We start from the raw sequence: 93,192 nt of genomic DNA, 5'->3' as shown, positions 1-93,192 counted from the left end.
GGGGCGACGCCCGTCAGCCGAAGAAGACCTCGGCCTCGGCGTAGCGCTCGAGCGGGACCAGCTTGAGCTCTTGGGTCGCCTCCTCGAGCGGCACGCGCACGATGTCGGTGCCGTGCAGCGCGACCATGACGCCGCTGTCGCCCTCGTGGACGGCGTCGATGGCGTGCAGCCCGAAGCGGGTCGCGAGGATCCGGTCGTACGCCGTCGGGGTGCCGCCGCGCTGGACGTGACCGAGCACGGTCTGCCTCGACTCGTAGCCGGTGCGGGCCTCGATCTCGCGCTCGAGCACCTGGCCGATGCCACCGAGCCGGACGTGGCCGAAGGCGTCGAGCTCACCGGTCTGCAGCTCCATCGTGCCCTCGGCCGGCTGCGCCCCCTCGGCGACGACGATGATCGGCGCGAAGTGCCGCTCGAAGCGGGCCTGGACGTACGCGCAGACCTTGTCGATGTCGAACGGCCGCTCCGGGATGAGGATGACGTTGGCCCCGCCGGCGAGGCCGGAGTGCAGCGCGATCCAGCCGGCGTGACGGCCCATGACCTCGACGATGAGCGCGCGGTGGTGGGACTCGGCGGTGGTGTGCAGCCGGTCGATGGCGTCGACGGCGATCTGCACGGCGGTGTCGAAGCCGAACGTGTAGTCGGTCGCGCCCAGGTCGTTGTCGATGGTCTTCGGGACCCCGACAACAGTCAGGCCGGCAGCGGCGAGCCGGGTCGCGACGCCCAGGGTGTCCTCGCCGCCGATGGCGATCAGCGCGTCGACCCCGAGCTCGCGCAGGTTCTTCTCGATCCGCTCGACGCCGCCGTCGACCTTGATCGGGTTGGTCCGCGAGCTGCCGAGGATCGTGCCGCCGCGGGGCAGGATGCCGCGCACCTGCGGGACCCCGAGCTCCATCGTCACGCCCTCGAGCGGGCCCCGCCAGCCGTCGCGGAAGCCGACGAAGGTGTGCCCGTAGACCTCGACGCCCTTGCGGACGACGGCGCGGATGACGGCGTTGAGGCCGGGGCAGTCGCCGCCGCCGGTGAGCACTCCGATGCGCATGGGCGGACCGTACTCGGTCAAGACCGCGGTCGGACGCGTCGAGAGGCAGGTGTGGCCCTTCGGCGTACGACGATGGCTGCTGCCCTGATCGCGCTGGCAGCGGCCGTCGCCCTCGTGCCCGCGCTCGGTGCGTCGGCCGAGACCCGGCCGGTGTCCGCGCGGGACCTCCCCCGGCTGCAGGCCGAGCTGACGGCCGTCACTGCCGAGGCGCAGCGGCTCGCCGACGAGCTGTCGGATGCCGCCGCGCGCGACGGGGGGCTGCGCATCGCCCTGCAGGACCTCGAGGAGCACAAGGACGCGGCGCGCGCCGACCTCGAGGCGCGGGTCCGTGAGGTCTACGTCCTGTCCCGGCCCGACCCGCTCGGGTCGCTGCGGCGCTCGCTGGCCGCGCCCGGGCTCGAGCGGATCGCGGCGGCCGGTGCCGAGGCGGCCGTGCAGGTGGAGCAGGACCTCGTCGACGCGGTCACCCAGGAGTCGGAGCAGGTGCGCGCGCTGCGGGCCCGTGCGGCTGCCTTCCGCGCCTCCCTGCGGGCCCGGTCCGTGGCGGTGCTCACCGCCCAGGAGCGTGCCCGGGTGCTGCTGGCGCAGGCCGAGCGGCTGGCCCGGGACGAGCAGGTCAAGGCGCAGCTGGCCGCGGCGCGGGCTGCCCTCGACGCCGTCAGCGCCACCGTCACCGTGGCGCTGACCCCCGCGCAGACCCGTCGCAGTCAGCGGGCCGCTGAGCGCGAGGCACCGGTCATCGCGCTCGTCGAGGCGGCCGGCTCCGGCTACCCGCAGGGCTACGCCCCGACCGGCGCGGTCCTCGAGGGCCTCGCGTCGTGGTACGGCCCCGGCTTCGTCGGCAGCCCGACGGCGAGTGGCAACCCCTACGACCCCGAGCGGCTCACCTGCGCCCACAAGCAGCTGCCGCTCGGCACCGTGATCAGGGTGTCGCGGGCCGGCCTGGCCGTGAGCTGCCTGGTCAACGACAGAGGGCCCTACGTCGGTCCGCGCATCCTCGACATGTCCCGCGCGGGCTCGCGCGCCCTGGGCTACGACGGCGTCGCGAGCGTCGTCATCGAGGTCCTCGCGCCCGTCTGAGGGCCGTCACCCGGGCGGGTGACAGGCAGCGGACGCGGGCGGTGGGACGGTCGCGGGTGGAGGCCGCGACGGCCCGCGCCGCGACCCGGAACCTCCCTGGAGGCAACGATGCCGACCACCCGCACCGCGAAGGACCTCAGCGTCACCACGACCGAGCACCCGAACGCGAAGGTGCTCCGAGACGGCTTCGCGGCCTTCGGGCGCGGCGACCTCGACACGATCCGCGCGACCATGACCGACGACGCCGTGTGGACCAACGCCGGCACCTCCGCGCTCGCCGGGACCTACCGCGGCTGGGACGCGATCTCGGGCATGTTCGGCGCGCTGTTCGAGCGGACCGGCGGGACGATCTCGATGCAGGTCGTGTCGGTGCTCGCCGACGACGCCCACGCGTGCGCGATCTACGACTCGACCTCGACGATCGCCGGTCAGACGCAGACCAACCGCTTCGTGCTGGTGCAGGAGATGACCCCGGACGGCAAGGCCCGCGCGACGCAGACCCTTGCCTACGACCAGGCCGCCGCGGACGCGCACCTCACGCGGTAGCTACAGCTCCAGGCCGAGCAGGTATGCCCGCTCGGCGAGCGCGTCGAACTTCACCTTCACGTGGCGGGCGTCGGCCAGCGCGTCGTGCAGCCCGCCCTCCTGCTTGGGCAGCAGCGGCCGTCCGAGGTGCTGCCACAGCTGGCGCACGTCGAGGGTGAGGCGCGGCACCGCCCGGGGCAGCGAGGGCATGTCGCCCCACAGCTGGCACAGCGCGACGTGGTCGTAGGCGCCGAACCACGCCCACAGCTCCACGTCGCGACCGAGGAAGGCCTCCAGCTCGTCGCGGATGAGCGAGCGGCTCTTCCAGGTCGAGGCGGGCGGCAGCTGGGGTACGACGTTGTCCGCCACCCAGGGGTGGACCTCGAGCGGGTCCCACTCGCTCGACACGGCGTAGTACTCGCGCCCGTCCTCGGCGACGACCGCGATCGACACCAGGGTGACGTCCGGCGCGGTGCGGCCGAACTCGGCGTCGTAGAAGAACCTCACCCGCCCACCGTAGGGGCGCCGATAGGTTGCCGCGCATGACCTTCTCGATCGTGGCCCGGTCCGCAGACGGCGCGCAGTGGGGTGTGGCGGTGGCCAGCAAGTTCCTCGCGGTGGGTGCGGCGGTGCCGGCGGCGGCCTTCGGCGCCGGCGCGGTGGCGACCCAGGCGGCCGCCAACCTGCGCTACCGCCCCGACGGCCTGGCGCTGCTCGCCGAGGGCCGCGGCGCCCAGGAGGTGCTCGAGGCGCTGACCGGCGCCGACGACGGCCGCGACGAGCGGCAGGCCGGCGTCGTCGACCGCGACGGCGGCGCCGCGACCTTCACCGGGCCGGGCTGCCACCCCTGGGCGGGCGGGCGCACCGGTGACGGGTGGGCCGTGCAGGGCAACATCCTCACCGGCCCTGAGGTCGTCGACGCCATGGCCGAGGCGTTCGAGGCGAGCAACGGCCCCCTGGCCCACCGGCTCGTCGCGGCCCTCACCGCGGGCGACGCCGCCGGCGGGGACCGGCGCGGCAAGCAGAGCGCCGCGCTCTACGTCGTCTCCGAGGGCGGCGGCTACGGCGGCGGCAGCGACGTCCTCGTCGATGTCCGTGTCGACGACCACCCCGAGCCGGTGGGCGAGCTCGCCCGCCTGCTCGACCTCTACGACCTCTACTTCGGCAAGCCCGGCTCGACGCTGCCGCTCGAGGGCGACCTCGCCGCGGAGGTGGCTGAGCGGCTCGCCCGGCTCGGCCACCCGAGCTTGGACTCCTGGGCGGGCGTCGAGAACTACGAGGAGCGGATGGTCGACGGCGCCATCGACCCGGTGGTCCTGGGCAAGCTGCGGGAGGCCACCCCGTGAGCGTGCTCGCGATCGACGTCGGCACCACCGGCGTCACCGCGCTGGTCGTGGCCGAGGACGGCGCTGTCGTCAGCCGCGGCTACCAGGAGTTCCCGCAGCACTTCCCGCAGCCCGGCTGGGTCGAGCACGAGCCCGAGGAGATCTGGGTCTCGACGCTGCGCGCCTGCCGGGAGGCCCTGCTCGGGCAGGAGGTCCGCGCCGTCGGCATCACCAACCAGCGCGAGACCGCGGTCGTCTGGGACCGGCAGCGGCTGTCGGCCCCGCGCCGCGCGATCGTCTGGCAGGACCGCCGCACCACCCACCTGTGCGAGCACCTGCGCGAGGCCGGACACGAGCCACGGGTCGCCGAGCTGACCGGGTTGCGCCTGGACCCCTACTTCACCGCGACCAAGCTGGCCTGGCTCTCGCGCCACGACCGCGCCACCTGGGAGGGCGTCACCTCCGGCGCCCTGGCCGTCGGCACCGTCGACTCCTACGTCGTCGCCCGCCTCACCGGCGGCAGCCGCCACGTCACCGACGCGAGCAACGCCAGCCGCACCCTGCTCTACGACCTGCGCGCCGGCCAGTGGTCCGAGGAGCTGTGCGGGCTGTTCGGCGTACCCCTGTCCGCCCTTCCCGAGGTCGTGCCCTCGTGGGGCGAGCTCGCGCGCACCGACCCCGAGAGCTTCCTCGGCCTCGACGTGCCGATCTCCGGCATCGCCGGCGACCAGCAGGCCGCGCTGTTCGGCCAGGGCTGCTACGACGCGGGCAGCAGCAAGTGCACCTACGGCACCGGGTCTTTCGTGCTGGTCAACACGGGCACGTCACCGGTGCTCTCGGAGCGGCTGCTGACGACGGTGGCGTGGCGCGACCCGGACGGCACGACCACCTTCGCTCTCGAGGGCGCGGTCTTCGTCACCGGCGCGGCCGTGCAGTGGCTGCGTGACGGCCTGCAGCTCATCGGCTCGGCGAGCGAGGTCGAGGCGCTGGCCCGCTCGGTCGACGACAGCGGCGGGGTCGTCTTCGTGCCCGCGCTGACCGGCCTCGGCGCCCCCCACTGGGACCCGGACGCGAGGGGCACGGTGCTGGGCATCACCAGGGGTACGACGAGAGCGCACCTCGCGCGGGCCACCCTGGATGCGATCGCCTTCGAGGTCCGCGACGTCGTGGACGCGATGACCGACGAGGCCGGGCTCTCGCTGCCCGACCTGCGCGTCGACGGCGGCGCGTCCGCGAACGACCTGCTCTGCCAGCTGCAGGCCGACCAGCTCGGTGTGGCGGTGCAGCGGCCCGAGGTGCTCGAGACGACGGCCCTCGGGGCGGCGTTCCTGGCCGGGCTCGGGGCGGGCGTGTGGTCGAGCCGCGACGAGCTCGCGGCGACCTGGCGCCTCGACCGGCGCTTCGAGCCCGTCCCGGGCGCGCGCGACGACGGCGGCCACGCGCGCTGGCTGCGGGCCGTCGAGCGCTCCCGGGGCTGGTCAGAACACCCTTCGGGCTGACACGATCTGCCCCATCGGTGCCTTGTGCCCGTCGTGCTCCTCGCCGACCCCGTCGGGGACGCGATTCTGCGGGCAGTGCGGGGCGTCCCTGCCTGCCCGCTGTCCCGGCTGCGACGAGGCCGTCGACCCGACCGCCGCCTTCTGCAGCGCGTGCGGTGAGGGATTGCGACCCCCTGCTACGGGCGATCAGGGACCGGGGCCGTTCGGGGAGGAGCGACGTACCGTCACGGTCCTCGTCGCCGACCTCGTCGGCTTCACCGCCGCCGCGCACGCGCTCGACCCCGAGGACCTGCAGCGCACGCAGCGGGCCTTCTTCGAGACCGTGCGTGACACCGTCGTGGCCTTCGGGGGCACGGTCGAGAAGTACGTCGGGGACGCGGTCGTGTCGGTGTTCGGCGCGCCGGTCGCGCACGAGAACGACCCCTACCGTGCCGTCCGCGCCGGCCTCGAGGTCCAGCGCTCGCTGACCGGGCTTTCCCTGTCCGACGGCCGCGCGGTGACGGCGCGGGTGGGCGTGGCGACCGGTGAGGCGCTGGTGCGCCTCGACGACACCCACGGCGAGGCGCTCGTCACCGGTGAGGTCGCCGGCCTCGCCGACGCGCTGCAGTCCGCCTCCCCCGAGGGTGGCGTGCTCGTGGGTCCCCTGGCGCACCGCGCGACGGCCTCGTCCGTCGACTACGGCGAGCAGCGCGCCGTGGCGGTGCCCGGCCGCTCCGCGCCCCTGGAGGCCTGGGTCGCGACGCGCATCCGGGCCCGCACCGACGACGTCGTCGACACGCTGCCCCTCGTCGGTCGCGAGCCCGAGGTCGCCCTGCTCACCGGCGCACTGCAACGGGCTGTGCAGGAGAACCGCTGCCAACTCGTCACGCTGGTGGCCGACCCCGGCATCGGCAAGAGCCGGCTGGTCCGGGCCCTCAAGGAGTTCCTCGACTCCCCCGCTCTGCCGGCGCTGGTCCGCTGGAGGTCCGGGCACTGCCTCCCCTACGGCGAGGGCGTGGCGTTCTGGGCACTCGGCCAGGTGGTGAAGGCGCAGGCCGGCATCCTCGAGACCGACTCCGCGACGGTGGCCGGGCTGCGGCTCGAGACCTCGGTGCACTCCTTGCTCGGGCGCAGCCTCGACCCCGTTGGTGTCGCCGGCGTCACCGCCAGCCTCGCGACGCTCCTGGGGCTGCCGACCGGGTCGCCCGACTCCGCCGAGGCCCACAGCGCCTGGCGGCGCTACCTCGTTGCGCTCGCCGAGGACGCGCCGACGGTGCTCGTGCTGGAGGACCTGCACTGGGCCGACGAGGCGCTGCTCGACTTCGTGCAGCAGCTCGCCGAGGCGGCCTCGTCGGTACCCCTGCTCATCGTCACGACCGCGCGACCGGAGCTGCTGCGACGCCGTTCCGACTGGTCAGGTGGTCTGCGCGACGCCCTCACCCTCACCCTCGCCCCCCTCAACGAGCGCGACACCGCCCTCGTCCTCACCCGGCTGCTGGGCCAGACCGTCCTGCCGGCCGCGCTGCAGGAGCGCCTCATCGACCTGTCGGGTGGCAATCCGTTGTACGCCGAGGAGTACGTCCGGATGCTGGTCGACTCCGGGGTCGTCGTGCGCGACCAGCTGCAGCCGGCCGCGACAACCGGCATGGACGCCTCGACCCTCGACGCGCTCCCGCTGCCCGACTCGGTGCAGGGCGTCGTCGACAGCCGGCTGGACCTGCTCACCCCGGCCGAGCGGCTCGTCGTCTCGGCCGCCGCGGTCGTCGGCGAGGTGTTCTGGGAGGGCGCCGTCGCGGCCGTCGCCGACACCGACCTCGACCTGGTGCGCACCTGCCTGCACTCGCTCGAGCAGCGCGAGGTGGTGCGGCGGGCTCCGACCACCGCCGTCGAGGGCGAGGCGGAGTACGCCTTCCGGCACGTGCTGGTCCGAGACGCCGCCTACCACCGCATCTCGCGCGTCGTGCGGCTGTCGCACCACGAGCGCTGCGCTGGGTGGCTGGACCGCCTCGCCGCCCACCGGGGCGACGACGTCGCCGAGCTGCAGGCCCACCACCGGACCTCGGTCTTCGAGCTCGCCGCGACGCTGGGGCTCGACACCGAGCCGCACGCGCAGCAGGCCCGGAGCGCCCTGACGACGGCCGCCGAGCGCGCTCTGCGGCTGCAGTCCATCGGCACCGCCCACGCCCTCGCGCAGCGCGCCGTCATGCTCTGGCACGGCGAGCGGGAGTCCCTCGGGCACTGGCAGGCGGTGCTGTTCGCGGAGGAGGTCTTCTTCCTGCACGCCCAGCACGAGTTCCACGACAGCGGCGGCCCGGCCCGCATCGCTGCCGCCGGAGAGGCCCTGCTCGAGCTGGGCCACCTCGCCGAGGCCGCCCGGGCCGAGACGCTGCTCGGCCGCATCGAGTGGTTCCGCGCCGAGGAGGCGCAGGCGCGCCTGCACGTCTCCCGCGCCCTCGACCTGCTGACCGACCAGCCCGACAGCGAGCAGAAGGCCAGCGCGCTCGTCGAGCTGGCCCGCATCGACATGCTCGCGCACCGCCTCGACAGCGCCGCCGAGCTCGCCGAGCGGGCGCGCACGATGGGCCGGGAGCTGGGGCTGCAGGAGATCGAGGCCAACGCCCTGATCACCCTCGGCTGCGCGCGTTACCTCACCGGCGACGAGCAGGGCATGACAGACCAGGCAGAGGCCCTGCAGTTCTGCCGCGACCACCGCCTGCGCGCCACGGCACGGGCCATGAACAACCTGGCCGCGACCCTCCAGGAGGAGGGGCAGCTGCGCCGCAGCTACGGGCTGCTCGCCGAGCTGCGCACCCACGGCAAGGGATTCGGGCTGTCGCTGACCTCGACCACCAGCCTCGCCGACCAGGCGCTGCAGGCCTACTACGACGGGGACTGGGACGCCGCCCTCGACCTCGCCCACGAGCTGCTCGACGACAGCGGTGACGCGGCGCACTGGGAGGTCCACCTCGTCGTGCTGCGAGCCTGGCTGCTCATGCTCCGCGGTGACGACGCGCCCGACGACCTCGACCGTGCGCTGCGGGCCGTCCGCCACGGCGGCTTCCCCCAGCTGGTCCGCCCGGTGCTGGCCCTCGTGGCCGCCTGCCGACTGCTCGACCACCGCCACGAGGAGGCCGTGGAGCTCCTCGACGAGCTCGTCGACGACTGGGACCGCCACGGCATCGGCGGCGGTGCCCGCGAGTGGCTGCCCGCGACGACCTTCTCCGTCATCGCGCTCGCCCGCGAGGACGGCGGCCGTCGGCTGCAGCGGGTCGCGGAGCGGCTCGAAGCCGTTCGGCGACCGACCCTGTGGGTGAAGGCCTCGCTCGCGTCGTGCCGGTCGGCGCGGCTCGCGCTCGAGGGACGGCCGGCCGAGGCACTGGAGCAGGCGTTGCTCACGGTGGCGCTGCACGAGCGGATCGCTGACGCGAGCGGCCGGGCGCTGGCCGCCGCCGCGACGGTCAAGACCGCGTGGGCCGCCGGCGACGAGCCAGCCGCCCGGCGACTGGAGCAGGAGACCCTTGCCTTCGTCAGCCGCTCCGGGGCCAAGCGGCTGCTGCACTGGATCGAGCGCCCCCTTCCGGTCTGACCGGCGCCCGGTCCGTGCGTCCTCTCAGTCGGTGAGGCCCTGCTCCACGGCGTAGCGCACCAGCTGCGCGCGGTTGTGCAGCTGCAGCTTGGTCAGCGTGGACTGCACGTGGTTCTCGACCGTGCGGTGCGAGAGCCCCAGCCGCTCGCCTGCCTGCTTCGCGGTGAGGCCCTTCGCGACCAGCCGCAGCACCTCGGTCTCGCGCGGCGTCAACCGGGGCGCACCGTCGTCCTCGGCGGTCCGGCGGTACTCACCGAGGACCAGCCCGGCGAGGCCCGCCGTGAAAACCGCCTCGCCCGCAGCGGTCCGGCGTACGGCGTCGAGGAGCTCGTCGGTGGAGGCGGACTTCACGAGGTAGCCGATCGCACCCGCCTTCACCGCCTCGAGCACGTCGGCCTGCTCACCGCTCGCGGACAGCACGAGCACGCGCACGCCTGTCGGGACCACCGCCGCGCTGACCTGGACCCCTGACATCCCGGGCATCTGCAGGTCGCAGACGAGCACGTCGGGCCGGGTGGCGGCGCAGACCCGCACGGCCTTCTCGCCGTCACCGGCCACACCGACGACCTCGAGACCCGCGGCCGCGAGGTCGCGCTCGACCGCGTCGCGCCAGATCGGGTGGTCGTCGGCCACGACCACGCGCAGCGGGGCCCCCGCCACGGGGTCAGCGTCGGACACGCAGCTCCACCTCCGTCCCCTGACCGGGCTCGCTCACGACCGTGACGCTGCCGCCGAGGTCCTCCACCCGTCCGCGCACCGAGCGTGACACCCCGAGCCGGCCTGCGGCGGCAGCCTCGGCGAGCCGACCCGTGGCGATCCCGGGGCCGTCGTCCCGAACGGTCACGGTGACCTCGCCGGCCTCGTCCTCGACGAGCAGCCACGCCCGCCCGCCGCCGTGGCGGTGGGCGTTGTCGACCGCGGCGGCGACGGCCGCGGCCAGCTCGGTCGCGACCCGGGCCGGCAGTGCCACCCCGCCCGCGGGGGCGGCCAGCTCCACGTCGGCGCCGTGCGGGAGCAGCGGCAGCAGGTCGAGGTCACCGGCGGGGAGCGCCTCGGCGGGGCCGGCGACCAGGCGCCGCAGGGAGGCCTCCTGGTCAGCGGCCAGTCGCGCGAGGGTCGGGTCGTCGCAGGTGCGCGACACCAGCGCCAGGGCCTGCAGGACGCCGTCGTGGACCTGTCGCGACAGCCGCTCGCGCTCGGTGGCCGCCGCCGACAGCCGCACCGCCTCGGCGAGGGCGTGCTCGGCGCGCCGGCCGAGCTGCACGACGTAGCCGACGACCGAGCCCGCCAGCAGCAGCAGCACCACGCTGTTGGCGGTGGCCTGGGGCAGGGCGCCCCGCTCCACGACGGCGCCGGCGCCGACGACGGCCGCGGCCACGAGCCCGCCGAGCGGCCCGGCCCACACCGCCCACGCGAGCACCGGCGCTGCCGCCCACGAAACCGTGATCGTGGGATCGCCGGCATCGATGCGCGCCGCCGACAGCACCAGGAGCGACGACAGCTGGGCGGCGACGGTCAGCGCCAGGTCGAGCACCAGCAGCGGCCAGCGCCGACGGCGCGCGTCGGAGCACAACCAGGTCACGAGGACGGTCCAGGCAGCCATCCCGGCGAGCACCGCGACCCCGAGCCGCGGCCGGGCCAGCACGTCGTAGGACGCGGCCAGCGAGCCCACGGCGTAGAGCCAGGCAGCGGCGCGGTAGACCGCGACGGCGCGCCACAGCGCGGTGTCGAGCCGCGCGGCGGTCACCGCGGTGTCAGGAGGCCCGGCGCTGGCGGGGGGCGTCGGAGACGAGGGACTCGTGGGCGGCCTTGCGGGCGTCCTCGATCTCGGCCTTCGCCTTCGTGGCGTAGGTGTCGACGTACTCCTGGCCCGACAGCATCATGAGCTCGTACATGATCTCGTCGGTGATGGAGCGCAGCACGAAGCGGTCGCCCTCCATGCCGGCGTAGCGGCTGAAGTCGAGCGGCTTGCCGACCCGGACCCCGACCTTCTTGATCTTGGGCATCATCCGGCCGGCGGGCTGCACGTCGAACATCCCGATGAGCGCCACGGGCACGACCGGGACCCCAGCCTCCAGCGCCATCCGGGCCACGCCGGTCTTGCCGCGGTAAAGCCGACCGTCGGGGCTGCGGGTGCCCTCGGGGTAGAGGCCGAGCAGGTTGCCGTCCGCGAGGACCTTCAGGCCGGTGTTGAGGGCGGCCTCGCTGGCCGCACCCCCGGAGCGGTCGATGGGGATCATGCCCACGCCCGCGAAGAACGACTTCTGCAGCCTGCCCTTGATGCCGGTGCCGGTGAAGTAGTCGCTCTTGGCGAGGAAGGTGACCTTGCGCGGCACGACCAGCGGGATGAGGAAGTTGTCCAGGAACGACGTGTGGTTGCCCGCGAGGATCGCGGCGCCCTCGGTCGGGAAGTGCTCGGGGTTCTCCACCCAGGGCCGGAACATCAGCCGCAGGATGGGCGCCAAGATCGCCTTGACGATCCAGTAGCCCACGCTCGACACCTCCCTGACGCCCCCCGGAGACTCCGACCCTAGTCGTCCGCGGCCCCGCCGGGCAACGGACCACCCGCGCGGCCGCCGCGCCACCCCCCGGTCGCGTGCGACCATGAGGGACCCGTCCACGAAGGAGCAGTAGTGCCCGTCCTGCCAGGCGCCGAGCCGATCGACCTGCGTGCAGAAGGCCCCGTGGGGGTCCTCATCAGCCACGGCTTCACCGGCTGCCCGCAGTCCGTCCGCGGCTGGGCCGAGCACCTGCACACCGAGGGCGGCCTGTCCGTGCGGGTCCCGCTCCTGCCGGGCCACGGCACCCGCTGGCAGGACATGAACGCCACCGGCTGGTCCGACTGGTACGCGACGATCGAGGCCGCCTACGACGAGCTCCGTGAGCGCTGCGCGACCGTCTTCGTCATGGGCCTGTCGATGGGCGGCACGCTCGCCCTGCGCGTCGCCGAGCAGCGGTCCGACGTCGCCGGCGTGGTGACCGTCAACGCCTCCCTCGCCACCGACCGCAAGGACGCCAAGCTGCTCCCCGTCGCCAAGCTCCTCGTCGGCGCCTTCCCCGGCATCGGCAGCGACATCAAGAAGCCCGGCCCGGTGGAGCTTGCCTACCCCAAGCTGCCCCTCAAGGCCGCCCACTCCTTCCAGCAGGCCTGGCCCGTCGTGCGCGGCGACCTGCAGCGCATCAGCTGCCCGGTGCTCGCCTTCCGCAGCGCCGTCGACCACGTCGTTCCTGCCGTCAGCGGCCGGCTGCTGCTCGAGGGCCTCGCCGGCAAGGACGTCGAGGAGCGCGTGCTCGAGGACAGCTACCACGTCGCGACGCTCGACAACGACGCGCCGCGGATCTTCGCGGAGAGCCTGGAGTTCGTCACCGCGCACGCCCCCGCCGGTCGGCCGTGACCGGCCCGGACTCCCCTGTCGGTCGGCGCGCCAACGGCCTCGCCGCCGCGGAGTTCGGCGCGCTCGTCGACCTCGACCCGCGGCTGTCCGAGGCGCTTCTCGACCGCCTGCGCTCCGCGGGGGTCGCGGCCTACGTCGAGCCCGCCGGCAACGCCCAGCCGCTCGTGCGCTCGGTCGTCCTGCCGTCCCGGCCGCTGGACCGGCTGTGGGTCGACCCCGGCCGTGCCGACCTGGCTCGGGACGTCGTCGCCTCGGAGGTGCGCGACCTCACCGCGCTGCTGGCCGAGGACGAGCCTGGTGCCACCGCGCACGGCCTGGTGCAGGCGGTGCCCCGGCACGCCGCTCACCGGGTGCTGCAGCCCCCGGAGCTCCCCGACGCACCCGCGGCCGCGGCGTCACCTGCACCGTCACCCGCACCCCCGCCCACCCAGTCGCCCGCTGTCGCGACCACCGACGCGGCCCCGGGCGACTCCGGCGCGGTCTCACCCGAGGGCACCCGCAGCACCGACCCCGACGAGCTCTTCACGCAGATCGTCGCGGGCTTCGAGCGCACCGACGACTCCCCCGTGCCGCCGTGGCCGGTCTCGGAGGACCTCACCGCCGGACCGAGCCGCTCCCCCGAGCGGTCCAGCCGCAGCGACGACGGTGACCGCGTCCCGCGGCTGCGCCGCCGCTCCGACCACGGCGACCGCACCGATCGCACCGATCGCACGGACGGGTCCGACAGCGACCTCCCGGCGTGGCTCGAGCCCGACGCGATCGAGGAGGACGAGGCTGACCAGGCCCGCGCCGAGAGCCACTTCGTCCCACCGCCACCGCCCGCCCTGCCGCGGGTGCGGCCGCGCACGGCACTGTCGGCGGCAGCCGTCGTACTCGGTCTGCTCCTGGCCTTCGCCCCTGCACTGCTGCGGCAGGCCGAGACCTTCGGCACGCTGATGGCCGGGCTCGGCCTCATGCTGGGGGGCGGTTTCGGGCTCGTCAGCGCGGTGCGCGATGCTCCACCGACGGACAGCGGGCCCGACGACGGAGCGGTCGTCTAGCCCCCAGACGGACCCCCATACGGATGGAGCACCGGTGACGGTCAGCGAGACCCTGGAGGCCCGCGGGCACCTTATGGACACGGGGGTGCTCGCCTCGGTCCTCGACGACGTGCTCGCCTACGGCGGTGACTACCGCATCGAGCGCCTCGACGTCGGCAAGAAGCACGAGGACGAGTCCTACGCGCGCATCGTCGTCTCGACCGACGACGACGACGCGCTCCAGCGGCTGCTCATGCGCCTGCAGACGCACGGCGTCAACATGGTCGACCCGGGCGAGGCGGTCCTCAAGGCCTGCGACCGCGACGGGGTCTTCCCCGAGGACTTCTACTCCACGACCAACCTCGAGACCGTGGTGCGGCTCGGCGGCCAGTGGGTGCCGGTGGAGCAGCCGGAGATGGACTGCGGGCTCGTGGTCGAGGGCGAGCGCGTGCGCACCGTCCCGGTCTCCGACGTCGTCGCCGGGCAGCAGGTCGTCTGCGGGGCCTCCGGTGTCAAGGTCGTCCTGCCGGTGCGCGAGCACTCGACGCAGGAGGACTCCTTCGAGTTCATGAGCTCGGCGGTGTCGTCGGAGAAGCCGCAGGCCCTGCTGGTGCGCCAGATCGCGCAGCGCATGCGCGAGGTCAAGGCCGACGGCCAGAAGGTCCTGTGGGTCGGCGGCCCCGGCATCGTCCACACCGGCGCGGCACCGGCCTTCACGGCCCTGGTCGACGCCGGCTTCGTGGACGTGCTCTTCGCCGGCAACGCCCTTGCCACCCACGACATCGAGTCGGCCCTCTACGGCACCTCGCTCGGCGTCGACCTCGCGATGGGCAGGGGCGTCGAGCACGGCCACGAGCACCACATCCGCGCGATCAACACGATCCGTCGCGCCGGCTCCATCCCCGAGGCCGTCGCCCAGGGCATCCTGACGCGCGGCATCATGCACGCGATGGTCAAGGGCGGGAAGACCTTCGTCCTCGTCGGCTCGGTGCGTGACGACGGCCCGCTGCCGGACGTGCACACCGACGTCATCGTCGGTCAGCGCGCGATGCGCGCCGAGCTCCACGGCGTCGGCTTCGCGATCATGGTCGCGACGATGCTGCACTCCATCGCGACCGGCAACATCCTGCCCGCGTCGATCCCGCTGGTGTGCGTCGACATCAACCCCGCCACGGTGACCAAGCTGGCCGACCGCGGCTCGTCGCAGGCCGTCGGCATCGTCACCGACATCGGGCTGTTCCTCGAGCAGCTCGCCCGCGAGCTCGTCCCCGGCTTCACCTCCGTCTGAGGCCGGCGCGGCGTCTCGGTCGATCGGTGTCGCCAGGGCGACCACCCTGACCCGAGACAGCGGACGTCAGCGCAGGTCGGCCACCAGCGCGCGGTGGTCGGAGGCGCCCGCCACATCGACGACGTCGTGACCCACGACCTCGAGGTCGCGCACCAGCAGCGCGTCGATGCGCCGACGGGGCGAGCCCGCCGGGAAGGTCAGGGCCGATCCGGCGTCGACCAGCCCGGCGGTCAGCGCCGCCCACGCCGCCGACCCTGGCTCGTCGTTGACGTCCGCGGACAGCACGAGCGGGAGGCCCTCGGGCAGCGCGGCCCGCACCCGCGCTGCGGTGTCGAGCCGGGCTCGCGGCTCGAGGTCGAGGTGGGTGCCGGCGACCGCCAGCAGCGTCCCGCCGACCTCGACGACGGCCACCGCGGCAGAGCGCCGGTGCAGCCCGGGACGCTTGGGGACCCGCACGGACAGCCGACGTCGTACGACGACCCCGGGGCGCACCAGCACGACGTTGCCGGCCGCCCACCCCGTCGTCGCGAGCCGCAGCCCGCACGCGCGCGCGAGCCACCACCGCGACAGCCGCCACAATAGGAGCCGCGGCGCCTCCTGCAGCACCAGCACGTCGGGGTCGAGCGACCGCACGACGCGCACCACCGACGACCGGCCGTCGCGCAGCGACCGGACGTTCCAGCCGACGACCCTCACCCGGGTACGACGCGGGTGCCGGCGTCGCCGCGCAGCACCGCCGCCACCTCGGCGAGCGCCCCGATCGCCGCGCCCCCACCGGCCTCGACGACCTCGATGCACGCCTCCACCTTCGGCCCCATCGAGCCCTCCGGCAGCTCCCCCGCGGCCAGCAGCGCGCGGGCCTCGGTGACGGTGACCTGCGACAGCGGCCGCGCCGACGGCGTGCCGAACCCGACCTGCACACGGTCGACCTCGGTGAGGACGAGCAGCTGGTCGGCACCGACCGAGCGGGCCAGCAGCGCCGCGGTGCGGTCCTTGTCGACGACCGCCTCGACACCGTGCAGCTGCCCGGCGTGCTCCACGACCGGGACCCCACCGCCGCCCGCTGCGACGACCACGTGACCGGCCGCGACGAGGCCCACGAGCGCCTCGGACTCGACCAGCGCGACGGGCAGCGGCGAGGCGACGACGCGGCGCCACCGCCCCGACGGCTGGATCGCGAAGACGTGGCCGCTCTCGCGCGCGATGCGCTGCGCGACCGGGCGGTCGTAGGACGGACCCACCGGCTTCGCGGGCCGACGGAAGGCCGGGTCGCGCCCGTCGACGAGCACCTGGGTGACGAGCGTCAGCACACCGGCGGTGACCCCCCTCGCCCGCAGCGCGTTGTCCATCGCCTGCGCGAGCAGGTAGCCGAGCTGGCCCTGCGACTCGGCCCCGCAGACGTCCATCGGCATCGGTGGCACCTCGCCGGCGGACAGCTCCTGCTGCAGCAGGATCCGGCCGACCTGGGGCCCGTTGCCGTGGGTGAGCACCAGCGAGACCCCGTCGACGACGAGCTCGGCGAGCGGCTCGGCCGTCGCGCGGAGCGCGGCGCGCAGCTCCTCCACCGAGCCGTCGCCGCCCGCGGGCGACAGGGCGTTGCCGCCGAGGGCGACGACGACGCGCACGCGGCTAGCGGACCCGTGCGAGGTCCGCTGCGCCGACCATGCCGGCGTCGTTGCCGAAGGACGCGAGCCGCAGCTCCGCGACCGGCCGGTGGCCGCCTCCGGTGACGGTGGCGTGGTAGGCCCGGCGGGCCGGCCCGAGCAGCAGCTCGCCTGCCTCGGACACCCCACCGCCGACGACGAAGGCCGACGGGTCGAGGACCGCGGCGAGGGCCGCCAGCCCCTGGCCCAGCCAGCTGCCGACCTCCTCGAAGCAGGCCAGCGCGGCGGGGTCACCCTCCTCGGCGGCCTGCGTCACCTCCTGGGCCTCGATGCCCTCCGGCTCGCCGTCGCCGAGCTCGAGCAGCCGGGCCCCGAAGCCGGGTTGCACGTCGGCGATCTCGCGGGCCTCGTGGAGCAGTGCCCGACCGGAGACGTACTGCTCCAGGCAGCCGTGCTGCCCGCAGCCGCAGCGCCGACCGCCTCTGACCACGATCATGTGGCCGACCTCCGCGCCGATGCCGTGCCGGCCGCGGTAGAGCTCGCCGTCCAGCACGATGCCGCCACCGATGCCGGTGCCGACCGTCACCACGACGAGGTGCGACTCGCCCTGCCCGGCGCCGAAGCGGTACTCCGCCCAGGCCGCGCAGTTGGCGTCGTTCTCGACGACGACCGGCAGCCCGACCCGCCGCGCGACCTCGTCGCGCAGCGGCTCGTCGCGCCAGGCCAGGTTGGGCGCGAAGTGCACGCGGGCCCGGTCGGCGGAGATGAAGCCGGCCGCGCCGATGCCCACGGCGACGACCTCGTGCTCGACCCGCAGGTCGGCCACGACGGCCGCGATCGTCTCCTCGACGTCACCCGGCGAGGCCGTCGGCGTGGGGCGTCGGGTGCGCGCCAGCACCTGTCCCTTCTCGTCGACGACCCCGGCGTTGACCTTCGTCCCGCCGACGTCCACGCCGATGGTGAGCGTCACGCGTCCCCCTCCCGCACGTCGATGTGCTGCACCCCGGGCCGCGCCGGCGCGTGATCCTCCTCGGCCGCGCCCGTGACGGTGGACCGCAGCGCAGCGACGAACGACGCCGCGGCGTCGAGCAGGTGCTCCACGGTCTCCGGTCGCACCGAGCGCAGTGCCGACACCGCCTGGCACACCGGGCAGACGAGGCAGGTCGCCGAACCTGTCGCCAGATGGGCGTCGTCGACGAGACCACCGGCCCGGTGGCGCGCCCAGTCCTCGAGCGCGGAGAAGAGGCGCGCGGCCTCCTCGGCGGCGCTGCCCACGCTCTCGCTCACCGGCGCATCCACAGCTCGGGGTCGGGTTCGAAGCGGACGTCGAGGCGACCGCCCACCAGAGCGGCACCGGCGACGACGCAGCGCCGCAAGGCCGACGGCAGGACCAGCACGCGGCGGTGCCCCCCGACCGTGACGACGAGCTCGTCACCGGAGCGGGCGAGGTCGAGGTCGGCCAGCCGGGCCAGCGGCAGGGCGAGCGACAGCACGAAGCCGTCGGTGCTGCGCTCGACCCGGACGAGGTCCTCGCCGACGGCGACCTCGCCGGCCGGGTCGTCCTCGGCGTAGAGCTGCTCCCCCAGCGCCAGCAGGGCGTCCAGCCCGACGGGCTCGGAGGAGGAGTACGCCGAGAGCGCGACCGGCAGGGGCGCGCAGTCGGCGCGGACGGCCTCGAGCTGCCGCTGCTGCGCCTCGACCCAGCCGGCGACGAACGGGTCCTCGGACGCGGGGAAGACGCGGTTGGCGACGATGCCGTCGACGCGGTAGCCGTAGAGCGCGAGCGAGGTGAGGGTGCGCCGGGCCTCGGCGACGACGACCGCCTCAGGGGTGAGCACGAGCCGCACGGTGGTCTGCGGCGCGGTGAGGACCTCGCGGACCTCGGTGAGGTCGCGGTGCAGCCGCTCGACGGCCTCGAAGACGCCGTCGGCCGGCACGACCGGCCCACCCACCCGCGACAGCAGCGGCCGCACGGCGCGCAGGGCACGGCGCTGCGCGGGGAAGACCTTCTCGACGTACCAGCGAAGCGCCTCGGGCAGCGCGAGCAGCCGCAGGGTCTCGCCGGTGGGGGCGCAGTCGACGACGACGACGTCGTAGCGCCCCGACTGCACCTGGTCCTTGACCGCGAGCAGCGCGAGGACCTCCTCGGCGCCGGGCAGGACGGTCAGCTCCTCGGCCTGCAGCTCGTCGACACCGGCGCGCTGCAGGACGGCGCGCAGGTAGTCCTGCACGTCGCGCCAGGTGCGCTCGAAGGCCGCCTGCGCGTCGACCTGCATGGCGTAGAGGCCGGTGTCGACCTCGGTCGGCTCGCCGGTGAGCGGCACCCCGAGCGCGTCGGCGAGGGAGTGCGCCGGGTCGGTCGACAGCACCAGCGCCTTGCGACCCCGGGCAGCGGCGAGGACAGCGGTCGCGGCGGCCGTCGTGGTCTTGCCGACCCCGCCCTTGCCGGTCAGCAGGACGACGCGCACACGTGCCTCCTGCGGTCGTGCGGACGGGTGGGCGTGCCGGGCTCGGGGGCAGGCCCGAACCTATCCGAGCGGGTCAGCGGCTCTCGACGCGCTTCTTGAGCTCCTTCAGCGCGGAGTCCATGATCATCTTCTCGGCCTTGCGCTTGAACATGCCGAGCATCGGCATCGCGATGTCGACCGCGAGCCGGTAGGTCACCTCGGTGCCGCCGCCCTTGGCCGCGAGGGTGTAGCTGCCCTGCTGCGACTTCTGCACCGTGGACTTGCCGACCAGCTCCCAGCTGACGCCGTCGGCGCGCCAGTCGTAGGCCAGGACGTACTCGTCCTTGAGGACCCCGGCGTCCATGACGAACCGGGCCTGCGACGGCTTGCCGTCGGCACCGGTCTCGACGACCTCGGCGCTCTTGATCTGCCCGGTCCACTCGGGGTAGCTCGCGATGTCGGCGATGACTGCGAGGACCTCGTCGGTCGGGGCGTCGATGGTGATGGTCGAGCTCGCCTGGTCGGCCACGTGGCACTCCTCCTGAGGGGTGCTCCGACCCTAGTACCCGGGCGTACCCGGACGTGCCGGGACGTCAGTACTCGAGGTGGAAGGGCCGCCCGGTGCCCTGGAAGTGGCCGACGTTGACGCACTCCGTGCGTCCGATCCGCAGCCGCGCCTGCAGCGGCTGGTGCACGTGCCCGAACAGCACCAGCTCGGGCTGGACCTCGCGGACGTAGTCGAGCACCGCCACCGAGCCGCGCTCGAAGCGGCGCGCCACCACGTCGTAGAGCAGCTCGGGCACGTCCGGCGGGATGTGGCAGGCCAGCACGTCGACCGGGCCGAGCGCCGCGACCTTCGCCGCGTAGTCGGCGTCGCTCACCTCGAACGGCGTGCGCATCGGCGTGGTCAGCCCGCCACCGACGAAGCCCCAGGTCTTGCCGCCGATGACGGCGGTCTGGCCGTCGAGCACGGTGTGGCCGGGCCGCAGGTAGTCCGGCCACAGGTAGGGCATGTCGACGTTGCCATAGGTCAGCCAGGTCGGGTCGGGCATGACCGCGAACAGCGCGGCGTACTGCGCGCGCACCGCGTCCTCGATCGCCCGCCTGGGGTCCTCGACACCGGCCCACAGCGAGCGCGACCAGTCGCGGGCCTCGTCGAAGCGCCGCTCGGTGCGCAGCCGCACCAGGCGCCGCGCGGCCTCGGCGCCGAAGAGCTCGGCGAAGATCCCGCCGCTCTCGTCGTGGTAGTCGAGGAAGAGGATCAGATCGCCGAGGCAGACCAGCGCGTCGACGCCGTCGGAGGCGCGCGCGAGCGCGTCGGCACTGCCGTGCACGTCCGAGACGACCGCGAGCCTCACGGACCGACCCTACGAGAGCAGCAGGCCGATCACGAGGGTGACCAGGACGAAGACGAGCACGACCCCGCCGGCGAGCGCGAGCCGCTGGCCCCGACCCATCCGGGTGAGGTCACCGACACCCGGCAGCATCAGCAGCGGGGCCTCGCCGTCGCGGACGGCCGACAGGAAGCCTGCGCCGCAGGCCAGGCAGGCCGTGGCCTCGAAGGGGTTGGTCTCACCGCAGGTCGCGCACGGCCAGCCCCGGGGCGGCTCGGCCGCCGGGGTGGGGCCGTCGAGGGGGTCCACGATGGGGGCCGACAGCGGATCGGGGTACGACGGGGCGACCGGCACGCGGGCGGCCACGGCAGGGGCGGGGTCCGGCAGAGGCTCGGGCGCGGGCCGCAGGTCGAAGAAGCACTGCGTGCACCACGGGGCGTCGGCCCGCACCAGCGCACCGCAGGACGGGCAGCGCGGTGCGGACGCCGGGTCGGGCGTCCGCGGTTCGGGCGTGCCGTCGGTCACGGGACCAGTCTGGGCCAGGTCGGAGCTCACTCCCGGGAGATCGGCACGGCACGCGCCGTGCTGAACCGTCCGGCGCCGGGTTGTGCAGACAGGTCACGCGGGCGCCACGCGCGTTGTACGGTCGGCACGGGACGTGTGACGCGCCCCACTGGCGGACCCATGGTCCGTCGCGCCCTTCGAGCTCCAGGAGCACCAGTGGTCAAGGAGTACACAACTCCGCAGGTCGTCGAGCTGCCGCAGGAGGCCTCGCTGATCGACACCCTGTTCGCACGGGCCCAGGAGTCGCCAGACACGGTGGTCTTCACCCGCAAGGTCGACGGCCGTTGGGCCCCGGTGACCGCGAAGGAGTTCGCCACCGAGGTGTCGAGCATCGCCGCCGGGCTCGTGGCGCAGGGCGTCAAGGCGGGTGACCGCGTCGGCCTGATGAGCAAGACCCGCTACGAGTGGACCCTCGTCGACTACGCGATCTGGACCGCCGGTGCGGTCACCGTGCCGATCTACGAGACGTCCTCGGCCGAGCAGGTCCAGTGGAACCTCGGTGACTCCGGCTCGGTCGCCGTCGTCGTCGAGAGCCCGGCGCACCAGAGCGTCCTCGACTCCGTCCGCGACCAGCTCCCCGACCTCAAGGGCTCGTGGGTCATCGACTCCGGTGGCCTCGAGGAGCTCGCCGCCGGAGGCCGCGAGGTCAAGGACTCCGAGCTCGACGAGCGCCGCGCGACGCTGAGCGCTGGCTCGCTCGCCACGATCATCTACACCTCCGGCACCACTGGCCGCCCGAAGGGCTGCGAGCTCACCCATGGCAACTTCATCGGGACGGGCCGCTCGGCGAGCATCGTGCTCCCCGAGCTGTTCAACGCGCAGGGCTCGACGCTGCTGTTCCTGCCGCTGGCCCACGTCTTCGCGCGCCTCATCCAGATCGGTTGCGTCGAGAGCGGTGCCCGCATGGGTCACACCGCCGACATCAAGAACCTGCTGGCCGACTTCGCGACCTTCCAGCCGACCTTCATCCTGTCGGTGCCCCGGGTCTTCGAGAAGGTCTACAACACCGCCAAGCAGAAGGCCCACGGCGACGGCAAGGGCAAGATCTTCGACCGCGCGGAGGCCGTCGCGATCGCCTACTCCGAGGGAGTCGAGAAGGGCTCGATCGGCCTGCCGCTCAAGCTGCAGCACGGGCTGTTCGACAAGCTGGTCTACTCCAAGCTGCGCGCCGCCCTGGGCGGGAACGTCGCGTGGGCAGTGTCCGGCGGTGCCCCGCTCGGCGCCCGTCTGGGCCACTTCTTCCGCGGCATCGGCGTCACGATCCTCGAGGGCTACGGCCTCACCGAGACCACCGCTGCCGGCACGGTCAACACCCCGGCCCACATCAAGATCGGGACCGTCGGTCGGCCGTCCCCCGGCGTCACGGTCCGCATCGCCGACGACGGCGAGATCCTCATGTCGGGCGAGCACGTCTACCAGGGCTACTGGCACAACTCGAAGGCCACTGGCGAGAGCATCGTCGACGGCTGGTTCCACTCCGGCGACATCGGCGAGATCGACGACCAGGGGTTCGTCAAGATCACCGGGCGCAAGAAGGAGCTCATCGTCACGGCGGGTGGCAAGAACGTCGCCCCGGCCGTGCTCGAGGACCGGTTGCGCGCGCACCCGCTGGTGAGCCAGTGCATGGTCGTCGGTGACCAGCAGCCGTTCATCGCCTGTCTCGTCACGATCGACGTCGAGGCGATCGGGCCGTGGGCGGCGGCGAAGGGCAAGCCGGCCGACATGGCCACGCTCGCCACCGACCCCGACCTGCTGGCCGAGATCCAGGGCGCGGTCGACGAGGCCAACAAGGCGGTCTCGAAGGCCGAGGCGATCCGCAAGTTCACGATCCTGCCCGTGGACTGGACCGAGGAGGGCGGCCAGCTCACCCCGTCGCTCAAGCTCAAGCGCTCGGTGGTCATGACGGAGTTCGCCGCCGCGGTCGACGGGCTCTACAGCGGCAGCCTGGCCGACTAGCGCACCCGTCACCGTCGTCGCGACCGTCGTGCCCCCCACCGCAGTCGGGGCACCGGTCGCGGCGTTCCGCGCGGCCCTGCTCCTGCTGTGCGCGCTGCTGTCCGTGGTCGCGTCGGACCGCACCTACGTCGCGCTGCCGATCGCGCTGCTCAGCGCGCTCGCGCTGGCGGCCGAGCGGTTGCCGGTCCTGCACCGGCGCCCCGTCCTGGTCGGGGTCGTCGAGGCGGCCATAGCCGGCCTGAGCATCGGGGCCACGGGAAGCACCGAGAGCCCGATGCTGGCCTACCTCCTCGCGCCGGCCGCCTGCGTGGGCCTGCAGGCCGGTACGCGCTACATCGCCCTCGTGACGCTCGTCGGAACGGCGGCCGTCCTGATCGGCCCGCTGCTCGACAGCGGCACCGACGACCTGCGCCCGATCGCAACCGGCGCCGGCCAGTGGCTGCTGCTCGGAGCCGGCCTCGGAGTGGTGGGCCAGCGCGCCCGGGTCCTGGACCGCCGCGGGCCGGTCCACGAGCTCGACCGCTACACCGAGGCCAGGGCCCTGCTGCAGCAGCTGCGCGCTGTCAGCCGGCAGCTGCCTGGCGGTCTCGACGCGGCCGCGATGGCGGAGGGTCTGCTGGAGAGGTGCGCGAGCGCGATGCCCAGCGCCTCGCGCTCAGCGGTCCTGGTCCAGCCCTCCCCCGGTGCACTCGTGCCCATCGCCGTCCGGGGCACGCGACGGGTGCCCTGGCGGGCTCCTCTCTCGGACCCAGGGCCGCTGAGCGAGGCCTGGACGACGCAGCAGCCCGTCGTGGACCGCCGCGACCCTGACATCCACGGACGCCGGCAGGGCAGCACGCTGGTCGTCGTACCCCTGCGGAGCGAGGCAGGCGGCTTCGGGCTGGTGGCGCTGGAGAGCTATGACGGCACGCCCGTCGACGACGCGTGCGTGCAGGAGCTGCAGCGCTGTGCCGACGCGGCGGCGCTCCAGCTGGAGACCGCGCTGCTGTTCGAGGAGGTCCGCAGCGCCGTGTCGGTCGCCGAGCGCGACCGGCTCGCCCGCGAGATGCACGACGGCGTCGCGCAGGACCTCGCCTTCATCGGCTACTCCCTCGACGACCTGCGGCGCGCGGCGGCCCCGATCGACCAGGCGCTGGCCGAGAAGGTGACCGACCTGCGTACGACGCTGAGCACGCTGATCAGCGACCTGCGGCTGTCCATCACCGACCTGCGCACCAGCGTGTCGAGCGAGCGTGGGCTCGGGTCGGCGCTGACCAGCTACGTCCGCGCGATCGGGTCGAGCGGGCGACTCGCGGTCCACCTCTCCCTCGACGAGTCGCCGTTCCGGCTGCCCGGCGAGCAGGAGGCGCTGCTGCTGCAGATCGCGCAGGTCTTCGCCCAGGACGCGCGCCGCACCGGCGAGGCGGCCAACCTCTGGGTGACCCTCACAGTCGACCCGCCGACCGCCGCCCTTGTCCTCGAGCACGACGGGCCGCACCCGTCGGTCGAGGAGGTCACGGCGTTCACCGCCGCCATGCGCCGCGCATCGGGGACACTCACTGTCACGCCACGTTCAGGTGCGGGGATCCGCGTCGATGCAGTCCTGGGAGAGGGGGGTCCAGATGACGGTGACCGTCATGCTCGTCGATGACCACGCACTGATCCGGCAGGGGCTGCGCCGCGCCTTCGAGCAGACAGTGGACCTCGCGGTCGTCGCCGAGGCGGGGTCGGTGCCCGAGGCGCTCGCGCTCGACCGCGCCCACTCCCCCGACGTCGCGGTCGTCGACGTCAACCTCGGCGAGGGCAGCGGCATCATGCTGGTGAAGTCGCTGCGGGTCAGCCGACCCGCGATGGGCCTGGTGGTCTTGACGATGTACGACACCGACGACCACCTGTTCGCCGCGCTCGAGGCGGGAGCGTCCGCCTTCGTCCTGAAGTCCGCGCCGTCCGACGACGTCGTGTCCGCGGCGCGGGCCTCGGCCACCGCGCCGACCTCCTTCACGGCCCAGGACCTGGCCGGCGCGATGCGCCGCCGGATGGCGCGTCCCGCGGTCACCCTGACTGGGCGCGAGGACGAGATCCTCCAGCTGCTGGCGGCCGGGCTGTCGGTCGCTGAGGTGTCGACGAAGCTCTACATCAGCCCGTCCACGGCAAAGACCCACATGTCCAAGCTCTACGACAAGCTCGGGGCGACGAACCGGACGCAGGCGGTCATGTCGGCGGTGCGACTGGGCCTCGTGGACTCCGGCCTGGTCGCGGGGCCATAGACCCGAACCCCCCGCTCGTCAAGAGTCCGATCGGTCGGACATCACGGCCCGCCGTGTGACCCCATGTGGGTGCTCTCGGGGTGATCGTCGTAGCAGGGCGCCGCCGGGTGCCCATGACGCGACGGGAGCGGGACGTGAGCGGGCAGCCCGAGGGGCGCGAGCGCGGCGTGACGGCCCAGGTCGTCCTCATCGTCGTGAGCGCGATCGCGCTGTCGGTCCTGGTCGCGCTGTCCCTCATGCAGTGGTTGGAGCACGCGGCATGAAGCTGCGACGCAAGGACGAGGAGATCGCGGAGACGGGCGGAGCCCGGCACGCGAGAGGCAAGCGGGTCGCGGACCCTGGGGTGCCCGAGCCTGCTGTCGCGCTCGAGCGACCGGCCGACTGGCAGCAGCTGGGCGAGCTGCTCATCGACCGCAGGCACGTCACGCCCCAGCAACTGTCCGAGGCGCTGCTGCAGCAGTCGGCGTCGGGCAAGCGCGTCGGTTCCCTGCTCGTCGAGCTCGGCGCGCTCGACGCGCGCGCGCTCGCCGAGGTGCTCGCCGACCAGATGGGCCTTGCCCTCGTCGACCTCGGCGAGGAGTCCCCGGAGCCCGACGCCGCAGCGCTTCTGGACGAGAGCATCGCCCGCTCCCACGGCTGCATCCCGATGATGCTGCTCGACGGCGGCGGCCTCGTCGTGGCAGTCGCCGACCCCACGTCGGAGCTCGCCCAGCTGCTCGCCAACTCGACCGGCCGCGAGATCACGCTGGTCGTCGCCCCCGCCGACGAGATCCGGCACTCGATCGACGCGACCTACCGCTCGCTGACCGGCATCGACGACGTCGTCAAGGCCTTCGAGGCCACCGCCGCCACCCGCAAGACGGTCGCGCTGACCAGCGAGTCCGCGCAGGACGACGCCCCGGTGGTGCAGGTCGTCAACAAGATCATCACTCAGGCGCTGCGCGACCGCGCCTCCGACGTCCACATCGAGCCGCAGGACGAGCGCCTGCGCATCCGCTTCCGCATCGACGGTGCGCTGCACGACGTCCTGGCACTGCCGTCCTCGATGGGGCCGGCCCTGACCAGCCGCCTCAAGATCATGGCGGGGATGAACATCGTCGAGCGGCGCCGCCCGCAGGACGGCCAGATCGCGATGGACGTCGACGGCCGCTCGGTGGATATCCGGGTCGCCTCGACCGGTGTCATCTGGGGCGAGAAGGTCGTGCTCCGCATCCTCGACAAGAGCCGCCCGCTCTACCGGCTCAACGACCTCGGCATGCCCAACGACACCCACGACACCTACTCCGCGCTGGTCCGCGCGCCCTTCGGGATGGTGCTGTGCGCCGGGCCCACCGGCTCCGGCAAGACGACGACGCTCTACGCGACGATGAGCGAGATCAACGAGTCGCAGCGCAACATCATGACGATCGAGGACCCGGTCGAGTACGTCTTCCCGTCGATCAACCAGATCTCCACCAACGAGCAGGCCGGCCTCACCTTCGCCACCGGCCTGAAGTCGATCCTGCGGCAGGACCCGGACGTCATCCTCGTCGGCGAGATCCGCGACGTGGAGACCGCGCGCATCGCCACCCAGTCCGCCCTCACCGGCCACTTCGTGCTCTCGTCGCTGCACGCCACCGACGCCGTCGCGGCCCTGCACCGCTTCCTCGACATGGGCATCGAGTCCTTCCTCATCGCCTCCTCCGTCATCGGTGTCGTCGGCCAACGCCTGCTGCGCCGCGTCTGCACCAGCTGCCGCAAGCCCTACAAGCCCAGCATCGAGGAGCTCGGCTTCTACGCCGAGGCCGGCGGCGCACCCAAGAAGACCTTCTACCGCGGGGTCGGCTGCAACTTCTGCTCCGGCACCGGATACCAGGACCGCATCGGCGTCTACGAGCTCCTGACCATCACGCCCGAGATCAAGCGCCTCGTCGTCGGCTGGGCCACCCAGGACGAGCTGCGCCGCATGGCGGTCAAGCAAGGAATGCGCACCCTGCGCGACGAGGCCATCTCGCTCGTCGAGCAGGACCTCACCACCATCCCCGAAGTCATCCGCACCATCTACACGGCCTAGGCGGCAGCATGTCGATCACCGACCAGCTCGAGGTCGTCCAGCCCGACGACGCCCCTGTCGCTGCTTCGCGCGCACCAAAGAAGTCGATCCTGCAGTTCGAGCTCACCGCGAAGAAGGTCCCCCGCAAGGACCTCATGCACTTCTCGCGTCAGCTCGCCGTCTTCATCAAGGCCGGTATCCCGATCCTCGACGCCCTCGAGGCGATCCAGGAGGAGATGGGCAACAAGTTCTTCCGCTCGATCGTCCAGGACATCCTGGCTGCCTTGCGCGAAGGCTCTACGTTCGCTGACGCCTGCCAGCCACACAGCTCGGCCTTCCCGGCCTACTACCTCGGCATCCTTCGCTCGGCCGAGCTGACGGGAAAGCTCGACACGGTCCTCGTTCAGCTGTCCGAGTACATCGAGCGCGATCTCGAGGCGCGGAGGAAGGTCACGTCGGCCCTTGCCTACCCGAGCGTGGTTCTCGGGATGTCTGTGGTCGTGGTCGTGGTGCTGGTCGCCTTCGTGCTCCCGAAGTTCGAGCACTTCTTCGACAGCCTCGATGCCGAGCTGCCACTCCCGACCAGAATGCTCCTCGGGACGGCGGACTTCCTCACCAGCAACGCGATAGTTATTGTGGCCGCTCTGATCGCGGGCTTGGCGATGCTCATCGCGGCCCTGCGCACTCAGCGCGGCAAGGCCGCGAGGGACATCGTGCTCCTGAAACTCCCGGTCTTGGGGGACCTCGTTCGGCACGTTGTCCTCGAGCGCTTCTGCCGCATCCTCAGCGCGATGATGCAGGCCGGCGTACCGCTCCCCTCAGCAATGGCGGTGACAACGGACGCCACCAGCAACGCTGTCTTCCAGAAGGGTCTCACTGAGGCACGTGAGGCGATGCTGCGCGGCGAGGGCCTCGCTGCACCGTTGATCGCGACCAACTTGTTTCCGCCCTCCGCCAAGCAGATGTTCCGAGTAGGCGAGAACACCGGCACCCTCGACGAGCAGCTAGGCACCGCAGCGGTCTACTTCGAGCGCGAGCTGGATTACAAGATCAAGCGCTTCACGTCGCTGTTCGAGCCCGCGGTGCTGTTGTTCGTAGGCGTGATCGTCGGCTTCGTCGCCATCGCACTCGTGTCGGCGATGTACGGCATCTTCGGACAGACGCGGGACCTGTGACATGCGTGGGCAGCGACGATCATGCGATTCGGGCGAGACGCTGCTCGAGGTCGTGCTCTCCGTGTTGTTCGTCGGCCTGGTGGTCACCACGCTCGTCGGTGGACTGGGTACCGCGGTGACATTGGGTGGGAGTCACCGAGAGCTCACCACCGCTGATGTGGAGCTCAAGAGCGCAGTCGAGACCCTGAAGGGACGTACTTACGTCGCCACGGGGAGTACCTCAGCAAGAACCGCGTATCAGGCCTCTTTCGTCGCAGGTGCCCCTACTGGCTTCGCGCGGACTGTGACCTCCGTGCAGTGCATTCCCGCGACGGCTGGATCTAGCTTCAACGTCAACGGAGCAGGTAGTTGCACTCCCGACACAGGACTGCAACTGATCACCGTAACCCTGTCAAACACGGGCGGGTCAGTGTTCGAAACGACCACCTTCATCAAGCGGCGACCGTGAAGAGTCCCAACACCCAGGCGGGGTTCACACTCCTGGAACTCCTCGTCGCCATGTCTCTGGCGGGGCTTGTCTTCTCGGTCGTGTCCGCCGCGTTTGTCGTGAGTGTGGACGTGACTGAAGACACCAACACAAGGCTTACAGAGTCACAAGCCGGCGCCTTCACCTCTGCCTACTTCACCCGCGACGTCCAAAGCGCTAGTACGATTTCCACAAGCACCCCGCGCTGCGGCGGCGGTTCAGAGACACTCGTGGCCTCCATGCAGTGGACCGACACGGCGACGACCACCACCAAGACGTATTCGGTTGACTACCGGCTCGAGGCCGGACGCCTCACGCGGTTCCTGTGCGGCTCCGCGACCAGCTCTGACCTTGTTGCCAGCAACCTGACGGCAGCGAGCATGACCTGTACTCCTGCGTCCTGCGTTGACAGCGCCCGACTGGACCTGGACGGCCTGGGCGACGGCGCGTTCAGCATCGTCGCCGAGCGGAGGCTCCCGTGAAGAAGCCAAAGGGCGACGCTGGCGCGTCGCTCCTCATCGTCCTGGTCTTCCTGCTACTGGTCTCAGTACTCGTCCTCTCGCTGCTGGGCTTCACGCAGGCCAGCTTCGAGTCGAGTGATGCGGTGCGCGAGTCTCGACAGTCAACGTACGCGGCCGATGCCGCAACCGAGTACGCCATAGCGAAGGTCAAGGCCGACCCGAGCGGCGACGTCGGTACCACTTACGGTCCGCCTTGCGCATTCGTCGTCGAGGGTGTCAACGGACGCCCATCGACTGTCCTCTGCTCACCCGCCCCTGGCTCCGGCGTCGTGCTTCAGAATCGCGCACTCAACGCCTTGCTCACGCTCTCGGACACGGAGCCGCTTGCGCTGACTGGCACGTTCGACCTCGTAGTGGACGGGCGTATCTACAGCCACGATGACATCACCACCTCGACGTCTTCAAACAGTTTCATCCGATCGACGGCCACGGTTATCGCGGAGGGCGACGGCCAGTGCAGCGCAGTGGGCAACAACCCCGCCGAGCGGGTGGTTGCCGACAAGGGCAAGACCTGCCGCTCAGCACCGACACCCGCCGGCGTGGACCCCCAGTGGACACCTTCGGTCATGCTGCGGCCTGCCGCTCCGCTTCTTCCCCCGCAACTGTCATGCCTTCCAGGAAAGGCGGGCAAGAACGACGACAAGGATCTGATCACGTTCTCGCCGGGCACCTACGTCCTGAGTCCTGTCACCATCCTCAAGACCCTCGATCTCGCGAAGGCCTGCGACGAGGATGCAACTCTGTACTTTCAACCTGGCGTCTACTACCTCGAAGACGTCACCTTCGACCTCGGCAAGTACAACGTGGTCTTCGGACGTGCAACAGGTACGTGGCTCACCAGCAAGAAGATCGCAACACCGATGGATGGGACCGCCTGCGACAACGGCGGAGCCACGAACACTCAGTTGCTGCTCGGTGGCTCGTCGGTGCTGATCTCCGACAGCTCGAACGACAGTCCAGTCCTGTCGATCTGTGCGGGACCCAGGCCGACCGACAAGCCGGCAATCGCGATACACGGACTCACGTCCGCAGTGGGCGGGATGAAGGCGCTCTCGTCACCCGTTTCGGTTCGGTTCGGCAAGGAGCCCAGCATCTTTGTCCACGGAACCCTGTATCTGCCGACGTCGCGCGGGGTCATCTCCCTCCACAACAGAACCAGAACGGTCTTCGATGGCGGAATCCTCGTGTGGGCTCTCACTGCGACGCTGAACGCCTCCTCGACACAGGTGGATGCACCCATCTCCCTCCCAGCGTGTTCGGCATTAGACCCCTGCCGCAGCGATCGGCGCGTCGTGTTCACTGCTGCAGTGAGCGGTGGACCTCCCGTGCTGCGCAGCATCATGTCCTTTGATGACCAAGGCGGCGCAACACCGGCGTCAGCCACGACACTCACGCAGTGGAGCCAGCTCCCGTAGCCTCGGCCCCCCGTGGCGACTCGCCTGTGCGCGTTCCTCGCGTAGCGACGTGCTTCATCGACGGTGGGCAGCTTTATAGTGGCCACTATTCACAGGTAGCCGTCGGTTCCGGACGCACCACGCTGATTGCCGATGTGAACGCGCCGGTCCCCGCATTCCCTCTCGAGCGGTGCAAGTCTGTCGCCCTTCTGCCGCTCCATGCGCGGAGCTGTCGGTCAGGGTGGCTAGTCACAATTGATGAGGTGCGCTGACCGTTCGGCGGCTGGCGAGAGACGTTCAGTTGATGCCACCGAGCGCCTTCTCGACACATCCTCCTCCTGACAGCTTCGCCCATCGTCTACGGAGGAACCATGAACCGCATGTCTCAGCGCATCAAGACCCGCAAGGACGACGGCTTCACGCTCATCGAGCTGCTGATCGTCATCGTCGTGCTCGGCATCCTCGCCGGCATCGCCATCTTCGCCGTGGACGCCTTCCAGGCTGACGCCAAGAACGCCTGCACGGACGCCAACAGCCGGATCGACAAGACGGTCTCAGCTGCGCAGAAGGTGAACGGCAGCGGCGTCTACACCGCTGAGGGCGGCAACTGCACCTGATTGACGGCGCTCCGAGACGGGACGGGGTCGGCATCGCGCCGACCCCGTCGTCGCGTATCAACCCGCGTCGAGAGAGGAGACACCGATGCCTTGGCAGCTAGCGAGAGCGACCGCACATGCTTCTTCGCAGCCTTGGACGGTGTGCGCGCTCGCGTGCCTGCTCGTCTACCTCGTGTGCGCGCACTGGTACGGCATCGCGAACGCCGACAGCGTTGCAGCCGCGTGGCCGGCTCATGAGTTCGCAACGCGAGGGACCTTCTACCTCGAGCAGGCATCACGGCCAGACAACCCCTGGTTCACGCAGCAAGGCGAGCATGTCGTGTCGAACCGCATGCCCGGCGTGATCCTCGTGGCGATCCCACTCCAGTTTGTGATGCAACCCCTGGGAGTGAGCCCGCTCACGCCAGCAGTCTTGACCGCCGTCGTGCTGACAAGCTTGGCGGTAGCCAATCTGTGTCTCGTGATGACCCGATGCGGTATCCCTGCGCCTACAGCCCTGACCATGGCAGCCGCTCTCGCCTTCGGCACCGGCCTGTGGCCCAATGCCTCAGCAGAGCTGTGGACCCATGGTCCGGACGCCTTTTGGCTCAGCCTGGCTCTGCTGGCCTTTCAACGAAACAGGCAATGGTGGGCGGGCCTCGCTTTGGCACCCGCGATCATGACCAGACCCCACTTAGCCCTACCCGCCGCGGTGATCGGCGCAGCGCTCGCGATGGAGCGACGAAGCCTTCGGCCGTTGTACCGGGTCGGGCTGCCGGCCAGCCTGGGTCTGGGGACGCTCGTGCTCTGGAACAGCGTCATGTTCGCTGCACCCTCAGTTGGCGGGGGCTACACCTACGCCGGCCCGCGCATCGCAGATAGTTCGCCCAGCGCATGGGCTGCCATGTTCGACTCGGCCATGGGGTCCCTGGTCAGCCCGATCAGGGGACTGCTCGTCTTCTCGCCCTTCGTCATCGTGGCGATCATGGCCGCCTGGCGCGGCCTGCATGGCGCGCCGGGCTGGGCGAGAGGGGCGGCCGTTGGCGGATTGGCCTACCAGGTCGTCCAGTGGCGTGTGAACTCCTTCGAAGGCGGAACGGGCTACTACTCCTACCGACTGCCACTGGAATTGCTCGTCTTGGCGCTGCCTCTATGCGCACTCGGCTACGAGCGGCTTGCGGCCCGCGCGGGGGTGCGTCGCGTGACGCGGTTCCTGGTGGGCTGGTCCATCGCCACGCACGCGGTGGGCGTCTTCTGGTACCAGCCCCTCGGCAGGGTCAGTCAAGAGCGAGACCCGTGGCGCACGTGGGGCCTTGTCGACGCGGCGATCTCACGCGGTTCGGCCGGAACCCTCCTCGCGGGTGCGGTCTTCGTTGCTGTGACAAGCGCCTGTGCGCTCCGAGTGTCAAGACCACGATGTGATCCGCAGGATCCTCGGTGGGCCTACGAGTCGAGCAAGCCGCTTAGCGCAGCAGTTCCATCCTGACGCCCTGCTCGTCCCACTCGGGATCCTCAGGGATGCGGTCGACGGCCCGGGCAGCGATGCGCCGGGCCGTCACCATGTCCGCGGTCGCGTCGAGCAGATGGGCCAGGGTGACACCCGGGAGCGACGCCTCGAGGACGGTGTCGGCGCCGGGGATGCGGGCCTCGACAAGCCGGCGGCGCTCCTCGACCCCGGCGGGCGAGCGCTTCGAGTGCTGCATCGGGACGTCGTCGTTGAGCTGGTAGAAGCTCAGCTCCGGATGGACCTCGAAGACCTGGCGCTGGCGGTAGGGCTGCATCTCCTCGGCCACCTCGGCGTAGCGGCGCAGCATCCGGGCGGAGATGGGTGAGAGCCCCTTGCGGGCCCGTGCGTCGAGGTCGCCGGTGCGCAGATAGTGCCGCGACGGCGGGGACTGCACAGCGCCGGAGCGCGGCCAGCCGAGCAGCTGGCGCGCGAGCTTGTCGCAGGTGCGACCACCCTCGGTGTCCTCCTCCGGGAAGGACAGGTGGCAGTGGATGGCGATGACGTCGAAGGACGGCCGGTAGTCGAGGATCTCGGCGAAGGTCGGGAAGACCTCCGGCTCGGTCGGGTGCGCCGTGATGCCCTGCAGTCGCGCACCGACGACCAGCCAGCCACCTGGGCACGGCTCGACGCCGGCGATGAGCCGATAGGGCAGGTCAGGGCCCCCGCCTCGCTTCTGGGGTGGCACAGGGGCAACCTAACGCGACGGCCCGTCCGCCAGGGGCAGGACGGGCCGTCGGAGTGCGGGACGTCAGCGGCGAAGGCTCCGCCGCATCGGCGCGACCTCGGCGAGCACGGGGGCCGGGGCCTCGACCTCCTTCGGGTAGAGCGAGACGAGGCGGGCCTGCTCCAGGTCGATGACGTCGTCGGCCACCAGGCGGGTCAGCGCGCTCTCGAGCGTCTGCATCCCCTCGTGCTGGTGGGTGGAGACGACGTTGCGCAGCTGGTTGCTCTTGCCCTCCTTGACGAGGTTGCGGACAGCCGAGTTGGCGACCAGCACCTCGTACGCCGCGACGAGCCCGCCCTCGCGACGCGGGAGCAGCCGCTGGTAGACGATGCCGGTCAGTGCGTTGGCGAGCTGCACACGGATCTGCGACTGCCGGTCGGCCGGGAAGACGTCGACGATGCGGTCCAGAGCCTGTGCCGTGTCGTTGGTGTGCAGGGTCGCGAAGACCAGGTGCCCGGTCTCGGCGATCGACAGCGCGAAAGCGATCGACTCGAGGTCGCGCATCTCGCCGACCAGGACGACGTCGGGGTCCTCGCGCAGGGCGGACCGCAGCGCGTCCGGGAAGGACCGGGTGTCGGTCCCGACCTCGCGCTGGTGGACCACGCCGGCGCGGTGCGAGTAGACGTACTCGATCGGGTCCTCGATGGTGATGATGTGGCACGCCCGTGTGGCGTTGATGTGGTCGATCATCGACGCGAGGGTCGTGGACTTGCCGGCCCCCGTCGGCCCGGTGACGAGCACCAGTCCCTGACGGAGCGCGGCGAAGCGCCCGAGGACGGGCGGGAGTCCCAGGTCCGCGAAGGTGGGGATCTCGTGCGGGATGAGCCGCAGCGCGAGCCCGATCGTCCCGGACGCTCGGAAGGCGTTGCCGCGCAGCCGCGCCACCTGGCGCCAGGTGAAGGAGAAGTCGACCTCGGCCCCAGCCGCGAAGGCCGCCTGCTGGTCGTCGGTGAGCAGCTCCTCGAGCAGCCCCTCGGTGTCCTCGGCCGAGATCGGGCCGAACCCGTCCACAGGCCGCAGATCGCCGTCGACCCGGACCATCGGCGACACGCCGGCAGTCACGAGCAGATCGGTGCCCTTGCTGTCCCAGAGCTGCTCGAGCAGCAGGTCGGAGGGCAGGGGCCGGGAGCTGGAGGTCTTGACCATGCCGTCAGAGTGACCGTCCTCGGGGTGACGGCCATCATCCTTTCGGCCAGACTTGACCCGACCTGGTGACTACACCGCTAGGGCTCGGCAGCCGAAGGAGAGATGTGGAACCCGTCCTCCTGGCCCAGGGACTCGTCGTCGACTTCGCGGAGGTCCGCGCCGTCGACGGGTTCGACCTGTCTGTCGCCGCCGGCGCCTCGGTGGCGCTGGTCGGCCGCAACGGCGCCGGGAAGTCCACCACGATGCGCGTGCTCGCGGGCGTGCTGCCGCCCAGCGGCGGTCGGGTGACCGTGCAGGGCGTCGACGCCGGCCACGACCCCGCTGGGGTGCGCTCCCTGGTCGGCTACTGCCCCGACGTCGGCGGACTCGTGCCACGGGCGACCCCGTGGGAGCACCTCCAGCTCGCGGCCCGGCTGCGCGCGATGCCCGACGGCTGGCAGCAGCGGGCCCACGAGCTGCTCGAGCGCTTCGACCTGGCCGCGGCGACCGACCGCGTCACCGCCGGCTTCAGCCACGGCATGGGACGGCGCCTCTCGGTCCTGCTCGCGACCTTCCATGAACCCCGCCTGCTGCTGCTCGACGAGCCCTTCGACGGGGTCGACCCGCTCGGCGTCGAGGCCACCATGGAAGCGATCGCTGCTGCCCGCGCGAGCGGCGCCGCGGTCCTCGTCAGCACCCACCTGCTCCCCCTGGCCATCGAGGCGTGCGAGGAGGCCGTCGTCCTCAAGGGCGGCCGCGTCGTCGGCGCCGCCCGGGCCGAGGAGCTCGCCGGCGACGAGGGACGGGTCCGCTACCGCTCGCTCATCGCATGACCGCTTCCGTCGTACGCGTCGCGAGCCCGGCCGCGCAGCTGCGCGCCCTCCTGGCGCTGCGCTGGACGATGATGCGGGCGCCGGGCGCCAAGCTCGCGATCTGCCTCGGCGGCATCGCCGCGCTCTGGCTGCTGTCGGTCATCATCAGCAGCGCGGGCTCGATCGAGCCTGCCGCGCTCGAGACCGCGAAGGAGCTCGCGCCGACAGCCTTCCTCGGCTTCGGCGTGCTCGCCCTCATCGCTCCGCTGACCGCAGGTGGCGGCGCCGAGATCGTGCCTCCGGACCAGCTCGTCGCCTATCCCGTCCGTCCGCGGACCCACTTCCTCGGCGGGCTCGCGCTCGCACCGGTCAACCTGGTCTGGATCGTGCAGCTGCTGGTGCTGGCCGCCGAGTCGACCTTCCTCACCCAGGGAGGCCGGCCGCTGCTGGGCGGGATGACGACCTTCTCCTTCGTCCTCGCCCTCACCGTCTGCGGCCAGGCGCTTGCGTGGGCCGTCGCCGGGCTGCGCCAGACCCGCTCCGGCCGCCGCGCCGTCGGCGTGATCTCGATCGCGACGCTCGCTACGGCTGTGCTGCTCGTCCGCCTCGGGCAGGGCGACGACCTGCTCGACGCGAGCCCGACGCGCGTCGTCGTCGACGGCATCGTCGCGAGCGACGGCAGCCTCGGCCGCTGGGGCCTGACGACGGCCGGCCTGATCGGGCTCACCGTGCTCGGGCTGGTCAGCGGATCGGCGCTGTGCGGCTGGGCACTCGGCCGGCCCGGCGACGCGGGCGCGACCCATGTCGGGTCGGCCGTCCGTCGCCGCACGGCGGTCCGCAGCCCGCTGCGCGAGCTCATCGCGATGGACCGCGCCAGCGTCTGGCGCGCCCCAGCGCTGCGCCGAGGGGGCCTCGTCCTCGCCGTCCTGCCGGGCCTCATCGCCGCCGGCGCGGCTGTGCCGTGGGAGTCGCTCGTCGTCCTCCCCGGCCTGGTCGCCGCGGGAGCGGGCCTGCTCTTCGGCGTCAACGCCTTCTGCCTCGACGCCTCCGGGGCGGTCTGGCTCGCCTCGCTCCCCCACGACCCGCTGCTCGTCGCCCGCTCCAAGCTCATCGTCCTGGCCGAGACCGTGCTCGCTGCGGTCGTCGTCGCCGCGGTGGCAGGGTCGCTGCGCAGCCCTGGGGCGCCCACCGCTGCCGAGGTCACGGCCATTATCAGCAGCGGCCTGCTCTGCACGCTGCTGGTTGTCGCCACCGGCATCCGGATGTCGGTGCTGCACCCGCACCGCGCCGACCTCAACGGCGTGCGCGATGCCGTGGCACCGCCCGGCGCCATGGTGCTCGCGAGCGTCAAGCTCGCCTTCCCGACCGCGCTGGTCGGGATCCTGCTCGGCAGCGCTGCCAGCACCGACGTCGCGTGGCTCGCTCCGGCGCTCGCCGTCCCGCTGATGGTCCTGTGCGTCCTGTCGCTCCGGCACACCCTCGAGCGCTACGCCGACCCGCACGTCCGCGGCCGCATCACCACGCGGGTCTCCGCCGGCTGAGTCGGGGCCGCAGCGCGCGCGGATGTGGCGATCACTCCCACAAGCCCGAGCGCGCATGATCGCCACATCCCCGGAGGGTGTGCGGCACGTCCGCGGAGGAGCGCGTGGGGGTCACCCGCGCAGGTCGCGGGTCCCCTACGGACCGGCGAGCAGGCCGCGTAACCGGGCGGCGAGGACGTCCCAACGCCACTCCCGCTCGACCCACTCGCGCCCCGCAGCGCCCATCGCCCGTGCAGCGACAGGATCCGCGAGCAGCCCGCCCACGGCAGCGGCGACAGCGGCCACCGACGTCCCGTCGACCACGTGCCCTGTCACCCCGTCGAGCACCGCGTCGGGCGACCCGCCCGACCGGCCGGCGACCACGGGCAGCCCCGTCGCAGAGGCCTCGAGGAAGACGATCCCGAGCCCCTCGACCTCGAGCCCGGCGCGCCGGGTGCGGCACGGCATCGCGAAGACGTCACCCGCGTCGTAGTGGGCGGGCAGCTCCTCCCACGGCACCGAGCCGGTGAGGACGACGTCGTCGGCGACGCCGTGCTCGGCCGCGAGCCGCTGAATGCGCGGGTGGTCCGGCCCGCCGCCGACGAGCAGCAGCGCGGCGTCGGGGACCTGCCGCCGGATGAGCGGCAGCGCCTTGACGAGCACGTCCTGGCCCTTGCGCGGGACCAGACGGGAGACGCACACGACGACAGGGCGGTCGCCCAGCCCGAGCTTTCGTCGTACGTCTGAACCTCCCGCGCCGGGGCGGAAGGCCGTGGTGTCGACCCCCGACGGCAGCTGCGCCATCGTGGTCCGGAAAGCCGGCTCGAGCCGCGACCGGGTGTAGTCGCCGAGGTAGGTGACGACGTCGACGTCGCGGCCGATGCGACGCAGCAGCTGGCGGGCGCCGGGCAGCGCAGCCCAGCCGACCTCGTGGCCGTGCGTCGAGGCGACCGCGCGAGAGAGCCCGAGCGGGCGGGCGAGCAGGCCGAGCGGCGCGGCGGCCCCGAACCACACGCGGTCGCAGCCCTCCGCCGACGCGACGGCCCGCGCCCGACGCAGCACCTCGGGGACCGGCAGCATCAGCGACGTCGGGTGCCGGACGACGGGGAAGGGCTGGGCCGCGTCGAAGGCCTCGGCCCCCTTCCAGGCCGGCGCGTAGACGACGAGCTCGCCGTCGGGCTGGCGCGTCGCGAGGGAGTGCACGAAGGCCTGAATGCCGCCGGGTCGCGGCGGGAAGTCGTTGGTGACGACGAGGGTGCGCATCAGCAGCGCAGCCGCTCGTGCTCGCGGGCCAGGGCGATCCGCTGCGGTGACGAAGGGTGGGTGGCGAACAGCGCGAAGGCCAGCGGGTTCGGGTCGAGGTCGGAGAGGTTGGTCGTCGCGAGGCGGCGCTGGCTGTCGACGAAGGTCGCGGCGTCGCAGGTCAGCCCGAGCGCGTGGACGTCGGCGCGGGCCTCGACCTTGCGCGACACGACGTTGGTCACCGGCCCGAGCAGCAGCGTCCCGACCCCGGCGAGCAGCAGCACCAGCGCGATGACCCGCGGGTCCCCCGGACCATCGGCACCTGACCTCCGCAGCAGCGGCCCCCACGACAGCAGCAGCGCCAGGACGACGACCGCTGCAGCGGCACCCAGCGCGCCGAGCAGGGTGCCGACGAGCACGTCGCGCTCCTTGGCGTGCCCGAGCTCGTGGGCGACGACGAGCCGCACCTCGGCAGGCGTGGCCTCGCGCAGGAGCGTGTCGTAGACGACGATCCGGCGCGTCCCGCCGAAGCCGGAGACATAGGCGTTCAGAGCCGTCGTACGACGTGAGGCGTCCGCTACGAGCACGTCCTCGACAGGGACGCCGTCGCGGTCGGCCAGCGCCAGCAGGTCCTCGCGCAGCTGACCGACGGCCAGCGGCTCGAAGCGGTTGAAGACCGGCTCGACGACGACCGGGTAGGCGAAGGACCCCCCGACGACGAGCAGCGCGACGAGCGGCGCCGCGACGAGGTGCCAGATGCGCGGGAGCCGACGGGCCGCCCCGACGGCGGCGAGCAGCACCAGCGCCGTCAAGCCGGCGCCGACACCGATGCCCTTCGCGACGTCGACCGCCCAGCTCCCCCAGGTCTGCGTCGACAGGTCGTAGCGCCGCAGCACGACCTCGCTGCGCGCGTCGAGCGGCAGCGTCACGAGCCGCCCGACGACCCCGAGCGCGAGGGTCCCGAGCAGCACCTGCCACACCCACCCGCCGCCGAGCGGCCGCGCGACCGCCCGCACCAGCCGCCCTCCCAGCGGCGTCAGCCCCAGCACCGCCGACACGACCAGCCCGAGCACCAGGGAGGCGTACGCCGGGGGCCGCACCGCGTCGTGGAACGCCACCTCGCGCGCGACCTGCCCGGTGGTGAAGTCGCGCCCCACGTCGACGACCGGGTCGGCGCCGGGCAGCACCGTCCACGGCACGGTGAGGGCGAGTGCCACCCCGAGAGCGGCGAGCAGCCCGGCGAGGACGAGGGCGGTGGCCCGGCGGCTCATCGCAGCCGCAGCCGCAGGGTGGCCGTCCAGTCCTCGACGAAGTCGGCGGTGCTGCGCCCGAAGGCCTTGCGGAACGCCGCCTCGACGATCGCGTCGCGGTCACCTTCGCGGGCCGCCCCGACGTCGCGGTAGAAGGCGAGCAGCTTCGCGCGGCCGTGGACCTCGGCGAGCCGCAGCACAGCGAGCCAGGCCTGTTCGTAGACCTCCGACAGCTCCTTGTTGGTCGCGTCGAAGTCGCGGTCGGTCGGCAGCGCCTTGGGCACCCGACCGGCTCGCACCGCCGCGCGCAGCTCGCGCGCGGACACCGACAGCGGCAGGTCGACGCCCTGGTAGCCGACGTAGTCGGCGAAGCCCTCGACGAGCCAGGTCGGCATCAGCGGCCCGCTCGCCTTGCGGGTGGCGACGTGCGCGACCTCGTGGGTGAGCACGACCCGGCGCCCGAGGCTGCCGAGCTTGGTGAAGTTCGGCGGGTTGACGATGACCCGGTCGCCGATCGGCTTGTAGTCCGCGCTGCTCTCGAGCTCCGCGGTCGCGACAGCGGCGATCTGGCTGAAGTCGCTGCGGCTGTCGAGCAGCTCGGCGAGCTCGGCCGAGCTGTCCGGGACGAGCACCACGACCTTGCGGGTCCAGTCGGAGCCGAAGACCGCGGTGACCCGCGGGACCGCCGCGTCGACGGCGTCGGCGACCTGGCGCAGGGTGCGGGCCGAGGCCGGATGGCCGAGCACGAGGCAGCGCGCGCCGCGGACCACGACGACGTCCCCGCCGTCCCAGATCCCCGGCGTGCTGGCCTGCCCGACGGCCTTGAAGTCGTCGTCGGACGCGACCAGCCAGCGGCCGGCGCGCTGCACGAAGGTGAAGTACTGCTCGGCCCTGGTGGGCGACGGGTCGTAGCCCTTGAGCTGGTAGCGCAGCACGACGTCGGGCGCCCACCAGCCCGGGCCGCGCAGCGCGTCGACGCGCGCGTCGGGGACGCGCTCGCGGGTCGGGTCGAGGGCGTAGCTCCACGACCCGATCGGGACGTCGGCGAGGGCGTCGAAGACCTTCGCCTGCCGCTTACGGAACGGCGCAGCGGACGGGTCCGGGTCCAGCGTCGCGACGAAGGCGGCGCGGTCGCGACGACGGATCGCCTGCGCGCGGTCGCCGAGCAGCCGCTCGACGGCCGCGGTGCGCACCGCCTCGGGGTCGTCGTCGGGGACGCTGCGGGCCCGGTCCGACGCCAGCCCCGGCAGGGCGGCGTCCTCGTGCAGGACCACGGCCCCGGTGACGCCCGCGGTCAGCTCCAGCGCCGCGAGAACGGCGAGGGCGCGCAGTCGCCACGACCTCCGCGGCTCCGTCACCACCTGATCGTAGGGCGAGCCGGGCAGATCGCGCAGCGGGAGCTCAGGGCCGCAGCGGCTCGAGCGCCGCGTCGGCCTCCTTCAGCGCCGTCGACACCCGACGGGCCGCTGCCCGGGTCGCGGTGTCGGCGCGCTGCAGCGCGGGCCGGGCCTTGTCGAGCGCCTGCCGCAGGTCGCCGACGAGGACGGCGTAGGCCTGTCGCCCCTCCGCCTTGGTGCGGTACCACCCGGCGGTCGAGCGCTCGAGCCAGGTCGCCGAGATCCGGTCGAGGCGGGAGTAGGTCGCCCACGCGCCGTTGCCGGTCTTCCGCAGCGCGTCGACGGCCGCGACCTCGGCGGCTCCGGTGGTGCCGACGGCCGCGAGCAGGCCGCGCTGCGCCTGGTCGAGCGACTGCGCCGTCGTCGCGCCGGTCTCGAGCGCGACGAGCGCGTCGCGGTAGGCCTGCAGACGGGCCGGCAGCGAGGCGAGCGCCTTCGTCGTGGCGGGAGTGGCCTTCGCTGCGCGCTCGCGGGCGGCCTTCGTCGCGGCCGGCTCCCCCGCCGCCGCAGCCTCGTCGACGTCGTCGAGGGCGGTCGCGCCGTCGGCGATCGCCTGGGTCGCGTCGAGGACCTCCCCGCGCGCTGCGCTGACCGCGGTGATGGCCGCGCCGAGCTGGGCGATGCCCGGGTCGACCACCGGCTCCTCGGCGCCGCCGCACCCGGCCAGCGTGAGGACCAGGAGTACGCCGACAACCGCCCGTCGCACCCGCGTCCCGTGCCCCCCGGCCGCGCGGCTCAGTCGTCGTCCCTGGTCGCACCGGTCTGCGTGCTGGGTGTGGCGCCGAGCAGCACGTCGGCCCACCCCGGCACGCTCGCCCGGGCGCCGGCCGCCCGCCGGGCCACGGCGGGGGTGGTCTCGATCGGGTCGTCGGTGACGATGCGCAGCACCCGACGCGGCTCGGCCGGCGGGGGTGCGGCCTGCGCGGCGGCCTGGGCGGGCGGCTTGCGGCGCACCCGGGCCTTGGGCAGCGCGACCGGTGCTGGGGCCGCAGCCTTCCTCGGCGGCTTCGGCGCAGCCTTCTTCGCCGCAGCCGCCTTCGGGGCCGCCTTCGTCACGGCCACCTTCGTCGGGGCCGCCTTCGGAGCGGCCTTGGGGGTCGCCTTCGTGGCGGCCACCGTCGCCGCCACCTTCTTCGGGGCCTTCTTCGGGGCAGCCTTCGGCGCGGCCTTCGGGAGCGCCCGCGTCGGAGCCGCCTTCGGCGTACCCGCTCTCGTGGTGCCCTTCGCCCCCTTCGTGGCCGGGGCCTTCTTCGCGGGTGCGGCGGCCGGCTTGTGCGCGGGCAGCACCGCGCGGTCGCTGTGGCCCATCGCCGCGGAGGCGCTGTCGACTCCGGTGACGATGCGGGTGGCGGGGTCGTAGGTCCACCGGGCGGTGCGGGCACGCGCGCGGGCGACGAAGCGCAGCGCGACCTCCCAGGTGGCGTCGTCGAGGCGGCGCGCGCTCCACTCGACGCTGTCCTCGACGAGCGCGGCGGTCTCGGCCAGCTGGTGGTCGACGACGTCGCCGAGCGGCAGCGCGGAGGCGCCCTTGCGCCCGCGGACCATGAAGGCGGCGCGGGTCTGCTCGATGACGCGCTGGCGCTCGGAGATGACCGGGCCCTCGAAGCGCTCGACGCGGGCGACCGGGACCCCGGCCGACTCGGCGATCTGCTCGGGGGTCTCGCCGGCCCGCAGCCGGGCCTGGATGTCCTTCGGGGTGAGGTCGACCTCGGGCGCGGTGGGCTCACCGGGTCGGCGCAGCTCGCCGCGGACCGCGGCGGTCAGCGGCCCGTCGAGCCGGACCCGATAAGCGCCCTTGGTGGCCGTCGCCGAGGTGGCGAGCACGACCGAGCGCCCGTCCTCGCTCAGCGCGACGACGTGCAGCTCCCGCACCCGGCACCCCTCTCCTCGGACCGCCCCGCCCCGGTGGGTCGGTGCGGCGCGCCATCCTCGCCGCTGGGCGCTGCAGTCACAAGCCGCGTGGCCTCACCGGCGCGTCGTCGGCAGGCGGCCGGCCCACGGATGCCGGCGTAGGGGGTGGCTGATCATGTCGCGACGACACGCCGACGTGTCACGCGAGTCGATCACCATCGAAGCCTGATGGTGATCATCTCGCGACCCCGTCAGGGGCGGGTCGCGCCCGCGTAGTCGTTGCGCTGGGCGCCGCGCAGCTTGACGACGTCGCCGGTCTGCGGGGCGCTGATCATCTTGCCGCCGCCGACGTAGATCGCGACGTGGTGGATCGGGCTGCCGAAGTAGAGCAGGTCTCCGGGCTGCCAGTCGTTGCGCGCCACCTTGCGGCCGCTGGCGAACTGCGCGCGGCTGTTGTGCGGCAGCGACACGCCTGCCTTGCCCCACACCCACATGGTCAGGCCGGAGCAGTCGAAGCGGTCCGGGCCGGCAGCGCCCCACTTGTAGGGCTTGCCGAGCTGGGCGTAGGCCTCGCGCACGGCGACCGCCGCGCGACCACTTGCCGGACCGTTGTAGGTCGCGCGCGGAGCCGCAGCGCGCTCGCGACTGGCGCGCGCTGCGGCGTAGCGCCGGCGCTCGTCAGCCCGCAGACCGCTGAGCAGGCCCTGCTGCTCGCGCAGCTTCTTCTCGATGTCGCTCTTGCGGGCATCGATCCGGCTCTGGATGTCGCGCTGCGCCTGCTCCTGTCGGTCGGCCGCGGCCTGCAGGTCAGCGAGTCGCTTGCGCACGACGGCGACGTCGGCCAGCTGGTCGGCCTGGCTGCGGGCGAGCACCTCGAGGCTGGACGCCCGGTCGAGGAAGACCTGCGGGTCGGTGGTGCCGATGAGCGAGACCGCCGCGTCGGTGCCACCGGAGCGGTAGGCACCGGCGAGCACTGCAGACAGGGTCGCGCGGGCCTGCTCGAGCTTGGCCTGCTCGCGGGCGACGCGCGCCTTCGCGGCGGCACCGGCCCGGGCCGCGGTCTGCAGGACGAGGCGGGCTTCGTTGTAGTCCTCGGCCAGCCGCTCGACCTCGGTGTTGAGGGCGTCGACGCGGCGCTCCACCTCGGCGAGCGAGGGGCGCGGCTCGGCGACGGCGCCCGACGGGGCGACCGCCACACCGGTCGCGACGGCCACGGCAAGACCTGCGGAGACGAGCAAGCGGCGCGTGCGGGAGCTGGGTACGCGGGGGGTCGCCATGACGGCGGCTCTCCTGTCCTTCCGTCGCCCGCCTACCGGGTGAGCTGTCGGGTTCGGGCTCGGAAGCTGCCCTACGACGCCGCACCCCCTGCACGCAGAGGCCCAAGCGCCGATTCACCCCGGGGGAACGGTTGGTTCCCCGGCTCCGCGACCAGGCAGGACCCGGACGCAGACTCGGCGGTGCCCGCGCGCCCGCGGCCCGGATGGGTCGCCGTCACGTGCGGACCGGACGACTCTACCGAGATCGGACTGTGACCGTCGAGTGAGGGAGCCGTGTCGGTGTCAGACGGCGTGCTGGGTGGACCCGTCTCCCGGGCCTGCGCCGTCGCGCAGCCGGGGCAGGCCGAGCCGGACGAGCTGCAGCCGCGGCACGAGCCCGCTGTCGGCGAGGGCGGCGAGGGCGGCCTGCTCGGCGAGATCGACCTCGCGCACGTGCGCGGACGAGCCCGGCGCGTCGAGGAGCACGCTCATGACGCAGTCACCGCAGCGCAGGTCGCGCACCGCGCAGGTGTCGCAGTCGATCAGCATGGTGGGGCCTCTCGGGGGTTGGGCGGTCCGGCGGGGCAGTCCAACGTGCCGGCCCGGCCGACGCTAGGCGGGCCCTCCGACAGGATCAGCGCTCGAGGAGCCTCAGCAGGGCCCGCGCGGCCATGGGACGGGCACCTGCCCGGCGTACGCCGTCGGCGACCTCCTTGTCGCTGGACACCACGACGAGCGGGCGGCCCGCGGGCTCGTGGCGCACCAGCCGGCGCAGGACCTCGTCGGCGGTCTCGCCCTGCCGGCTGAACAGCAGCCGGACCCCGCGCGGTGAGGCGGGCGCGAGCGGCGCGGCCCGGTCGGTGCCGTCGAAGACCAGGGTCGTCTCGGCGCCGGTGCGGGCGGCGAGGGCACCGAGGCCGGCCAGCAGCCGGGCCCGCTGGACGTCGAGCGCGAGCTCGCCGTAGCCGGTCTTGGTGACGTTGTAGCCGTCGACGAGCAGGTGCGTGCCGGGGGCCTGCAGCAGCGCGTCGAGCAGCAGCGGGTCGTCGTCGGAGCGCCCCTGGGCGGAGACCGACGCGGCCACCAAGGCGTAGTCGGCCTCGAGGGCGTCGGCGGGCCGGCCCTCGAGCGGCGCGAGGGCGAGCTCGCGACGCAGCCCGGTCGCGGAGCCGACCAGGGTGTCGAGCAGGACCCGCAGCCGCAGCTCGTCGGCGTTGCGCCCCTCGCGGGCGGCCTGCTTGGCGGCAGCGAGCGCGTCCTCGGCCTCGGTGAGCCGGGTGCGCAGCCGGCGGACCTCCGCCTCGGCCTCGACGAGCCGGGCCGACTCCGACGTGCCCGCCGCGGCGACCGCCTCCTCGGCGGCGACCCGGGCCCGGTCGGCGGTCGCGGCCCGCTCCCCCAGCTCGCGGACCTTGCGGCGCAGCGCGGCCGCGTCGGCCTTGAGGCTCGTCACCTCCGCCGTGGCCCGCTCGGCCTCGGATCGCGCGGCTGCCCTGACCGCCTCGAGCTGCTCGGTGAGCCGGGTGACGGCATCGACGTGCACGGAGGCGTCCTCGACCGCGGCGGTGCGGGCGAGCTCCTCGACGGCCCGCGCGACGTGGGCCTCCCAGCCGGCGGGGCGCAGCAGGTAGGCCAGCGCCGCGACGTCGACGGGGTCCGCGGCCGGCAGCGGCGCGCCGTCGGCGAGCGCGACGGCCAGCCCCGGGAACGCCTCGCCGACCCCCTCGGACACCCGCTGACGGAAGACCGGGTCGGTGGCGAGGGCCGCGGCGAGCGGGGTCGCCGCGAGCCGGGCCCGCTTGGTCGGCGTGAAGGAGCGGAAGGCCCGCAGGGACGCAGGCACCTGCTCGACGGGCAGCGCCGCGAGCCGGTCGGCGGCGACGGCCACGACCCGCTCCCGCACCGCGGGAGGCAGGACCGGGTCTGTCATGCGGTCACGCTAGACCGCGCTGGCTGCGCCCTGCTCGCTTCCGGAGTCGCTGCCGGGACGCGGCACGACCTCGACCTGGTCGACCGCCTTGCACCAGCGGCAGGTGACGTGCTCGACGACCTCGCTGACGACCTCGCGCTCCTCCACGACCGGCTCGCCGGCGAGGTCGACGTGGACGTAGTCCACCGCCCGGGTCGCCCGGGTCACGTCGAAGCGGGTGAGGTTGCCGCACAGCGTGCAGCGCCAGCGCGTGGTGGCACCGGGGACGACGACGGGCACGGCGGCCTTCCGATCGCAGGGAGCGTCAGCCTAGCCAGTCGTGCAGGCAAGGACGGCAGCGTCGTACGCCGTGCGCAACTCCTGCCCGAGGGCGGGCTCGTAGGTGTTGCCGTCCGCCCGGACCCGCACCAGGCCGATGGCGACGACGAGCCGGTCGAGCGCGGCCTTGGCCGTGGCGTCGGCGGTCTCCGCGAGGGGCGCCAACCGGTCCTGGGTCTCGCGCAGCGAGTCCTTGACGGCGGGGTCGACCTTCCCGTCGCCGCCGTCACCGAGCCGCACGGTGTCGCGACCGACCGCGAGGACGTCCTCGGCGGCGAGGCTGCAGGTGCCGGCGACGAAGGCGGACGACGGCGGCTGGGAGATCGTCGGAGTGGGCGTCGCGACCGGCGTCTTCTCGACCGCCTGGCAGGCGGTGAGGGCAGTGCCGGCGAGCAGCGCGACGACGAGCAGGGGGGTGCGCACGGGGTCTCCCTCGAGGTCTGGCCAGGTGTCCGGTCATGCCGCCGGGACGGCCCCTCCACGAGAGGGACCGCCCCGGACGGTAGTGCGGTGCTGGCTAGCGGACGGTGATCGTCGTCGGCTCGCCGCGGTTGATCTGGCCGACGCTGCCGCGCTTGGGGAACACGCGCCAGACGAGGGTCAGCTTCTGGCCCGAGGTCCACGGGATGACGCGGGCCGGGCCGGCGGTGCCGGCGGCGTTGAGCGAGGACTGGCCGAGGCCGGTCAGGCTGCCGTTGCCGTTCACGCGGTAGAGGACCGCGAAGCCGCCCGGGGCTGCCGGGCTGATGCCGGTGACCTGTGCGGTGACCTTGCCACCGGCGCTGGTGAAGCTCTGCGTGAAGCTCACCGGCGAGGCGCCCTGACGCAGGTCGGAGCCCGTGTGCGGGTCGCCGATGTAGGGGAAGACGCCGAGGTACGAGACGTCGTTCTTCGAGACCGCGTCACCGAGACCGGAGACGGCCTTCTTCACGGCCGGGTCCTGGTCCGGCACGAGCAGACCCTCGAGGACCTGCAACGCGATGTCGACGACGTCGTCACCGAGGCGACGGCCGTTGGGGAAGCCCGCGTTGTCACCGGCGACGACGCCGAGGCGGTTGCCCTGGCCGCTGTTGCTGGTGGTCGGCGGGATCGACATGTTGAGACGGAGGTACTCCGCCGGTGCCGGGCTCGCGTTGTTCTTGTTGATCTTGGTGGCGTTGAGGCCGTCGATGCCCGTGAGGAACGCGGCGACGAGGTCGGGGCGGTCGGCGCCCTTGGGCGTCTTGTTGGGGTTCGGGATCTTGTAGAGCAGCTCGATCAGCTGCGGGACCTCGGGGTCCTGCACCTTGCCGAGGAACTGCGCGTCCTTGTCCGGCGTGGACCGGTTGAAGTAGTCCTTGAGGTTGGCCGGGACGACGGCCTCGTTGACGAGCGGGTTGCCCAGGCGCGAGACCTGCTGGAAGGCGCCCGTGTCGTCGGTCGCGTCGGTCGCGTCGGTCGCGCTCGTGGTCGGCGCGGCGTTGGTGGCCTTGAAGGTGCGGGTGGCCTTGCGGCTGGTGGTCGACCAGACACCGATGACCGGGTTGTCGGTGACGTTGCCGGCACCGGCCACGGCCACCTTCGGGACCTGCAGCGCGACCGTGTTGACGTTGTAGCCCGACAGCGTGTCGTAGCCGACCTCGGAGAGGTCACCGCCGTAGAGCAGGTCGAAGATGCGCAGGTCGAGGTAGAACGGGTCGTCGGCCTGGCCGACGTAGGACTTGCCCGCGGCACCGCCGGCGAGCGGCGTGACCGCCTCCTGGCGGAGCTCGACGTAGTCGGGCATGGACGCCACACCGACGTTGCTCGGGGCGACCTTGCCGTCGTTGACGATCGTGACGGGCGTGCCCGCGGTGCCGTTGGTGAACGGGATCGCCTGCAGGTCGTAGGTCTGGCGGTAGAGCAGGTTCGGGTCGTCGAGGTCGGTGACCGGACCGTCGTTGAGCAGGAACGTGCCGTCGACCTTGCCGCGCTCCTGGGCGCCGCGCTTGTCGACGTCGGCGAACGTCCAGCGGTAGACGATGTCGGCCTTCGCGTCACCGTTGTTGTCGACGTTGATGTCGTAGGCCGCGTCGGTGTCCCACGGGAAGAAGTTGGGGCCGCCGCCGGGCTCGGAGAACGGCGCCCAGTTGGCGACGAAGGTCACCGAGCTGGCGTCGTCGGGGCTGACGAAGGCGTAGGTGTCGGTGTTGTCGACCGCGGGGTCGCCGAGGATGTACGGCGCCTCGCGGTGGCTCGAGGCCGAGCTGGTGCCCGGGCCGAGCAGTGCGCAACCGCCGGCGACGGTCGCGCCAGCGGTGAGGACCGCCAGAGCGCGTCGTCGCGCCGGTGTCCTGAGAGTGCGTGCCATGGGTCTCCTTGTGTTGGACGTCCTTCCCACGCCGTTCGCGCGAGAGCGACCAGCGGATGGGACCCTTGCTGTGTCCTGACGGCCACAGTCCGATTGCGGCTGGCACGCGAACGCTGTCCGACACCACCCACCCCCGCGACTCGGAGGACACCCGCGTGCATCGCCTCGCCCGTCGCGCCACCGTCGGCGTCGCGATCGTCGGGCTCGCCGCGGCGCTGCTCGTGGTCGGCGCGGTCGCCGGTGGGGGCACCCCCGAGCCGGCCCCGCCCACGGCCCCGACGGTCACCGAGGCAGCCGACCCGCTCGACGCGGCGATCACCGACCTCACCGCGACCGTCACTCGGATCCCGAAGAACTTCCGGGCCTGGCACGAGCTCGGCTCGGCCTACGTCCAGAAGGCCCGCCTCACCGCCGACCCGTCCTACTACGGCCGCGCCGAGACCGCCTTCGCCCGCTCGCTCGCGATCCGGCCCACCCCCGACGCGCTCACCGGCCAGGCGACCCTCGCGGCCGCGCGCCACGACTTCGCCGACGCGCTGCGGCTCGCCGACGCGGCCCTGCGCGACAACGACTTCTCGGCGACCACCTACGGCGTGAAGACCGACGCGCTCGTGGAGCTCGGGAGGTACGCCGAGGCGGCCCGCGCGGTCGACCGGATGGTGCAGCTGCGACCCGGCACCGACGCCTACGCCCGGCTCTCCTACGTCCTCGAGCTGCGCGGCGACGTCGCGCAGGCCAAGGCGGCGATGGAGCAGGCCCGCGAGGACGCCGTCGCACCGGCCGACCAGGCGTTCGCGTCTCAGTACCTCGGCGAGCTCGCCTGGGCCTCCGGTGACCTGACAGCCGCGAAGGCCGCCTACGACCGCGCGCTCGCCGCCGACCCGTCGTACCTCCCGTCGTTGGCGGGACGCGCGAAGGTGCTCGCGGCGCAGGGCGACCCGACGGCCGCGCTCGCCGACTACCGCGAGGTCGTGTCGCGGCTCCCCGCCCCGCAGTACGTCACCGAGCTCGGCGAGCTGCTCGAGGCGACCGGGCAGACCCCGGCGGCGCAGCAGCAGTACTCCGTCGTGCGGGCCACCCAGCAGCTGTTCGCCGCGGCCGGCGCCGACGTCGACACCGAGCTGGCCGTCTTCGAGGCCGACCACGGCACGCCTGCCGCCGCCGTCGCCTCGGCCGCCGCGGCCTACCGCTCGCGGCCCCATGCGGTCTACGTCCAGGACGCCTACGCCTGGGCGCTGCACGCCGCCGGCCGCTCCCGCGAGGCGCTGCCGATCGCGAAGCAGGCGGTGCGGACCGGCTTTCGCAACCCGTCCTTCCAGTGGCACCTCGGGGCCATCGCGGCCGCCGCCGGCGACACCACCCTGGCCCGCACCGCGCTGACCCGCGCGCTCGAGCTCAACCCGGCCTTCAGCCCGCTGCACGCCCCGCGCGCGAAGGCGCTGCTCGCCTCGCTGCCGTCCTCGTGAGGCGCCTCGTCGCAGTGGGCCTGCTGACGGGGGCGCTGCTGCTCCCGACCGCGGCGTGGGCGCACCCGCTCGGCAACTTCACGACCAACACCGCCGACCGCCTGGTCGTCGACGGCTCCGGCGTCGCGGTCACCCACGTCGTCGACCTCGCCGAGATCCCGACCGTGCAGCTGCGCGAGACCGCCGACACCGACGGGTCGGCGTCGCTGTCGGACCCCGAGATCACGGCGTACGCCGGGACCCTGTGCGCCCAGGTCCTCCCCCAGCTGGAGCTCGTGGTCGACGGCTCCCCCGCGCCGCTGCGGCTGGAGTCCTCGTCAGGCCGCTCCCTGCCCGGTCAGGCCGGCCTCACGACGACCCGGCTCGAGTGCGCGCTGCGCACCGACACCCGCCCGGCGCGATCACTCGCCTTCACCGACTCCTCCGCCGCCGACCGCACCGGGTGGAAGGAGGTCACCGCCGACACGCTGTGCGGGGAGGTGGTCGCCTCCGACGTACCTCTCGAGTCCCCGTCGCAGCTGCTCCTCGCCTATCCCGAGGAGTCACTGCAGTCGCCGCCGGACGTCCGCACCGCCGCCGTCTCCCTCGCGAGTGGTCCCTGCCGGACCGGGGCCGCGGGAGACACCGCGCCCGACGTCGCCGCGCCGCGCGGGGTCGACCGGCTGACCGCGGAGTTCACCGCGTTCGTCGGCCGCGACGACCTCGGGCTGCTCACCGGGCTGGGGGCGCTCGCGCTGTCGGTGCTGTTCGGATGCCTGCACGCGCTTGCCCCCGGCCACGGCAAGACCGTCATGGCGGCCTACCTCGTCGGCACCCGCGGCACCCGCCGGCAGGCCCTGCTGCTCGGCGCCTTCGTCACCGTCAGCCACACCGCGTCGGTGCTGCTGCTCGGCCTGCTCATCAACCTCGGCACCCTGGTCGCCCCCGAGCGCGTCGTGCCCGCCACCGAGGTGCTGTCCGGCGTGCTGCTCGTCGCCATCGGTGCGTGGCTGCTCACCGGGGCGCTGCGCCGTCTGCGCGGCACCCCCGACCACGACCACCCCGCCGCGGTCCCCGCCGCGGGACGTGGCGATCACGCGCGCTCAGCCCCCCACGGTGATCGCCACATCGCCCACGACCACCCCCACGGTGATCGCGACCACCCCCACGACCACCCCCACGAGCCCGTCGCCTCAGCCTCCGCGGGAAGTGGCGATCATGCGCGCTCAGCCCCCCACGGTGATCACCACATCCCGCACGACCACGAGCCCGTCGCCCCCGCCTCACCAGGACGTGGCGATCATGAGCGCTCGGACCCCGACAGTGATCACCACATCCCGCAGGAGCCTGCGACCGGACCCGTGCTCGTGCACAGCCACGGCGGCCGAGCCCACAGCCACGCCCCGCCCCCCGACCGTCCCCTCACGTGGCGGTCCCTGGCCACCATGGGCGTCGCGAGCGGCATCGTCCCGAGCCCGTCGGTGCTCGTGGTCCTGCTCGGGGCGACCGCGCTCGGCCGCGCGCCCTTCGGCGTACTGCTCGTCCTGGGCTACGGCATCGGGATGGCGGCCACCCTCGTGGCCGCCGGCCTGCTGCTGCTGCGCGCGCAGGGCGTCGCCGAGCGCCGCGGTTGGCGACTCGCCCGCACCCGCCGGCTCGGTCGGCTGCTCCCGGCCCTCACCGCCGGCGTCGTCGTCCTGCTCGGCCTCGCGCTCGCCGTGCGCGGTCTCGGCACTGCCCGCGACGTCTTCTGACCTGACCGGCGGGCCGACCGCTCGGCCACGGAAATGAACCGCGCGGGCCGCCCGGACGGATGCATGACACAAGCAGTCGGGCGATTCGTCCGATTCATACGTGAGGAGCACCATGTCCCGTCTCCGATCGACCCCGCGCCGCGCCGGGTCCCTGATGCTCGCGTCCGGTCTGGCGATGACCGGCAGCGCGCTGGTCCTGGCTCCCGGCACCTCCAGCGCCTCCAGCCACCGCGAGGCCCCCCTGACCTCCGCAAACCCGCTCGTCGACAACACCGACACCTACGCCTTCGTCAGCCCCGACGCCCCCGACACCACGACGCTCATCGCCAACTGGACGGGCTTTCAGGACCCGTCCGGCGGCCCGAACTTCTACCCGTGGGGCGCGGAGGGCTACCGCTACGACATCAAGGTCGACAACGACGGCGACGCACTGCCGGACCTCACCTACCGGTGGACGTTCACCAACGTCGACAAGCGCGGTGGCGAGACGTTTCTCTACGCCAACGGCCCGGTGAACTCCTTCGACGACGCGACGCTGCTGTTCAAGCAGACCTACACGCTCGAGGTCCTCGACGGCGACGGCATGGCGAAGACGCTGGTCGACACCGGCAAGGTGGCCCCGAGCAACGTCGGCGAGGCGACGATGCCCAACTACGCGTCCCTGCGCGACGAGGCCATCGAGTCCGTGGACGGCGGCGGCAGGAGCTATGTCGGCCAGGCCGACGACCCGTTCTTCCTCGACCTGCGCGTCTTCGACCTGCTCTACGGCGCCGACCTGTCCGAGGCCGGCAACGACACGCTGACCGGCTACAACGTCAACACGGTCGCGCTGCAGGTCCCGACCGCGTCCCTCACCGAGGGCGGCGACGGCAGCGGCATCGTCGGCGTCTGGAGCACGACCGAGCAGCAGACGCTGACCCTCACTCCGGGCAAGGCGACCCCGAGCGGCGACTTCGTCCAGGTCTCGCGCCTCGGCAGCCCGCTCGTCAACGAGGTCGTCCTCCCGGCCAACCTCAAGGACGCCTTCAACTCCCTCACGCCCGACAAGGACGGCTCCGTCATGGAGGCCGTCGCGCGCGTGAGCGACCCCGAGGTCCCCAAACTCCTCGAGGCCATCTACAAGGTGCCGGCCCCCGCCGCCCCTCGCGACGACCTCGTCGCCGCCTTCCTCACCGGCATCAAGGGCCTCAACCAGCCGCCGAAGGTGACGCCGTCGGAGCAGCTGCGCCTCAACACCACGATCGCGCCGGCAGCCACCGCCAACCGCCTCGGCGTCCTCGCCAAGGACACCGCGGGCTTCCCCAACGGCCGCCGCCTCACCGACGACGTCGTCGACATCGAGCTGCAGGCGCTCGTCGGCGCGGTCCGTACCGGCACGATCGTGGAGGCGCTCGCGGCCGGTGACGGCGTCAACGAGAACGACCTCGCCTTCGGCAGCGCGTTCCCCTACGTCGCGCTCCCGCACTCCGGCTCGAGCACCCAGGCGCGCGGCAGCTCCGCCGGCACCACCTCCGGCAACAGCACGGGCAACAGCGCAGGTGGGACGGCGACCGCTCCTCAGGGCGGCGTCTCGACCGGCTTCGGTGGCAGCGCCGACGGCGGGCTCCCGGTCCTGCCGGTGACCCTCGCGGTCCTCGGTGCGGCCCTCGCCGGCTCGGGCCTGCTCCTGCGCCGCCGCACCAGCGTCACGGTCTGATCCCCATGGCGACCGGCGCAGGACGAGGACTCGACCCCTCTCGTCCTGCGCCGGCTCGCCGGTGGCGCACCCCCGCGCTGCAGGCGGTGGTCCTCGCTGCAGTGCTCGCCACCGACCTCGTGCTCGTCGACGCGGCGCGCAAGGACCTCGCCGCGGAGCGCGGCGCGGGACCCGTCGTCGCGGTGGCCGTCTCGGAGCGACGGGCGGCGGCTCCGATCCGGATCGGGATCCCCCGGCTGAAGGTCACGAGCTCCCTGATCGGGCTCCGCAAGGACCGCGCCGGCCGGCTGCAGGTCCCTGCCGACCCGATGCGCGCCGGCTGGTACGCGCAGGGCCCCGCCCCCGGCGACAAGGGCCCAGCGGTCATCGCCGGCCACGTCGACAGCTTCCGCGGCCCCGGTGTCTTCGCCCGCATCGACGAGCTGCGCAAGGGCGACACGATCAAGGTACGACGCGCCGACGGCTCGCTGGTCACCTACGCCGTGACCCTGGTCCGCACCTACGCCAAGCGCGACTTCCCCACTGAGCTGGTCTATCGCGGCGACGGAAAGGAGTCCCTGCGGCTCGTCACCTGCGGCGGAGACTTCGACCGGCGCAGCAAGAGCTACCGCAGCAACGTCGTGGTGTTCGCCAAGCCCGTCTGAGGTCGATCGCGCGGCGCGGCGTACACCGTCCTGTCGGACGAGCGCCCTACCGTCCGACAGGTGATCCCGGTGCAGGCGACCTTCGACGAACTGGGCACGCCGCTGCGCGACGCGACCTTCGTCGTGGTCGACCTCGAGACCACCGGCGGCAGCCACAAGGACTGCCACATCACCGAGATCGGCGCGGTGAAGGTGCGCGGCGGCGAGGTCCTCGGGGAGTTCCAGACGCTGGTCAACCCCGACCGCGCGATCCCGCCCTTCATCGCGGTCCTCACCGGCATCACCGACTCCATGGTCGCGGGCGCGCCGCGGCTCGACCAGGCACTGCCGGCGTTCCTCGAGTTCGCGCGCGGCACCGTGCTGGTCGCCCACAACGCGCCCTTCGACCTGGGCTTCCTGCGCGCCGGCTGCGACCAGCTCGGCCTCGACTGGCCCGGCTTCGACTCCCTCGACACCGCGCGCCTCGCCCGCCGCGTCCTCACCCGCGACGAGGCCCCCGACTGCAAGCTCTCGAGCCTCGCCCGGCTCTTCCGCGCCGACGTCACCCCCTGCCACCGCGCGCTCGCCGACGCGCAGGCCACCGTCGACGTGCTCCACGGGCTGATGGCGCGCCTCGGCAACCTCGGCGTGCACAGCCTCGAGGAGCTGCGGACCTTCTCCGCGACGGTCACTCCGCAGCAGCGCCGCAAGCGCCACCTCGCCGACGCGATACCGACCGCGCCGGGCGTCTACCTCTTCCGCGACGCCCGCGACCGGGTCCTCTACGTCGGCAAGAGCACCAACCTGCGCTCACGCGTCCGGCAGTACTTCACCGCGTCGGAGATGCGCTCGCGGATGGCCGAGATGGTCGGCATCGCCGAGCGCGTCGACCCGGTCGTGTGCGCCACCCCCCTCGAGGCCGAGGTCCGCGAGCTGCGACTCATCGCCGAGCACCGGCCGCGCTACAACCGCCGCTCGAAGTTCCCCGAGCGCGCCGTCTGGGTGAAGCTCACCGTCGAGGCCTTCCCGCGGCTCTCGCTCGTCCGCGCCGTCCTCGACGACGGCGCGACCTACCTCGGCCCCTTCGGCTCGACCCGCACCGCCGAGGCCGCCGTCGCCGCTGTCCACGAGGCGCTCCCGCTGCGCCAGTGCACCACGCGGTTGTCGACCCGCCGGCCGTCCCCCGCCTGCGTGCTCGCCGAGATGGGCCGCTGCGGCGCGCCGTGCCAAGGCCTGGAGAGCGTCGAGGCGTACGCCGACCACGTCGCCGCCTACCGCACCGCCGTGACCACCGACCCCGGCGCGCTCGTCGCGGTGCTGACCCGCCGCATCGAGGCGCTCGCCGCCGACGAGCGGTTCGAGGACGCGGCCGCCCAGCGCGACCGACTGGCCGCGCTGGTGCGGGCCGTCGCCCGCCAGCAGCGGATCGTGTCGCTGACCTCGGTGCCGGAGCTGGTGGCCGCGCGACCCACCGCGGACCTGGGGTGGGAGGTCGCGGTGGTGCGCCACGGCCGGCTCGTCGCGGCCGGCACCATCCCGCGCGGTGCCCACCCGGCGCCCTACGTCGACGCGCTCGTCGCCACCGCCGAGACCGTCGTGCCCGGCCCGGGGCCGCTGCCGGCCGCGACCGCCGAGGAGGTCGGCTGCGTGCTGCGCTGGCTCGAGACCGACGGCACCCGCCTCGTCCGGCTCGACGGCGTGCTGGCCTCGCCCGCCCACGGGGCCGGCGGGCACCGCAGCTTCCTCGACGCCGTCGGCGAGGCTCGCGGCAGTGCGGACCCCTTCGCGGACCGCCGTGGCCTGCGGCCGCTCGCCCGCCCTGCTCGCGCGTCGGCGTGAGGCCGCGCGTGCGTCCTACGCCGTCGTGGGTAGGTTCGGGGCTGTGATCACAGCCATCGTCATGGTGTCCGCCGCGGTCGACCGCATCCCCGAGGTCGCGCAGGCGATCGCCGACCTCGACGGGGTGAGCGAGGTCTACTCCGTCGCCGGCGACGTCGACCTGGTCGCGATGGTGCGGGTCCGCAAGCACGAGGACCTGCACGACACCATCGCCGGGCGGCTCAACAAGGTCGACGGGGTGCTGTCCACGCAGACGCTCATCGCCTTCCAGGCCTACTCCCAGCACGACCTCGAGTCGACCTTCTCCCTCGGCATCGAGCCCTAGGGCGGGCTGCCACCCCCGGCCGGTGATCATCAGGGGATCTGCACGCGCGACACGGCGTGTCCCCGTGCAGACCCCCTGTTGATCATGGGAGTGCGGGGCGGGCGCGGGGCGGCCGCGGCAGCGTCAGAGGCGCAGGGACTGGCTGACCGCGGTCCAGGTCGCGAGCGCGCGCTCGGCGGACCCGGAGGCCAGCGACTCCGTGGCCCCGGCCAGCCCCTCTCCCAGTCGGGCCTCCAGCGGGCCGGACCCGCCCGCGTGGGCGGCCAGCGCTGCGGCGGCGTTGAGCAGCACCGCGTCGCGGACCGGACCGGTCTCCCCCGCGAGCAGGCGGCGGCAGACCGCGGCGTTGAAGGCGGCGTCCTCACCGCGCAGGTCCTCGAGCGTGGCGCGGGCGATCCCGAGGGCCGCCGGGTCGAAGCGCTCCTCGACCACCGCCCCGCCGGCGACCACCCAGACCGTCGAGGGCCCGGTCGTGGTGAGCTCGTCGAGGCCGTCGTCGCCGCGGAAGACGAGCGCGTCCGCGCCCCGAGCGGCCAGTACCCCGGCCATCACCGGCGCGAGCCGCGCGTCGGACACCCCGACGGCCTGGGCCATGGGGCGGGCCGGGTTGGTGAGCGGCCCGAGGACGTTGAAGGCGGTAGGGATCCCGATGTCGCGACGGGCGACGGCCGCGTGGCGCATGCCCGGGTGGAAGACCGGCGCGAAGCAGAAGGCGATCCCGGCCTGCGCGAGGCAGGGCCCGACAGCCGCGGGCGGGAGGTCGACGACGACCCCGAGCTCCTCGAGCAGGTCGGCCGAGCCGCAGGCCGACGACGCCGCGCGGTTGCCGTGCTTGACCACCGGCACGCCCGCCCCGGCGACGACCAGCGCGGCCATGGTCGACAGGTTGACGGTGTGGGAGCGGTCGCCGCCGGTGCCGCAGGTGTCGACGACCCGGCCGGGCACCTCCACCGTGGCCGCCTCGCGCAGCATCACCTGCACCAGGCCGGCGATCTCTTCGGGCGTCTCGCCCTTGGCCCGCAGGGCGACCACGAAGGCCGCGAGCTGCGCGGGGCTGGCCTCGCCGCCCATGACCTCGCCCATCGCCCAGGCGGTGTCGTCGCTGGTGAGGTCCTCGCGTCGCAGCAGTGACGACAGCAGCGTGGGCCAGCTGGTCAGTGCGGGACCGCCTGGCGCCGCACGGGCAGGCCGCGCTCGCGGTCGCGCAGAGCGCCCGCGACCGCAGCGGCGAGCTGCGGGGCGTCGATCGGGAGCGGCACGACGGCGTCGGCGAGCGACCAGGTCGCGAGCCAGACGTCGTCCTTGCGGGCGACGAGCACGAGGGTCGCCGGGGCGTCGGCGATCTCGTCCTTGAGCTGCTTGGCGAGGCCCAGGCCACCGGTCGGCCACGCCTCGCCGTCGAGCACGACCAGGTCGATGCCGCCCGCGTCGACCGCCTTGACGACGGCGGCGCCGGTCGCGGCCTCGACCCACTCGAGCCGCGCCAGGTCGCTCGCGGGGCGCCGACCGACCGCGGTGCGGACCGCGTCGCGGACCGCCGCGTCGTCGCTGTAGACGAGGACGGTGAGGGCGCTCATGCGCGCGAGCCTAGCGAGGCGTCACCGGTGGCGCGTGCCGGGGCCCTTCCACGGGATGTCGAGGGTGTGGGCGTAGCAGTTGGGGCCCTGGTTGTACGACGACAGCCGGCTCCCGCACACCGCGCAGGCCGCCCCGGCCCCCGAGCGCGCCCGCTCCACGGGCTTGCCCGTCGTTCCCGCCAGTCGAGTCCCGCTCGCCACGCCTCGTCCCCCTTGCGCTGGGTGCACCGAGTGTGTCCCGGGTCACACCGGGTGACAGTAGGCAGGACGCGCTGTGTAGGTCAAGAGCTCTGACGAACCCGTCGTCGCAGGTCAGGACGTGTTACCCATGGGTAGGGGCGCCTGCAGGGCGTCCCACCCGAGGGCGTCTCCCCCGAGCCGCTGGGCGAGCCCGGCCATCCGGGTCCGCTCCTGCGCGACACCGAGCGCCGTGAGCGACTGCGACCGCTGCACGAGCAACCGACCCTCACCCCCGACCAGGGCGTACGACGGGTCGAGCAGCTCGGCGAGCGCCTCGCGCCGCGGCTCCAGACCGCTGAGGTGGTGACGGAGCAGGACCGGCCGGTCGGGGTCGGCGCGGCCGTCGGCCAGGCTCGCGGCGACGACCGCGCTGTCGGCGGCGGCGGGGTCGAACGAGCTCGCCACGACGACCAGCCCCGGGTCGTCGGCCCGCACGTCCGCGACGACCGCGGGCCGCCGGAAGCGCGACAGCAGCCCCATCAGGTCGGGGCGCTCGCGCGGTCGAGCCGGTCCAGCCGCCGGTCCTCCCGCGCGGCCTCCCGCTCCGAGGCCCGCATCCACTGGGTGAGAGTGACGGCGAGGAAGAGCAGCCCGACGAGGTCTCCGGAGGCCCACAGCAGCCCGCCGCCGACCTGCTGCTGGAAGACGGCCTCCGACACGGGGTGCAGCGCGAGGTAGTGGTCGCGGGCGATCAGGCTCGACCCGCTCGCCGGCACGCTCATGATCGCCACGCCCAGGAAGGCGTGGAAGGGCAGCGTGGCCGCGAGCAGCAGCATCCGCATCGGGTAGGAGCGCCGGCCGGGGACCGGGTCGATGCCGAGCAGCGGCCAGAAGAACAGCGAGCCGACCGCGAGGAAGTGCAGGTGGAGCGCCTCGTGGAGGTAACCGCTGTCGAGCGTCGCGTCGTACCAGCCGGTGAAGTAGAGCGCGAACGGGCTCGCGACGAACAGCAGCCACGGCACCAGGGGGAAGGTCAGCAGCGCCGCGACCCGGGAGTGCAGCAGCGCCATCAGCCAGCCGCGCGGGCGCGCCGGCAGCGTGCGCAGCGCGAGGGTGACCGGAGCGCCGAGCGCGAGGAAGACCGGCGCGACCATCGCGAGCAGCATGTGCTGGACCATGTGGGCGCCGAACAGCGACGTGTCGTACGCCGCCAGGCCGCTCAGCAGCGCGATCGCGATCGTGCCGAGCCCGAGCCCGACGAAGGCCAGCGTGCGCAGCGGTGACCAGGAGTCGCCCCGGCGACGCAGCCGCGTCACGGCGTACAGGTAGAGGGCTGCAGCGACCAGCAGGGCGGTCAGCGGGAGCACCTCGGCACGGGCCTCGGAGAGCAGTACCCCCGCCGAGAAGCCCGGCAGCTCGGTCGCGTGCGCGAGGGGCCCGGTCACCCCTTCAGGGTAGGTGTGACACAGCACTCCGGCGCGCCGGGGCACCCCGCGTGGAAAGCGGGCCGCGGGGCTGGCAGACTGCCCGACGTGGCTGCTACTGCTGTGGGATCGACGACCGGACACGGCTCGTTGACGCGTCCCAACATGGTGTCCGTCGGCACGATCGTGTGGCTCTCCTCGGAGCTGATGTTCTTCGCGGCGCTGTTCGCGATGTACTTCACGATCCGCTCCGTCACGGGCGTGACCGAGACCGGGCTCGACAACTGGCCCCCGGTGCCGGTCGAGCTCGCCGTGGGCTACTCCCTGGTCTTCACCGTGATCCTCGTGCTGAGCTCGGTGACCTGCCAGATGGGCGTGTTCGCGGCCGAGAAGGGCGACGTCTACGCCATGCGGCGGTGGTATGTCCTCACGCTGCTCATGGGCCTGGTGTTCGTGCTCGGGCAGGCCAACGAGTACCGCATCCAGTACGCCGAGGACATGCGGATCGACAGCCACGGCTACGGCTCGGTCTTCTACCTGACCACCGGCTTCCACGGCCTGCACGTCATCGGTGGGCTGTTCGCCTTCGTCTTCGTGCTGCTGCGCTCGCTCGTGGGCCGCTACACGCCGGAGAAGGCCACCAGCGCCATCGTGACCTCGTACTACTGGCACTTCGTCGACGTCGTGTGGATCGGGCTCTACGCCACGATCTACATCATCCAGTGAGGACGACCGTGAAGACCCGTCTCTCCCGCTTCTCCAGCTACGGCGTGCTCGCGCTCGCGCTGGTCACCACCGGTGGGCTCTACACCGCGGTGGCCTCGCCGAGCGCGGCCCGCGGCACCGCCGACGAGGCCCAGTCGCTCGCGGTCAAGGAGGGTCGGGCGCTCTACGCGACCGGCTGCTCCACGTGTCACGGCCTCAACTTGCAGGGTGGCGCCGGTGGCCCCAGCCTGGTCGGTGTGGGTGCAGCGTCGGTGGTCTTCCAGGTGGAGAGCGGTCGCATGCCGCTCGTCGCCGGGCAGGTCCAGGCGCCCCGCAAGGAGGCGAAGTACACGCCCGAGGAGACCGACCAGCTCGCGGCCTTCATCCAGACGCAGGGCGGCGGACCCGAGGTCCCGGACCAGCTCCAGGACGACGGCCAGCTCGCGCTCGGAGGCGACCTGTTCCGCACCAACTGCGCGTCCTGCCACAACAGCGCCGGCTCCGGCGGCGCGCTGTCCTACGGCAAGTACGCCCCCGCGCTGCGCCCTGCCTCGGCTCGCGTGATCTACACCGCGATGCAGTCCGGCCCCGAGTCGATGCCGCGCTTCGGTGACAACCAGCTGACCCCCGAGGAGAAGCGGGCCATCACCTCCTACGTCCGCTTCGTCACCCAGTCCGCGCAGCCGGGCGGTAACAGCCTCGGCAAGCTCGGCCCGGTGCCCGAGGGCCTGGTGATCTGGCTCGTCGGGATCGGCCTGCTCGTCCTCGTCACCCTCTGGATCGGAGCGCGCGCATGAGCGACGAGTCCATCAGGGACCGCTTGAAGTCCCCCGCGTCCTCGGACCAGGCCAACAGCGGCGGCGACAGCCGCCACAGCGAGCTGTCCAGCGCGGACTTCCAGCAGACCCACTCCACGCCTGCCGACCCCGGTCAGCGGGTCGCCCACGGCGGCACCGCGGTCCTGCACGAGGAGACCAGCGGTCTCGCCCACCACGACCTCGACCCCGATGAGGCCGCTGCGGCGGAGCGCAAGATCGCGTTCCTCTTCCTGCTCTCGGTCCTCGGCGTCGTCGGCTTCTTCGTCGTCTTCTGGTTCGCGCCGTTCCAGTTCGGCGTCGAGGAGGACAACGAGTACTACACGCCGCTGCTGGGCGTGACGATGGCGCTCGCCCTGGGCGGCATGGGTGCCGGCGCCGTCCTGTGGGCCAAGACGCTCATGCACGGCGAGGAGACGGTCCAGGAGCGCCACGACCTCGCGTCGTCGCCGGAGGACCGCGCCGAGACCGGTCAGCTGCTCAAGGACGGGCTCGCCCAGACCCAGCTCGGCCGCCGCAAGCTGCTCACCGGCTCGCTGCTGCTCGCCGGAGCGACGCTTCCGGTGCTTGCCGTCGTACCCCTCGCGGGTCTCGGCAAGTGGCAGCACAAGGAGCGCTCGCTCGCCACCACCGCGTGGGCCAAGGGCGTGCGCCTCGTGCGCGAGAACGGCACGCCCGTCCGGCTCGGCGACCTGCAGGTCGGCGGCGCGGAGTCGGTCTTCCCCGACGTCGCGAGCGGCGCGAAGTACGCCGACTCCGCCGTCCTGCTCATCCGGATGCGCCCCGAGGAGCTCAAGCCCTCGCGCAACCCTGATGACTGGGCGATCGACGGCCACGTCGCCTACTCCGTCATCTGCACCCACCTCGGCTGCCCGGTCAAGCTCTACGAGCAGCAGACGCACAACCTGTTCTGCCCCTGCCACCAGTCGACCTTCAAGGCCGACGAGGGCTGCAAGGTGACCTTCGGCCCGGCCGCGCGCCCGCTCCCCCAGCTGGCGCTGGCGCTCGACGACGAGGGCTACTTCGTGGCACAGGGCGATTTCGCGGAGCCGGTCGGTCCCAGCTACTGGGAGCGCCGGGACGACTACCTGAAGGACCTCTGATGGCTGCCACCGCTGTCCGGAAGAACCCCGCCGAGAAGGCCGCCGACGTCACAGCCGGCTGGGTGGACGACCGGCTGAGCTCCTCGGGCTTCGTCAAGCGCGCGGTCAACAAGGTCTTCCCGGACCACTGGTCGTTCATGCTGGGCGAGATCGCGCTCAACAGCTTCATCATCCTGCTGCTGACCGGCACCTACCTCACGTTCTTCTACGAGGCCTCGGTCCAGGAGGTCATCTACGACGGCTCCTACACCCCGCTGCGCGGCCTGCCGATGTCGGCGGCCTACGCCTCGACGCTCGACATCTCCTTCGACGTCCGCGGCGGCCTGATCATGCGGCAGATCCACCACTGGGCGGCGCTGCTGTTCATGGCGTCGATCGTGGTGCACCTCATGCGGGTGTTCTTCACCGGCGCCTTCCGCAAGCCGCGCGAGCTCAACTGGGTCATCGGCGGCACGCTGCTCATCCTCGGCATCGTCGAGGGCTTCGCCGGCTACTCCCTGCCCGACGACCTGCTGTCCGGTACCGGCCTGCGCATCGCCTACTCCATCGCGCTGTCGATCCCCGTCGTCGGCACCTGGGCGGCGTTCCTCGTCTTCGGCGGAGAGTACCCCGGCGACGCGATCATCGAGCGGCTCTACGCGATCCACATCCTGCTCGTGCCAGGGATCATCCTCGGGCTCATCACCTTCCACATGATGATGATCTGGTACCAGAAGCACACCCAGTTCGCCGGCCCGCGCCGGACCGAGACCAACGTCGTCGGGACCCGGTTCTTCCCGGTCTTCGCGACCAAGGCAGGCGGCTTCTTCTTCCTGGTCTTCGCGGTGCTCGCCCTGCTCGGCGGGCTCGCCCAGATCAACCCGGTCTGGTTGTTCGGCCCCTACGACCCGTCGCAGGTCACGGCTGGCTCGCAGCCCGACTGGTACGTCGGCTGGCTCGACGGCTCGTCGCGCCTCATGCCCAACTGGGAGATCCGCGAGTTCGGCTACACCATCCCGCTCAACATCTTCCTGCCGGCCGTCGTCATGCCTGGCCTGATCTTCAACGCTCTGATCCTCTACCCCTGGATCGAGCAGCGGCTGACCGGCGACAAGGCCGTCCACAACATCCTCGACCGCCCGCGCGACGTGCCGGTCCGCACGGCCATCGGCGTCATGAGCATCGTGTTCTACGTGCTGCTCATGCTCGGTGGTGGCAACGACCTGCTGGCGGTCACCTTCGGGATGTCGGCGCAGACGATCACCTACTTCCTGCGGGTGGCGCTGTTCGTCCTGCCACCGCTGGCCTATGTGCTCACCAAGCGCATCTGCCTGGGCCTGCAGGCCTCGGACGACGAGCTCGTCCACCACGGCATCGAGTCCGGCACGATCCGCCGGCTCCCCTCGGGCGAGTTCGTCGAGGAGACCGTCCCGCTGCCCGCGACCTACGAGCCGCTCATCGGCATCGGCTCGGGCAGCCACTCCCACGGCGAGCTGCCGGCCGGCTCGTCGAACGGCGGGACGGTGGTGGCGACCCGCACGCCACGCGGCTTCTTCTTCCCGAAGAGCTACGACGAGAACGCCGACGCCGAGCGCACCGAGGCGACCCTGCCGCAGCTGTCCGGGCGCCCGGACTAGCGCTCCCCCGGCCCGTCCCGACGGCCCGTCACCCTCGCGGTGGCGGGCCGTCGCCGTCGCCGGTCCCCCTCCTGGTGATCAACGCGAGCGATGCCCCACTTCTGGACCACTGGAAGTGCGGTCAAGGCGGCGTTGATCACCGGCGAGGAGTACGACGGGTCAGTCGCCGCCGCCGTCTCCGCCCGCGTCACCGCCTGAGTCGACACTGCTGTCGATCGTCGCGCTGATGTCGGCCAGGCCGCACAGCGAGCCGTCGCCGGACCCCATCACCACGACGATCTCGACGCCGCGCCGGCGGGCGTCGCCGACGGCCCGGTCGACCGCGCGCAGCTGTCGGCGGCCCAGCAGCAGGAGCAGCGCGGGGTCGGCGTCGCGCAGGGCGCTGTCGGCACTCGGCCCGCCGCTCGCCAGCGCGGTCCTCAGCTCCCGCTGACGCCGGCCGAGGTCGCGCACGAGGCCGTCCTCGTCGCTGACCCGGCGCCAGCCGTCGAGCCACCACCGGCGCGGGACCTGCTCCAGCAGCTCCCGAGCGACGAGGTCAGCCCGGCACGCGTCCCGCAGCTCCCCCGCGGCGTGACGTCGCGCGAGCGCGCTCACCGCCTCCCGCAGTGGCATCGCCGAACCCGGCAGCACGACGCAGCGCAGCTGGTGGTCCAGCAGCGGCAACGGCGCCCTGTCGGGCACAGGCAGGGTCCCGCGGCGGAGCAGCACGACCGAGGTGCGCAGCCGCCTCGTGTCACGGCGCAGGGTCCACGCGCCGCTCGCCACGAGCTCCTTGAGCGCGAGCTGCAGCACGACGCCCGCCGACACCCGCGGCTGGCGCAGGACCTGGGTGGCCGCCGCGGACAGCGGCCAGGGCTGGGGTTCCGGCACCGGACCAAGCTAGGACCCGGCGATCACTCCCACACGCTCGCCCCGCCCGACCAGCGCCGCCCCCGGCCCCCCGCTGCCTCCCTGCAACCGGGCCGTCGCGGCCTTCTTCCCACGCGCCCCGTACGGACCCCGACCCCTGGCGGTCACCGTGCCGTCACAACGGCGCGGCCGCACCTCGCTAGGGTCGAGTGATGACAGACGGACCCGACGGCGCGGCACGGCGCGCGCTCGCCGGCGTCAGGCAGGTCGACCGGCAGGCGGGAGCGGTCGGCGTCGTACGGCGGCTGCGCCGCGCCCTGCCCGGTGACCCCGGCTTCGGCGACCCGCTGAGCGCCGCAGGTACCGACAGCGCCGCCACCATCGCCCGCCTGGCAGACAGGCTCTTCGACGAGCAGCCCCGGGTCTCCAGGGAGATCGGGCTGGGCGCCCTGCAGGTCTGGCAGTCGCTGTTGGAGCGCACCGGTCGGGGCCGTGGCGACCGAGAGCTGACCATCGCCTTCACCGACCTGGCGGGCTTCTCCACCTGGGCCGAGCGCGCCGGCGACGACGCCGCGCTACGGCTGCTGCGCCAGGTCGCGAGCGCCGTCGAGCCGGCCGTCCTCAGCCATCGCGGACAGGTGGTCAAGCGGCTCGGGGATGGCGTGATGGCGGTCTTCCCCACCCCGGCGCTCGCCTTCGACGCGGTCGTCATGGCCCGCGCGCGCGTGGCCGCGCTCGAGGTCGACGGTCACCGCCCGCGACTGCGCGCCGGCCTGCACACCGGGCTGCCGCGCCGGCTCGGCGACGACTACCTCGGCGTCGACGTCAATATCGCCGCGCGCCTGGTCGAGAAGGCCGGCCCCGAGGAGGTCCTCGTCAGCAACACCGCTCTCGCGGGGCTCGACCCGCAGCGTGTCGCGACCCGCGTGAAGAAGACCTTCCTGCTCACCCGCGTCAAGGGCGTCCCCGACGACCTCAAGGTCTACGTCGCGACCCCCCGCGACCCGGCTCCCTGACCCCGCGCACCCACCGCCGCACCCACCACCGCACCCACCCCCGGAACGATCTACGCCGTCTTGCGATTCAGTGAGCGTGACGCGCCTCAAGAGGGCGAAGATCACCGCAGGAAGGGGGCCGGGAGGGCGCCCGCAGGAAGGGCCGGGCCGCAAGAGGGGCGGACGCCCGGCAGGGCAGGGCGGAGGCCCGCGGGGCGGGGAACCGGCCGGGACCAAGGGCGGGTACGACGAAGGCCGCCCCGGGCGGCGGCGCGGGTCTGTCCGGCGGGTCTGTCCGGCGGCCCTGTCAGGCGGCCCTGGCAGGCAGACCAGCGGTCAGCCGAGGAACTTGCGGTCCGACGTGGGCGCCTCGCCCATGGCCTCAAGCTCGCCGAGGGTGAAGCCCTGCGCGCGGTTGACGCCGAGGTAGAACTCGAAGAGGAACCCGCTGGCGGTGATGAGGATCAGGAAGAACCCGATCAGCGCGAGGAACGGTCCGAAGACGAGCCCGAGCGTCGTGACCGTGAAGGCACCCGCGGTCGCGATCGGCCACCAGGAGTGCGGCGCGAAGAAGCCGACCTCGCCGGAGCCCTCGCTGATCTCGGCGTCCGGACGGTCCTCCGGGCGCAGGTCCATCCGCCGGGCGGTGAACAGCAGGTAGTAGCCGATGATGAGCGCGAGCCCACCCGACAGGGCCAGGCAGGTGACGCCGACCCACTCCTCGGACAGCACGGCGTAGACGACCGAGACGACGGCGAGGAACACCGCCAGTCCGGCGAACAGCAGACCTTCGACCTTCATCGTCCTACCTCAGCTCGGGGGTGGCGTGGAAGTCGACCTTGCCGGCCGCCTCGGGGTAGTGCAGGTCGAACGCGGGACGCTCGCTGCGGATGCGCGGCATGGTCACGAAGTTGTGCCGCGGCGGCGGGCAGGAGGTCGCCCACTCCAGCGAGTTGCCGTAGCCCCACGGGTCGTCGCCGACGGCCTTCTCGCCGCGCCGGAAGCTCACCCACACGTTGTAGATGAACGGCAGCGTCGAGGCACCGAGCACGAAGGCACCGATGGAGGACACGGTGTTCATCGCGGTCCAGCCGGCCGGCGCGACGCCGAGCTCGTTGACGTAGTCGACGTAGCGGCGCGGCATGCCCTCGTTGCCCAGCCAGTGCTGGACGAGGAAGGTCGTGTGGAAGCCGACGAACAGCGTCCACGCGTGGATCTTGCCGAGCCGGTCGTCCATCATCCGGCCGGTGAGCTTGGGGAACCAGTAGTAGACGCCGGCGAAGAAGGCGAACACCACGGTGCCGAACAGCACGTAGTGGAAGTGGGCGACGACGAAGTAGGTGTCGCTGACGTGGAAGTCGATGGGCGGGGCGGCCAGCAGGACGCCGGTGAGACCACCGAGCAGGAAGGTCACGAGGAAGCCGATGCAGAACAGCATCGGGGTCTCGAACGTCAGCTGGCCGCGCCACATGGTGCCGATCCAGTTGAAGAACTTCACGCCCGTCGGTACGGCGATGAGGAACGACATGAACGCGAAGAACGGCAGCAGCACCGCGCCCGTGACGAACATGTGGTGCGCCCACACCGTCATCGACAGCGCGCCGATGCCGATCGTGGCGAACACCAGGCCCTTGTAGCCGAACATCGGCTTGCGGCTGAAGACCGGGATGATCTCAGAGACGATGCCGAAGAACGGCAGCGCCACGATGTAGACCTCCGGGTGGCCGAAGAACCAGAACAGGTGCTGCCACAGGATCGCGCCGCCGTTCGCGGCGTCGTAGATGTGCGACCCGAGGTGGCGGTCGGCGAGCAGCGCGAAGAACGCGGCCGTGATGACCGGGAAGGCCATCAGCACCAGGATCGACGTGACGAGCATGTTCCAGGTGAAGATCGGCATCCGGAACATCGTCATGCCGGGGGCGCGCAGCGTGATGATCGTGACGATGAAGTTGACGGCACCGAGGATCGTGCCGAGGCCGGAGGTGATCAGGCCGACGATCCACAGGTCGCTGCCGAGCTGCGGCGAGTGGATGATGTCCGACAGCGGCGTGTAGGCGAACCAACCGAAGGCCGCCGCACCGTCAGGGGTGAGGAAGCCGGCGACGACGGTCAGCCCGCCGAAGAGGTACAGCCAGTAGGAGAAGGCGTTCAGGCGCGGGAAGCTCATGTCCGGCGCGCCGATCTGCAGCGGCATGATGAAGTTCGTGAACCCGTAGGCCGCGGGCGGCGCGAACAGGAACATCATGATTGTGCCGTGCATGGTGAACAGCTGGTTGTACTGCTCCGCCGACACGATCTGCACGCCCGGCTGGGCCAGCTCGGCGCGGATGATCATCGCGAGCAGCCCGGCGAACAGGAAGAACGCGAACGACGTGCAGAGGTAGAGCATGCCGATCGTCTTGTGGTCGGTGGTCGTGACGACCTTGACCACCTTCGAGCCCAGGGTCGGCCGCGGGCGGCGTACCTCGACGGGTGTGGTGGCTCCCTCGAGCAGGGTCACTTCTTCTCCTCCTCGGGGTGCGGCGTGCCGGCCACGACGGGGCGGACCGCGCCCGTCACGGCGGGGTTGTCTTCCAGAGCGTTGGCGGGGTCGGCCTTGAGGCCCGCGACGTAGGCGTCGTACTCCGCCGGGGGGACGGCCTTGACGTAGAAGGTCATGCGGGCGTGCTTCTCGCCGCACAGCTCGGCGCAACGGCCGATGTACTCACCCGGCTTGGTGATCTTCACTTCGAAGGTGTTGGCGCGGCCCGGGATGACGTCGCGCTTGAAGAGGAACGCCGGCACGAAGAAGGAGTGGATGACGTCGGGAGAGGTCTCGACGAAGCGCACCGTGCGGTCGGTCGGGAGCACCAGCACCGCGGGCTGCTCGATCTCGCCGATGACCTGCACGCCCGCGTCGACGTGCTGGAACATCCAGTTCCACTTGAAGCCGACGACGTTGACGGTCACGTCGGGCTTGCCGCCGGCGGTCTCGTCGGACAGGTCGTTGACGCGGTTCTGCGCGACCACCGTGTAGTAGAAGAGCACCGCGATGATCACGAACGGCACGACGGTGTAGAGCACCTCGACCGGGAGGTTGTAGCGGATCTGGCGCGGCAGGTCGTCGCTGGTCTTCCGGAAGCGCACGACGGCGTAGAAGATCAGCGCCCAGACCAAGAGGCCGACCACGGCAGCCGCGGCGACCGAGCCGAGCCACAGGTCGTAGATCTCCTGGGCCTGGTCGGTGACGGGCTTCGGGAAGCCCAGGCCGAAGGTGTTCTCGTAGGCCTCACGACCGCCGCATCCGGTCGCCAGCAGCGCGGTCGCGGCGGCCATCAGGCCGAGTCGCGCACCGCTGCGCCGAGGGGTGGCTCTCACGCTCACAGGCCTTCCTCACGAGGGGTCGGAGAAGCCCTCGTCGGGCTCTCCTCCAAGCGGAGCGAGACTATCCCAGCAGCCCGCTCGCTTCCTGCTGGGGTGCGGTGTCACTGCGGTGTGGCGCTGCCCACTCCCCCCTCGCCGCCCCCGCCCCGTAGCGTCGGCCTGGTGCCGGTCTACCTCGACGCCGCCTCGGGCGCGCCGCTGCACCCGGCCGCCCGCGCGGCCCTGCTCGCCGCGCTCGACGACGGTTGGGCTGATCCGGCCCGCCTGCACGGTGCCGGCCGGCGCGCCCGGCTGCTCCTCGACGCCGCCCGCGAGGCCGTCGCGGAGGTGGTCGGGGCCCGGCCCGACGAGGTGTCCTTCACCGCCTCCGGCACGATGGCCGCCTTCCTCGGTGTGCTCGGGACAGCCGCACCACGACGGGGTACGACGGTCGCGCACTCCGCGGTCGAGCACTCCGCCGTCCTGCAGGCGGCCGGCAGCGCCGGGCTGAGCCTGCCCGTCGACGCGGCCGGCCGGGTCCTCCCCGTCGACGTCGACCCCGACTGGGCGCTGGTGTGCCTGCAGGCGGCCAACCACGAGGTCGGTACGACGCAGCCCGTCGCCGACGTGGCGGCCCGCTGCGCGGGGGCCGGCGTACCCCTGCTCGTCGACGCCTCCCACGCGCTCGGCCGGGCGCCGGTGCCCACGGGCTGGTCGGTGCTGACAGCCAGCGCGCGGACCTGGGGCGGGCCGCCCGGCGTCGGGCTGCTCGTCGTCCGGACCGGCACGCGCTGGCGCTCCCCGCTGCCTGACGACGAGCGCCCCGACCGCTCCCCCGGCCGGCTCGACCTCCCGGCCGTCGTGGCCGCCGCCGCGGGCCTCCAGGCCGCGGCCGCGGAGGCGGCGGCCGAGGACGCCCGGCTCCGGGCTCTCGTCGACCTCGTCCGCGGGGCCCGGGTCGAGGGCGTGACGGCCGTGGGTGACCCGCTCGACCGGCTACCCCACCTGGTCACGCTGGTCTGCGAGGGCGTCGACAGCGAGGAGCTGCTGCGGGCGCTGGACGCCCGCGACCTCCAGGTGTCCAGCGGGTCCTCGTGCTCGGCGTCCAGCATCGAGCCGTCTCACGTCCTGGCCGCGATGGGCGCGCCGACGGACGGGTCGGTCCGGCTGTCGCTGCACCGCGGGACGACGCGCGGCGACGTCGAGCGCTTCCTCGCGGTGCTGCCCCCGGTGCTGGCCGAGCTGCGGGCGGCGGTCCCGTGAGGCTCGTCGCCGCAGGCCTCGCGCTCGTCGTCGCCGCCGACCTCGTGACCGTCGCGGCGCGTTCGGGCTCCGACGATGTCGGCTCGGCTCGCCCCGCACCGACCGCCAGCCCTACCGCCGCAGTGCCCCTCGCGGACGCCGACCTCGAGGGCCGACTGCCGGGGCCCGGCGGCTTCACCCGGGTCGACGACACCGCGTCACGGCTCGGCGACCTGACCGTCAGCGGCTTCGCCAGCCGCTTCTCGAGCTCGGCCGCAGAGGCCCAGACCTCCGAGCAGGGACTGCGGCTGCTCGGCTTCGAGGCGTCCCGAGGCCACCTGTGGTCGGGCGACGAGGGCCTCTACGGCTGCGTGATCGTGCGGCTCGCGACCCGCAAGGGAGCCGACCGGCTGCTCGCGTCCAGCCGCGAGGACGCGACCGGGACCTTCACCAGTGCGACGGTGCCGGGCGCCTTCACCTTCGTCGACGAGGTCGAGGGGTTCAGCGTCCAGCACGGGCTCTTCGTCCGCGACCGCTTCGTCTACGAGGTCACGCTGACGACGCTCGAGCCGGAGACCGACCACGCGGTCTTCGACCGGCTGCTGCTCGCGCAGCGCGACCACGCCGAGCGCAGCGACCCCTAGGTCCTGGACCCACCGCGGTCCTGCCGCCACGATGGCGCGTGCCCGCGACCGTCGTCCACCTACTCGGCCGCCCCCGCGTCGAGCGCGACGGGGTGGAGGCCCCGCGACCGCGAGGGCGCAAGACCTGGGCGCTTCTTGCGCTGCTTGCCCTCTCCGAGCGCCCCGTGTCCCGCGAGCGGGCCGCCACCCTGCTCTTCGGTGAGGCCGACGACCCCCTGGGCGCGCTGCGGTGGACGCTCGCCGAGGCCCGGAGACTGACCGGCGTCCCGCTCCGCGGCGACCCCCTGCTGATCGAGCCGGGACACCTCACCGTGGACGCGGTGCTGCTGACCACGAGCTCGTGGGTGCACGCGGAGGCCGTCGCCCGCGACGGGGGGTCGCTGCTCGCCGGACTGTCCTTCCCTGCCAACCCGTCCTTCGACGCGTGGCTCGCCGCCGAGCGTCACCACCTCGAGGCCACCCGCGCGGCGGTGCTGCGGGAGGCCACCCTGGGCCGGCTGGCGGTCGGTGACACCGTGGGTGCGGTCGCGTCCGCCCGGGCGCTCGTCGAGGCGGCCCCGCTGGACGAGGCCGGGCACGTCCTGCTCGTGCGGGCCCTCGTGGAGTCGGGGGCGCGCACCCAGGCGGAGGACGCCGTACGGCGGTGCACCGAGGAGTTCCGTCGCGAGCTCGGCGTGGCACCGAGCGGGGCCGTGCACGAGGAGCTCGCCGTGCCCGCGGCACCTCGCTCGACGCACCGGGCCGCGGGGCGGGCCCTCCTCGACGCGGGCGTCGCGGCCATCTCGGCGGGGGCCGTCGACGTGGGCCTGGAGCGGCTGCGCGACGCTGTCGCCGTCAGCCACCACAACGACGACCTGCACGCCGAGGTGCAGGCACTGTGCGAGCTGGGCTACGCGCTCGTCCACTCCGTGCGCGGTCGGGACGAGGCGGGGGCGACGGCCCTCGCGCGGGCCGTCGCGCTGGCAGACGCCGCGGGCGAACCCGAGCTCGCCGTCGCCGCGCACCGCGAGCTGGGCTACACGGCGTTCCTGGCAGCGCGCTATTCCGAGGCACTGCGACAGCTCGACCACGCTGCGCACCTGGCGGGCACCAGCGGCGAGGAGGCCGCCGCCGTCGCGGCGCTGAGAGGGGCGTGCCTGACCGACCTCGCCAGCTACAGCGAGGCGGCAGTCGCGCTCGAGGGCGCCGTGGTCTCGGCACGCGCGGCAGGCGCCCGTCGGTGGCTGGTGTGGGCGCTGACGATGTCCGGGCGCCTGCACGTCCTGCTCGAGGAGCACGACCTGGCGCGACCTCCGCTCGAGGAGGCCTGGGAGCTGGCCCGCTCGACCGGGTGGACGAGCGTGCTCCCCTGGCCGCAGGCGCTGCTCGCCGAGGTGGACCTCGCCTCTGGAGCGGTGGCCCGGGCAGAGGAGGCAGCCACCCATGCCTTCGCCCTCGGCTGCGAGCTGCGGGACCCCTGCTGGGAGGAGACAGCCGGTCGGGTCCTCGGTCTGGTCGCCCTCGCCCGCGGTGACGCCGACGGCGCCCGCGACATCCTGCTGGACGCCGCGGTGCGCGGTGCCCGCGCCACCGACGGCTGGCGCTTCGCGCACGCGGAGGTCCTCGACACGCTCGCGTCGTTGGCCCCGGTGTTCCCGAGCCAGGGACTGGCCTGGGTCGTCGACCTCGAGCTCATCGCCGCCGGCGGCAACATGCGTGAGCTGGTCGTCCGCGCGCAGCTGCACCGCTCCGCCCTGGGCCAGCGTGGCGCGCTCGAGGCTGCGGTGTCCCTGGCACTGGGGATCGACAGCCCGGCGCTCACACGCCGCCTCACACGGGCGGGGGCCACGGTGGCGTCTCCTACCAGATGAAGGAGCACGTCATGCCCAAGTACGTGATCGAGCGGGAGATCCCCGGAGTCGGTGACCTCGGCGCCGACGAGCTGCGCGCCATCGCGCAGAAGTCCAACGGCGTCCTTGCCGACCTGGGCCCGAAGGTCCAGTGGCAGCAGAGCTACGTCACCGACGACAAGATCTACTGCGTCTACATCGCCGACGACGAGGACGCCGTGCTGGAGCACGCGCGGTGTGGAGGCTTCCCGGCGAACGCGGTGTCGAGGGTGACCAGCGTCATCGACCCGGCGACCGGCGACTGACCGGTGCGGGGTCGCGGCAGCGCCGCTGTCGCGACCCCCGTCAGGCGGACAGGTGCGGCGCGACCTCGGCGGCGGCCTCGTCGCCGTAGGCCTTGGCCAGACGGGCCAGGAACGACCCCGGGGTGAAGGAGTACTCCTGGGTGCCGACGGTCTCCACGACGTGGGTCGCGAGCAGCGCGCCGACCTGCGCGGCGCACTCGAGGCCGAGGCCCCAGGAGGTGCCGGTCAGGAAGCCGGCCCGGAAGGCGTCGCCGACCCCGGTCGGCTCCGCGACCGCGTCGGCCGGGACGACACCGACCCGGATGTCGTCCTCGCCCTTGCGGGTGATGACCACGCCGTCGGCGCCGTGGGTCGTGACGCGGGTGCCGACCACCTCGAGGACGTCGGCGTCGGACCAGCCGGTCTTCTCGCGGACCAGGCCGGCTTCGTACTCGTTGGTGAACAGCCAGGTCGCGCCGGTGCAGAGCGTGCGGATCGCGTCGCCGTCGAGGAAGGACAGCGTCTGCGACGGGTCGGCAGCGAAGGCCACGCCGCGGGCGGTGCACTCGGCGGTGTGGCGCAGCATCGCGCCGGGGTCGTTGGGGGCGACGACGACGAGGTCGACCTCGCCGAGCGGCGCGAGCTCGATGCCGACGGCCTCGGCCATCGCGCCGGGGTAGAAGGCGCCGATCTGGTTCTGGTCGTTGTCGGTGGTGACGGTGAAGCGCGGCGAGGCCAGGGTCTCGCTGACCCGGACGCCCGAGGTGTCGACGCCGTGGTCGGCGAGCCACTGGAGGTAGTCACCGGCGTCGCGCCCGACGGACCCGACCAGCAGCGGGCGCTGCCCGAGCACGCCCATCCCGAAGGCGATGTTGGCGCCGGTGCCTCCCCGGCGTACCTGCAGGTCCGAGGCCAGGAAGACGAGGCTGATCTTGTCGAGCTGGTCCGGGAGGATCTGCTCCGCGAACCGCCCGTCGAAGGTCATGAGGTGGTCGGTCGCGATGGAGCCGGTGACGGCGATCTTCAGCACCCGGACACCCTAGTGACAGTTGCTCCGAGCGGCCCTGTGGCCGGTGTCACCCGGTCGCCGAACACTACTGGTCAGTAGGCATTGGGTACTGGCCGGTAACTGCCTACCGTCGGTCCCATGTCGATGCACACGCCTGTCCCGTCCGACGTCGAGCCGACCTCGCTGATGGACCTCGTGAACGACTGCCGCGAGGTCGCCGGTGTCCTGGGGGGCACCGTCATCGACCTGACCAGGCCCGCCACCGGCGCCCTCACCGGTGCGGTGATCAACCTCTCCCGCATCCCGCTGTCGCGCATCCCGCTCGACCGGATGCCGTTCTCCTTCGGCGCGATGCCCGCCGAGCTCACCGAGGACACCCTCGTCACCACCGCGACGTCCCTCGACGGCTACGGCGACTACGGCTCCTGAGTCAGACGCGCTCGACGAGCAGGGACGCTCCCTGACCGACGCCCACGCACATCGTCGCGAGCCCGCGGACACCTGAGGCGCCCTCCCGCTCGAGCCGGCCGAGCAGCGTGACGACCAGCCGACAGCCGCTGGACCCCAGCGGGTGACCGAGCGCGATCGCGCCGCCGTCGGCGTTGAGGGTCGCGTCGTCGAGGCCGAGCCGGCGGGCGCTCGCGATGACCTGCACGGCGAAGGCCTCGTTGAGCTCGACCGCGGCGAGGTCGGCGACCGACCAGCCGGCCCGCGCGAGGGCCTTCTCGGTCGCGGGCACCGGCCCGAGGCCCATCAGGTGCGGCTCGAGTCCCGCGGACGCGCTCACGACGACGCGCGCGCGGGGCACCAGGCCGTGGCGGCGTACCGCCTCCTCCGACGCCACCAGCAGCGCGCTCGCCCCGTCGGACAGCGGCGAGGCCGAGCCCGCGGTGACGACGCCTCCGAAGGACGGCTTCAGGGCGGCGAGCTTCTCGGGGGTCGTGGCCCGCGGGGTCTCGTCGGCCGTCACGTCGCCGACCGGCACGATCTCGGCGTCGAAGCGGCCGGCGGCGACCGCGGCGAGCGCCCGCTCCTGCGACCGCAGTCCGAAGGCGTCGCTGTCCTCGCGGGTGATCCCGTCGAGAGCCGCGACCCGCTCGGCCGTCTCGCCGAGGGTGATCGTGTGCTCGCGGTCGTGGCGCGGGTTGACGAAGCGCCAACCCAGCGCGGTGTCGTGGACCTCCCCCGGCTTGGCCCACGGGGTGCCCGGCTTGGCCATCACCCACGGCGCGCGGGTCATCGACTCGACGCCGCCGGCGACGACGAGGTCGGCCTCGCCGGTGCGGACCTGCGCGGCCGCGGCGACGATCGCCTGCAGGCCGCTCGCGCACAGCCGGTTGACCGTGTGACCGGGAACCGACAGCGGCAGGCCGGCGAGCAGCACGGCCATCCGGGCGACGTTGCGGTTGTCGTCGCCGGACTGGTTGGCCGCGCCGAGCACGACCTCGTCGACGGCCGCCGGGTCCACGCCGGTGCGCTCCACGACAGCCCGCACGACCGTGGCAGCAAGGTCGTCGGCGCGGGTCTTCGCCAGCGCCCCGCCGTAGCGACCCGTGGGAGTCCGGACACCGTCGACCAGGAAGACCTCGCGCATGCGGGCAGGGTACGGAACCGCCAGGGTGTCGGCGCCGTCACACCGCCATGAGCAGATGGGCAACGTGGGCACCGGTCGTCAGCGCCGTCGCGGTCGTCGGCCTCGTCGTGGGGGTGTCGCTCACCCTCGGGGGTGGCAGCGACGGACCTCCCGCTCTGCGACTGGCCGCCGGGAGTACGACGGACAGCACCACCGGTCCCGCGAGCGCCTCCTCGGGCGCGGCCTCTGGGTACCGCCTCACCGGCACGCTCCCCACCGGTCCGGACTCCGCGCAGGTGCGCGACCTCCCGGGTGGTGCGGCCCCGGTCAACCGGGTCCGCGAGCTCGCGCGCGCCCTCGGGATCGAGGCCTCGCCGGAGCGGGTCGTGAAGGCCTGGCGGGCCGGGGCGCTCGTGGTCCGTGACGACCCCGGCCACCCGTGGACGTTCGGTGCCGGCTCCGACTGCGGACCCGACAGCGCCGTCTCCTCCGACGGCACCACCACCTGCGTCGCCCCCCACCCGGGAAGCGGCTCCGGCTCGTCAGGCTCCGGGGGCGGGTCCGTCGGCACCGGCTGCGCCCAGCCCGAGCCCGCCGGCGCCTCCCCCGACGCGCCGGCCGACTGCCCGCCGCCGACCCCCGTCCCCGCCGACCAGCCCCAGGACACCCCGGCCACGGTGACCTCCGGCCGAGCGACCCTGCCGTCGCTGTCCTGCCCGGCACCCCCGCCCGGAGCCGAGCCGGCCCCCTGCGACGACACGCCCGCGTTCGAGCCGTGCGGACCGTCGCCCTGCCCGACCGACTCCACCACGGTGTGCCCTGCGGGCTCGACCTTCTGCGCGGGGTCGGGCGGCAGCGTCACCTGTCCCGCAGGCCCCGCCGGGACGCGGTGCGCCAGCGCGGGCGACGGCACGACCGTCCCCGCCGACTGCGGTCCGGCGGCGACCTGCGCGGTCCCGCCCGTGTCGACGATCGACTGCGGCGGGGCGGTGGGAAAGGGCAGCTGCACGAACGCGCTCGCGATGACCGTGCGGAAGGCTCTCGACGCCACCCAGCGGCTGCGCACCGCGCTCGGCCTCGTCGACGCTGACGTCACCGCCTACCCGTCGGTCGGCGGCGCCACCGTCGTCGCGGACCCACGGGTCGACGGCCGTCGCACCCAGGGCCTCGCGACGACGCTCACCGTCGACGCCGACAAGGCGCTCGTCTCCGCTGCCGGGTGGCTCGCGGACAGCCGCGCGGGTGCGTCGTACCCCCTGATCTCCGCGACCGAGGCCCTCGAGCGGCTGGCGCCACCGCCGGCGCTGGGCGCCCCGTGCGACGCGAAGGGCGGCTGCCCGGAGCCAGCGGTCACGACGCTGTCGTCGGTCGAGCTCGGACTGCAGCTCACCGCGCTGCAGGACTCCGAGGCCGCGCTGGTGCCGGCGTGGCTGTTCGCGGCCAGCGGCGGGGGCGTGCTCACCGTGCTCGCCGTCCAGGACGCCTACGTCACCGAGCCCACCGACCAGCCCGCCGACCAGCCCGGCACGGTCGAGCCCGCTCCTGGCAAGACCGAACCTGGGCAGACCGAGCCCGCGCCGGGCCGCTCACCGCTGGCCTTCGACGGCGCGGTGCTGGTCGACGGTCGGCTGTCGGTCCGGTACGGCAGCGTCTGCGTCACGGGCGCGAAGGCAGAGGTGAAGGAGGCGGCCGACAGCGTGACGGTCGTCCTCACGCAGGACACCCCGCCGCCGGACCAGGCGTGCATCGACCTCTACCAGGCGACGTTCGTCGAGGTCGCGCTGGCCGCGCCGCTCGGTGACCGCACCGTCGTGGATGCCTCCACCGGCCGCGAGGTGACCGTTGTCACGTGCCCGTCGACCACCGAGATGTGCCCCGGGTGAACCACACGGCCTCCTGCTGCGTCTTAGCACCGGGAGCACCGCTCCCCCACTGACCCCGGGCCGGTCGGTCGGCGCCGCCACACCGGTGACGCCGACCGGCCCGGACACGCGAGCGGCGCCGCCCCGCCGAGCCCGCCACGCCGCCCCGCCCCGCCCCCGCCGAGCGGGATGTGGCGATCACGCACGGTCGGGTGCGCTCGCATGATCGCCACATCTGCCGGGGGATCCGGGCGAGGGCACGCCGACCGGCCCGGAGACGCGAACGGCGCCGGCCACCCGAGGGTGACCGGCGCCGTGTCGCGCGGGGGCGGGGTCTAGTGGAAGGACTCCCCGCAGGCGCACGAGCCGCCCGCGTTGGGGTTGTCGATCGTGAAGCCCTGCTTCTCAATGGTGTCGACGAAGTCGATCGTCGCGCCCGACAGGTAGGGGACGCTCATCCGGTCGGTGACGACGCGGACGCCCTCGCCGTAGGTCTGGACCTCGTCACCGTCGAGCGAGCGCTCGTCGAAGAACAGCTGGTAGCGCAGGCCGCTGCAGCCACCGGGCTGCACGGCGACGCGCAGCGACAGGTCGTCGCGGCCCTCCTGGGCGAGCAGCGCAGCGACCTTGGCGGCAGCCGGGTCGGTCAGCACGATGCCGGTCACGCCGGCGGGCGCCTCGGTGGTGGTCGTCTCCGGAGCGGTCATGAAGCGGCTCTCCCAGGGGTGTCGGGGTCTCGTCCACTGCCAACAGCGGTGCGGCGCGGACCCTTCCCATCCTACGTCGCCGCCGCGATCCCGCCCCTCCCGCAGCGAATGGGGATCCCCGTTGGCCACCGGGGCTGCCCCGCGTGCGAACGGGGATCCCCATTCGTCGAGGGCGGGGGGTGTACGCCGGGGCGCGACGCGCTCAGCCGCGCGACCACTCCCGCGCGACGCGGGCGGCCAGTGCGGTGAGCTCCTCGGCGGGCGCCGCCATCGCCTCGTCGAGCCCGACGGCGTCGGCGAGGGCGTAGCTGGACTCGACCCCGATCGCGGCGGCCTCGCGGCGGCCGACGTGGACCTGGCCGGCGAGCACCAGGCACGGCAGCGCCTGCTCGGCGGCGAGCGCGGCCACCCCGGAGACGACCTTGCCACGCAGCGAGCTCGCGTCGAAGGAGCCCTCGCCCGTGACGACGAGGTGGGCGTCGGCGACCGCGGCGGCGAGGCCGACGAGCTCGGTGACGAGCGCGATGCCGGGCTCGCGGCGGGCACCGAGCGCCAGCAGCGCCGCGCCCAGGCCGCCGGCGGCACCGGCACCGGGCAGGTCCCGGACCTCGCGGCCGGTAGCGGCCTCGAGCAGGTCGGCCCAGACCCGCAGCGCGTCGTCGAGGTCGAGCACCTGCGCGCGGGTGGCCCCCTTCTGCGGCCCGAACGCGTTCGAGGCGCCGTGCAGCCCGAGCAGCGGCGCGTCCACGTCGGTCGCGACGACCAGCTCGACGTCGGCCAGCCGCGGGTCGAGCCCGCCCGCCGGCCCGCCCCCCAGCGAGGCGGCGCCACGCAGCGCCAGCCCGCCACGAGCGACCGGCGCACCGCTGCCGTCGTACGCCTGGAGCCCGAGGGCCGCGAGCATCCCCGCGCCGCCGTCGTTGGTGGCGCTGCCGCCGAGCCCGACCACGACCCTGCGCACGCCCTCGTGGAGCGCGGCGCGCACGAGCTGCCCGACCCCGAACGTCGACGTCACCGTGGGGTCGCGCTCGGCCACCAGGTGCAGCCCGCAGGCCGCGGCGCTCTCGACGTAGGCGGTGTCGCCCGCGACGAGCAGGTCGGCCGCCACCGGCCCGCCGAGCGGCCCCTCGACAGCCACGGTGACCCGCCGACCCGGCAGCCGCGCCGCCAGGACGTCGACGAGACCCGGGCCCCCGTCGGACAGCGGGACCAGGGCGAGCGCGTCACCGGGAGCCGCCGACGCCCACCCGGCCGCGATCGCCCCAGCGGCCTCGACGGCCGACAGGGTCCCGCCAAAGCAGTCCGGCGCCACGACCACCCTCACCGCGCGACCCTCACCCCGCGGAGTCTGCACCCAGGGGAAGGCCTCGACCTCCCCGGACGTTGTCGTCTGTGCGACACTAACCCTCTCGACGACGAGGAGCTCCCCGTGACGCTGCCCGACCTGATGCCCGGGGTGGAGGCCTCCCCCCTGGCGCTGCTGCTGCTCGGCCGCCAGAGCGACCCCGACAGCGAGCGCGGCGTCGACTGCCCCGGCGACCTGCCGGCCGCGTCCGACCCCTCGCTCGTCGCCCGCGCGCAGGCGGCCAAGGACGCGCTCGGCGACCGCGTCTTCATCCTCGGCCACCACTACCAGCGCAACGAGGTCATCGCCTTCGCCGACGTGACCGGCGACAGCTTCAAGCTGGCCCAGCAGGCCGCGGCCCGCCCCGAGGCCGAGTTCATCGTCTTCTGCGGCGTGCACTTCATGGCCGAGTCGGCCGACATCCTCACCGGCGCGCACCAGGCCGTGCTGCTGCCCGACCTCGCGGCCGGCTGCTCGATGGCCGACATGGCGACCTTCGACCAGGTCGAGCAGTGCTGGGACGCCCTCACCGACGCGGGCGTCGCCGACGTGACGATCCCCGTCAGCTACATGAACTCCAGCGCCGCGATCAAGGGTTTCACCGGCCGTCACGGCGGGACGATCTGCACCAGCTCCAACGCCAAGCGGGCGCTCGAGTGGGCGTTCTCGCGGGGCGAGAAGGTGCTCTTCCTGCCCGACCAGCACCTCGGCCGCAACACCGCGGTCCTCGAGCTCGGGCTCTCGCTCGACGACTGCGTGCTCTACGACCCGCGCAAGCCCGCAGGTGGGCTCACCGCCGCACAGCTGCAGGCCGCGAAGGTCATCCTGTGGAAGGGCCACTGCTCTGTCCACGGCCGCTTCACCGTCGACGCGATCGACGACGTGCGCTCCCGCATCCCCGGCGTGCAGGTGCTCGTCCACCCCGAGTGCCGCCACGAGGTGGTCACCGCCGCCGACCTGGTCGGCTCGACGGAGTTCATCATCCGCACCCTCGACGCGGCGCCCGCCGGCAGCGCCTGGGCGATCGGCACCGAGCTCAACCTCGTCAAGCGGCTCGCCCAGGACCACCCGGACAAGCAGGTCGTCTTCCTGGAGAAGACCGTCTGCTACTGCGCGACGATGAACCGCATCGACCTGCCGCACCTCGTCCGCCAGCTCGAGTCGCTCGTCGCCGGCGAGGTGCTCCACCGCATCGAGGTCGAGCCCGAGACCGCCCGCTACGCCCGCCTGGCCCTCGACCAGATGCTCGCTCTGCCCTAGATGCCTGCTGATCCGTCGCGTCACGATCGAGGCGAGTGGCCCGGTCGGCCGCGAAGGTCGGTAGCCTCGACGCTCGTGACCGACACTGCAGGCGAGGCGACCCCCGGCCCGACGGGCAAGGGGCGACCGACTCCCAAGCGGCCCACCAGCAAGGGTCCGGTCGCTCCTCCCCCGACGACCCGCCGCGAGGCGGCGAAGCGGGTCCGCCAGCAGGGCGCGACCCGCCGCCAGCAGTTGCGCACGGGACGGGTGACCGGCGACGACGAGTACCTCCTCGCCCGCGACCAGGGCCCCGTCCGCCGACTGGTCCGCGACCTCGTCGACTCGCGCCGCACCACCGCGACCCTGCTGCTGCCGGCAGCGGTCCTGCCCCTCGTCGGCTCGCTCAGCGGCATCAAGCAGGTGGAGGCCCTCACCCAGATCCTCTGGATCTTCGCGATCACGCTGTCGCTCGCGGACTTCGTCGGCGGCGGGCTGCGGATCCGGCGCGCCATCGCCGAGCGCTTCCCCGACGAGAAGCGCACCCGCGGTCACATCTTCTACGGCATCGTGCGGATGCTGCAGTTCCGCCGGCTGCGCGTCCCGAAGCCCCGCGTCGCCGTGGGCGATGTCGTCTGAGGGCCGCCCGCCCGACCGTGGCCCATCGCCGCCGCCGGGGCGCCGGTGCCGCGCTGCTGCCCGCCCTGGTCGCCACCGTGCTCGCCTCGGCCGCGTGTGCTGACACCGGACCCTCGCTCACCGCTCCCAGCCCGCCTGCCCGCAACGGCGTCGCGGGCCTGCTGACCGATCCGCTGTCGACCCCGACGGCGACCCCCACCACTGCGGCACCGCCCGCTGCGGTCGCGCGACCCCAGCTGCCGCGCGGCGGTCGCCAGGTCTTCCCGCGGCACCTCGTCGTCATGCACTACGGGACCGCGGGGTCGGGCGTGCTCGGCGTCCTCGGCGAGGGCACGCCGGAGCAGGCAGCCGCGCGGGTGGTCAAGGCCGCCGCGCCCTACGCGAAGGCCTCCGGCCGGGCCGTGCTCCCGGCGTTCGAGCTCATCACGACCATCGCCCGCCGCGCCCCCGGGCCGGACGGCACCTACAGCACCGGCATCCCACACGCCGACGTCGAGCGCTACCTCGCCGCGGTGCGCAAGGCCAAGGGCCTGCTGGTGCTGGACTTCCAGCCGGGCAAGGCAGACCTGCTCGACCAGGTACGCCGCTACGAGCGCTTCCTGCGCGAGCCCGACGTCGGCATTGCCCTCGACCCGGAGTGGAAGCTCACCGGCAGCCGGCGCCCCGGCCGGCAGATCGGCCGCCTCACGGCCGCGGAGGTCAACCGGGTGTCGGCGTACCTCGCCACCCTGCGGCGGGTGAACGGCCTGCCCGAGAAGCTGTTCGTGCTCCACCAGTTCCGGCCCTCGATGCTGCCGGACCGCGACCGGATCGCCCTGCGCAACGGGCTCGCGACCGTGCTGCACGTCGACGGCTTCGGCAGCCAGGGCGCCAAGCGCTCGGCGTACTCCCTGCTGCAGCAGCCGGCCCGTTTCCACATGGGCTTCAAGCTCTTCCTCGACGAGGACACCGACCTGATGACACCGGTCGAGACCATGGCACTGCGACCCCGCCCGGAGCTCGTCTCCTACCAGTGATGGGATGGGGGCATGGAGTTCAGGCGCCTCGGGCGAAGCGGCATGAAGGTCAGCGAGATCAGCTACGGCAACTGGCTGACGCACGGGTCGCAGGTGGAGGCCCACGCAGCCCACGCCTGTGTGAAGGAGGCGCTCGAGGTCGGGATCACGACCTTCGACACCGCCGACGTCTACGCGCAGACCAAGGCCGAGTCGGTGCTGGGCGAGGCGCTCGCCGGTGTGCGGCGCGAGTCGATCGAGGTCTTCACCAAGGTCTACTGGCCGACCGGTCCGGGCGTGAACGACCGCGGTCTGTCCCGCAAGCACATCATGGAGAGCTGCCACGCCTCGCTGAAGCGGCTCCGCACGGACTACGTCGACCTCTACCAGGCGCACCGCTTCGACTACGAGACGCCGCTCGAGGAGACGCTGCGCGCCTTCGACGACCTGGTGCGCCAGGGCAAGGTGCTCTATGTCGGGGTGTCGGAGTGGAAGGCCTCCGAGATCGCCGCCGCGCTGAAGATCGCCGACGAGATGGGCTTCGACCGGATCGTGTCGTCGCAGCCGCAGTACTCCATGCTCTGGCGCGTCATCGAGGGCGAGGTCCTGCCGCTGTGCCAGCAGGAGGGCGTCGGTCAGATCGTCTGGTCGCCGATCGCGCAGGGCGTCCTCACCGGCAAGTACGCCCCCGGTGCCCCGCTGCCGTCGGGGACGCGGGCGACGGACGAGTCCGGTGGCGCCAACATGATCAAGCGACTGCTCAGCGACGACATCCTCACCGCCGTGCAGGGGCTGAAGCCGCTCGCGGAGCAAGCGGGCCTGACGATGGCGCAGCTCGCCGTCGCCTGGGTCCTGCAGCAGCCGGGGGTGTCGTCAGCGATCGTCGGAGCGTCGCGTCCGGAGCAGGTCCGTGACAACGCGGCCGCCGCGGGCGTGACGCTGGAGGCCGACCTGCTCGCCGCCATCGACGACGTGCTGGGCGGCGTCGTCGTCAGCGACCCCGGCCAGACCGTGAGCCCGCCGAAGCGCCCCTGACCGGGTCGTCAGGCGGGGTCGTCAGGCCGGGTCGAGACCCATCGGGCCGTAGACCTCACGGTCGCCGTCGAGCAGGACGACCGCGTGGACGCCCTGCTCGCGCAGCTCGCGCCACGACTCCCCGATGAAGGTCTCGGCGTCGGCCTGGGACGGGAACGTCTCCCCCGTCACGCCCTCGACCGCCGCGCCGTCACTGCCCTCGTACCGCCAGGTCCACGACATGCTGGCAGGCTAGGCCCATGCACGTGCGGCTGCTCGGCACGGGTGCGTCCGACGGGTGGCCCAACCCGTGGTGCACCTGCGCGTCGTGCCGTGCCGCGGCGACCCAGGGCGTCGTCAGGGCGTCCACCTCGGCCCTCGTCGACGGCCGGCTGCTGATCGAGATCGGGCCCGACGCACCCAAGGCGGCGGTGCGCGCCGGTCTCTCGCTGGCCGACGTCGAGGTCGTCCTCGTCACCCACAGCCACGCCGACCACCACGACGTCAACGCGTGGATGTGGCGCGGCTGGGTACCGGGTCGCCGGCCACTGACCCTCGTCGCCCCGCCGGCGGTGCTGCGAGACGCCGCGGAGCGCCTCGACCCCTCGGTCACGACCGTGCCGATCGCGCCGGGAGAGGTCGTGGAGGTCGCGGGCTACGAGGTCCGGGCCCTGCCGGCCAACCACGGCGGCGACGAGCTCGGCCCAGCGGTCCTCTACGACCTCACCGCCCCGGACGGCACCCGGCTGCTCTGGGCGACCGACACCGGCCCGCTCCCCGACGAGACGATCCGCCTGGTCCAGGGCAGGGCGTACGACGCGGTGCTCCTCGAGCTGGCCGCCGCGCCGATCCCCGTCCACCTCGACCTGGCCAGCTGGCCGGTCGAGCTGGGTCGCCTGCGCACCTGCGGCGCGGTCGTCGACGGCACGACGGTCGCCGCGATCCACCTCGGCCACGGCTGCCCGCCCCCTGACGAGCTCGACCGGGTGCTCGCCGGGTGGGGCGCGGTCGCGCCCCGCGACGGCGACGTGCTCGACCTCGTCGCACGCCCGACCGTCCTGCCCGGCACAGTGCCCCCCGCTGCGACTGCGAGCACAGCGGGCGCTGCGGCAGTCAGGGCCGGCAGGCGGGTGCTGGTGCTCGGCGGCGCCCGCTCCGGCAAGTCCGCGCACGCCGAGCAGCTGCTCGCGGCCGAGCCCGCGGTCACCTACGTCGCCACCGCACCGCCACGCCCCGACGACCTCGACTGGGAGGCCCGGGTGCAGGCCCACGTCGCGCGGCGCCCAGACCACTGGACGACGGTCGAGACCGCCGACGTCGCCGCAGTCCTGCGCGACGCCGGCGGGCCGGTGATCGTCGACGACCTGGGGCTGTGGCTCACACGCGTCATGGACGAAGCCGGTGCGTGGGAGTCGCCCGACGGCGCGTCCGCAGCGGTGGAGGCCGCTACCGACCGGCTGGTCGAGGCCTGGGCGGCGTGCCGAGCGACGGCGGTCCTCGTCGCACCCGAGGTCGGCGGCGGGGTCATCCCGGCGACCGCGTCGGGACGACGCTTCCGCGACGCCCTCGGCGCAGCGACGACCCGTCTCGCCGCGGTCTCCGACGAGGTCGTGCAGGTCGTCGCGGGCCTCCCTCGGCGGCTGCGGTGACGCGCTTCGAGGTCCCCGAGGCCCCGGCCGCACCGGACACGCCGCACCCGCTGGGCCGGCTCGGCGCGGTGCTCAGCCGCATCGCCGCCTGTCAGGGCCTGCCGACCCTCGACCTCGACCGGGTCGCGACGGTCGACGCCGCCGAGGGGAGCGTCGACGACGGGGTGGCCCTGGCTGACCGGCTCGCCGACGAGGGTCAGCGGCTGCTCCTGGTCCGGGGCGGCTCGACCGCCGGGGCCCACACCGTCACCGCCGCGCTGCTCGACCTCGAGCCGGTCGCCGTCGTCGGCACGGCGGCAGGGGCCGGCTGGGCCGAGGCGCTCGTCGCGGTCCGCACCGGTCTGGCGTCCGCGAGGGTGCACGTCGGCGACCCGCTGCGGCTGCTCGACGCCGCGGGCGAGCCGGGTCTGCTCGTCGGGCTGCTCGCGCAGGCGGCGGTCCGTCGTACCCCGCTGCTGCTCGACGGCTCGGCGCAGGTCGCCGCGGCGCTGCTCGTCGCCGACCGCCTCGCGCCGGGCGTCGCCGGCTGGTGCACCGCCGCGTCCGCCCCGGCCGCCCCCGGCGCGGCGGCCGCGCTGCGCGACCTCGACGTCGAGCCGCTGCTCGACCTCGGGCTCACCGACCGGGGCGCCGACCTGGCCCTCGCGCTGCTGCGCGCGGGGGCGTCGGACGCGGCCGCGGATGCCTGAGCCCGATAGCGGCCGCCTCGGTCGGCTGCTCCCCGACGGGCTGCGGCTCGCGCTCACCACCCTGACCGTCGCGCCCGTGCGCGGTCCGCGCGAGATCACCCGCCGCACCGCCGGCGCCGCCATGTCGCTCGCGCCGCTCGTCGGCCTCGGCCTCGGCCTGGTCGTCGCGACGGTGCTGTTCGCGGCCCGCCAGCTCTCGCCCTACGACGCACCCCAGCTGCTCGCGGCCGCCCTGGCGATCGTGGCGCTGGCGGTGCTGACCCGCGGCCTGCACCTCGACGGGCTGGCCGACACCACGGACGGCCTGGCGTCGTACCGACCTGCGGAGCAGGCCAGAGCGGTCATGCGCTCACCGGAGGTCGGGCCGCTGGGAGTCGCCGTGCTGGGGCTGGTGCTGCTCGTGCAGGTGGCCGCGCTCCTGGCCGCGACGAGCTCCGGGCGCGGGACGGCGAGCGTCCTGATCGCGGTGGTGGCGGGTCGGGTCGCCGTGACCGCGGCGTGCACCCGCGCCACGCCGGCCGCGGACCCCACCGGCCTCGGGGCGATGGTCGCCGGCAGCGTTCCCTGGCTCGTCCCGCTGGTCTGGGCGGGGCTGCTGGTGTCGGCGGGGATGGCCTACGAGGCGTTCGACGAGCGGGCCGCCTCGCTCGGGGCGCGCGGCGTCGACATGGTGCGGCCGCTGCTCGCGGTCGGGCTCGCGCTGCTGGTCGCGCGACTGCTGCGACGGCACTGCGTGCGGCGGCTCGGCGGGATGACCGGCGACGTGCTCGGCGCGCTGGTCGAGGTGACCACGACCGTCGTGCTCGTCGTCATGGCGCTGGAGCTGCCCGTGTCGGTGCAGCAGGACCTCGACTGGATCCAGCCGCGCTAGCGCAACCGCTCGGCGAGCCGATCGGCGATGACCTGGGCGCTGTCGACCGAGACGTCGACGACCTCGTCGGCCACCTCGGCGTAGAGCTCCGCCCGCTCCGACACCAGCCGCTCGAGCGTCGCCAGCGGGTCGTCACCCAGCCAGGGCCGGTGGTCACCGGAGCCGACCCGCTCGGCGAGGACCTCGGCCGGCGCGGCCAGCCAGACGACGACGGCACCGCTGTCCCGCACCCGCTCGCGGTCGGCGGCGTCGAGCACCGCCCCACCGGCGAGGCCCGCCACCCAGGGCGCCGGCGTCGCGAGGACCTCCGCCAGCACGTCTGACTCGGCGTCGCGCAGCGCTGGCTCACCGTCTGCGGCGGCCAGCGCCCGGGCGGTGCGGCCGGTCGCGGCCAGCAGCAGGTCGTCGTTGTCGAGGTAGCGGCAGCCGAGCCGGTCGGCCAGCGCCCGCCCCACGGTGCTCTTGCCCGTCGCCATCGCGCCGACGAGCAGGACCCGCGTCACCGCACGTGCGACGGGACGAAGGGCGGCTTGACCACCCGTGCCCGCGACTCGCGCCCCCGCACGTCGACCACGACCTCGTCGCCCTCGGCGACGTCACTGGCCAGCAGCGCCAGCCCGATCCCGACCTTGCGGGTCGGCGAGAAGGTCCCGCTGGTCACCTCGCCGACAGGCGCGCCGTCGCGCAGCACGGGCATGTGCGCGCGCGGGATGCCGCGGTCGAGCGACTCCAGGCCCCACAGCAGGCGGTGCGGGCCGGCGGCCTTCTCCTTGAGCAGCGCGTCGCGACCCCAGTAGGCGTCCTTGTTCCAGCCGACGGCCCAGCCCGCGCGGGCCTGCACGGGGGTGATCTCGAGCGAGAGGTCCTGGCCGTGCAGCGGGTAGCCCATCTCGGTGCGCAGGGTGTCGCGCGCCCCGAGCCCTGCCGGCTTCGCGCCGGCGGCGACCACGGCGTCCCACAGGTCACCCGCGTCGTCCCACGCCGGCAGCAGCTCGAAGCCGAGCTCGCCGGTGTAGCCGGTGCGGCACACCACGACCGGCCGGCCCTGCCAGGTGGCCGCGGTGAAGCCCATGTAGTCGCTGGACGTCGGCAGCCCGAGCGACTCGACGACCTCCTTGGACCGCGGGCCCTGCACCGCCAGCACCGCGAGGGTGGTGTGCAGGTCCTCGACCTCGATGCCCGCGGGCGCGTCCGCCGCGAGCCGCCCCACGACCTGCGAGCTGTTGGCGGCGTTGGGGATGAGGAAGACCTCGTCGTCGCCGCGGACGTACTGGATGAGGTCGTCCACCACGCCGCCGCTGCCCTCGTCGCAGCACAGCGTGTACTGCGCCTGCCCAGGCCCGATCTTGCGCAGGTCGTTGGTCAGCCGGTCGTTGACGAAGTCGACCGCGCCCGCGCCGCGCACGACGCCCTTGCCGAGGTGGCTCACGTCGAAGACGCCGACGTCCTCGCGCACCGCGGTGTGCTCCTCGAGCACCCCGCCGTACTGGATCGGCATGTCCCACCCGCCGAAGTCCGACATCTTCGCGCCGAGAGCGACGTGGCGGTCGTGCAGCGGGCTCTGCTGGAGGGTCACGACCGGAGAGACTAGGACGCGGAGGACTCGCTCGCCGAGGAGGAGGTACGCCGGGACGGCGGGCCACCCGACGAGCTCGTGCCTCCCCCGGGGAGCGCACCGACGAGTGCGTCGGCCACCTCGTCGACGTCGTCCTCACTCACCCAGGCCGCGGTGGAGACCCGCAGCGCCGGTCCGGCGAGGTCGGCCGAGCGGTGGGCGGGCACCGCCGTCGTGAGCGTGCCGCGCGCGAGCAGGTCGGCCCGCACGGCGACGACGTCGACGCCCTCGGGCGCGGTGAGGGTCGTGATGCCAGTGGGCTCCTCGACCGGCTCACGGACCTCCCACGCGGTGTCGTCGAGCGCGGCTCGCAGCCGGGCCGAGCGGGCCCGCACCACGGGCAGCAGCTCGGGCCTCCACTCCTGCGCGGCCACGCCCAGGCCGAGCCGGCCGGCGACGTGGGCCTCCATGGTCTCGATCCGGCGGACGCCCGAGTGCAGGTAGCGCGCTCCCGTCGGAGGCGTGCCGAGCCGGAGCTCCCAGGACGGGTCGACCACGAGGAAGCCGACCCCGCGCGGCCCGCACAGCCACGTGCGCGAGGTCCCGACATACGCCGCGGCACCTGCCGGCACCTCGGTCTGCCCGAGCGACTGCGCGACGTCGAGGACCACCGGCACTCCGCTGCGCAGCACCTCCTCGACGGGCTGGGCGATGCCGCGCTGCGACGCGACCTGCGGCAGCGTCACGAGGTCGAGGTCCTGCGGCACCCCGAGGACCCGCCCGCGTCGGTCCACGGGCAGCGGGACGAGGGTCCAGCCGCGCTCGCCGGCCAGGGCGCGCAGGACGAGGGCATTGGGGCCGTACTCGCTCGTCACCATGCCGATGCGCGAGCCTGGCGGCAGCGGCCAGACGGCGAGCAGCGCCCAGAACGCCTCGTGCGCGGACTCCAGGTGAGCGACGTCGGTGGCCGCCAGACCGACCATCGAGGCGAGGGCCTCGCGACCCTTGGCGAGCTCCGGCTCCGCGGCCTCGTGCGCGACGTAGCCGCCGTCGGCCTCCGCGCGCAGGTGCGCCACCTGCGCCTCGAGGACCCCGGTCGAGACGCGACCGCAGGCCGCGACGTCGAGGTGCCGGACCTGGGTCGGGAGCCGCTCCTCCACCCACCGCTGTGCGCTCATCCCCGCAGTCTGCACCGGACCCGTTGCCCCTACTAGGCTCGACAGCCGTGACCACCCTTGCGCTGACCACGACCCCTGCCGCCTCCCTCAAGACCGACGCTCTCGTCATCGGTGTCGCCAAGGGACCGAAGGGACTCGTCCTCGCGCCCGGCGCAGAAGGCCTGCTCGGCAAGGTGCTGCTGCCGGCTCTCGTCGGCCTCGGCGCGACCGGCAAGGCCGAGGAGGTCACCCGCCTCGCGACCCTCGGTGGCGCGCCCGCCGCGGTGATCGTCGCGGTCGGCCTCGGTGACGCTGCTCCGTCGTACGACGCCGAGGTCCTGCGCCGCGCCGCCGGTGTGGCGAGCCGTGCGCTCGCCGGCACGGCGAAGGTCGCGACGACGCTCGCGCTCGTCAACGGCACGCCCGGCGCCGGTGCGGTCCACGAGGTCTCGGCCGTCGGTGAGGGCGCGCTGCTCGGTGCCTACTCGTTCACGGCCTTCCGCGCTGTCTCGGCTGAGGGCGTCAAGGCGCCCGTCGTCTCGGTCACCGTGGTCGTGCCCGACGCCAAGGACAAGCCGACCAAGGCCGCGCTCAAGCGCGCCGAGGTCGTCGGCCGCGCCGTCTCGCTGGTCCGCGACCTCGTCAACACCCCGCCGTCGCACCTGCACCCGGTGGAGCTCGCCGCGGTCGCGACCGAAGAGGCCAAGCGCACCGGCCTCGACGTCGAGGTGCTCGAGGGCAAGGCGCTGGTCAAGGGCGGCTACGGCGGCCTCGTCGGCGTCGGCCAGGGCTCGGTCAACGGCCCGCGCCTGGTGCACCTGTCCTACAAGGGCAAGGGTGCCAAGGCCGGCTCCCTGAAGAAGGTCGCGCTGATCGGCAAGGGCATCACGTTCGACTCCGGCGGCCTGTCGCTCAAGCCCGCGGCCGCGATGGAGGAGATGAAGATGGACATGGGCGGCGCGGCCGCCGTCATCGCCACCATGGCTGCCGTCGCCGAGCTGGGTCTCGCCGTCGACGTCGAGGCCTGGATCCCGATGGCGGAGAACATGCCGTCGGGCACCGCGATCCGCCCCTCGGACATCCTCACCATGCACAACGGCCTGCGCGTCGAGGTCAACAACACCGACGCCGAGGGCCGGCTGATCCTCGCCGACGCGATCTCGCGCGCGTCGCAGGACTCCCCCGACCTCATGCTCGACGTCGCCACCCTCACCGGCGCGGCTCTCGTCGCGCTGGGCTCGCGCACGACCGGGGTCATGAGCAACGACGACGACTTCCGGGCCGCCATCGTCGACGCGGCGACCCGCGCAGGCGAGCACTCCTGGGGCATGCCGCTGCCGCCCGAGCTCCGCAAGGGCCTCGACTCCGAGATCGCCGACCTCGTCAACACCGGGCCGCGCGAGGGCGGGATGCTCACCGCCGGGTTGTTCCTCAAGGAGTTCGTCGGCGAGGGCATCCGGTGGGCCCACCTCGACATCGCCGGGCCGGCCTACAACTCGGCCACGCCCTACGGCTACACCGGCCACGGCGGCACCGGTGCCGCGGTCCGCACCTTCGTCCAGCTCCTCGAGGACGTCGCCGCCGGTCGGGTCTGACCCACCCGCGCGCCCCGGCCTGACCCGCCCCGCGCAGCCCCGCCCGCCCCCGCCCCGACGGCCCCCTCCCCGACCCCCCTCCCCGACCCCCTCCCCGACCCCTCCCCGACCCCCTCCCCCGGATTGGGTGGCTACTCTCGGCGTGTCGTGCCGTGACACGCCGAGAAGATCCCCCCAATCGTCGAGGTAGCCAGCGGGACGCCCGGCCGCGCGGCCCTAGGCGCTGCCTGACCGTGCGACCCGCCCGTGCCCGCCTTCCGACGAGGTCCCGCCCACGTGATCATCGCGCGGAAGCGCTCGCTACCAGCGGCAGGTAGCGAGCCGTTCCGCGCGGTGATCATCGCGCGGCAGGGAGAGGTGCAGGGAGGGTCACGGGGTGTTGCGCGGGACGCCGGTCTCGCCGGCGGCCTTGCGGCGGGCGGTCCACTCGCGCATGCGGGCCGGGTAGCCGACGGCGGCCACGTCGTACACCGGGATCCCGAGCTTCTGACCAAGCTGGAAGGCGGCCTTCGGCGAGTCGACGCGGCGGCGGGTCCACTCGCCGTCGCCGGCGACGAGGACCAGCGTGGTCGCGGTGGTGGGGGTCTCGGGCTCGACGAAGCCCTCCACGCCGCGGCGGCTCTCCGCGAACGCCGCCAGGTGGTCGGCGTCGCCGGACGCGGCGGTGCGCACCGTCCCGGGCTTGCCCTTGCGGTTGAACAGCCCCACCACGCACCCCGTTCGACGACCGTCCACCGGTGGCCGGAATGCCCGGACCCCCTGACGCACTGCACTACGTAGGTGGAAGGATGCCTGATGGAGCCCGCTCGGCGCGGGACCACGTCTGCAAGGGAGCAGCTGCAGTGACCGAGCCCCAGACCGGGACCGTCGACCTCGTGGTGCTCGGAGGTGGGAGCGGGGGCTACGCCGCCGCCCTGCGCGCCGCCGAGCTCGGCATGACGGTGGTCATGGTCGAGAAGGACAAGGTCGGCGGCACGTGCCTGCACCGCGGCTGCATCCCGACCAAGGCGCTGCTGCACTCCGCCGAGACCGTCGAGGTCATCAAGGAGGCGGCGCAGTTCGGCATCAACGGCACCTTCGAGTCCGTCGACATGTCGGCCGTCAACGCCTACAAGAACAAGGTGGTCGAGGGCCTCTTCAAGGGCCTCACCGGTCTGGTGAAGAGCCGCAACATCGAGGCCGTCCAGGGCAGCGGCCGCCTCGTCTCCCCCACCGCCGTCGAGGTCGACGGCCGCCGCATCGAGGCGCGCCACGTCCTGCTCGCGACCGGGTCGGTCCCGCGCTCGCTGCCGGGCCTCGAGATCGACGGCACGAAGGTCATCACCTCCGACGAGGCGCTCGGCCTCGACCGCGTCCCGGCCAGCGCGGTCGTGCTGGGTGCGGGCGCGATCGGCTGCGAGTTCGCGAGCGTCTGGAACGCCTTCGGCGCCGAGGTCACCATCGTCGAGGCACTCCCCCACCTCGTCCCGCTCGAGGAGGAGTCGTCCTCCAAGCTGCTCGAGCGCGCCTTCCGCAAGAAGGGCATCAAGCAGGAGCTCGGCGCTCGCTTCTCCTCCGTCGAGCACACCGCCACCGGCGTCAAGGTCAACCTCGAAGGCGGCAAGTCCATCGAGGCCGAGCTGCTGCTCGTCGCGATCGGCCGCGGCCCGGTGTCGGCCGACCTCGGCTACGAGCAGGTCGGCGTCGAGGTCGACCGCGGCTTCGTCAAGGTCGACGGCTACTGCCAGACCTCCGTCCCCACGATCAGCGCGGTCGGCGACCTCATCCCTACGCTGCAGCTCGCCCACGTCGGCTTCGCCGAGGGCATCCTCGTCGCGGAGCGCCTGGCCGGCCTGCCCGTGACCCCCGTCGACTACGACGGCGTCCCGCGCGTCACCTACAGCCACCCCGAGGTCGCCTCGGTCGGCATCACGTCGAAGCAGGCCCAGGAGCGCGGGTACGACGTGATCGAGGCCGTCTACGACTTGGCCGGCAACGGCAAGGCCCGCATCCTCGGCACCGCAGGTGCCGTGAAGGTCATCGCCCAGAAGGACGGCCCCGTCCTGGGCGTCCACATGGTGGGCGAGCGCGTCGGCGAGCTCATCGCCGAGGCGCAGCTCATCACCAACTGGGAGGCGCTGCCCAGCGAGGTCGCGCAGCTCATCCACCCGCACCCCACGATGTCCGAGGCTGTCGGCGAGGCCCACCTGGCTCTCGCGGGCAAGCCCCTCCACAGCCACTCCTGACCGCACCGTCCGACTTCTCGAGGAGCTCTCGCACCCCATGGCCGTCTCCGTCACCATGCCCCGCCTCGGCGAGAGCGTCACCGAGGGCACCGTCACCCGCTGGCTGAAGAAGGAGGGCGAGACGGTCGCGGTCGACGAGCCGCTGCTCGAGGTCTCCACCGACAAGGTCGACACCGAGATCCCGTCGCCCGCCGCCGGTGTCCTCACCTCCATCAAGGTGCAGGAGGACGAGACCGTCGAGGTCGGCGTCGAGCTGGCCGTGATCAGCGACGGCGCCGAGGCCCCCGCCGCCGCTCCTGCTGCTGAGGCCCCTGCTGCCGAGGCCCCTGCTGCCGAGGCCGCCCCGGCCCCTGCCCCGGAGCCCGAGCCCACCCCCGAGCCCACCCCTGAGCCGGTCGCGGCCGCCCCCGCGCCCGACCCCGCCCCGGTCGCCGCTCCCCCGGCCCC

Annotated in this window: 90 protein-coding genes, 1 pseudogene and 1 riboswitch; of the genes and pseudogenes, 47 read left to right on the top strand and 44 right to left on the bottom strand. The window is 73.3% G+C overall.

Going from position 1 to position 93,192, the window contains the following annotated elements:
• Positions 1–13 precede the first annotated feature (13 nt).
• Positions 14–1,039 carry a 6-phosphofructokinase gene (locus Q8R60_14605; GenBank protein MDP3713703.1) on the bottom strand — a complete coding sequence of 342 codons (1,026 nt, stop codon included), beginning with the start codon at positions 1,037–1,039 and terminating at the stop codon, positions 14–16.
• Positions 1,040–1,111: 72 nt separating this feature from the next.
• Here Q8R60_14605 and Q8R60_14600 point away from each other — a divergent pair, with 72 nt between their 5' ends.
• Together Q8R60_14600 and Q8R60_14595 are read left to right on the top strand one after the other, a co-directional pair.
• Positions 1,112–2,119 (top strand): septal ring lytic transglycosylase RlpA family protein, encoded by a 1,008-nt coding sequence (locus Q8R60_14600; protein ID MDP3713702.1) that lies wholly within the window; start codon positions 1,112–1,114, stop codon positions 2,117–2,119.
• Positions 2,120–2,227: 108 nt separating this feature from the next.
• Positions 2,228–2,665 carry a nuclear transport factor 2 family protein gene (locus Q8R60_14595; GenBank protein MDP3713701.1) on the top strand — a complete coding sequence of 146 codons (438 nt, stop codon included), beginning with the start codon at positions 2,228–2,230 and terminating at the stop codon, positions 2,663–2,665.
• On the opposite strand, the gene Q8R60_14590 is transcribed toward Q8R60_14595, so the two are convergent.
• The gene (locus tag Q8R60_14590; GenBank protein MDP3713700.1) at positions 2,666–3,151 is read right to left on the bottom strand and encodes a 3'-5' exoribonuclease; all 486 of its coding nucleotides are present in this window, start codon (positions 3,149–3,151) and stop codon (positions 2,666–2,668) included.
• A gap of 35 nt (positions 3,152–3,186) precedes the next feature.
• Here Q8R60_14590 and Q8R60_14585 point away from each other — a divergent pair, with 35 nt between their 5' ends.
• From Q8R60_14585 to Q8R60_14575, 3 genes are all read left to right on the top strand, one after another.
• On the top strand, positions 3,187–3,990 hold the full coding sequence (locus Q8R60_14585) for a DUF1028 domain-containing protein (protein ID MDP3713699.1): 804 nt from the start codon (positions 3,187–3,189) through the stop codon (positions 3,988–3,990).
• Complete coding sequence (glpK, locus tag Q8R60_14580; protein ID MDP3713698.1) at positions 3,987–5,468, top strand: glycerol kinase GlpK; 1,482 nt, start codon at positions 3,987–3,989, stop codon at positions 5,466–5,468. Before Q8R60_14585 ends, glpK begins: the two co-directional genes overlap by 4 nt.
• Before the next feature lie 163 nt (positions 5,469–5,631).
• The gene (locus tag Q8R60_14575) at positions 5,632–9,033 is read left to right on the top strand and encodes an AAA family ATPase (GenBank protein MDP3713697.1); all 3,402 of its coding nucleotides are present in this window, start codon (positions 5,632–5,634) and stop codon (positions 9,031–9,033) included.
• A 24-nt stretch (positions 9,034–9,057) separates the two neighbouring features.
• Here the strand turns inward: Q8R60_14575 and Q8R60_14570 are convergent, their stop codons facing one another.
• The 3 genes from Q8R60_14570 to Q8R60_14560 are packed head-to-tail and all read right to left on the bottom strand — an operon-like array spanning position 9,058 to position 11,525.
• The gene (locus Q8R60_14570; GenBank protein MDP3713696.1) at positions 9,058–9,711 is read right to left on the bottom strand and encodes a response regulator transcription factor; all 654 of its coding nucleotides are present in this window, start codon (positions 9,709–9,711) and stop codon (positions 9,058–9,060) included.
• Positions 9,698–10,780, bottom strand: a complete 1,083-nt coding sequence (locus Q8R60_14565) for a DUF5931 domain-containing protein (protein MDP3713695.1) — start codon at positions 10,778–10,780, stop codon at positions 9,698–9,700. Before Q8R60_14565 ends, Q8R60_14570 begins: the two co-directional genes overlap by 14 nt.
• Before the next feature lie 7 nt (positions 10,781–10,787).
• Entirely contained in the window at positions 10,788–11,525 is a 738-nt protein-coding gene (locus Q8R60_14560) for a lysophospholipid acyltransferase family protein (protein ID MDP3713694.1), read from the bottom strand.
• Between the two features lie 141 nt (positions 11,526–11,666).
• Here Q8R60_14560 and Q8R60_14555 point away from each other — a divergent pair, with 141 nt between their 5' ends.
• The 3 genes from Q8R60_14555 to Q8R60_14545 are packed head-to-tail and all read left to right on the top strand — an operon-like array spanning position 11,667 to position 14,735.
• Positions 11,667–12,428 carry an alpha/beta fold hydrolase gene (locus Q8R60_14555; protein ID MDP3713693.1) on the top strand — a complete coding sequence of 254 codons (762 nt, stop codon included), beginning with the start codon at positions 11,667–11,669 and terminating at the stop codon, positions 12,426–12,428.
• On the top strand, positions 12,425–13,468 hold the full coding sequence (locus Q8R60_14550) for a hypothetical protein (protein MDP3713692.1): 1,044 nt from the start codon (positions 12,425–12,427) through the stop codon (positions 13,466–13,468). Before Q8R60_14555 ends, Q8R60_14550 begins: the two co-directional genes overlap by 4 nt.
• Positions 13,469–13,502: 34 nt before the next feature.
• Positions 13,503–14,735 carry a TIGR00300 family protein gene (locus tag Q8R60_14545; GenBank protein MDP3713691.1) on the top strand — a complete coding sequence of 411 codons (1,233 nt, stop codon included), beginning with the start codon at positions 13,503–13,505 and terminating at the stop codon, positions 14,733–14,735.
• A gap of 66 nt (positions 14,736–14,801) precedes the next feature.
• Here Q8R60_14545 and Q8R60_14540 read toward each other — a convergent pair whose 3' ends face one another.
• From Q8R60_14540 to Q8R60_14505, 8 genes are all read right to left on the bottom strand, one after another.
• A complete protein-coding gene (locus tag Q8R60_14540; GenBank protein MDP3713690.1) occupies positions 14,802–15,431 on the bottom strand; it encodes an endonuclease/exonuclease/phosphatase family protein in 630 nt (209 codons plus the stop codon).
• A complete protein-coding gene (locus Q8R60_14535; protein MDP3713689.1) occupies positions 15,428–16,360 on the bottom strand; it encodes a carbamate kinase in 933 nt (310 codons plus the stop codon). The genes Q8R60_14540 and Q8R60_14535 overlap by 4 nt, the downstream gene beginning before the upstream one ends.
• A 4-nt stretch (positions 16,361–16,364) precedes the next feature.
• Positions 16,365–17,309, bottom strand: a complete 945-nt coding sequence (locus tag Q8R60_14530) for an ROK family glucokinase (protein MDP3713688.1) — start codon at positions 17,307–17,309, stop codon at positions 16,365–16,367.
• Entirely contained in the window at positions 17,306–17,626 is a 321-nt protein-coding gene (locus Q8R60_14525) for a DUF5304 family protein (protein ID MDP3713687.1), read from the bottom strand. The genes Q8R60_14530 and Q8R60_14525 overlap by 4 nt, the downstream gene beginning before the upstream one ends.
• Complete coding sequence (locus Q8R60_14520) at positions 17,623–18,807, bottom strand: ArsA family ATPase (GenBank protein ID MDP3713686.1); 1,185 nt, start codon at positions 18,805–18,807, stop codon at positions 17,623–17,625. The genes Q8R60_14525 and Q8R60_14520 overlap by 4 nt, the downstream gene beginning before the upstream one ends.
• 73 nt (positions 18,808–18,880) lie before the next feature.
• A complete protein-coding gene (locus tag Q8R60_14515; GenBank protein ID MDP3713685.1) occupies positions 18,881–19,315 on the bottom strand; it encodes an SRPBCC family protein in 435 nt (144 codons plus the stop codon).
• A gap of 64 nt (positions 19,316–19,379) precedes the next feature.
• A complete protein-coding gene (locus Q8R60_14510) occupies positions 19,380–20,144 on the bottom strand; it encodes a metallophosphoesterase (GenBank protein ID MDP3713684.1) in 765 nt (254 codons plus the stop codon).
• Positions 20,145–20,153: 9 nt separating this feature from the next.
• Positions 20,154–20,645 (bottom strand): hypothetical protein, encoded by a 492-nt coding sequence (locus Q8R60_14505; protein MDP3713683.1) that lies wholly within the window; start codon positions 20,643–20,645, stop codon positions 20,154–20,156.
• Positions 20,646–20,840: 195 nt separating this feature from the next.
• On the opposite strand from Q8R60_14505, the gene Q8R60_14500 reads away from it, so the two are divergent.
• From Q8R60_14500 to Q8R60_14455, 10 genes are all read left to right on the top strand, one after another.
• The gene (locus Q8R60_14500; GenBank protein MDP3713682.1) at positions 20,841–22,640 is read left to right on the top strand and encodes an AMP-dependent synthetase/ligase; all 1,800 of its coding nucleotides are present in this window, start codon (positions 20,841–20,843) and stop codon (positions 22,638–22,640) included.
• A gap of 28 nt (positions 22,641–22,668) precedes the next feature.
• A complete protein-coding gene (locus Q8R60_14495) occupies positions 22,669–24,270 on the top strand; it encodes a histidine kinase (protein ID MDP3713681.1) in 1,602 nt (533 codons plus the stop codon).
• The gene (locus Q8R60_14490) at positions 24,257–24,886 is read left to right on the top strand and encodes a response regulator transcription factor (protein ID MDP3713680.1); all 630 of its coding nucleotides are present in this window, start codon (positions 24,257–24,259) and stop codon (positions 24,884–24,886) included. The genes Q8R60_14495 and Q8R60_14490 overlap by 14 nt, the downstream gene beginning before the upstream one ends.
• Positions 24,887–25,020: 134 nt before the next feature.
• Complete coding sequence (locus Q8R60_14485; GenBank protein MDP3713679.1) at positions 25,021–25,149, top strand: hypothetical protein; 129 nt, start codon at positions 25,021–25,023, stop codon at positions 25,147–25,149.
• Positions 25,146–26,939 carry a GspE/PulE family protein gene (locus Q8R60_14480; protein MDP3713678.1) on the top strand — a complete coding sequence of 598 codons (1,794 nt, stop codon included), beginning with the start codon at positions 25,146–25,148 and terminating at the stop codon, positions 26,937–26,939. Before Q8R60_14485 ends, Q8R60_14480 begins: the two co-directional genes overlap by 4 nt.
• 8 nt (positions 26,940–26,947) lie before the next feature.
• A complete protein-coding gene (locus Q8R60_14475) occupies positions 26,948–28,093 on the top strand; it encodes a type II secretion system F family protein (protein MDP3713677.1) in 1,146 nt (381 codons plus the stop codon).
• Positions 28,094–28,537: 444 nt separating this feature from the next.
• The gene (locus tag Q8R60_14470) at positions 28,538–29,041 is read left to right on the top strand and encodes a prepilin-type N-terminal cleavage/methylation domain-containing protein (GenBank protein MDP3713676.1); all 504 of its coding nucleotides are present in this window, start codon (positions 28,538–28,540) and stop codon (positions 29,039–29,041) included.
• On the top strand, positions 29,038–30,495 hold the full coding sequence (locus Q8R60_14465) for a hypothetical protein (protein ID MDP3713675.1): 1,458 nt from the start codon (positions 29,038–29,040) through the stop codon (positions 30,493–30,495). The genes Q8R60_14470 and Q8R60_14465 overlap by 4 nt, the downstream gene beginning before the upstream one ends.
• 350 nt (positions 30,496–30,845) lie before the next feature.
• Complete coding sequence (locus Q8R60_14460) at positions 30,846–31,091, top strand: prepilin-type N-terminal cleavage/methylation domain-containing protein (GenBank protein MDP3713674.1); 246 nt, start codon at positions 30,846–30,848, stop codon at positions 31,089–31,091.
• 139 nt (positions 31,092–31,230) lie between these two features.
• Positions 31,231–32,556 carry a hypothetical protein gene (locus tag Q8R60_14455; GenBank protein MDP3713673.1) on the top strand — a complete coding sequence of 442 codons (1,326 nt, stop codon included), beginning with the start codon at positions 31,231–31,233 and terminating at the stop codon, positions 32,554–32,556.
• Here Q8R60_14455 and Q8R60_14450 read toward each other — a convergent pair.
• A complete protein-coding gene (locus Q8R60_14450) occupies positions 32,534–33,262 on the bottom strand; it encodes a DUF429 domain-containing protein (protein ID MDP3713672.1) in 729 nt (242 codons plus the stop codon). The genes Q8R60_14455 and Q8R60_14450 overlap by 23 nt on opposite strands.
• A gap of 63 nt (positions 33,263–33,325) precedes the next feature.
• A complete protein-coding gene (locus tag Q8R60_14445) occupies positions 33,326–34,447 on the bottom strand; it encodes a type IV pilus twitching motility protein PilT (protein MDP3713671.1) in 1,122 nt (373 codons plus the stop codon).
• A 104-nt stretch (positions 34,448–34,551) separates the two neighbouring features.
• Between Q8R60_14445 and Q8R60_14440 the strand changes: the two genes are divergently transcribed.
• The gene (locus tag Q8R60_14440) at positions 34,552–35,259 is read left to right on the top strand and encodes an ABC transporter ATP-binding protein (GenBank protein MDP3713670.1); all 708 of its coding nucleotides are present in this window, start codon (positions 34,552–34,554) and stop codon (positions 35,257–35,259) included.
• Positions 35,256–36,779, top strand: a complete 1,524-nt coding sequence (locus Q8R60_14435) for a hypothetical protein (GenBank protein MDP3713669.1) — start codon at positions 35,256–35,258, stop codon at positions 36,777–36,779. The genes Q8R60_14440 and Q8R60_14435 overlap by 4 nt, the downstream gene beginning before the upstream one ends.
• A 135-nt stretch (positions 36,780–36,914) precedes the next feature.
• On the opposite strand, the gene Q8R60_14430 is transcribed toward Q8R60_14435, so the two are convergent.
• The 11 genes from Q8R60_14430 to Q8R60_14380 form a co-directional block, all read right to left on the bottom strand.
• Entirely contained in the window at positions 36,915–38,024 is a 1,110-nt protein-coding gene (locus Q8R60_14430; GenBank protein ID MDP3713668.1) for a glycosyltransferase family 4 protein, read from the bottom strand.
• Positions 38,021–39,271: a M48 family metallopeptidase gene (locus tag Q8R60_14425; protein ID MDP3713667.1), complete on the bottom strand. Its 1,251-nt coding sequence runs from the start codon at positions 39,269–39,271 to the stop codon at positions 38,021–38,023. The genes Q8R60_14430 and Q8R60_14425 overlap by 4 nt, the downstream gene beginning before the upstream one ends.
• Complete coding sequence (locus tag Q8R60_14420) at positions 39,268–40,608, bottom strand: hypothetical protein (protein ID MDP3713666.1); 1,341 nt, start codon at positions 40,606–40,608, stop codon at positions 39,268–39,270. Before Q8R60_14420 ends, Q8R60_14425 begins: the two co-directional genes overlap by 4 nt.
• 43 nt (positions 40,609–40,651) lie before the next feature.
• A complete protein-coding gene (locus tag Q8R60_14415) occupies positions 40,652–41,353 on the bottom strand; it encodes a hypothetical protein (GenBank protein MDP3713665.1) in 702 nt (233 codons plus the stop codon).
• 29 nt (positions 41,354–41,382) lie between these two features.
• Positions 41,383–42,519: a septation protein SepH gene (gene sepH, locus Q8R60_14410; GenBank protein ID MDP3713664.1), complete on the bottom strand. Its 1,137-nt coding sequence runs from the start codon at positions 42,517–42,519 to the stop codon at positions 41,383–41,385.
• Positions 42,520–42,749: 230 nt separating this feature from the next.
• Positions 42,750–43,712 carry an NlpC/P60 family protein gene (locus Q8R60_14405; protein ID MDP3713663.1) on the bottom strand — a complete coding sequence of 321 codons (963 nt, stop codon included), beginning with the start codon at positions 43,710–43,712 and terminating at the stop codon, positions 42,750–42,752.
• A 76-nt stretch (positions 43,713–43,788) separates the two neighbouring features.
• Positions 43,789–43,943: riboswitch (cyclic di-AMP (ydaO/yuaA leader) on the bottom strand.
• A gap of 114 nt (positions 43,944–44,057) precedes the next feature.
• Positions 44,058–44,303 (bottom strand): hypothetical protein, encoded by a 246-nt coding sequence (locus Q8R60_14400; protein ID MDP3713662.1) that lies wholly within the window; start codon positions 44,301–44,303, stop codon positions 44,058–44,060.
• 85 nt (positions 44,304–44,388) lie between these two features.
• On the bottom strand, positions 44,389–45,684 hold the full coding sequence (locus tag Q8R60_14395; protein ID MDP3713661.1) for an NYN domain-containing protein: 1,296 nt from the start codon (positions 45,682–45,684) through the stop codon (positions 44,389–44,391).
• A 9-nt stretch (positions 45,685–45,693) separates the two neighbouring features.
• On the bottom strand, positions 45,694–45,963 hold the full coding sequence (locus Q8R60_14390; protein ID MDP3713660.1) for a hypothetical protein: 270 nt from the start codon (positions 45,961–45,963) through the stop codon (positions 45,694–45,696).
• A gap of 30 nt (positions 45,964–45,993) precedes the next feature.
• Entirely contained in the window at positions 45,994–46,425 is a 432-nt protein-coding gene (locus Q8R60_14385; protein ID MDP3713659.1) for a hypothetical protein, read from the bottom strand.
• 94 nt (positions 46,426–46,519) lie between these two features.
• Positions 46,520–48,331 (bottom strand): DUF4331 domain-containing protein, encoded by a 1,812-nt coding sequence (locus tag Q8R60_14380; protein ID MDP3713658.1) that lies wholly within the window; start codon positions 48,329–48,331, stop codon positions 46,520–46,522.
• 155 nt (positions 48,332–48,486) lie between these two features.
• On the opposite strand from Q8R60_14380, the gene Q8R60_14375 reads away from it, so the two are divergent.
• The 6 genes from Q8R60_14375 (at position 48,487) to Q8R60_14350 (ending at position 56,013) form a co-directional block, all read left to right on the top strand.
• Positions 48,487–49,797: a tetratricopeptide repeat protein gene (locus tag Q8R60_14375; protein MDP3713657.1), complete on the top strand. Its 1,311-nt coding sequence runs from the start codon at positions 48,487–48,489 to the stop codon at positions 49,795–49,797.
• Positions 49,794–51,530, top strand: a complete 1,737-nt coding sequence (locus Q8R60_14370; GenBank protein ID MDP3713656.1) for a hypothetical protein — start codon at positions 49,794–49,796, stop codon at positions 51,528–51,530. The genes Q8R60_14375 and Q8R60_14370 overlap by 4 nt, the downstream gene beginning before the upstream one ends.
• Before the next feature lie 112 nt (positions 51,531–51,642).
• Positions 51,643–53,226 carry a DUF4331 domain-containing protein gene (locus tag Q8R60_14365; protein ID MDP3713655.1) on the top strand — a complete coding sequence of 528 codons (1,584 nt, stop codon included), beginning with the start codon at positions 51,643–51,645 and terminating at the stop codon, positions 53,224–53,226.
• An 86-nt stretch (positions 53,227–53,312) separates the two neighbouring features.
• A complete protein-coding gene (locus Q8R60_14360; protein MDP3713654.1) occupies positions 53,313–53,870 on the top strand; it encodes a class F sortase in 558 nt (185 codons plus the stop codon).
• Positions 53,871–53,930: 60 nt separating this feature from the next.
• Positions 53,931–55,688 (top strand): DEDD exonuclease domain-containing protein, encoded by a 1,758-nt coding sequence (locus Q8R60_14355; GenBank protein MDP3713653.1) that lies wholly within the window; start codon positions 53,931–53,933, stop codon positions 55,686–55,688.
• Positions 55,689–55,731: 43 nt separating this feature from the next.
• Complete coding sequence (locus Q8R60_14350; protein ID MDP3713652.1) at positions 55,732–56,013, top strand: Lrp/AsnC ligand binding domain-containing protein; 282 nt, start codon at positions 55,732–55,734, stop codon at positions 56,011–56,013.
• 123 nt (positions 56,014–56,136) lie between these two features.
• Here the strand turns inward: Q8R60_14350 and trpD are convergent, their stop codons facing one another.
• From trpD to Q8R60_14325, 5 genes are all read right to left on the bottom strand, one after another.
• A complete protein-coding gene (trpD, locus tag Q8R60_14345) occupies positions 56,137–57,153 on the bottom strand; it encodes an anthranilate phosphoribosyltransferase (GenBank protein ID MDP3713651.1) in 1,017 nt (338 codons plus the stop codon).
• 14 nt (positions 57,154–57,167) lie between these two features.
• The gene (locus Q8R60_14340; protein MDP3713650.1) at positions 57,168–57,590 is read right to left on the bottom strand and encodes a hypothetical protein; all 423 of its coding nucleotides are present in this window, start codon (positions 57,588–57,590) and stop codon (positions 57,168–57,170) included.
• Between the two features lie 21 nt (positions 57,591–57,611).
• Positions 57,612–57,791, bottom strand: a complete 180-nt coding sequence (locus Q8R60_14335; GenBank protein MDP3713649.1) for a hypothetical protein — start codon at positions 57,789–57,791, stop codon at positions 57,612–57,614.
• 111 nt (positions 57,792–57,902) lie between these two features.
• Positions 57,903–58,310: a hypothetical protein gene (locus Q8R60_14330; protein MDP3713648.1), complete on the bottom strand. Its 408-nt coding sequence runs from the start codon at positions 58,308–58,310 to the stop codon at positions 57,903–57,905.
• A complete protein-coding gene (locus Q8R60_14325) occupies positions 58,310–59,215 on the bottom strand; it encodes a cytochrome c oxidase assembly protein (GenBank protein ID MDP3713647.1) in 906 nt (301 codons plus the stop codon). The genes Q8R60_14330 and Q8R60_14325 overlap by 1 nt, the downstream gene beginning before the upstream one ends.
• Before the next feature lie 87 nt (positions 59,216–59,302).
• Here Q8R60_14325 and Q8R60_14320 point away from each other — a divergent pair, with 87 nt between their 5' ends.
• The 4 genes from Q8R60_14320 to Q8R60_14305 are packed head-to-tail and all read left to right on the top strand — an operon-like array spanning position 59,303 to position 63,433.
• On the top strand, positions 59,303–59,920 hold the full coding sequence (locus Q8R60_14320) for a heme-copper oxidase subunit III (protein ID MDP3713646.1): 618 nt from the start codon (positions 59,303–59,305) through the stop codon (positions 59,918–59,920).
• 8 nt (positions 59,921–59,928) lie between these two features.
• Positions 59,929–60,696 carry a c-type cytochrome gene (locus Q8R60_14315; protein MDP3713645.1) on the top strand — a complete coding sequence of 256 codons (768 nt, stop codon included), beginning with the start codon at positions 59,929–59,931 and terminating at the stop codon, positions 60,694–60,696.
• Positions 60,693–61,817, top strand: coding sequence for a Rieske 2Fe-2S domain-containing protein (locus tag Q8R60_14310; GenBank protein ID MDP3713644.1), 1,125 nt, complete (start codon positions 60,693–60,695; stop codon positions 61,815–61,817). The genes Q8R60_14315 and Q8R60_14310 overlap by 4 nt, the downstream gene beginning before the upstream one ends.
• Positions 61,817–63,433 (top strand): ubiquinol-cytochrome c reductase cytochrome b subunit, encoded by a 1,617-nt coding sequence (locus tag Q8R60_14305; GenBank protein ID MDP3713643.1) that lies wholly within the window; start codon positions 61,817–61,819, stop codon positions 63,431–63,433. Before Q8R60_14310 ends, Q8R60_14305 begins: the two co-directional genes overlap by 1 nt.
• A gap of 159 nt (positions 63,434–63,592) precedes the next feature.
• On the opposite strand, the gene Q8R60_14300 is transcribed toward Q8R60_14305, so the two are convergent.
• On the bottom strand, positions 63,593–64,306 hold the full coding sequence (locus Q8R60_14300; protein MDP3713642.1) for a hypothetical protein: 714 nt from the start codon (positions 64,304–64,306) through the stop codon (positions 63,593–63,595).
• A 191-nt stretch (positions 64,307–64,497) separates the two neighbouring features.
• On the opposite strand from Q8R60_14300, the gene Q8R60_14295 reads away from it, so the two are divergent.
• A complete protein-coding gene (locus Q8R60_14295) occupies positions 64,498–65,301 on the top strand; it encodes an adenylate/guanylate cyclase domain-containing protein (GenBank protein MDP3713641.1) in 804 nt (267 codons plus the stop codon).
• 315 nt (positions 65,302–65,616) lie between these two features.
• Here Q8R60_14295 and Q8R60_14290 read toward each other — a convergent pair whose 3' ends face one another.
• The 3 genes and pseudogenes from Q8R60_14290 to coxB form a co-directional block, all read right to left on the bottom strand.
• The gene (locus Q8R60_14290; protein MDP3713640.1) at positions 65,617–66,081 is read right to left on the bottom strand and encodes a cytochrome c oxidase subunit 4; all 465 of its coding nucleotides are present in this window, start codon (positions 66,079–66,081) and stop codon (positions 65,617–65,619) included.
• A 52-nt stretch (positions 66,082–66,133) separates the two neighbouring features.
• Positions 66,134–67,720 (bottom strand): annotated as a pseudogene (gene ctaD / locus Q8R60_14285) (cytochrome c oxidase subunit I).
• Positions 67,721–67,776: 56 nt separating this feature from the next.
• Positions 67,777–68,637, bottom strand: coding sequence for a cytochrome c oxidase subunit II (coxB, locus tag Q8R60_14280; GenBank protein MDP3713639.1), 861 nt, complete (start codon positions 68,635–68,637; stop codon positions 67,777–67,779).
• A 168-nt stretch (positions 68,638–68,805) separates the two neighbouring features.
• Between coxB and Q8R60_14275 the strand changes: the two genes are divergently transcribed.
• The 4 genes from Q8R60_14275 to Q8R60_14260 are packed head-to-tail and all read left to right on the top strand — an operon-like array spanning position 68,806 to position 72,642.
• Positions 68,806–69,885, top strand: coding sequence for an aminotransferase class V-fold PLP-dependent enzyme (locus tag Q8R60_14275; GenBank protein ID MDP3713638.1), 1,080 nt, complete (start codon positions 68,806–68,808; stop codon positions 69,883–69,885).
• Positions 69,882–70,508: a hypothetical protein gene (locus Q8R60_14270; protein ID MDP3713637.1), complete on the top strand. Its 627-nt coding sequence runs from the start codon at positions 69,882–69,884 to the stop codon at positions 70,506–70,508. The genes Q8R60_14275 and Q8R60_14270 overlap by 4 nt, the downstream gene beginning before the upstream one ends.
• Positions 70,509–70,546: 38 nt before the next feature.
• Positions 70,547–72,358 (top strand): BTAD domain-containing putative transcriptional regulator, encoded by a 1,812-nt coding sequence (locus Q8R60_14265; GenBank protein MDP3713636.1) that lies wholly within the window; start codon positions 70,547–70,549, stop codon positions 72,356–72,358.
• Between the two features lie 11 nt (positions 72,359–72,369).
• A complete protein-coding gene (locus tag Q8R60_14260) occupies positions 72,370–72,642 on the top strand; it encodes a DUF4242 domain-containing protein (GenBank protein MDP3713635.1) in 273 nt (90 codons plus the stop codon).
• Positions 72,643–72,682: 40 nt separating this feature from the next.
• Here the strand turns inward: Q8R60_14260 and Q8R60_14255 are convergent, their stop codons facing one another.
• Positions 72,683–73,648, bottom strand: coding sequence for a carbohydrate kinase family protein (locus Q8R60_14255; protein ID MDP3713634.1), 966 nt, complete (start codon positions 73,646–73,648; stop codon positions 72,683–72,685).
• Between the two features lie 120 nt (positions 73,649–73,768).
• Here Q8R60_14255 and Q8R60_14250 point away from each other — a divergent pair, with 120 nt between their 5' ends.
• The gene (locus Q8R60_14250; protein MDP3713633.1) at positions 73,769–74,059 is read left to right on the top strand and encodes a hypothetical protein; all 291 of its coding nucleotides are present in this window, start codon (positions 73,769–73,771) and stop codon (positions 74,057–74,059) included.
• Position 74,060: 1 nt separating this feature from the next.
• Here Q8R60_14250 and Q8R60_14245 read toward each other — a convergent pair whose 3' ends face one another.
• Positions 74,061–75,224 carry an acetyl-CoA C-acyltransferase gene (locus tag Q8R60_14245; GenBank protein MDP3713632.1) on the bottom strand — a complete coding sequence of 388 codons (1,164 nt, stop codon included), beginning with the start codon at positions 75,222–75,224 and terminating at the stop codon, positions 74,061–74,063.
• Between the two features lie 47 nt (positions 75,225–75,271).
• Between Q8R60_14245 and Q8R60_14240 the strand changes: the two genes are divergently transcribed.
• Positions 75,272–77,086: a hypothetical protein gene (locus tag Q8R60_14240; GenBank protein ID MDP3713631.1), complete on the top strand. Its 1,815-nt coding sequence runs from the start codon at positions 75,272–75,274 to the stop codon at positions 77,084–77,086.
• A 314-nt stretch (positions 77,087–77,400) separates the two neighbouring features.
• Here the strand turns inward: Q8R60_14240 and Q8R60_14235 are convergent, their stop codons facing one another.
• Both Q8R60_14235 and Q8R60_14230 read right to left on the bottom strand, forming a co-directional pair.
• Positions 77,401–77,772, bottom strand: coding sequence for an iron-sulfur cluster assembly accessory protein (locus tag Q8R60_14235; protein MDP3713630.1), 372 nt, complete (start codon positions 77,770–77,772; stop codon positions 77,401–77,403).
• 202 nt (positions 77,773–77,974) lie between these two features.
• Positions 77,975–79,096, bottom strand: a complete 1,122-nt coding sequence (locus Q8R60_14230; GenBank protein ID MDP3713629.1) for a glycerate kinase — start codon at positions 79,094–79,096, stop codon at positions 77,975–77,977.
• Between the two features lie 105 nt (positions 79,097–79,201).
• Here Q8R60_14230 and nadA point away from each other — a divergent pair, with 105 nt between their 5' ends.
• The 4 genes from nadA to Q8R60_14210 all read left to right on the top strand — a co-directional run bounded on the left by nadA (position 79,202) and on the right by Q8R60_14210 (position 83,025).
• On the top strand, positions 79,202–80,377 hold the full coding sequence (nadA, locus tag Q8R60_14225) for a quinolinate synthase NadA (protein ID MDP3713628.1): 1,176 nt from the start codon (positions 79,202–79,204) through the stop codon (positions 80,375–80,377).
• Positions 80,378–80,452: 75 nt separating this feature from the next.
• Entirely contained in the window at positions 80,453–80,995 is a 543-nt protein-coding gene (locus Q8R60_14220) for a DUF3043 domain-containing protein (GenBank protein ID MDP3713627.1), read from the top strand.
• A 17-nt stretch (positions 80,996–81,012) separates the two neighbouring features.
• Positions 81,013–82,011 carry a hypothetical protein gene (locus Q8R60_14215; GenBank protein ID MDP3713626.1) on the top strand — a complete coding sequence of 333 codons (999 nt, stop codon included), beginning with the start codon at positions 81,013–81,015 and terminating at the stop codon, positions 82,009–82,011.
• A gap of 12 nt (positions 82,012–82,023) precedes the next feature.
• Complete coding sequence (locus tag Q8R60_14210) at positions 82,024–83,025, top strand: aldo/keto reductase family protein (protein MDP3713625.1); 1,002 nt, start codon at positions 82,024–82,026, stop codon at positions 83,023–83,025.
• A 21-nt stretch (positions 83,026–83,046) separates the two neighbouring features.
• Here the strand turns inward: Q8R60_14210 and Q8R60_14205 are convergent, their stop codons facing one another.
• Positions 83,047–83,247 (bottom strand): hypothetical protein, encoded by a 201-nt coding sequence (locus tag Q8R60_14205; GenBank protein ID MDP3713624.1) that lies wholly within the window; start codon positions 83,245–83,247, stop codon positions 83,047–83,049.
• A 17-nt stretch (positions 83,248–83,264) separates the two neighbouring features.
• On the opposite strand from Q8R60_14205, the gene Q8R60_14200 reads away from it, so the two are divergent.
• From Q8R60_14200 to Q8R60_14190, 3 genes are read left to right on the top strand one after another with little or no spacing between them, the layout of a single operon-like run.
• Complete coding sequence (locus Q8R60_14200) at positions 83,265–84,653, top strand: bifunctional adenosylcobinamide kinase/adenosylcobinamide-phosphate guanylyltransferase (GenBank protein MDP3713623.1); 1,389 nt, start codon at positions 83,265–83,267, stop codon at positions 84,651–84,653.
• The gene (locus Q8R60_14195; protein MDP3713622.1) at positions 84,650–85,342 is read left to right on the top strand and encodes a nicotinate-nucleotide--dimethylbenzimidazole phosphoribosyltransferase; all 693 of its coding nucleotides are present in this window, start codon (positions 84,650–84,652) and stop codon (positions 85,340–85,342) included. The genes Q8R60_14200 and Q8R60_14195 overlap by 4 nt, the downstream gene beginning before the upstream one ends.
• A complete protein-coding gene (locus tag Q8R60_14190) occupies positions 85,335–86,213 on the top strand; it encodes an adenosylcobinamide-GDP ribazoletransferase (GenBank protein MDP3713621.1) in 879 nt (292 codons plus the stop codon). The genes Q8R60_14195 and Q8R60_14190 overlap by 8 nt, the downstream gene beginning before the upstream one ends.
• Here the strand turns inward: Q8R60_14190 and Q8R60_14185 are convergent.
• The 3 genes from Q8R60_14185 to Q8R60_14175 are packed head-to-tail and all read right to left on the bottom strand — an operon-like array spanning position 86,210 to position 88,946.
• Positions 86,210–86,716 (bottom strand): shikimate kinase, encoded by a 507-nt coding sequence (locus Q8R60_14185; protein MDP3713620.1) that lies wholly within the window; start codon positions 86,714–86,716, stop codon positions 86,210–86,212. The two genes, Q8R60_14190 and Q8R60_14185, sit on opposite strands and share 4 nt — an antisense overlap.
• A complete protein-coding gene (gcvT, locus tag Q8R60_14180; GenBank protein MDP3713619.1) occupies positions 86,713–87,789 on the bottom strand; it encodes a glycine cleavage system aminomethyltransferase GcvT in 1,077 nt (358 codons plus the stop codon). The genes Q8R60_14185 and gcvT overlap by 4 nt, the downstream gene beginning before the upstream one ends.
• Positions 87,790–87,800: 11 nt before the next feature.
• Positions 87,801–88,946 carry an aminotransferase class V-fold PLP-dependent enzyme gene (locus Q8R60_14175; GenBank protein ID MDP3713618.1) on the bottom strand — a complete coding sequence of 382 codons (1,146 nt, stop codon included), beginning with the start codon at positions 88,944–88,946 and terminating at the stop codon, positions 87,801–87,803.
• Between the two features lie 47 nt (positions 88,947–88,993).
• Between Q8R60_14175 and Q8R60_14170 the strand changes: the two genes are divergently transcribed.
• Positions 88,994–90,520, top strand: a complete 1,527-nt coding sequence (locus tag Q8R60_14170; protein ID MDP3713617.1) for a leucyl aminopeptidase — start codon at positions 88,994–88,996, stop codon at positions 90,518–90,520.
• Positions 90,521–90,889: 369 nt separating this feature from the next.
• Here Q8R60_14170 and Q8R60_14165 read toward each other — a convergent pair whose 3' ends face one another.
• A complete protein-coding gene (locus Q8R60_14165) occupies positions 90,890–91,228 on the bottom strand; it encodes an oxidoreductase (GenBank protein MDP3713616.1) in 339 nt (112 codons plus the stop codon).
• 134 nt (positions 91,229–91,362) lie between these two features.
• Between Q8R60_14165 and lpdA the strand changes: the two genes are divergently transcribed.
• Together lpdA and Q8R60_14155 are read left to right on the top strand one after the other, a co-directional pair.
• Positions 91,363–92,745 (top strand): dihydrolipoyl dehydrogenase, encoded by a 1,383-nt coding sequence (lpdA, locus tag Q8R60_14160; protein MDP3713615.1) that lies wholly within the window; start codon positions 91,363–91,365, stop codon positions 92,743–92,745.
• Between the two features lie 37 nt (positions 92,746–92,782).
• On the top strand, positions 92,783–93,192 hold a 410-nt coding region (locus Q8R60_14155), incomplete at its 3' end, for a biotin/lipoyl-containing protein (protein ID MDP3713614.1).

It is taken from the genome of Mycobacteriales bacterium (assembly GCA_030697205.1).
Taxonomy (GTDB): Bacteria; Actinomycetota; Actinomycetes; order Mycobacteriales; family SCTD01; genus JAUYQP01.
This window is presented reverse-complemented; position numbering and strand designations above follow the sequence as displayed.

Bases quoted from the DNA above. Each gene is read 5' to 3' on its own strand.
- Q8R60_14605 (MDP3713703.1), bottom strand. From the start codon at position 1,039: ATGCGCATCGGAGTGCTCACCGGCGGCGGCGACTGCCCCGGCCTCAAC.
- Q8R60_14600 (MDP3713702.1), top strand. From the start codon at position 1,112: ATGGCTGCTGCCCTGATCGCGCTGGCAGCGGCCGTCGCCCTCGTGCCC.
- Q8R60_14595 (MDP3713701.1), top strand. From the start codon at position 2,228: ATGCCGACCACCCGCACCGCGAAGGACCTCAGCGTCACCACGACCGAG.
- Q8R60_14585 (MDP3713699.1), top strand. From the start codon at position 3,187: ATGACCTTCTCGATCGTGGCCCGGTCCGCAGACGGCGCGCAGTGGGGT.
- Q8R60_14490 (MDP3713680.1), top strand. From the start codon at position 24,257: ATGCTCGTCGATGACCACGCACTGATCCGGCAGGGGCTGCGCCGCGCC.
- Q8R60_14480 (MDP3713678.1), top strand. From the start codon at position 25,146: ATGAAGCTGCGACGCAAGGACGAGGAGATCGCGGAGACGGGCGGAGCC.
- Q8R60_14475 (MDP3713677.1), top strand. From the start codon at position 26,948: ATGTCGATCACCGACCAGCTCGAGGTCGTCCAGCCCGACGACGCCCCT.
- Q8R60_14460 (MDP3713674.1), top strand. From the start codon at position 30,846: ATGAACCGCATGTCTCAGCGCATCAAGACCCGCAAGGACGACGGCTTC.
- Q8R60_14445 (MDP3713671.1), bottom strand. From the start codon at position 34,447: ATGGTCAAGACCTCCAGCTCCCGGCCCCTGCCCTCCGACCTGCTGCTC.
- Q8R60_14435 (MDP3713669.1), top strand. From the start codon at position 35,256: ATGACCGCTTCCGTCGTACGCGTCGCGAGCCCGGCCGCGCAGCTGCGC.
- Q8R60_14425 (MDP3713667.1), bottom strand. From the start codon at position 39,271: ATGAGCCGCCGGGCCACCGCCCTCGTCCTCGCCGGGCTGCTCGCCGCT.
- Q8R60_14400 (MDP3713662.1), bottom strand. From the start codon at position 44,303: ATGCTGATCGACTGCGACACCTGCGCGGTGCGCGACCTGCGCTGCGGT.
- Q8R60_14395 (MDP3713661.1), bottom strand. From the start codon at position 45,684: ATGACAGACCCGGTCCTGCCTCCCGCGGTGCGGGAGCGGGTCGTGGCC.
- Q8R60_14380 (MDP3713658.1), bottom strand. From the start codon at position 48,331: ATGGCACGCACTCTCAGGACACCGGCGCGACGACGCGCTCTGGCGGTC.
- Q8R60_14365 (MDP3713655.1), top strand. From the start codon at position 51,643: ATGTCCCGTCTCCGATCGACCCCGCGCCGCGCCGGGTCCCTGATGCTC.
- Q8R60_14340 (MDP3713650.1), bottom strand. From the start codon at position 57,590: ATGAGCGCCCTCACCGTCCTCGTCTACAGCGACGACGCGGCGGTCCGC.
- Q8R60_14330 (MDP3713648.1), bottom strand. From the start codon at position 58,310: ATGGGGCTGCTGTCGCGCTTCCGGCGGCCCGCGGTCGTCGCGGACGTG.
- Q8R60_14310 (MDP3713644.1), top strand. From the start codon at position 60,693: ATGAGCGACGAGTCCATCAGGGACCGCTTGAAGTCCCCCGCGTCCTCG.
- Q8R60_14305 (MDP3713643.1), top strand. From the start codon at position 61,817: ATGGCTGCCACCGCTGTCCGGAAGAACCCCGCCGAGAAGGCCGCCGAC.
- Q8R60_14295 (MDP3713641.1), top strand. From the start codon at position 64,498: ATGACAGACGGACCCGACGGCGCGGCACGGCGCGCGCTCGCCGGCGTC.
- Q8R60_14290 (MDP3713640.1), bottom strand. From the start codon at position 66,081: ATGAAGGTCGAAGGTCTGCTGTTCGCCGGACTGGCGGTGTTCCTCGCC.
- Q8R60_14260 (MDP3713635.1), top strand. From the start codon at position 72,370: ATGCCCAAGTACGTGATCGAGCGGGAGATCCCCGGAGTCGGTGACCTC.
- Q8R60_14250 (MDP3713633.1), top strand. From the start codon at position 73,769: ATGTCGATGCACACGCCTGTCCCGTCCGACGTCGAGCCGACCTCGCTG.
- Q8R60_14245 (MDP3713632.1), bottom strand. From the start codon at position 75,224: ATGCGCGAGGTCTTCCTGGTCGACGGTGTCCGGACTCCCACGGGTCGC.
- Q8R60_14240 (MDP3713631.1), top strand. From the start codon at position 75,272: ATGAGCAGATGGGCAACGTGGGCACCGGTCGTCAGCGCCGTCGCGGTC.
- Q8R60_14235 (MDP3713630.1), bottom strand. From the start codon at position 77,772: ATGACCGCTCCGGAGACGACCACCACCGAGGCGCCCGCCGGCGTGACC.
- Q8R60_14210 (MDP3713625.1), top strand. From the start codon at position 82,024: ATGGAGTTCAGGCGCCTCGGGCGAAGCGGCATGAAGGTCAGCGAGATC.
- Q8R60_14205 (MDP3713624.1), bottom strand. From the start codon at position 83,247: ATGTCGTGGACCTGGCGGTACGAGGGCAGTGACGGCGCGGCGGTCGAG.
- Q8R60_14200 (MDP3713623.1), top strand. From the start codon at position 83,265: ATGCACGTGCGGCTGCTCGGCACGGGTGCGTCCGACGGGTGGCCCAAC.
- Q8R60_14190 (MDP3713621.1), top strand. From the start codon at position 85,335: ATGCCTGAGCCCGATAGCGGCCGCCTCGGTCGGCTGCTCCCCGACGGG.
- Q8R60_14175 (MDP3713618.1), bottom strand. From the start codon at position 88,946: ATGAGCGCACAGCGGTGGGTGGAGGAGCGGCTCCCGACCCAGGTCCGG.